93 protein-coding genes, 1 pseudogene and 1 riboswitch (2 of these 95 cut by a window edge) are annotated in these 115,343 nt (G+C 71.0%); of the genes and pseudogenes, 33 read left to right on the top strand and 61 right to left on the bottom strand.

Annotated features, from left to right (window positions below; all coding sequences use genetic code 11):
• Together ACZ4AA_RS15075 and ACZ4AA_RS15080 are read left to right on the top strand one after the other, a co-directional pair.
• Positions 1–356 carry the final stretch of an MFS transporter gene (locus ACZ4AA_RS15075; RefSeq protein WP_467601153.1) on the top strand. The gene continues 883 nt to the left of window position 1, outside the view, so the window shows 356 of its 1,239 coding nt (coding positions 884–1,239); its start codon lies beyond the left edge, outside the window; it ends in the stop codon at positions 354–356.
• Complete coding sequence (locus ACZ4AA_RS15080) at positions 316–1,635, top strand: D-arabinono-1,4-lactone oxidase (protein WP_467601155.1); 1,320 nt, start codon at positions 316–318, stop codon at positions 1,633–1,635. The genes ACZ4AA_RS15075 and ACZ4AA_RS15080 overlap by 41 nt, the downstream gene beginning before the upstream one ends.
• Here ACZ4AA_RS15080 and ACZ4AA_RS15085 read toward each other — a convergent pair.
• A complete protein-coding gene (locus ACZ4AA_RS15085) occupies positions 1,559–2,341 on the bottom strand; it encodes a hypothetical protein (RefSeq protein ID WP_467601157.1) in 783 nt (260 codons plus the stop codon). The two genes, ACZ4AA_RS15080 and ACZ4AA_RS15085, sit on opposite strands and share 77 nt — an antisense overlap.
• Before the next feature lie 439 nt (positions 2,342–2,780).
• Between ACZ4AA_RS15085 and sepH the strand changes: the two genes are divergently transcribed.
• Positions 2,781–3,866, top strand: a complete 1,086-nt coding sequence (sepH, locus tag ACZ4AA_RS15090) for a septation protein SepH (RefSeq protein ID WP_467601159.1) — start codon at positions 2,781–2,783, stop codon at positions 3,864–3,866.
• A 214-nt stretch (positions 3,867–4,080) separates the two neighbouring features.
• Here sepH and ACZ4AA_RS15095 read toward each other — a convergent pair whose 3' ends face one another.
• A complete protein-coding gene (locus tag ACZ4AA_RS15095) occupies positions 4,081–4,908 on the bottom strand; it encodes a sulfurtransferase (protein WP_467601161.1) in 828 nt (275 codons plus the stop codon).
• A gap of 324 nt (positions 4,909–5,232) precedes the next feature.
• Here ACZ4AA_RS15095 and ACZ4AA_RS15100 point away from each other — a divergent pair, with 324 nt between their 5' ends.
• Positions 5,233–6,036, top strand: a complete 804-nt coding sequence (locus ACZ4AA_RS15100; protein ID WP_467601163.1) for a VOC family protein — start codon at positions 5,233–5,235, stop codon at positions 6,034–6,036.
• A gap of 123 nt (positions 6,037–6,159) precedes the next feature.
• Here the strand turns inward: ACZ4AA_RS15100 and ACZ4AA_RS15105 are convergent, their stop codons facing one another.
• The 4 genes from ACZ4AA_RS15105 to ACZ4AA_RS15120 all read right to left on the bottom strand — a co-directional run bounded on the left by ACZ4AA_RS15105 (position 6,160) and on the right by ACZ4AA_RS15120 (position 11,755).
• Positions 6,160–6,807: a thymidine kinase gene (locus ACZ4AA_RS15105; protein WP_467601165.1), complete on the bottom strand. Its 648-nt coding sequence runs from the start codon at positions 6,805–6,807 to the stop codon at positions 6,160–6,162.
• A 41-nt stretch (positions 6,808–6,848) separates the two neighbouring features.
• Positions 6,849–8,036: an alkaline phosphatase family protein gene (locus tag ACZ4AA_RS15110; RefSeq protein ID WP_467601167.1), complete on the bottom strand. Its 1,188-nt coding sequence runs from the start codon at positions 8,034–8,036 to the stop codon at positions 6,849–6,851.
• Positions 8,036–8,623: a DUF5998 family protein gene (locus tag ACZ4AA_RS15115; protein WP_467601170.1), complete on the bottom strand. Its 588-nt coding sequence runs from the start codon at positions 8,621–8,623 to the stop codon at positions 8,036–8,038. The genes ACZ4AA_RS15110 and ACZ4AA_RS15115 overlap by 1 nt, the downstream gene beginning before the upstream one ends.
• Positions 8,624–8,926: 303 nt before the next feature.
• Positions 8,927–11,755, bottom strand: a complete 2,829-nt coding sequence (locus tag ACZ4AA_RS15120; RefSeq protein ID WP_467601172.1) for a bifunctional acetate--CoA ligase family protein/GNAT family N-acetyltransferase — start codon at positions 11,753–11,755, stop codon at positions 8,927–8,929.
• Between the two features lie 249 nt (positions 11,756–12,004).
• On the opposite strand from ACZ4AA_RS15120, the gene ACZ4AA_RS15125 reads away from it, so the two are divergent.
• On the top strand, positions 12,005–12,286 hold the full coding sequence (locus ACZ4AA_RS15125) for an HPr family phosphocarrier protein (protein ID WP_467601174.1): 282 nt from the start codon (positions 12,005–12,007) through the stop codon (positions 12,284–12,286).
• A 223-nt stretch (positions 12,287–12,509) separates the two neighbouring features.
• Here the strand turns inward: ACZ4AA_RS15125 and ACZ4AA_RS15130 are convergent, their stop codons facing one another.
• The 4 genes from ACZ4AA_RS15130 to ACZ4AA_RS15145 form a co-directional block, all read right to left on the bottom strand.
• Positions 12,510–13,202 carry a GntR family transcriptional regulator gene (locus ACZ4AA_RS15130; protein ID WP_467601176.1) on the bottom strand — a complete coding sequence of 231 codons (693 nt, stop codon included), beginning with the start codon at positions 13,200–13,202 and terminating at the stop codon, positions 12,510–12,512.
• Positions 13,203–13,398: 196 nt separating this feature from the next.
• Entirely contained in the window at positions 13,399–14,166 is a 768-nt protein-coding gene (locus ACZ4AA_RS15135) for a M23 family metallopeptidase (RefSeq protein ID WP_467601178.1), read from the bottom strand.
• Between the two features lie 12 nt (positions 14,167–14,178).
• Positions 14,179–14,338: riboswitch (cyclic di-AMP (ydaO/yuaA leader) on the bottom strand.
• A 216-nt stretch (positions 14,339–14,554) separates the two neighbouring features.
• Positions 14,555–15,943: a M16 family metallopeptidase gene (locus ACZ4AA_RS15140; protein WP_467601180.1), complete on the bottom strand. Its 1,389-nt coding sequence runs from the start codon at positions 15,941–15,943 to the stop codon at positions 14,555–14,557.
• Entirely contained in the window at positions 15,940–17,301 is a 1,362-nt protein-coding gene (locus tag ACZ4AA_RS15145; RefSeq protein ID WP_467601182.1) for a M16 family metallopeptidase, read from the bottom strand. Before ACZ4AA_RS15145 ends, ACZ4AA_RS15140 begins: the two co-directional genes overlap by 4 nt.
• A 348-nt stretch (positions 17,302–17,649) precedes the next feature.
• Here ACZ4AA_RS15145 and ACZ4AA_RS15150 point away from each other — a divergent pair, with 348 nt between their 5' ends.
• Positions 17,650–20,109, top strand: a complete 2,460-nt coding sequence (locus ACZ4AA_RS15150) for a DNA gyrase/topoisomerase IV subunit A (protein WP_467601184.1) — start codon at positions 17,650–17,652, stop codon at positions 20,107–20,109.
• A 6-nt stretch (positions 20,110–20,115) separates the two neighbouring features.
• On the opposite strand, the gene ACZ4AA_RS15155 is transcribed toward ACZ4AA_RS15150, so the two are convergent.
• Positions 20,116–21,273: a CobW family GTP-binding protein gene (locus ACZ4AA_RS15155; RefSeq protein ID WP_467601186.1), complete on the bottom strand. Its 1,158-nt coding sequence runs from the start codon at positions 21,271–21,273 to the stop codon at positions 20,116–20,118.
• A 320-nt stretch (positions 21,274–21,593) separates the two neighbouring features.
• On the opposite strand from ACZ4AA_RS15155, the gene ACZ4AA_RS15160 reads away from it, so the two are divergent.
• Positions 21,594–22,094, top strand: a complete 501-nt coding sequence (locus tag ACZ4AA_RS15160; protein ID WP_467601188.1) for a DUF6082 family protein — start codon at positions 21,594–21,596, stop codon at positions 22,092–22,094.
• A 366-nt stretch (positions 22,095–22,460) separates the two neighbouring features.
• On the top strand, positions 22,461–22,697 hold the full coding sequence (locus ACZ4AA_RS15165) for a hypothetical protein (RefSeq protein ID WP_386986648.1): 237 nt from the start codon (positions 22,461–22,463) through the stop codon (positions 22,695–22,697).
• A 240-nt stretch (positions 22,698–22,937) separates the two neighbouring features.
• Here ACZ4AA_RS15165 and ACZ4AA_RS15170 read toward each other — a convergent pair whose 3' ends face one another.
• Positions 22,938–24,116 (bottom strand): citrate synthase/methylcitrate synthase, encoded by a 1,179-nt coding sequence (locus ACZ4AA_RS15170; protein WP_467601190.1) that lies wholly within the window; start codon positions 24,114–24,116, stop codon positions 22,938–22,940.
• Positions 24,117–24,213: 97 nt separating this feature from the next.
• Here ACZ4AA_RS15170 and ACZ4AA_RS15175 point away from each other — a divergent pair, with 97 nt between their 5' ends.
• The 4 genes from ACZ4AA_RS15175 (at position 24,214) to ACZ4AA_RS15190 (ending at position 29,077) form a co-directional block, all read left to right on the top strand.
• Entirely contained in the window at positions 24,214–25,473 is a 1,260-nt protein-coding gene (locus tag ACZ4AA_RS15175; protein WP_467601192.1) for a citrate synthase, read from the top strand.
• Positions 25,474–25,638: 165 nt separating this feature from the next.
• Complete coding sequence (locus ACZ4AA_RS15180; protein WP_467601194.1) at positions 25,639–26,583, top strand: sucrase ferredoxin; 945 nt, start codon at positions 25,639–25,641, stop codon at positions 26,581–26,583.
• Between the two features lie 101 nt (positions 26,584–26,684).
• Positions 26,685–28,400 (top strand): sensor histidine kinase, encoded by a 1,716-nt coding sequence (locus tag ACZ4AA_RS15185; RefSeq protein WP_467601196.1) that lies wholly within the window; start codon positions 26,685–26,687, stop codon positions 28,398–28,400.
• Positions 28,397–29,077 carry a response regulator gene (locus ACZ4AA_RS15190; RefSeq protein ID WP_467601198.1) on the top strand — a complete coding sequence of 227 codons (681 nt, stop codon included), beginning with the start codon at positions 28,397–28,399 and terminating at the stop codon, positions 29,075–29,077. The genes ACZ4AA_RS15185 and ACZ4AA_RS15190 overlap by 4 nt, the downstream gene beginning before the upstream one ends.
• Before the next feature lie 55 nt (positions 29,078–29,132).
• On the opposite strand, the gene ACZ4AA_RS15195 is transcribed toward ACZ4AA_RS15190, so the two are convergent.
• The 3 genes from ACZ4AA_RS15195 to ACZ4AA_RS15205 form a co-directional block, all read right to left on the bottom strand.
• Complete coding sequence (locus tag ACZ4AA_RS15195; protein WP_467601200.1) at positions 29,133–30,194, bottom strand: ABC transporter substrate-binding protein; 1,062 nt, start codon at positions 30,192–30,194, stop codon at positions 29,133–29,135.
• Positions 30,195–30,341: 147 nt separating this feature from the next.
• Positions 30,342–31,205 carry an ABC transporter permease gene (locus tag ACZ4AA_RS15200; RefSeq protein WP_467601202.1) on the bottom strand — a complete coding sequence of 288 codons (864 nt, stop codon included), beginning with the start codon at positions 31,203–31,205 and terminating at the stop codon, positions 30,342–30,344.
• Positions 31,195–32,010 (bottom strand): ABC transporter ATP-binding protein, encoded by an 816-nt coding sequence (locus ACZ4AA_RS15205; RefSeq protein WP_467601204.1) that lies wholly within the window; start codon positions 32,008–32,010, stop codon positions 31,195–31,197. Before ACZ4AA_RS15205 ends, ACZ4AA_RS15200 begins: the two co-directional genes overlap by 11 nt.
• 162 nt (positions 32,011–32,172) lie before the next feature.
• Between ACZ4AA_RS15205 and ACZ4AA_RS15210 the strand changes: the two genes are divergently transcribed.
• Positions 32,173–32,865, top strand: coding sequence for a response regulator (locus ACZ4AA_RS15210; protein ID WP_467601206.1), 693 nt, complete (start codon positions 32,173–32,175; stop codon positions 32,863–32,865).
• A gap of 79 nt (positions 32,866–32,944) precedes the next feature.
• On the opposite strand, the gene ACZ4AA_RS15215 is transcribed toward ACZ4AA_RS15210, so the two are convergent.
• The 6 genes from ACZ4AA_RS15215 to ACZ4AA_RS15240 form a co-directional block, all read right to left on the bottom strand.
• The gene (locus ACZ4AA_RS15215; protein ID WP_467601208.1) at positions 32,945–34,537 is read right to left on the bottom strand and encodes a solute symporter family protein; all 1,593 of its coding nucleotides are present in this window, start codon (positions 34,535–34,537) and stop codon (positions 32,945–32,947) included.
• Positions 34,534–35,022 (bottom strand): DUF485 domain-containing protein, encoded by a 489-nt coding sequence (locus ACZ4AA_RS15220; RefSeq protein ID WP_467601210.1) that lies wholly within the window; start codon positions 35,020–35,022, stop codon positions 34,534–34,536. The genes ACZ4AA_RS15215 and ACZ4AA_RS15220 overlap by 4 nt, the downstream gene beginning before the upstream one ends.
• Before the next feature lie 105 nt (positions 35,023–35,127).
• Entirely contained in the window at positions 35,128–35,814 is a 687-nt protein-coding gene (locus ACZ4AA_RS15225; RefSeq protein WP_467601212.1) for a response regulator transcription factor, read from the bottom strand.
• Positions 35,811–36,962 (bottom strand): sensor histidine kinase, encoded by a 1,152-nt coding sequence (locus ACZ4AA_RS15230; RefSeq protein WP_467601214.1) that lies wholly within the window; start codon positions 36,960–36,962, stop codon positions 35,811–35,813. The genes ACZ4AA_RS15225 and ACZ4AA_RS15230 overlap by 4 nt, the downstream gene beginning before the upstream one ends.
• On the bottom strand, positions 36,959–37,486 hold the full coding sequence (locus ACZ4AA_RS15235; protein WP_467601216.1) for a DUF1453 domain-containing protein: 528 nt from the start codon (positions 37,484–37,486) through the stop codon (positions 36,959–36,961). Before ACZ4AA_RS15235 ends, ACZ4AA_RS15230 begins: the two co-directional genes overlap by 4 nt.
• A 403-nt stretch (positions 37,487–37,889) precedes the next feature.
• Complete coding sequence (locus ACZ4AA_RS15240) at positions 37,890–40,013, bottom strand: DNA gyrase/topoisomerase IV subunit B (protein ID WP_467601218.1); 2,124 nt, start codon at positions 40,011–40,013, stop codon at positions 37,890–37,892.
• Positions 40,014–40,454: 441 nt separating this feature from the next.
• Here ACZ4AA_RS15240 and ACZ4AA_RS15245 point away from each other — a divergent pair, with 441 nt between their 5' ends.
• Positions 40,455–40,685, top strand: coding sequence for a DUF7455 domain-containing protein (locus ACZ4AA_RS15245; RefSeq protein WP_467601220.1), 231 nt, complete (start codon positions 40,455–40,457; stop codon positions 40,683–40,685).
• Between the two features lie 115 nt (positions 40,686–40,800).
• On the opposite strand, the gene ACZ4AA_RS15250 is transcribed toward ACZ4AA_RS15245, so the two are convergent.
• The 7 genes from ACZ4AA_RS15250 to ACZ4AA_RS15280 all read right to left on the bottom strand — a co-directional run bounded on the left by ACZ4AA_RS15250 (position 40,801) and on the right by ACZ4AA_RS15280 (position 52,036).
• A complete protein-coding gene (locus ACZ4AA_RS15250) occupies positions 40,801–41,619 on the bottom strand; it encodes a S1 family peptidase (RefSeq protein WP_467601222.1) in 819 nt (272 codons plus the stop codon).
• A gap of 132 nt (positions 41,620–41,751) precedes the next feature.
• The gene (locus ACZ4AA_RS15255; RefSeq protein WP_467601224.1) at positions 41,752–43,287 is read right to left on the bottom strand and encodes an RNA polymerase sigma factor; all 1,536 of its coding nucleotides are present in this window, start codon (positions 43,285–43,287) and stop codon (positions 41,752–41,754) included.
• A gap of 408 nt (positions 43,288–43,695) precedes the next feature.
• The gene (locus tag ACZ4AA_RS15260; RefSeq protein WP_467601226.1) at positions 43,696–44,583 is read right to left on the bottom strand and encodes a FadR/GntR family transcriptional regulator; all 888 of its coding nucleotides are present in this window, start codon (positions 44,581–44,583) and stop codon (positions 43,696–43,698) included.
• A gap of 162 nt (positions 44,584–44,745) precedes the next feature.
• Positions 44,746–46,632 carry an ABC transporter ATP-binding protein gene (locus ACZ4AA_RS15265; RefSeq protein ID WP_467601228.1) on the bottom strand — a complete coding sequence of 629 codons (1,887 nt, stop codon included), beginning with the start codon at positions 46,630–46,632 and terminating at the stop codon, positions 44,746–44,748.
• Positions 46,633–46,754: 122 nt separating this feature from the next.
• Positions 46,755–47,513, bottom strand: coding sequence for an NUDIX hydrolase (locus tag ACZ4AA_RS15270; protein ID WP_467601230.1), 759 nt, complete (start codon positions 47,511–47,513; stop codon positions 46,755–46,757).
• A gap of 126 nt (positions 47,514–47,639) precedes the next feature.
• Positions 47,640–49,601, bottom strand: a complete 1,962-nt coding sequence (locus ACZ4AA_RS15275; protein WP_467601232.1) for a glycogen debranching N-terminal domain-containing protein — start codon at positions 49,599–49,601, stop codon at positions 47,640–47,642.
• 632 nt (positions 49,602–50,233) lie between these two features.
• Positions 50,234–52,036, bottom strand: a complete 1,803-nt coding sequence (locus ACZ4AA_RS15280; protein WP_467601234.1) for a DUF4192 domain-containing protein — start codon at positions 52,034–52,036, stop codon at positions 50,234–50,236.
• Positions 52,037–52,168: 132 nt separating this feature from the next.
• Here ACZ4AA_RS15280 and ACZ4AA_RS15285 point away from each other — a divergent pair, with 132 nt between their 5' ends.
• Positions 52,169–54,373 (top strand): RecQ family ATP-dependent DNA helicase, encoded by a 2,205-nt coding sequence (locus tag ACZ4AA_RS15285; protein ID WP_467601236.1) that lies wholly within the window; start codon positions 52,169–52,171, stop codon positions 54,371–54,373.
• A gap of 223 nt (positions 54,374–54,596) precedes the next feature.
• Positions 54,597–55,229, top strand: a complete 633-nt coding sequence (locus ACZ4AA_RS15290) for a hypothetical protein (RefSeq protein WP_467601238.1) — start codon at positions 54,597–54,599, stop codon at positions 55,227–55,229.
• 721 nt (positions 55,230–55,950) lie between these two features.
• Here ACZ4AA_RS15290 and ACZ4AA_RS15295 read toward each other — a convergent pair.
• The 3 genes from ACZ4AA_RS15295 to ACZ4AA_RS15305 form a co-directional block, all read right to left on the bottom strand.
• Positions 55,951–56,577, bottom strand: coding sequence for a hypothetical protein (locus ACZ4AA_RS15295; RefSeq protein ID WP_467601240.1), 627 nt, complete (start codon positions 56,575–56,577; stop codon positions 55,951–55,953).
• 68 nt (positions 56,578–56,645) lie between these two features.
• Positions 56,646–57,347, bottom strand: a complete 702-nt coding sequence (locus tag ACZ4AA_RS15300) for a ribonuclease HII (RefSeq protein WP_467601242.1) — start codon at positions 57,345–57,347, stop codon at positions 56,646–56,648.
• Between the two features lie 373 nt (positions 57,348–57,720).
• Positions 57,721–58,344: a TetR/AcrR family transcriptional regulator gene (locus tag ACZ4AA_RS15305; RefSeq protein ID WP_467601244.1), complete on the bottom strand. Its 624-nt coding sequence runs from the start codon at positions 58,342–58,344 to the stop codon at positions 57,721–57,723.
• A gap of 186 nt (positions 58,345–58,530) precedes the next feature.
• Between ACZ4AA_RS15305 and ACZ4AA_RS15310 the strand changes: the two genes are divergently transcribed.
• Entirely contained in the window at positions 58,531–60,078 is a 1,548-nt protein-coding gene (locus tag ACZ4AA_RS15310) for an MFS transporter (protein WP_467601247.1), read from the top strand.
• A gap of 134 nt (positions 60,079–60,212) precedes the next feature.
• Here the strand turns inward: ACZ4AA_RS15310 and ACZ4AA_RS15315 are convergent, their stop codons facing one another.
• The 4 genes and pseudogenes from ACZ4AA_RS15315 to ACZ4AA_RS15330 form a co-directional block, all read right to left on the bottom strand.
• Positions 60,213–61,802 carry a DUF4153 domain-containing protein gene (locus ACZ4AA_RS15315; protein ID WP_467601370.1) on the bottom strand — a complete coding sequence of 530 codons (1,590 nt, stop codon included), beginning with the start codon at positions 61,800–61,802 and terminating at the stop codon, positions 60,213–60,215.
• Between the two features lie 843 nt (positions 61,803–62,645).
• Entirely contained in the window at positions 62,646–63,575 is a 930-nt protein-coding gene (locus ACZ4AA_RS15320; protein WP_467601249.1) for an ADP-ribosylglycohydrolase family protein, read from the bottom strand.
• 12 nt (positions 63,576–63,587) lie between these two features.
• Positions 63,588–64,248: pseudogene (locus ACZ4AA_RS15325) on the bottom strand (histidine phosphatase family protein).
• A 184-nt stretch (positions 64,249–64,432) separates the two neighbouring features.
• On the bottom strand, positions 64,433–65,038 hold the full coding sequence (locus ACZ4AA_RS15330) for a YdbC family protein (RefSeq protein ID WP_467601251.1): 606 nt from the start codon (positions 65,036–65,038) through the stop codon (positions 64,433–64,435).
• 154 nt (positions 65,039–65,192) lie between these two features.
• Between ACZ4AA_RS15330 and ACZ4AA_RS15335 the strand changes: the two genes are divergently transcribed.
• Positions 65,193–65,726, top strand: a complete 534-nt coding sequence (locus ACZ4AA_RS15335; RefSeq protein ID WP_467601253.1) for a TerD family protein — start codon at positions 65,193–65,195, stop codon at positions 65,724–65,726.
• A gap of 157 nt (positions 65,727–65,883) precedes the next feature.
• On the opposite strand, the gene ACZ4AA_RS15340 is transcribed toward ACZ4AA_RS15335, so the two are convergent.
• The 3 genes from ACZ4AA_RS15340 to nrdR form a co-directional block, all read right to left on the bottom strand.
• Entirely contained in the window at positions 65,884–66,564 is a 681-nt protein-coding gene (locus ACZ4AA_RS15340; RefSeq protein WP_467601255.1) for a DUF6215 domain-containing protein, read from the bottom strand.
• A 249-nt stretch (positions 66,565–66,813) separates the two neighbouring features.
• Positions 66,814–69,711: a vitamin B12-dependent ribonucleotide reductase gene (locus tag ACZ4AA_RS15345; RefSeq protein ID WP_467601257.1), complete on the bottom strand. Its 2,898-nt coding sequence runs from the start codon at positions 69,709–69,711 to the stop codon at positions 66,814–66,816.
• Between the two features lie 162 nt (positions 69,712–69,873).
• Positions 69,874–70,425 (bottom strand): transcriptional regulator NrdR, encoded by a 552-nt coding sequence (nrdR, locus tag ACZ4AA_RS15350; protein WP_467601259.1) that lies wholly within the window; start codon positions 70,423–70,425, stop codon positions 69,874–69,876.
• Positions 70,426–70,956: 531 nt separating this feature from the next.
• Between nrdR and lexA the strand changes: the two genes are divergently transcribed.
• The gene (gene lexA / locus ACZ4AA_RS15355) at positions 70,957–71,733 is read left to right on the top strand and encodes a transcriptional repressor LexA (RefSeq protein WP_103549644.1); all 777 of its coding nucleotides are present in this window, start codon (positions 70,957–70,959) and stop codon (positions 71,731–71,733) included.
• Between the two features lie 265 nt (positions 71,734–71,998).
• Here lexA and ACZ4AA_RS15360 read toward each other — a convergent pair whose 3' ends face one another.
• The 4 genes from ACZ4AA_RS15360 to ACZ4AA_RS15375 all read right to left on the bottom strand — a co-directional run bounded on the left by ACZ4AA_RS15360 (position 71,999) and on the right by ACZ4AA_RS15375 (position 79,101).
• The gene (locus ACZ4AA_RS15360; RefSeq protein ID WP_467601261.1) at positions 71,999–74,068 is read right to left on the bottom strand and encodes an ATP-dependent DNA helicase; all 2,070 of its coding nucleotides are present in this window, start codon (positions 74,066–74,068) and stop codon (positions 71,999–72,001) included.
• Between the two features lie 299 nt (positions 74,069–74,367).
• Positions 74,368–75,135, bottom strand: a complete 768-nt coding sequence (locus ACZ4AA_RS15365) for a GNAT family N-acetyltransferase (RefSeq protein ID WP_467601263.1) — start codon at positions 75,133–75,135, stop codon at positions 74,368–74,370.
• Between the two features lie 86 nt (positions 75,136–75,221).
• Positions 75,222–77,255, bottom strand: a complete 2,034-nt coding sequence (locus tag ACZ4AA_RS15370; protein WP_467601372.1) for an IucA/IucC family protein — start codon at positions 77,253–77,255, stop codon at positions 75,222–75,224.
• Positions 77,256–77,634: 379 nt separating this feature from the next.
• A complete protein-coding gene (locus ACZ4AA_RS15375; RefSeq protein ID WP_467601265.1) occupies positions 77,635–79,101 on the bottom strand; it encodes a diaminobutyrate--2-oxoglutarate transaminase family protein in 1,467 nt (488 codons plus the stop codon).
• Positions 79,102–79,449: 348 nt separating this feature from the next.
• Here ACZ4AA_RS15375 and ACZ4AA_RS15380 point away from each other — a divergent pair, with 348 nt between their 5' ends.
• Positions 79,450–80,682, top strand: a complete 1,233-nt coding sequence (locus tag ACZ4AA_RS15380; RefSeq protein WP_467601267.1) for a trypsin-like serine peptidase — start codon at positions 79,450–79,452, stop codon at positions 80,680–80,682.
• A 159-nt stretch (positions 80,683–80,841) separates the two neighbouring features.
• On the opposite strand, the gene hflX is transcribed toward ACZ4AA_RS15380, so the two are convergent.
• From hflX to miaA, 6 genes are all read right to left on the bottom strand, one after another.
• A complete protein-coding gene (gene hflX, locus ACZ4AA_RS15385) occupies positions 80,842–82,338 on the bottom strand; it encodes a GTPase HflX (RefSeq protein ID WP_467601269.1) in 1,497 nt (498 codons plus the stop codon).
• 288 nt (positions 82,339–82,626) lie between these two features.
• Positions 82,627–84,123 (bottom strand): M1 family metallopeptidase, encoded by a 1,497-nt coding sequence (locus tag ACZ4AA_RS15390; RefSeq protein WP_467601271.1) that lies wholly within the window; start codon positions 84,121–84,123, stop codon positions 82,627–82,629.
• Positions 84,124–84,454: 331 nt separating this feature from the next.
• Positions 84,455–86,674: a RelA/SpoT family protein gene (locus ACZ4AA_RS15395; protein ID WP_467601273.1), complete on the bottom strand. Its 2,220-nt coding sequence runs from the start codon at positions 86,672–86,674 to the stop codon at positions 84,455–84,457.
• 279 nt (positions 86,675–86,953) lie between these two features.
• Positions 86,954–87,823 (bottom strand): diaminopimelate epimerase, encoded by an 870-nt coding sequence (gene dapF, locus ACZ4AA_RS15400; protein WP_467601275.1) that lies wholly within the window; start codon positions 87,821–87,823, stop codon positions 86,954–86,956.
• Positions 87,824–87,970: 147 nt separating this feature from the next.
• Positions 87,971–88,510, bottom strand: a complete 540-nt coding sequence (locus tag ACZ4AA_RS15405) for a hypothetical protein (protein WP_467601374.1) — start codon at positions 88,508–88,510, stop codon at positions 87,971–87,973.
• Positions 88,511–88,617: 107 nt separating this feature from the next.
• Complete coding sequence (gene miaA / locus ACZ4AA_RS15410; RefSeq protein WP_467601277.1) at positions 88,618–89,556, bottom strand: tRNA (adenosine(37)-N6)-dimethylallyltransferase MiaA; 939 nt, start codon at positions 89,554–89,556, stop codon at positions 88,618–88,620.
• Between the two features lie 221 nt (positions 89,557–89,777).
• Between miaA and ACZ4AA_RS15415 the strand changes: the two genes are divergently transcribed.
• Positions 89,778–90,032 carry an antitoxin gene (locus ACZ4AA_RS15415; protein ID WP_467601280.1) on the top strand — a complete coding sequence of 85 codons (255 nt, stop codon included), beginning with the start codon at positions 89,778–89,780 and terminating at the stop codon, positions 90,030–90,032.
• 57 nt (positions 90,033–90,089) lie between these two features.
• On the opposite strand, the gene ACZ4AA_RS15420 is transcribed toward ACZ4AA_RS15415, so the two are convergent.
• From ACZ4AA_RS15420 to ACZ4AA_RS15435, 4 genes are all read right to left on the bottom strand, one after another.
• Positions 90,090–90,890, bottom strand: a complete 801-nt coding sequence (locus tag ACZ4AA_RS15420; protein ID WP_467601282.1) for a class III extradiol dioxygenase subunit B-like domain-containing protein — start codon at positions 90,888–90,890, stop codon at positions 90,090–90,092.
• 176 nt (positions 90,891–91,066) lie between these two features.
• A complete protein-coding gene (gene miaB / locus ACZ4AA_RS15425) occupies positions 91,067–92,593 on the bottom strand; it encodes a tRNA (N6-isopentenyl adenosine(37)-C2)-methylthiotransferase MiaB (protein ID WP_467601284.1) in 1,527 nt (508 codons plus the stop codon).
• 111 nt (positions 92,594–92,704) lie between these two features.
• On the bottom strand, positions 92,705–93,583 hold the full coding sequence (locus ACZ4AA_RS15430) for an alpha/beta fold hydrolase (RefSeq protein ID WP_467601286.1): 879 nt from the start codon (positions 93,581–93,583) through the stop codon (positions 92,705–92,707).
• 110 nt (positions 93,584–93,693) lie between these two features.
• Entirely contained in the window at positions 93,694–94,152 is a 459-nt protein-coding gene (locus ACZ4AA_RS15435) for a pyrophosphohydrolase domain-containing protein (protein WP_467601288.1), read from the bottom strand.
• An 88-nt stretch (positions 94,153–94,240) separates the two neighbouring features.
• Here ACZ4AA_RS15435 and ACZ4AA_RS15440 point away from each other — a divergent pair, with 88 nt between their 5' ends.
• Complete coding sequence (locus ACZ4AA_RS15440) at positions 94,241–95,239, top strand: TAXI family TRAP transporter solute-binding subunit (RefSeq protein WP_467601290.1); 999 nt, start codon at positions 94,241–94,243, stop codon at positions 95,237–95,239.
• Positions 95,240–95,352: 113 nt separating this feature from the next.
• Here the strand turns inward: ACZ4AA_RS15440 and ACZ4AA_RS15445 are convergent, their stop codons facing one another.
• Together ACZ4AA_RS15445 and ACZ4AA_RS15450 are read right to left on the bottom strand one after the other, a co-directional pair.
• On the bottom strand, positions 95,353–96,759 hold the full coding sequence (locus tag ACZ4AA_RS15445) for a HAMP domain-containing sensor histidine kinase (protein WP_467601292.1): 1,407 nt from the start codon (positions 96,757–96,759) through the stop codon (positions 95,353–95,355).
• 9 nt (positions 96,760–96,768) lie between these two features.
• Positions 96,769–97,455, bottom strand: a complete 687-nt coding sequence (locus ACZ4AA_RS15450) for a response regulator transcription factor (protein ID WP_467601294.1) — start codon at positions 97,453–97,455, stop codon at positions 96,769–96,771.
• Between the two features lie 325 nt (positions 97,456–97,780).
• Between ACZ4AA_RS15450 and ACZ4AA_RS15455 the strand changes: the two genes are divergently transcribed.
• From ACZ4AA_RS15455 to ACZ4AA_RS15490, 8 genes are all read left to right on the top strand, one after another.
• Positions 97,781–98,557, top strand: coding sequence for an amino acid ABC transporter ATP-binding protein (locus ACZ4AA_RS15455; RefSeq protein ID WP_467601296.1), 777 nt, complete (start codon positions 97,781–97,783; stop codon positions 98,555–98,557).
• Between the two features lie 103 nt (positions 98,558–98,660).
• Positions 98,661–99,497 carry a glutamate ABC transporter substrate-binding protein gene (locus ACZ4AA_RS15460; RefSeq protein WP_467601298.1) on the top strand — a complete coding sequence of 279 codons (837 nt, stop codon included), beginning with the start codon at positions 98,661–98,663 and terminating at the stop codon, positions 99,495–99,497.
• 160 nt (positions 99,498–99,657) lie between these two features.
• Positions 99,658–100,323, top strand: coding sequence for an amino acid ABC transporter permease (locus tag ACZ4AA_RS15465; protein WP_467601300.1), 666 nt, complete (start codon positions 99,658–99,660; stop codon positions 100,321–100,323).
• Positions 100,320–101,216 carry an amino acid ABC transporter permease gene (locus ACZ4AA_RS15470; protein ID WP_467601302.1) on the top strand — a complete coding sequence of 299 codons (897 nt, stop codon included), beginning with the start codon at positions 100,320–100,322 and terminating at the stop codon, positions 101,214–101,216. Before ACZ4AA_RS15465 ends, ACZ4AA_RS15470 begins: the two co-directional genes overlap by 4 nt.
• A 185-nt stretch (positions 101,217–101,401) precedes the next feature.
• A complete protein-coding gene (locus tag ACZ4AA_RS15475; RefSeq protein WP_467601304.1) occupies positions 101,402–103,150 on the top strand; it encodes an FAD-dependent monooxygenase in 1,749 nt (582 codons plus the stop codon).
• Between the two features lie 122 nt (positions 103,151–103,272).
• Complete coding sequence (locus ACZ4AA_RS15480) at positions 103,273–103,344, top strand: putative leader peptide (protein WP_318658241.1); 72 nt, start codon at positions 103,273–103,275, stop codon at positions 103,342–103,344.
• Between the two features lie 73 nt (positions 103,345–103,417).
• Positions 103,418–103,987: a cupin domain-containing protein gene (locus ACZ4AA_RS15485; protein WP_467601306.1), complete on the top strand. Its 570-nt coding sequence runs from the start codon at positions 103,418–103,420 to the stop codon at positions 103,985–103,987.
• A complete protein-coding gene (locus tag ACZ4AA_RS15490) occupies positions 103,984–104,397 on the top strand; it encodes a rhodanese-like domain-containing protein (RefSeq protein ID WP_467601308.1) in 414 nt (137 codons plus the stop codon). The genes ACZ4AA_RS15485 and ACZ4AA_RS15490 overlap by 4 nt, the downstream gene beginning before the upstream one ends.
• Positions 104,398–104,589: 192 nt before the next feature.
• Here the strand turns inward: ACZ4AA_RS15490 and recX are convergent, their stop codons facing one another.
• Both recX and recA read right to left on the bottom strand, forming a co-directional pair.
• Complete coding sequence (gene recX, locus ACZ4AA_RS15495) at positions 104,590–105,537, bottom strand: recombination regulator RecX (protein ID WP_467601310.1); 948 nt, start codon at positions 105,535–105,537, stop codon at positions 104,590–104,592.
• A 3-nt stretch (positions 105,538–105,540) separates the two neighbouring features.
• Complete coding sequence (gene recA / locus ACZ4AA_RS15500) at positions 105,541–106,665, bottom strand: recombinase RecA (RefSeq protein WP_467601312.1); 1,125 nt, start codon at positions 106,663–106,665, stop codon at positions 105,541–105,543.
• Positions 106,666–107,090: 425 nt separating this feature from the next.
• On the opposite strand from recA, the gene ACZ4AA_RS15505 reads away from it, so the two are divergent.
• Entirely contained in the window at positions 107,091–107,873 is a 783-nt protein-coding gene (locus tag ACZ4AA_RS15505; protein ID WP_467601314.1) for a hypothetical protein, read from the top strand.
• 106 nt (positions 107,874–107,979) lie between these two features.
• Here ACZ4AA_RS15505 and ACZ4AA_RS15510 read toward each other — a convergent pair whose 3' ends face one another.
• Complete coding sequence (locus tag ACZ4AA_RS15510) at positions 107,980–109,191, bottom strand: AI-2E family transporter (RefSeq protein WP_467601316.1); 1,212 nt, start codon at positions 109,189–109,191, stop codon at positions 107,980–107,982.
• Between the two features lie 71 nt (positions 109,192–109,262).
• Entirely contained in the window at positions 109,263–109,457 is a 195-nt protein-coding gene (locus ACZ4AA_RS15515; protein ID WP_467601318.1) for a DUF3046 domain-containing protein, read from the bottom strand.
• Positions 109,458–109,537: 80 nt separating this feature from the next.
• On the opposite strand from ACZ4AA_RS15515, the gene ACZ4AA_RS15520 reads away from it, so the two are divergent.
• Positions 109,538–110,482 (top strand): hypothetical protein, encoded by a 945-nt coding sequence (locus ACZ4AA_RS15520; RefSeq protein WP_467601320.1) that lies wholly within the window; start codon positions 109,538–109,540, stop codon positions 110,480–110,482.
• 109 nt (positions 110,483–110,591) lie between these two features.
• On the opposite strand, the gene ACZ4AA_RS15525 is transcribed toward ACZ4AA_RS15520, so the two are convergent.
• From ACZ4AA_RS15525 to ACZ4AA_RS15535, 3 genes are read right to left on the bottom strand one after another with little or no spacing between them, the layout of a single operon-like run.
• A complete protein-coding gene (locus ACZ4AA_RS15525) occupies positions 110,592–110,900 on the bottom strand; it encodes an AzlD domain-containing protein (protein WP_467601322.1) in 309 nt (102 codons plus the stop codon).
• On the bottom strand, positions 110,897–111,706 hold the full coding sequence (locus ACZ4AA_RS15530) for an AzlC family ABC transporter permease (protein WP_467601376.1): 810 nt from the start codon (positions 111,704–111,706) through the stop codon (positions 110,897–110,899). The genes ACZ4AA_RS15525 and ACZ4AA_RS15530 overlap by 4 nt, the downstream gene beginning before the upstream one ends.
• Positions 111,607–112,599, bottom strand: a complete 993-nt coding sequence (locus tag ACZ4AA_RS15535) for an AraC family transcriptional regulator (RefSeq protein WP_467601324.1) — start codon at positions 112,597–112,599, stop codon at positions 111,607–111,609. Before ACZ4AA_RS15535 ends, ACZ4AA_RS15530 begins: the two co-directional genes overlap by 100 nt.
• 242 nt (positions 112,600–112,841) lie before the next feature.
• Between ACZ4AA_RS15535 and ACZ4AA_RS15540 the strand changes: the two genes are divergently transcribed.
• Positions 112,842–115,343, top strand: the 5' end (the start) of a protein-coding gene (locus tag ACZ4AA_RS15540; protein WP_467601326.1) for an ATP-dependent helicase. The gene runs 2,637 nt beyond the window's last position; the window shows 2,502 of its 5,139 coding nt (coding positions 1–2,502); the start codon lies at positions 112,842–112,844; the stop codon falls past the right edge of the window.

A 115,343-nucleotide genomic window follows, 5' to 3' on the forward strand; every position in this document is an offset into this window, starting at 1 on the left:
TGGTCGGAAACTTGCCGTTCCTGGCCGTGGCGCTGTTCCTTGCGGGCCTGTCCATCGCTCCCACGATGATCACGACGATGTCCCTCATCGAGCAGCACGTACCTCGCGCGAAACTGACCGAAGGCATGACCTGGGTGAGCACAGGACTCGCCGTCGGGGTCGCGCTCGGTTCCTCCGTGGCCGGCTGGGTGATCGACTCCGCCGGAGCGGAAGCCGGGTACGGGGTTCCGGCGGTGTCCGGGGCCGTCGCGGTCGCGGTCGGTTTCCTCGGGTACCGCCGGCTCAGCAGGCCGGTTCTTCAGCGGGGAGGGTCGCATGAGCACCACAGTGAGCGAGAAGAACGGCACGTGGCGTAACTGGGCGGGCAACGTCACCGCCCTTCCCGTACGGGAGGTCACCCCTGCCTCGGTGGACGAGCTGTCCGCCGCCGTACGCAAGGCCGCCGAGGACGGTCTGACGGTGAAGGCCGTCGGCACCGGGCACTCCTTCACGGCCGCCGCCGCCACCGACGGCGTATTGATCCGCCCTCAACTGTTGACCGGGATCCGCAAGATCGACCGGACGACCATGACGGTCACGGTCGAGGCGGGCACCCCGCTCAAGAGGCTCAACATGGCCCTCGCGCGCGAGGGTCTGTCGCTCACCAACATGGGCGACATCATGGAGCAGACGGTCTCGGGGGCGACCAGCACGGGGACGCACGGCACCGGCCGCGACTCCGCCTCGATCGCCGCCCAGATCACGGGCCTTGAACTGGTGACGGCGGACGGCTCGGTGCTGACCTGCTCCGCGACCGAGAACCCGGAGATCTTCGCGGCGGCCCGCATAGGCATCGGCGCCCTGGGGATCATCACCGCGATCACCTTCGCCGTGGAGCCCGTCTTCCTGCTCTCGGCCCGCGAGGAGCCGATGACCTTCGACAAGGTCACCGCCGACTTCGAGGAGCTCTTCACCGAGAACGAGCACTTCGAGTTCTACTGGTTCCCGCACACCGGCAACTGCAACACCAAGCGCAACAACCGCAGCGCGGGTCCCGAGAACCCGGTCGGTCCCGTCCGCGGCTGGATCGAGGACGAGTTCCTCTCCAACGGCGCCTTCCAGGTGGCCAACCTGATCGGCCGGGCCGTTCCCTCGGCGATCCCCTCGATCGCCGGATTCTCCAGCCGCGCGCTGTCCGCGCGGACCTACACCGACATCCCGTACAAGGTCTTCACCTCGCCGCGTCGCGTGCGGTTCGTGGAGATGGAGTACGCCGTGCCGCGCGAGGCCCTCGTCGAGACGCTGCGCGAACTGAAGGCGATGGTGGACGCCTCCTCCCTGCGGGTGAGTTTCCCCGTGGAGGTGCGGACCGCGCCCGCCGACGACATCACCCTCTCGACGGCGTCGGGCCGGGACAGCGCGTACATCGCGGTCCACATGTTCAGAGGCACCCCCTACCAGGCGTACTTCACCGCCGCCGAGCGGATCTTCACCGCGCACGAGGGGCGGCCGCACTGGGGCAAGGTGCACACGCGCGACGCGGAGTACTTCTCCAAGGCCTACCCGCGCTTCGGCGAGTTCACCGCGCTGCGGGACCGGCTCGATCCGGACCGGCGCTTTGGGAACGACTACTTGCGGAGGGTTCTGGGGTCGTAGCGGTCGCGCTCGGATCGGGAGCCGGGGTGCCGTCCCCGGCTCCGGAACCGGGCGACGCGCTGTCGCTCGGGGTCGGCGCGACGGTCGTACCACCGCCGGTGCCCGCGTCGCCCGAACCGGCACCGCCGGTGGACGGCGCCGGCCGCTCGGGAGAGGCCGGTGACGAGGACGGCGAGGAACCGGTCGACGGCGTCGTGGCGGGTTCACGCTTCGCCGAGCCGGACGTGTGGCCCTTGAAGGCGTCGCCGACCGTCGTGCTCGTGCCGCCGCCGCTGAAGCTCTGCCCCGAGACCGCTTCGTACGTGGTGATTCCGGCCATCGTGACGCCGAAGACCAGAGCGGTCGCGACCAACGGCCGCTTCCAGCTCCTGACCCGCGCGCGGTAGACGGTTCCCTCACCGAACTCGCCCGGGGGTCCGGGTGTCCGCAGGGGCTTCGGCCTCGCCGGAACCGCCGCGTCGCGGAACTGTTCGCCCGTACGGCGGAAGAAGTGCTGGAACAGCGTTCCCCCGCAGGTGGCGACGACACTGACCAGCCCGGCGCCCAGGATCGTCCCGTAGACACCGAAGTACGACGCCATCTTCGCCGCGACCACCGCGGCGACCGCGCTCCCCGCCACCTGGGGGACGCTCAGGTCCAGCCGCCTCTTCCTCGGTTCTCCGTCGGCCCCCGGCTGTTCGCCGCCGACATCCGGCTTCTCACGCATTCCCGGACCTTGCCTGCCTTTCCCGTACTTGATCGATCTACCGCACGAGAAAGGGACGTACAGGCGAAACGATAAGTTCCGTTTCTGCCGATTCCGTGAAGTGCGCCACGTCCGGCGGGCGGCGGAGAGGCGCCCGGATCGGCCAACTAGCACCCCCCGCTAGAAGTTGAGCGGCGTGCCGATCCACGCAAGTGGCCCGAATGGAGTACTGTTGCGAGCCCTGGGTCCGGACTCTCGCCAGGGTGTCCGGGGCCTTGCAGGACCGCCGGGAGGGGGCTCGTTGCACAGGGTGATGGAGTTCGTCACTTAGCGTTGCGAACAGGTAACCGTGCCATAACGGCGACCCCGGGCCCGCGCCCGACACGCCGGGCAACTCGGCAAGGTTGTGGCAGGCTGCACCCGGGCAGGCCACACTCGACTAGCGGAAGCAGCGACGCACGTGACGTCGGCAGGCACCACCCGGGAGGTCCCCATGCCCGAACTGCGTGTCGTGGCCGTCTCTAACGACGGCACACGGCTGGTGCTGAAGGCTGCGGACAGTACGGAATACACGCTTCCGATTGACGAGCGGCTCCGCGCCGCCGTACGCGGCGACCGTCCCCGCCTCGGCCAGATCGAGATCGAGGTGGAGAGCCATCTCCGCCCCCGTGACATCCAGGCGCGTATACGCGCCGGTGCCTCCGCGGAGGAAGTCGCCCAGCTCGCCGGCATTCCCGTCGATCGTGTACGCCGCTTCGAGGGACCCGTCCTGGCCGAGCGCGCGTTCATGGCCGAGCGCGCCAGGAAGACTCCCGTCCGCCGCCCCGGAGAGAACGCAGGCCCCCAGCTCGGTGAGGCCGTCCAGGAGCGGCTGCTGATCCGGGGTGCCGAGAAGGACACCGTCCAGTGGGACTCCTGGCGCCGCGACGACGGCACCTGGGAGGTTCTGCTGGTCTACCGCGTCGCGGGCGAACCGCACGCCGCGAGCTGGACCTACGACCCGCCCCGGCGGCTCGTCCAGGCCGTCGACGAAGAGGCGCGCTCGCTGATCGGCGAGTCCGACGACCTCGCGGCGCCCGAGCCGAGCTTCCCGTTCGTGCCGCGGATCGCCAGGCTGCCCCGCGACCGGCCGCTGGACCGCGCCCTGGACCGGCAGACGGAGCGGCCGAGCCTGCCCCCGGCCCCCTCGGAGACCGCCGAGGAGGCCGAGGACCGGGACTCGCTGACCAGTCTGCTGGAGGCGGTGCCCAGCTTCCGGGGCGACATGGTGGTGCCCGAGCGGCCCGTCCCCGCCGAACGGCCCGTCGCCGAGGAGCCCGACACCGAGTCCGAGGAGGAGGAGCCGCCGGCTCCCGCAGCCTCGGCGGGTGCCGGTTCCGCGTACGCCGACGTGCTCATGCCCCGCTCGGTGGGCAGCCATCGCGACCGCCTCGTCGGCGCGACCGACCGCCAGGCCGAGGCCGACGGCGTCCGTCCCGGCCGCAGGGCGGCGGTCCCGAGCTGGGACGAGATCGTCTTCGGCACGCGCCGCAAGAAGCAGGACTAGCAGAGGCAGCAGGAACGGCCGGAACAGCCGGATCCACGGCGGAGGGGCCCACACCGGATCGGTGCGGGCCCCTCCGCCGTGCACGGGGTCACCATGACCGGCCCCCTGATGTCACCACGGCCGCTGTCACCACGGCCGGTCCCCCGCCGTCACCACGGCCGGCTCGGCGAGTGTCATCCCCCGGTCGGCGTCACCACGGCCGACATCGCGGGCGTCACTGCGGGTCGGGGCCCACCGCGACGGGCCGGTCTCCGTCCTGGGACCACTCCGACCACGAACCCACGTACAGCGCGGCGGGAACGCCCGCCACGGCGAGGGCCAGTACCTCGTGCGCGCCCGAGACCCCGGAGCCGCAGTAGACGCCGACCTCGGACGCCGGTGTCACGCCGAAGGACTTGAAGCGGTCGGCGAGTTCGGCCGCCGGCAGGAACCGCCCGTCCTCCGCGACGTTCGCGGCGGTCGGCGCCGACACGGCACCCGGGATGTGACCGCCGACCGGATCGATGGGTTCCACCTCGCCCCGGTACCGCTCCCCCGCGCGGGCGTCCAGCAGCACCCCGGTGCGGGCGAGCGCGGCCGCGGCGTCCGCGTCCAGCAGCGGACGGGCGCCGGGCGCCGGTACGAACGTTCCGGGCTCCGGCGAGGGAAGGTCCGAGGACACCGGTCCGCTCCAGGCGGCGAACCCGCCGTCAAGCACGCGTACCGACGGATGACCCGAATAGCCCAGCAGCCACCAGGCGCGCGCGGCGGCCCAGCCCTGCCCGCCGTCGTAGACGACGACGTCGCGGTTCTCGGACACGCCCGCGGCCCGCATCGCCGCGCCGAAGACCTCGGGGTCGGGAAGCGGGTGCCGGCCCTCCGCACCGGCCGGACCAGCGAGTTCGGAATCCAGATCGACGAAGACGGCACCGGGGATGTGCGCCTTCTCGTACTCGGAGCGCAGGCGGGGACCGCCCAACTGCCAGCGGACGTCGAGGAGGACCGGCGGGTTCGGCCCGGCCAGGTCACTGGCGAGTTCGGGTGCCGTGATGGTGGCGTTCATGACCCCATCCTTGCGCACGGGGTGGCCGGTTCGTCCATGTCCGGCTACTCTGCTCCGCCGGGCAGGTCCGATCACCCGGCGTACGGGATCGGGCACATGCTGTACAACTGATGGCCACCACACGGCAGCCGTTCCACGACGGACGAGCGACGGCGGATCAGGCGTCCTCCGTCCGCGCGCCGCCCGACGGCGCCGACGGAGGGACACACGCATGACCGCCGGTGGTGCGGGCATCGGCACGGGGCGCGCACGCACGCGACCGACCACGCGTGTTCGCAGGCGGAAGGTGACCGGCCACCGCGAGGGGCCGAGAAGAGAGTGACGATGACCGAGGCACGGGGATCAGCCGGCCCGAACGGCACCACGCACGCTCGGCACACGCCCGGGACACCCTGCTGGGTGAGCCTGATGGCGCACGAGACGGCCGCGATCCAGGACTTCTACGGAGGGCTGTTCGGCTGGGAGTTCCAGCCCGGCCCTCCGCGGCTCGGCCCGTACGCGCGGGCGCTGCTGGACGGCCAGGAGGTGGCCGGGATCGGCCAGTTGCCGCCCGACCAGCACCTGCCGATCGCCTGGACGCCCTACTTCGCCTCGGCGGACGTGGACCAGAGCGCCGAGACGGTACGCCACAGCGGCGGAACCGTGGGCGTGGGCCCGCTGGACGCGGGCGAGGCCGGCCGGCTGGCGCTCGCCTCCGACCCGACGGGCGCCGTCTTCGGCATCTGGCAGGGGCTCGGGCATCTCGGCGCGGAGATCACCGGCGTGCCGGGCACCCCGGTGTGGAACGAGCTCGTGACACGGGACACCGAGAGCGTCGTCAAGTTCTACCAGGGGGTCTTCGGCTACGAACTGGAAGCCTCCGGCCCGGCCGACTTCGACTACGTGACCCTGCACATCGACGGCCGGCCGGTGGCAGGTGTCCACGGCGTCGGGAACGACCTGCCCCGCGACCGGGGCCCGCACTGGCTGACGTACTTCGAGGCCGCCGACCTGGACGACACCGTCCGTCTGGCCGGGGAACTCGGCGGGCACCTCCTGCGGGCGGCCCACGACTCCCCGCACGGCCGCGTGGCGACCGTCGCGGATCCGGAGGGCGCGGTCTTCTCGCTGATCCACGCCGTCACCTGACCCGGGGGCCTCCAGAGACGGCTGTCCTGAAGCTGCCCGGAAGGGGACCGTGCGCCGTGCTCCGTGAGGGCCGGCGCTCCAGCGAAGGGGTCGTGCCCCGGAATCAGGCCTCCGGGACGGGCCTCAGACCGGGGCGATCGGCAGGACGTCCGGGGACAGGGCGCTCGCGCGGGCCGTGGCGGCCGTCATACGGCGCCGGTGGTGCCGACGGCACAGGACCTCGTAGCCGATGGACTCGTGCTGGTCGACGTCGCCGACGACGACCTGGGCACCCTCGACGACCATCTCGCCGCCCACCGTACGGGCGTTGTGGGTGGCGCGGGCGCCGCACCAGCACAGCGCCTCGACCTGGAGGACCTCCACCCGGTCGGCCAGCTCGACGAGGCGCTGGGAGCCGGGGAACAGCTTGGACCGGAAGTCTGTGGTGATCCCGAAGGCGAAGACGTCGATGTCCAGGTCGTCCACCACGCGGGCCAGTTGGTCGATCTGGGGCGGGGCCAGGAACTGCGCCTCGTCCGCGATCACATAGTCCGCGCGGCCGCCCTTCGAGAGGTGGTCGACCAGATAGGCGTACAGGTCCTGGTCGTCCGCCACCTCGACCGCGTCGGTGACCAGGCCCAGGCGCGAGGAGAGCTTGCCCTCGCCGGCCCGGTCGTCCCGCGTGAAGATCATGCCCTGTAGACCCCGCGCCGAGCGGTTGTGCTCGATCTGGAGAGCCAGCGTGGACTTCCCGCAGTCCATCGTTCCGGAGAAGAACACCAGCTCGGGCATGGGGAGTTGAGCACCTTTCGGCAACGGGGAAGAAGGGAACGTCAGGAGCGTACTTGGAGGAGGGGCACCAGCTGCTCGGCCGGGGTCATCGAGCCGTGGTTGCCGACCATGAGCGACTCCTTCGGCTCCCGCTCGGACGCGGTGATCAGGACGTCGTCCCGGGCGGCGGCGATGACGTCACCCAGCCGGCCGTAGACCCGCTCGTCGACCCGCGGGCCGAACCAGCCCGCCGCGATCGCCTCGTCACGGGAGGCGACCCAGAACTGCTCGCCGAGGACCTCGCGCCAGCAGGTCAGCACGTCCGCCTCGGCGCCCGGGACCGCGTACACATGGCGGGCGCGGCCCTCGCCGCCCAGCAGGGCGACCCCGGCGCGCAGCTCCCAGTCCTCGTCGAAGTCGATGCGGTGCTGCTCGTCGAACGGGATGTCGATCATGCCGTGGTCGGCGGTGACGTACAGCGCCGTGCGCGGCGGCAGCTGCTCCGCGAGGCGCTGGACCAGCCGGTCGACGTACATGAGCTGACCGCGCCAGGGGTCGGAGTCGACACCGAAGCGGTGGCCCTTGCCGTCCACCTCCGCGTAGTACGTGTAGACCAGGGAGCGGTCGCCGGCGGCCAGTTGCTCGGCGGCGAAGTCCATGCGCTCCTCGCCGGACAGCCTGCCGTGGAAGGTCCCGCCGCTGAGCGCGATCTTCGTCAGCGGGGTGTTCTGGAAGGTCGGCGAGGAGACCTGCGCGGTGTGCACGCCGTCAGCGTCGGCCAGCTGGAAGATCGTGGGGTGGGGCTGCCAGGCGCGCGGCTCGGTCCACGGGTTCCAGCGGAGCTGGTTCATCAGCTCGCCGGTGGCGGGGTTGCGCACGGTGTAGCCGGGCAGGCCGTGGGCGCCCGGGGGCAGGCCGGTGCCCACGGAGGCGAGGGAGGTCGCGGTGGTGGCCGGGTATCCGGCGGTGATCGGTCGTCCGGTGCCGCCGCGCGAGGACGCCAGGAGCGAGGTCATGAAGGGGGCCTCGTCCGGGTGGGCCCGGAGCTGCTCCCAGCCGAGACCGTCGATCAGGAACACGCAGTTCCGGTCGGCCGCGGTCAGTTCGGGTATGACGGCGGTCGCGCCCGGCACGGACATGCCGGCGGCGAGGGTGGGCAGCAGGTCGGCCAGCGATCCGGCACCGTACTCGGGGACGGGCGCGGAGCCGATGGCGAGCGGTTCCGGGTGGTCCCAGGTGGACAGGGCCATCAGCGGGCGACGTCCGCGGTCGCTTCGGAGAGGGACTGCGCGAAGGCGAGGGCCTGGCGGACCGTCTCCGGGCCGTCCCCGGCCTCGCTGACCCGCAGGCTCAGGTCGTCGGCCGTCGAGTTGCCGGTGTAGCCGTGATCGGCGTCGCAGTTGGGGTCACCGCAGGCGGCGGGCTCCAGGTCGATGCGCGAGACGGCACCCCAGCCGATGGTCAGGACCACTTCGCGGGGCAGCGTGCCGGGCGTGTACGACTCGGGGTTCGCGACGACGCGGCTGACGACGACCGAGGAGATCCGGCCGAGCTTGACCGACTCCGTCGAGGTCGTGGCGTAGGGCGTCGGGGAGGTGGTGTCCGCGTTCTGCTCGTCGGTGTGGCTCACGATGAAACGGTTGCCGGTGAGGACCAGCACGGTGACGTGCCGCCTGACCTCGTTCGCGTCGAACGTCGTCTCCTGGTGGACCAGGTACGACCGGATGGTGTCGCCGCCGATCGCGGCCTCCACCGCCTCGGCCACGAGGGCCGGGTAGTAGCCGCTGCGCTCGATCGCCGCTCGCAGCCCCTGGGTCGTCGTACTGGTCTTGGCCATGCCGTCCATCCTACGGGGGCCCACTGACTGCGAGGCACCGCTCGCGTGGGTCTGTCGTGGACGGATCAGATCGAACCGCGCGGGGAGCCTGATGCGGTGCGGGCGCGGCAGAGGTCCGGGCGGGGTCCGCGGGCGGGACGCCTGGCGGTGAGCGGGCCGGTCCGCGGCGGGACGCCGGGCGACGAGCAGGCGGGGTGCGGCCGGTACGCCGGACGGGAGGAGCGAGCCGGCGGGCGGCCGGGACACAAGGGGGAGGAGCAGCCGGGCCGCGGCACCTCGGGGGGCCGTGACGCCCCGCCCGGCTCAGACGACGGGCAGCGTCCGGGGGCCGAGGTCGTCCCGGAGCGGCGCGTGGGCCAGCCGTACGGTGGCGCCGAGCACGCTCACGCCGGTCGAGGCGACCACGACCGGCTCCAGCGAGACCGCGACGACCTCGGGGTGGTCGTCGACCAGCCGGGAGACGCGCAGCATGAGCTCCTCCAGGGCCACCGTGTCGACCGGCGCGGAGCCCCGCCACCCGAACAGGAGCGGCGCCGTCCTGATCGACCGGACCAGGGAGGCCGCGTCCCGGTCGGTGACGGGGACCAGCCGGTGCGCGGTGTCCCCGAGCAGTTCGGAGGCGGCTCCGGCGAGTCCGAAGGAGAGCACCGCCCCGGCGGCCGGGTCGATCACCGCGCGGACGACCGTGTCGACACCGCGCGGCGCCATCGCCTGCACGACCGGGCGCAGCACCGTCGGCGGCCCGAACAGCTCGGTCAGCTCCGCGTACGCCCGGCGCAGCTGTTCCTCGTCCGTCACGTCCAGGCGTACGCCGCCGAGGTCGGCGCGGTGCCTCAGGTGCGGGGCGGTGGTCTTCAGGGCGACGGGGTATCCGATGGTCCGCGCGGCCTCCACGGCGTCGTCCGGCGTGGGGGCGGGCAGGGCCCGGTGCACGTCGATGCCGTAGCGCCCGAGCAGTTCCGCCGTACGGTCGCCGCTCAGGGTCAGGCCCTCCCCGCGCGCGAGGAGGTCGTCGATCAGCCGGGCCGCTCCCTTCTCGTCGATGTCCTCGTACTCGGGGACCTTGCCGGGCTCGCCGGCGTCCAGGCGCCACTGGGCGTATTTGACGGCTTCGGCGAGGGCGCGGACGGCGCGTTCGGCGGCGGGGTAGGCGGGGATGAGCCGGGTGTCGGGCGCGGGTTCGGGGCGCTCCGCCGCGGGCGAGCGGTCCGCGGGGTGGAACCGGGCGCCGGGCGCCGCCCCCGGTGACGTCGCGGGGGCCGGCGGGGCGGTGCTCACGGCGGCGGACAGGGCCTCGGCGAGTCCGCCCAGCTCGACGTGCACCACGAGGACGGGCTTGGCGGGAGCCGCCAGGGCGGAGGATCGGAGCGCCTCGGCGAGTGCCGCGTCGGCGGTCGAGGTCTCCCCCACCGCCGGGATGGCCGTCACGACGACGGCGTCGCAGCCGTCGTCGGCGAGTGCCGCCGACAGGGCCCGGTGGAAGTCCTCCGCGGAGGCGGCCGTGGTCAGGTCCCGCGGCGGCAGCGGCCTCAGTCCTTCGGCGAGACACGCGTCGTAGGTGAGCAGCCCCAGCGACTCGGAGTTCCCGAGGATCGCCACGCGCGGTCCCCGGGGAAGCGGCTGGCGGGCCAGCAGCAGGCCCGCGTCGACGAGTTCGGTGATCGTGTCCACGCGGATCACCCCGGCCTGGCGCAGCAGCGCGGAGACGGTGGCGTGCGGCAGCCGGGTGGCCCGTACGGCGTGTCCCTGGGGGGCCGCCCCGCCGTGCCGCGCTCCCTGGACGACGACCAGCGGCTTGGCCGCCGCCGTCCGGCGCGCGAGGCGGGTGAACTTGCGCGGGTTGCCGATGGATTCGAGGTACATCAGGGCGACGTCGGTGTCCGGGTCGTCGTACCAGTACTGGAGTACGTCGTTGCCGGAGACGTCCGCCCGGTTCCCGGAGGAGACGAAGGTCGACACGCCGGTGACGCCCGTGACGCCGCCGCCGCGCCGGTGCAGCCGGGAGAGCAGGGCGATGCCGATGGCACCGGACTGCGCGAACAGGCCTATGCGTCCGGGTCGGGGCATCTCGGGGGCGAGCGAGGCGTTCAGGCTGACGTCGGGCGCCGTGTTGATGACGCCGAAGGCGTTGGGTCCGATGATGCGCATGCCGTACGTGCGCGCGTGCCGGACGAGTTCACGCTGGCGCTCGCGTCCTTCGCGGCCGCTCTCCGCGTAGCCGGCGGAGACCACCACCAGTCCCTGCACGCCGTGTTCGCCGCATTCCGTCACGACCTCGGGGACGCGTTCGGCGGGCACGGCGACGACGGCGAGGTCCACGGGTTCGGCGATGTCCCTGATGGAGCGGTGGGCCGGGACGCCGTCGAGTTCCTTGTCCTGGAGTGCCGTGTTCACGGCGTACAGGCGCCCGGTGAAGCCCGCCGACCTGAGGTTGTCCAGGACGCTGCGGCCGACCCCGCCGGGGGTACGCCCGGCGCCGATGACGGCGACCGAGCCCGGGGCGAGCAGCCGCTGAACGGAGCGGGCCTCGGCGCGCTGTTCCCGTGCGCGCTGCACGGCGAGGGACCGGTCGGTGGGTTCGAGGTCGAACTCCAGGCGGACGACGCCGTCCTCGAAGCTGCGCTTCTGGGTGTATCCGGCGTCGGTGAACACCTTGATCATCTTGTTGTTGGCGGGCAGCACCTCGGCGGCGAAGCGGCGGATGTCACGCTCGCGCGCCACGGCCGCGATGTGTTCGAGCAGCGCGGAGGCGACGCCCCGGCCCTGGTGGGCGTCCTGGACGAGGAAGGCGACCTCGGCCTCGTCGGCGGGCGCCGAGGCGGGCATTCCGTCCGCGTTGATCCGGTCGTACCGCACGGTGGCGATGAACTCTCCGCCGACCGTGGCCGCGAGGCCCACCCGGTCCACGAAGTCGTGGTGGGTGAAGCGGCGGACGTCCTTGGCGGACAGCCGGGGATAGGGCGCGAAGAAGCGGTAGTACTTCGACTCCTCGGACACCCGCTCGTAGAAGCTGACCAGACGCTCGGCGTCGTCGACGGTGATGGGCCTGACGCGCGCGGTGCCGCCGTCGCGCAGCACCACGTCGGCCTCCCAGTGGGCTGGGTACTCGTGCCGGTCCGACGAGGTCTGCATGGGCCCCAGAGTACGGCTCGCGTACGACAACGGCGCGAGGCAGTCTGAGGGTGACGGGCGCCCGGGCGGGCCTGTGCGTGTCGGCGAGGTCCCGGCCTCCCGGCGGCGCCCGGCACGCTCCGGAACCGACCCGCCCGGCACGCCTCGGAACCGGCACCGCGGCGGGTTGGGACCCGGGACCGTCCGGGCATGCCTCACGATATGGAACACTGGTCTAGACAACCCTGAACCCCCGAAGGGCAGCATCACATGGCTGAGCGCCGCGTCAACGTCGGCTGGACGGAGGGCCTCCACGCCCGCCCCGCCTCCATCTTCGTCCGGGCCACCACGGCCTCCGGTATCCCCGTGACGATCGCCAAGGCCGACGGCGCCCCCGTCAACGCGGCCTCCATGCTCGCGGTCCTCGGGCTCGGCGCCCAGGGCGGCGAGGAGATCGTCCTCGCGTCGGACTCCGAGGGCGCGGACACCGCCCTCGACCGTCTGGCGAAGCTGGTCGCCGAGGGGCTCGACGAGCTCCCCGAGACCGTCTGAGCCGCCCGACGGGCAGCAGGACACACGGCTGGGCCGCGCTCCCTTCACCGGGTGGCGCGGCTCAGCCGTTTTCCGTACCCCGCGCGGAAATCATCCGGGAACCCCGCACGGCCCTCGCGCCGCTGCCGCCGTAATGGCGTGCACGATAATTCCGGACACATGAATAAAAGGGCATCAGAAATGAGCCCCCACGGAATATCCCTCTTTGTATACGGCGCCCGTGTTAATGACGCAGGCCCGTCACGTTTACGGGATGTTGCGAACTCCTCACACGGTCCGGCCGTTCGGCGCCGGGAAACCGGAGCCGGTGCGCGGCCGTGGCGCGCTCGGTGTGCAGGGCCGTGATCGCGCGGGCCCGCTCGCTGTCGCCGCGGGCCACCGCGTCCACGATGCCGCCGTGCTCCGCCCAGGACTCCGCGGGGTCGGCCGGCGCGTCCACCGAGTACATCCAGGCGATCTTGTGGCGCAGCTGGGCGAGCGTGGACGTCAGCGCGGAACTGCCGGAGGCCTGCGCGAGCGTCTCGTGGAACCAGCCGCCCAGTGAGCGCAGATCCTCGCTGTTGCCCCGCCTGGAACGCTCCTGCCCCAGCCTGACCAGGCCGCGCAGCACCTTGAGGTGGGCCTCCGTACGCCGCTGGGCCGCCCTCGCGGCACCCAGCGGCTCCAGCAGCATGCGCATCTCCAGGAGGTCCGCGGCCTCCAGCTCGGTGGGCTCCGCGACACAGGCCCCCGCGTGCCGGCGGGTGACCACGAAGCCCTCGGCCTCCAGGGTGCGCAGCGCCTCGCGCACGGGGACGCGCGAGACGCCGTAGCGCCGCGCCAGCAGTTCCTCGGTGAGGCGGCCGCCGCGCTCGTAGACACCCGCGACGATGTCGTCACGGATCGCCGTGCACACCGAGTGCGCCGGAATACGCATGACGGACCTCCGCTTTAATCCCCGTGAAACGCCGTCGATTGACGCTTCTTCAGTGACTCTATTGCAGGAGGCGTGAATTTCCGATGGCATGCCTGAACCCATGGATATTTTTTGGACAGACGGCATCCGGAAACGACGATGCCCCGGCTCGGTGAACCGGGGCATCGAAAGCGGTGAAGAAGCCGCGAAGCGGTCGTCAGACGTTGACGCCGTGCGAGCGCAGGTAGGCGACGGGGTCCATGTCCGAGCCGTACTCGGCGGTCGTACGGGCCTCGAAGTGGAGGTGCGGTCCCGTGGTGTTGCCGGTGTCCCCGGAGAGACCGATCTGCTGGCCCGGGGTGACCGCCTGCCCCACGGACACGCCGATGGACGACAGGTGGCCGTACATGGTGTACGTGCCGTCATGCATCTTGATCACGACTTGATTGCCGTAGGCGCCGCCCCAGCCGGCCGTGACGACCGTGCCGGAGCCGACGGCGTGGACCGAGGTGCCGGACGCGGCGTGGAAGTCGACCCCGGTGTGGCTGCCGGAGGACCAGAGGCTGCTGCTCGCCTTGTAGCCGGTGGAGACGTACGAACCGGTGATCGGCAGGACGAACGTGTTCAGGCGCTTGCGCTCGGCCTCGCGGGCGGCGCGCTCCTTCGCCTGGCGGAGCTGCGCGGCCTGGGCGGCGGCCTGCTTGCGTGCCGTCTGCTCGGCCTGCTTGCGCGCGGCGGCCTCGTCGGCGGCGCGCTGCTGTGCGAAGGCCTGGGCGTCGATCTGGTCGGCGACGGCGTCGTTCAGGGTGACGGTCTGGGTCAGCCCGGTCTGCTCGACGGAGGCCTCCGCGGCGAACGCGGGAGCGGCCAGGGTTCCGATCACACCGGTGGTGGTGAGCGCCGCGACCCCGACGGCGGTCGTGGTGGTGCTGTGCACCCGGCTGCTCGTACGACGATGCTTGCCGGTGCCACAGGTGAACGCCATGTAGGGGCTGATCCTTTCCTTCCCTCTCGCCTACCGGGTTAGCTGACGGGTTCGGAGCAGGAAGGTCTCCTACGGACCCCCTCAGGAGAGGGCGTCCGATTCACCCCAGGGACTGCGTATGGGTCCCCGGCTCCCCTGACTCGCGTCATGGAGGACTCGGCGATGACTGTCCGGTGCCGCGGGCGCGGCGCACTGCATGACGAACAGTCGCACCGACGCTAGACGGGGCCTCATTCGAACAACAAACGGATCACGATTTTTGTAACGCATGCCACAGGGCAGAAGGGGTAACCCCCGCACGAATACGGACATCTTGGGGGCTGCACCCGTAAACAGGAGGGCCCTGACGGCTCTTCAGCCGTCAGGGCCCTCCTGGGTCGCACGGGTTCTACTCGGCCGCCACCACGGTGACTTCACCGATCCCGAGGGCCCTGACCGGCTCCGCGATCTGCGCCGCGTCGCCCACCAGGACGGTCACCAGACGGTCCGTCGGGAAGGCGCTCACCGCCGCCGCGGTGGCCTCCACGGTGCCGGTGGCGGCCAGTTGACGGTAGAGCGTCGACTGGTAGTCGTCCGGCAGGTGCTGTTCGACCTGGTCCGCGAGCGTGCTCGCGACGGCCGCCGCCGTCTCGAACTTGAGGGGCGCGACGCCCACCAGGTTCTGCACGGCGACATCGCGCTCCGTGTCGGTCAGCCCCTCGGCCGCGAGCGTGCGCAGCACCTTCCACAGGTCGTCGAGCGCCGGACCGGTGTTGGGGGTGTCGACCGAGCCGCTGATGGCGAGCATCGCGGCGCCCGTGCCGTCCGGCGCGGAGCGCAGGACCTGCCCGAACGCCCGCACACCGTAGGTGTAGCCCTTCTCCTCGCGCAGGACGCGGTCCAGGCGCGAGGTGAGGGTGCCGCCGAGGCAGTAGGTGCCCAGGACCTGGGCGGGCCACACGCGGTCGTGCCGGTCGGAGCCGACCCGGCCGATGAGCAGCTGCGTCTGGACCGCGCCGGGGCGGTCGACGACGATCACGCGGCCGGTGTCGTCGGCGGTCACCGGCGGCACGGGAAGCGGCTCGGCGGACGAGCCGGTCCAGGAGCCGAGCGTGTCGGCGAGCAGCTCGTCGAGATCGATCCCGGTCAGGTCGCCCACGACGACGGCGGTGGCCGTCGCGGGGCGCACGTGCTTCTCGTAGAAGGCACGCACGGCCGACGAGTCGATGTTCCGGACGGTCTCCTCGCTGCCCTGGCGCGGGCGCGCCATGCGCGCGCTCGCCGGGAACAGCTCCTTGGAGAGCTCCTTGGCCGCACGACGGGCCGGATTCGCCGTTTCGTGCGGGATCTCGTCCAGGCGGTTGGTCACCAGTCGCTCGACCTCGCTGTCCGCGAACGCGGGGGCCCGCAGGGCGTCGGCGAGCAGGCCGAGGGCCTTGCCCAGGCGCGAGACGGGCACTTCGAGCGACAGGCGTACGCCGGGGTGGTCGGCGTGCGCGTCGAGTGTGGCGCCGCAGCGCTCCAGCTCGGCGGCGAAGTCCTCGGCCGAGTGCTTGTCGGTGCCCTCGGAGAAGGCGCGCGCCATGATCGTGGCGATGCCGTCCAGGCCAGCGGGCTCGGCGTCCAGCGGCGCGGCCAGGATCACCTCGACGGCGACGACCTGCTGTCCGGGGCGGTGGCAGCGCAGCACGGTCAGACCGTTGTCCAGGGTGCCACGCTCGGGAGCGGGGAACGCCCAGGGCTTGGGCTGTCCGGCCTGGGGGCGTGGGTGGAAGTCCATGGTGGCGAGCTGGGTCACTTCGCCGCCTCCTCGTCGGTCTCGTCGGCGGAGTCGGCCGCGTCGGCGGCCTCGGCGGTGGTCGGTTCGTAGACGAGCACCGCGCGGTTGTCGGGGCGCAGGCGGGCCTTGGCGGCCTCCCGGACCTCGTCCGCCGTGACGTCGAGGACGCGCTGTACGGCGGTCAGGGCGAGCTGCGGGTCACCGAACAGGACGGCGTAGCGGCACAGTTCGTCGGCGCGGCCCGCGACGGTGCCGAGTCGGTCGAGCCATTCGCGCTCCAACTGGGCCTGGGCGCGCTCCATCTCCCCGGCCGTGGGGCCCTCCTCGGCGAACCGGGCGAGCTCCTCGTCCACGGCGGCCTCGATGACCGGGACCTCGACGTCGCCGGACGTCTTCACGTCCAGCCAGCCCAGGGAGGGTGCTCCGGCGAGTCGCAGCAGGCCGAACCCGGCCGCGACGGCGGTGCGGTCACGGCGTACGAGCCGGTTGTAGAGCCGGGAGGACTCGCCGCCGCCGAGGACGGTGAGCGCCAGGTCGGCGGCGTCGCACGCGCGAGTGCCGTCCTCCGGGAGCCGGTAGGCGGCCATCAGCGCGCGGGCCGGGACGTCCTCCTCGACGACCTCGCGCAGCTGCTCGCCGACGATGTCGGGCAGCGAGCCGTCGCGCGGGGCGGGCTTGCCGTCGTGCCCGGGGATGGAGCCGAAGTACTTCTCGACCCAGACGAGCGTCTGCTCCGGGTCGATGTCACCGACGACCGACAGGACCGCGTTGTTGGGCGCGTAGTTGGTGCGGAAGAAGGCGCGGGCGTCCTCCAGGGTGGCCGCGTCCAGGTCCGCCATCGACCCGATCGGGGTGTGGTGGTACGGGTGGCCCTCGGGGTACGAGAGGGCGGTGAGCTTCTCGAAGGCGGTGCCGTACGGGACGTTGTCGTAACGCTGCCGGCGCTCGTTCTTCACGACGTCGCGCTGGTTCTCCATCGACTCGTCGTCCAGCGCCTCCAGCAGCGATCCCATGCGGTCGGCCTCCAGCCAGAGGGCGAGCTCCAGCTGGTGGGCGGGCATGGTCTCGAAGTAATTGGTGCGCTCGAAGCTCGTCGTGCCGTTGAGCGAGCCGCCGGCGCCCTGGACGAGTTCGAAGTGGCCGTTGCCGTGGACCTGCTTGGAGCCCTGGAACATCAGGTGCTCGAAAAGGTGGGCGAGACCGGTGCGGCCCTTGACCTCGTGGCGCGAGCCGACGTCGTACCAGAGGCACACCGCGGCGACCGGGGTCAGATGGTCCTCGGAGAGCACCACGCGCAGGCCGTTGGCCAGGCGGTGCTCGGTCGCTGTCAGGCCGCCGGAGCCTGCCTCAGCTGTGGCCGTGTGACCCATGGGCATGTACGTCCCTTCGATCGCGGAACTGCGTCAGTTCTGTCGGTCCTGCCACTGTATGCAAGCGCGCGGACGGGCGGCGCGGTTCCCGCACCTCGTACGCCGAGAGCGAGACTCACGCGTGTCCCCGGACCTCCCGGGGAAGCCTCCGGTGAAGCGGCCGCGACCGCGCTCGGGGCCGCCGGGCACCGGGCCCGGGAGCCACCCTGGAGCGGTCTCGGCGACGCCCGCGGAGCGTGCCGGCGGGGCGCTACGGACGGGTCGCGGTCGGCGTTGTCAGTGGGGCGGTCCACAATGGTGCGCGTCAGAACCCGTTCATGCCCCGGCAGAGACTGTGAAGGAGCCGCAGCAGCGATGGCCCGCCGCAGCACGAAGACCCCGCCGCCCGAAGACTCGTACGAGGAGAAGATCCTCGACATCGACGTCGTGGACGAGATGCAGGGCTCCTTCCTCGAATACGCGTACTCGGTCATCTACTCGCGAGCCCTGCCGGACGCCCGGGACGGCCTGAAGCCGGTCCACCGTCGCATCGTGTACCAGATGAACGAGATGGGCCTGCGTCCCGACCGCGGCTATGTGAAGTGTGCCCGTGTCGTCGGTGAGGTCATGGGCAAGCTGCACCCGCACGGCGACGCGTCGATCTACGACGCCCTGGTGCGTCTGGCGCAGCCCTTCTCCATGCGGCTGCCCCTGGTCGACGGCCACGGCAACTTCGGTTCGCTCGGCAACGACGACCCGCCGGCCGCGATGCGTTACACCGAGGCCCGGATGGCCGACGCGACGTCGCTGATGACCGAGTCGATCGACGAGGACACCGTCGACTTCACACCCAACTACGACGGCCAGGAGCGGGAGCCGGTGGCCCTCCCGGCCGCCTTCCCGAACCTGCTGGTCAACGGCTCGTCCGGGATCGCCGTCGGCATGGCCACGAACATGCCGCCGCACAACCTCAGTGAGGTCATCTCCGCCGCCCGGCACCTCATCCGCTACCCGGGCGCCGACCTCGAGACGCTGATGAAGCACGTCCCGGGCCCCGACCTGCCCACCGGCGGCCGGATCGTCGGCCTCTCCGGGATCAGGGACGCCTATGAGTCGGGCCGCGGCACCTTCAAGATCCGAGCAACGGTGTCGGTGGAGGACGTCACCGCGCGCCGCAAGGGCCTCGTCGTCACCGAGCTGCCCTTCACGGTGGGTCCGGAGAAGGTGATCGCCAAGATCAAGGACCTGGTGGGCTCGAAGAAGCTCCAGGGCATCGCCGACGTCAAGGACCTCACGGACCGCGCGCACGGTCTGCGTCTGGTCATCGAGGTCAAGAACGGCTTCGTGCCGGAGGCGGTCCTCGAACAGCTCTACAAACTGACGCCGATGGAGGAGTCCTTCGGCATCAACAACGTGGCGCTGGTGGACGGTCAGCCGCTCACCCTGGGCCTCAAGGAGCTGCTGGAGGTCTATCTCGACCACCGCTTCGACGTCGTGCGCCGCCGCAGCGAGTTCCGCCGCAGCAAGAAGCGCGACCGGCTGCACCTGGTCGAGGGTCTCCTCGTCGCCCTCCTGGACATCGACGAGGTCATCCGCCTCATCCGCTCCAGCGACAACTCGGCGCAGGCCAAGGAGCGGCTGATCGAGCACTTCTCGCTCTCCGAGATCCAGACCCAGTACATCCTGGACACACCGCTGCGCCGCCTCACCCGGTTCGACCGCATCGAGCTGGAGTCGGAGCGCGACCGTCTCAACGGCGAGATCGACGAGCTGACCGGCATCCTGGATTCGGACTCGGAGCTGCGCAAGCTGGTCTCCGGAGAACTGGCCGCGGTGGCCAAGAAGTTCGGCACCGAACGGCGCACGGTGCTCCTGGAGTCCGCGGGCACCCCCGCCGCGACCGTCTCGCTCCAGGTCGCCGACGCCCCGTGCCGCGTCCTGCTGTCCTCCACGGGCCTGCTGGCGCGTACGGCGACCGGTGAGCCCGTCGGACAGGACCCGGACGCCGGCCGCACCAAGCACGACGTGATCATCTCCGCGGTGTCCTCGACGGCACGCGGTGAGATCGGCGCGGTCACGTCCCTGGGCCGCCTCCTGCGCCTGAACGTGATCGACCTCCCGCAGCTGCCCGAGACGGCGTCGGCGCCCAACCTCTCCGGCGGCGCTCCGATCACGGAGTTCCTGTCCTCTCTGGAACCGAACGAGACGGTGGTCTGTCTGACGACGCTCGACGAGGCGTCGCCCGGTCTCGCGATCGGCACGGAGCAGGGTGTCGTGAAGCGTGTCGTGCCCGACTACCCCTCGAACAAAGAGGAGTTGGAGGTCATCACGCTCAAGGACGGCGACCGGATCGTCGGCGCCGTCGAGCTGGCCACCGGCGAGGAGGACCTGGTCTTCATCACGGACGACGCCCAGCTGCTGCGCTACCAAGCCGCTCAGGTACGCCCGCAGGGCCGTGCCGCGGGCGGCATGGCGGGCATCAAGTTGACGGACGGCGCGAAGGTGATCTCGTTCACCGCGGTCGACCCGGCGGTCGAGGCGGTGGTGTTCACGGTGGCGGGTTCGCGCGGGACTTTGGACGACTCCGTCCAGACCACGGCCAAGCTGACTCCCTTCGACCAGTATCCGCGCAAGGGCCGTGCCACGGGCGGTGTGCGCTGCCAGCGGTTCCTGAAGGGCGAGGACTGCCTGTCGCTGGCCTGGGCCGGTCCGACGCCGGGGCGCGCCGCGCAGAAGACCGGGATGCCCGTCGACCTGCCGGAGATCGACCCGCGCCGTGACGGCTCGGGCGTGTCGCTGGGCAAGCCGGTGTCGGTGGTGGCCGGCCCGGTGTAGCCCTCGTCAGGCCTCCGGGCCGGGCTCCTGTACGAAGCGGAGGACGCCCCACATGCTGTGTTCGTCGGCATGCGGGGCGTCCTCTCTGCATGCCTCCAGCGTCTTGGCCAGCGCCGTCGTGTCGATCCCGGAGCCGATGAGGACGAGCTGGGTGAGCCGCTCGTCGGTGTCCGCCCAGGGCTCCGGGTAGAAGCGCAGGAACCGCCCGACGGCGTGCACGGCGTACCGGTTACGGATGTCCTGGACGCCGAAGTCGACGTAGCCCTTGATCCGGTAGAGCCCTTCGGGCCGGCTGTCGAGGAAGGCCAGCAACTGCCGTGGCCCAAGCGGCACTTCAGAGCTGAAGGAGAGGGAATCGTAGGCGGAGTGCAGATGGCCGGGGTGGCCGTCTCGCTCACGGCTCCCGTCCGTACGGCCGCCGTCCGTACGACCGGCCTCCACCGGATCGCCAGCCCCGTTGCTGGCCCCTCCGTCGGCCTCGTGGTCCCCCTCGCCGTCGGGCTCGTCCTCGTGCCGGTGGAGATCGTCGAAGGACAGCTGCCCGATACGTTCCTCACTGGGCCGGCAGTCGAAGAGGAGCTCCGGATCGATCCGGCCGTAGGTGGCGGGGACGACCGCGGCCCGGTCGGCGAGCTCCCGCACGACATGGAGCACCCGGCCCTGGTCGTCGGCCCGGTCGACCTTGTTGACGACGACGAGATCGGCGAGGGCGAGGTGCCGGTCGATCTCGGGATGCTTCTCACGTGTGCCGGCGAACTCGGCGGCGTCGACGACCTCGACGAGCCCTCCGTACACGATCCCCGGATGCTCACTGGCGAGCACCATGCGCACGAGTTCCTGGGGCTCCGCGAGCCCGCTCGCCTCGATGACGATGACGTCGATCCGGGCGGAGGGTTGAGCGAGCCGATCAAGGTATTGATCAAGTTCGGTGACATCGACCGCACAGCACAGACACCCGTTGCCGAGCGAGACGGTGGAGTCGCCGAGCGCTCCGGCCACCGCCATCGCGTCGATCTCGATCGCCCCGAAGTCGTTCACGACGGCTCCGATGCGGCTGCCTCCGCTGCGGTGCAGGAGATGGTTGAGCAGTGTGGTCTTGCCGGAGCCGAGAAAGCCGGCGAGAACGATGACCGGGATCTGCCGGGTACTCGACCGACTCACCATGCGCCCTCTCTGAACCTGTGCGCGCACCGGCTCACGGGACCGGCGCTCACGCGGGGAATGAATGCCGACCCAGCATACGAGTGGGGGGAATCGCCCCGAAGTGAACGATTGTTAGCGGCGCTCGCGGGGCACACGTTGGACATGGCGCCGGTGGATGCGACCCGCACATCCCTCCGTGCGCCTCCTCTCCGCCTCCCTGCCGATCAGAGCCGCTCGGCAACACTGGGAGACGGCAAGCGCGCCGCCCACCGCTCGCCGGTCCGCTCCCTGTCGCCCCACAACCGACGACCGGCGGACGGTCGCCTGATTCGGGGGTTGACATGGCCACACAGATTTCCGCGATACGGAGGCTCGGCTCGGCCGCGTGGTCGAGCCTCGGTTCCGCGGCGAACGCCGTGACGGAGCGAAGCACACGGCAGCGCCGACGTGCCGTGCTCACCGAGCAGCACCGACTCCATTTCGACCTCATGTGCAAAGCCATGGACGATCCCGCCCTCGCGGCGGTCCTGAACACCTACGAAACCGAGATCGGACCCGAGAAGCAGCGCCAGTACCTCTTCGCGAACGCCCTCTACATCAACGCGCTGTACTTCCACCGGATCGGGGCGCTCACGCGCGCGGAGCTCCACGGCCACTTCCGCATCATCTGCCAGAACCCGATCTTCAGGGAGTACTGGGCGGCGACCGAGCATCACCGCAAGAGCCTGCCCGACTCCTCCGACGAGGCTCAACTGGGCCGGATGATGGACACACTGATCCAGGATCAGGCGGATGCGGACGCCGACGAATGGTGGGTCGTCGGGGAGCCGGATGAGGGATAGTCCTGACGCTCCTGGACATCGACCGGTAGCGTGGAACACGGGAGCCGAGCCTGACGATACGCGGGGGTCGCGCCTCGCACGCCCCTCCCGAACCTTGATGCGCCTCCGCCACCTAGCACCCACATAGCACCCCTGGTCAAGCAAAGCTCTCCAGATTCACTCGGCTGCTTGTTGCGCTTTGCGTACCAGAGGCAACGCGAAAAGGTTTAATGGGCGCGTGCTCCTGCGAGCGCCTCCGGCCCAACACCCCTGCGCTCGGAGATCTTCTTACTCCGAGGGCAATCTCCCTTGGATGCCGTCACTCCAAGGGACCGCTCGGAGTGACGGCTTTCCCTGTTATCCGAGCCATGAGATTGGTACAACTTCGTGAAGATCGTGCGACGTGTCGGGGCTACTCCACGCGAGCGCGGCAGCGCTTCTGGCCAGTCATGCCCTGACATCTTCGAGCTCAGCGACGGCAACTTCGCCGTCATTGGGCGCGAGGCCACCCTGGAACTCGACCCCGAGCTCCCGCCCGACGCTTCACGGGCCGACTACGAACGGATCGTCGTGATCACGCGCGACACCCTGCTGCGTGCCAAGAAGGACATCCCGGACCTCTGACCCCCGGGAACATGGTCATCGATAGACCGACGAGAGCCTGGCGGCACGACAGCGAACGCACGACTTCCCCTCCATAGCCCCTTTACTTTCCGCCTCTTCGACTCGCCTGGGCGGAATCCTGTCGGCCAGAACCCGGAGCCCGGCATCACCACGGTGCCGGGCACCTCGCATGTGGTCCGCAAGCCCGATCGCCCGTACGACGGCAGCCAGGTCCCGGATTCCGCCGACCGCTCGCCGACATCAGGCGACCGACGGCACCGCCACCGGGGGAACCGGACCCACATAGCGGGCCGCCGGGCGGATTATCTTCGAGTCCTCCGCCTGTTCCATGATGTTCGCGCTCCAGCCCACGACGCGGGCGGCGGCGAAGGTGGGCGTGAACATCTCGCGGGGCAGTCCGCAGAGTTCCATGACCACACCGGCGTAGAACTCCACGTTGGTGTGCAGCTCACGGCCCGGTTTGAGTTCGGCCAGGATCGCCTCCACCTGCCGTTCCACTTCGACCGCGAACTCGACGAGCGGGCCGCCGAACCCCTGAGCCATCCCGCGGAGCATCCGCGAGCGCGGGTCCTCCGTGCGGTAGACGGGGTGCCCGAACCCCATGATGCGCTCGCCGGCGAGCACGCGTTCGCGGATCCAGCCGTCGATACGGTCAGGGGTCCCGATCGCGTCGAGGGTGTCCAGGGCGCGACTGGGCGCACCGCCGTGGAGCGGACCGGAGAGAGCCCCGACCGCGCCCACGAGGCACGCCGCCACATCCGCACCGGTGGAAGCGATCACCCGCGCCGTGAACGTTGACGCATTGAATCCGTGGTCAATGGTTGAGATGAGGTACTGCTCGACTGCACGCGCGCGGGCGGCGTCCGGCTCCGAACCCGTCAACATGTACAGGTAGTTGGCGGCGTACCCCAGGTCGTCGCGCGGCTCCACCGGGTCCAGCCCCTGCCCGATCCGGTACAGCGCGGTGAGGAGGGTCGGCACGGCCGCCGTCGCCGCGAGACCGTCGTCGCGGCGACGGCCGGCGTCGATGTCGTACACCGGACGGAACCCCAGCGACGCTCCGAGCAGCGACAACCCGGTGCGCAGCCCGGCGAGGGGTCCCGAGGGCCCGGTCGCCGTCGCGATCGCGGGCAGCGCCGCACGCACGTCGTCCGGCAGCCGGCGCAGCCGCGCGGTGTGCGCGGTGAAGGCGGCGCGGCGTTCCGCGTCGGGCAGCTCGCCGTGCGCCAGCAGATGCCAGACGTCCTCGAAACCGCAGGTCAGCGCAAGGTCGACGGCCGAGTACTGGCGGTAGTGGTAGAAGCCCTCCAGTCCCCTGACGTCACCCAGTTCGGTGTCGGTGACGACGACGCCGGCGAGACCTCGCGGTACCTCGGCCCGCGCGTCGACGGAGGTGGACGCGGCTTGGTTGATCGGCATGTTTCCTCCCTGGAATTGATTCGACTGTCCATGATTGACTTCGCGACTGTCAACATTGATCCAATCAATATGCCGATCCACAGATACGGTGGCGTTCATGAGGGATCGAGAAGCGGCCACGCCGGCACACGAGGGTCGACGGCTCAGCACCAAGGAGACCGCCGAACTGCTGGGTGTGAAGCCGGAGACCGTGTACGCGTATGTGAGCCGAGGTCAGCTGAGCAGCCGACGCGAGCCGGGAGGACGCGGGAGCACGTTCGACACCAAGGAGGTCGAGGCTCTCGCGCGACGCAACAGACGTGAAGGCGGCGGCAGTTCGGGGGGCAGCGGTGAACTCTCCGTCCGCACCCGCATCACCTTGATCGACAAGGACCGGTACTACTTCCGGGGTGTCGACGCGACGGAACTGGCCTCCCGGTACTCCTACGAGGAGATCACCGAATGGCTGTGGACCGGCGAACTTCGCCCCGGCATCACCTTCACGGCCCCGGAGGCGTCCGTGGCCGCCGCCCGGCGCAGCGTCGACGCACTGCCCGAGCACAGCGGCCCGACCGACCGGCTGCGCGTGGCGACGATCGCCGCGGCGGCTGCCGACCCGCTGCGCTTCGACCTCTCCGAGGACGCCGTGCTGGGCACCGGACGCACCCTCATTCCCACCCTCGTCGCCGCACTGCCGGCCCTGCGACACGATCACCGCGACGAAGGCCCGCTGGCCCACCGGCTGTGGGCGCGCCTGAGCGGACGCGCACCTGACGAGGCGTCACTGCGCGTGCTGGACACAGCGCTTGGTCTGCTCGTCGACCACGACCTGGCCGCCTCGACGCTGGCGGTCCGGGTCGCGGCGTCGGCCCGCGCCCACGCGTACGCGGCCGTGTCCGCGGGCCTCGGCGTCCTCGAAGGACCCCTGCACGGGGCCGCCAGCGGACTCGCGCACCGACTGCTGCTGGACGTGCTCGACCAGGGCACGGCCGCTCCCGTCGTCGCCGACGAACTGCGCGCAGGGCGCCGCGTCCCCGGACTCGGACATCGGCTCTACCCGGGCGAGGATCCCCGCGCGCGTGCCCTCTTCGCCCTCCTGGAGGAGGTGCCCGGCGCGGCACCCGCGCTGGCGGCGGCCCGAGACGTGGTGACCACCACGGCCCGGCACACCCCGCTGCACGCCAACGTCGATCTCGCGCTGGCCGTCCTCACGGTCTCGTCCGGCATGCCGGCCTCCGCAGGAGAGACGGTCTTCGCCGTCGCCCGGACGGCGGGCTGGATCGCCCACACCCTGGAGGAGTACGCGGAACGCCCGTTGCGCATGCGGCCGAGCGGGCACTACGTGGGCGAACGGCCCCCGCAGCCGCTCCCCCGTTAGCCGGTGCACGCCGGGCGCGAGGGAAAGGATCTGCGCGCCCCATCCGGGCACTGCCGCTCCACCTGCGCTTCCGCACACCCCGCCAAGCGCCGGGACCACCCCTGGCGCGCCCCCGTGACGACGGCGGGAAGTCGCCCCGGGTGAAGTCAGGTTAGGCTCACCTCTGTGACTACGTGCACAACCGCGTCGCGGCAGCTCGACGAGCCCATCTCGGGAACCGCGGCCACCGCGAGGACATGGCTGCTCATCGAGCAGCCCGGACCCTGGGGTGCCAAGGCGCTCACTTCGAGCCACCTGGACCCCGCGCTCGGCCGTGCCCTCGAGGCGGCCGCCCAGGGCACGGGAGTGCGGATCGCCCTCATCCGGCGTCCTGGACGGCACGCCGACTGTGGTGCGCTCGCCGAGCGGCATGTGTACGCGGCCCACACCACCCCGGGAAACGTATGGCTACGCAGCGCCATGACCCGGGATCCCGGGCAACTGCTCGGCCTCGAACTCGCCGCGCTCGGCGCGGGTGATCCTCGCTCCTTCGACGAGGTTCTCCGGGGACAGCCCCATGCCGGCGATCCGCTGGCCCTCGTCTGCACCAACGGCAAGCGTGACCGCTGCTGCGCCCTGCTCGGACGCCCCCTGGCCGCGGAACTGGCCGCCTCCGGCGTCGACGGCACCTGGGAGGTCACTCATCTGGGCGGTCATCGCTTCTCACCCACCGTGCTGGTCCTTCCGTACGGGTACGCGTACGGAAGGACCGAGGCCCATGCCGTCAAGGAGGTCCTCCAGGGGGTACGGGAGGGCCGGGTCGTCACCGAGGGATGCCGTGGGAACTCCGCCTGGGAACGACCGGGCCAGGCGGCGGAACTGGCTGTACGGACGGCTTCGGGCGAGCACGCCGCCGGTGTCCTGACAGTGATCCGAACGGACGGCGCCGCACCGCGCTGGGAGGTGACCGTCGCCCACACCGACGGCCGCCTGTGGCGGGTCGTGGTCGCCCAGGGCGCCTCGCTGCCGCCGCGCCCGGAGAGCTGCGGTTCGGCACTCGGTTCACCCGCGCGGATGGACGTGGTGGCCGTGAGGCAGCTTGAGGAGACGGCCGTCGCCGTCGCCTGCTGAGGGCCCGGATCCCGAGTCCGGCGCGGGAACGCGTCCCGTGATCAAGAGATCCATGCCACACCGCCTTCGGAGGCCCGCACACGCCCCCGTACCGTCGGGGCATGAGCCCTACTCCCCCCGCTCGACGCCTGCGCCTCGGTCTGCCGCGGCAGGTGTTCGGCCAGGTGCTGCTGATGCAGATCGCCGTCGCGGCGGGAGTCGCCGTGCTCGCCACCGGCCTGTTCCTGGCACCGCTCAGCGCGCAGCTGGACGACCAGGCCATGCGGCGTGCCCTGGCGATCGCGCAGACCACGGCCGCCCAGCCGCAGATCGCCCTGGACCTCCAGAGGACGGCCCCTTCCAGGACCGGCCCCGTGCAGGTCGAGGCCGAGCGGATACGGAAGGCGAGCGGCGCCGACTACGTCGTCGTGATGAACCTGCGGGGCATTCGTTGGTCGCACAGAGTCCCCGCCGAGATCGGCAGACCTGTCTCCACGAGCGCGAAGCGGGCTCTGTCCGGCCAGGACGTCATGGAGATCGACACCGGCACCCTGGGGCGCTCGGCACGGGGCAAGGTGCCGCTGCGTGACGCCGGCGGCAGGATCGTCGGCGCGGTGTCGGTCGGCATCAAGTACGGCAACGTGCGGGCCCGTCTGATCGGCGCGATCCCTGGACTGTTCGCGTACGCGGGCGGGGCCATGGCCGTCGGTGCCCTGGCCGCGTATGTGATCTCGCGCAGGGTCCAGCGGCAGACCCGTGACCTGGCCTTCTCCGACATCTCGGCGCTGCTGGAGGAACGGGAGGCGATGCTGCACGGTATCCGGGAGGGCGTGGTCGCCCTGGATCGCGGCGGTCGCGTACGGCTTCTGAACGACGAGGCGCAGCGGCTGCTCGGGGTCGGTGCCGAGGCCGTCGGGCAGCCGCTCGACACGGCGCTTGGTCCGGGCCGTACGACGGATGTGCTCGCGGGGAGAGTCACCGGCACGGACCTGCTGACCGTCCGGGGGCAGCGTGTGCTGGTCGCCAACCGGAGGCCCACCGAGGACGGCGGCGCCGTCGCCACCTTGCGCGACCGGACCGAGCTGGAGCAGCTGGGCCGCGAACTCGACTCCACGCACGGGCTGATCGACGCCCTGCGAGCGCAGGACCACGAGCACGCCAACCGGATGCACACGCTCCTGGGGCTGCTCGAACTGGAGATGTACGACGACGCCGTGGAGTTCGTCGGAGAGGTGGTCGGAGACCACAGGGTCACCGCGGAACAGGTCACCGAGAAGATCCACGATCCGCTGCTCGCCGCGCTCCTGGTCGGCAAGGCGACCGTGGCGACCGAGCGTGGCGTGGCGTTGTGGGTCGCGGACCGGACACTGCTGCCGGACCGGCTGGTCGACCCGCGCGGGCTGGTCACCGTCGTCGGCAACCTCGTCGACAACGCGCTCGACGCCGTGGCCGGAACACCGCACGCGCGCGTGGAGGTCGAGCTGCGGACCGAGGGGCGAACCGTCGTGCTGCGGGTACGGGACACCGGGCCCGGAATCCCGGAGGAGCGACGGGAGTTGATCTTCACGGACGGCTGGAGCACCAAGCAGCCGCCGGCACACGGCAAGCGCGGCATCGGCCTCTCCCTGGTGCGGCGCCTCGCCGAACGGCAGGGCGGCAGCGCGGAGGTGTGCGACGCGGACGGCGGCGGCGCGCAGTTCACGGTCGTGCTGCCGGAGGCGCTGACGGACCCGTCACTCGCACCGCAGGAGGCTGCCGGGGACACCGGGAACCTCTGGAACAACGAGAACGTCAGGAACATCGGAAACACCGGAAGTGTCTTCGGGGAGTCGTCGTGATCGACGTCCTGGTCGTGGACGACGACACGCGGGTCGCCCGCGTCAACGCCGCCTACGTGGAGAGGGTTCCGGGCTTCCGTGTCACGGGCCAGGCTCACAGCGCGGCCGAGGCACTGCGCCGGATGGAGACGGTGCCGCCGCCGGACCTGGTCCTCCTCGACCACCACCTGCCGGACGAGACGGGTCTCGCGGTCGTCCAGGAGATGCGCAGGCGGGGCCTTCAGATCGATGTGATCATGGTGACCGCGGCCCGTGACCTGACGACCGTCCGGACGGCGCTGCGCCAGGGCGTACTCCAGTACCTGGTCAAGCCGTTCTCGTTCGCCGGGCTGCGGGCCAAACTGGAGTCGTACGCGGACCTGCGGCGCACCCTCGACCGCGGCGGTACGGCCGAGCAGGCCGATGTCGACCTGATCTTCGGGACGCTCGCATCGGGCGCGGTGCCCGACCTGCCGACGGGACACTCCCCTGCGACCGCCGCGCTCGTACGGCGGGCCCTGCTGAACGCGGAGAGCTCGCTGTCGGCCCAGGAGGTCGCGGAGGAGACCGGACTGAGCCGGCAGACCGCACAGCGCTATCTGAAGCTCCTGGAGCGTACGGGGAAGGCCCGTCTGACCCTGCGCTACGGCGACGCGGGCCGCCCGGAGCATCGCTATGCCTGGGCGACCCGCGACTGAGACACGTCCGGCGCGGAGGAGACGGCGGGCTGGGCGTGTTCTCAGCCCCGTCCGGTCAGCCGGTGGCCTTCTTCACGAACTCCGTGGTGTACGTCTTGCTCAGGTCCACATGGGCGTTCTTGATGTTCGGGTTGAACGCCTTGAGGACCTTCTCGACGGTCTCGGGCCCGTTCTCGGGCATCACCCCGTCGTCGGTGAACATCGGCAGCGTGCTCTTGATCGCCGCGGCGTAGAGCGTCTGGTTGCCCTGGGAGTAGTCGGCGGGCATCTTGGCGGCGATCTCTGAGGCGCTGTGCTCGGACATCCACCGCAGGGTCTTCACGAAGGCGTCGGCCAGCTTCTGGACCGTCTCCTTGTGACTGTTGACCCAGTCCGTCTGCATGTACAGGCTTGACGAGGGGTACGGACCGCCGAGCGCCTTCTGCGAACCCTCGGGCGTGCGCATGTCGATGAGTACCTTGCCGAGGTTCTTCTCCATGACCGTGGCGACGGTCGGGTCCGTCGTCATGCCGCCGTCGATGGCGCCCTGCTGGAGGGCGGAGACGAACGTCGGTCCGGCGCCGACGGCGACCGGCGTGAACTCGCTGACCTGCACGCCGTTCTTGACGGCGAGGTACTTCGTGAGGAAGTCGGTCGAGGAGCCCAGTCCGGTGATGCCGAGCTTCTTGCCCTTGAAGTCCTTGGGTGACGTGATGTCGCCCGAACGCTTGGCGGAGACGATCTCGACCTCGCCGGGTGCGTGGGAGAACTGCACGACCGATTCGACGGACTTGCCCTTGGTCTGAAGGTCGAGCGTGTGGTCGTAGAAGCCGACGGCTCCCTGCACCTGTCCCGAGACGAGGGCGGTCTCGGCCTGGACACCGGCCGGCTCGCTGAGGAGCTCGACGTTCAGGCCCGCGTCCGCGAAGTAGCCGAGCCGCTGGGTGAGCATCGCCGGCATGTAGATGACCTTGTCCAGTCCCCCGACCATGATCTTGACGTGCTCCCCCTTGCCGCCACCCCCACCGCTGCCGGAGCCGGCCGACGTGCTCGCCGCGTCGTTGGCGCAGGCGGTGAGCGAGGTGAGAGCGAGCAGACCGGCGGCTGCCAGCGCGGTGTATCTGGCGGTCTTGCGCATGATGGTTCACGTCCTTGTGAGTGGTGGGGAAACTGTGCGTGCGTACGGCGGGATCGCGCGTGCAGAGGGGATCGCCCGTACCGGCGGGTTCGTGCGTACGGGTGGGCTCGTGCGTGCGTGAGGCGGAGAGCGAGCGGAGTGGCCGGGTCAGCGGTCGGATTCCGACGGCTTCCAGCGGAAGATGCGGCGTTCGCCGAAGGTCAGCAGCCCCTCGGCGAGCAGTGCGACGACGGCGAGGATAACCATCGCCGCGTACACCCCGGCCGCGTTGAAGGTGCCCTGGGACTGAGCGACGAGCAGGCCGATGCCTTTGGTCGCGCCGATGTACTCACCGACGATCGCGCCGATGAGCGCGAAGCCGAAGCTGACATGGAGGCTGGTGAAGATCCACGAGGTGGCGGAGGGGATGACGACCTGGAGCGTCACCCTGCGGTCGCTCGCGCCGAGGATCCGGGCGTTGGCCACCAGGTTCCGGTCGACCTCCCGGGCACCTTGAAAGGCGTTGAAGAACACCGGGAAGAACACGAGCACCACGGCCGAGGCGACCTTGGAGGCGGGTCCGAGCCCGAACCAGATCACGAAGATGGGCGCGAGAACGATCCTCGGTATGGAGTTGAGCACCTTGATGTAGGGACCAAGAATGTCCGCGAGCAAGGTGATCCGCCCCAGGGCGATGCCGAAGAGCACACCGCTGACCACACCGATGCCCCAGCCGAGCAGGGCCTCGTGCAGCGTGTACCAGATCTGCTCGCCGAGGGGACCGAGCGCGGTCCCGTGCATCACCCAGGTCTGGATCTGTTCCCAGATCTTCGAGGGCATCGAGAAGTTGAACGGGTCGATGATCTCGGCCCGCGAGAGCACCTCCCACAGGCCGAGCACGACGACCAGGAGCAGCACCCGGGCGGCGCCGACCACGATCTTGCGCTTGCGGGCGGCACGGGCGCGGGAGTGTTCGCGGCCCGGGGTCTTGGCCGTGTCGACGACCGGAGCGCTGAGAACCTCAGGCGACATGAGCGGCACCCCTTTCGCGGGTGATGCGGACCTCTTCGCCGAGCGACTCCCAGATCTCGCGGTAGATCTCGATGAACCGCGGCTCCAGGCGCACCGATTCGACCTTGCGCGGCCGGGGCAGATCGATGTCGAAGATCTCCTTCACGGTGGCGGGGCCCGCGGTCATCACGACGACCCTGTCGGCGAGCGCGATGGACTCCTCCAGGTCGTGGGTGACGAAGACGACCGAGGCGCCCGTGCCTTCCCACAGTTCGAGCAGTTCGTCGGACATGAGCGCCCTCGTCTGGACGTCGAGCGCAGAGAAGGGCTCGTCCATCAGCAGGATCTCGGGGTCGTTGACGAAGGTGGCCGCGAGGGCGACGCGCTTGCGCTGACCACCGGAGAGCTGGTGCGGATAGCGGTCCTCGAAGGCCGCGAGCCCGACCCGGGCGAGCCATTCCCTGGCCTGTTCCTTGGCCTCCGCCTTGGGCACTCCACGGAACCGGGGTCCGGCCATCACGTTGGAGAGAACCGTGCGCCACGGGAAGGTGGCGTCCTGCTGGAAGACGAAGCCGACCTTGCCCCCGACGCCGGCGACCGGCTCCCCGGCGACCAGGACCTCGCCCTCGGTGGGCTCCTCAAGACCGCTGACCAGGGTCAGCGTGGTGGACTTCCCGCAGCCGGTCGGTCCGACGACGGCTACGAACTCGCCCCGGCCGACCGTCAGGTCGAGGTCCCTGACGGCCGTGTGCAAACCCCCTGACGGGGTCTTGAAGATCTTGCTCGCGCCGCGCAGCTCGATGGCGGGACTGGTGTCTGTGCTCATGGCCCGGGACCGTAGATGTGGTGCGGGCCACAGCATCAGTCTTCTCGGCGCAACGCGTTCTTCTGCTCGCAAGGGTCTGTTGTGCTCATTTTGCTCGCGCTACAACAGCGGAGCCGAAACACGGGCGCAACAAACGCCCAGGCCTTGAGAGAAAGAGGCCCGATGATTGACGTCCTGGTCGTGGACGACGACTTCCGCGTCGCCGAGATCAACGCGAGGTACGTGAGCAAGGTTCCCGGATTCCAGGTGACCGCTCGCGCGCACAGCGCCGCCCAGGCTCTGGCCGCGATCGAGCGTGCTCCCGTCGACCTGGTGCTGCTCGACCACTATCTGCCGGACCGCACGGGCCTCGAACTCGTCCACCGGATGCGGGAGAACGGTCACGGCACCGACGTCATCATGATCACGGCGGCCGGCGATGTGGCCACCGTTCGGGCGGCGATGCGCCTGGGCGCCCTGCACTACCTGATCAAACCGTTCACCTTCACCGCCCTGCGCACACGCCTCGATTCGTACGCCGCCCTGCGCCGCACCGTCGACCGCGTGGGCGGACACGGGGTGACGGGCCAGGAGCAGGTGGACCGGATCTTCGGGGCTCTGCGCACCGCGCCCGCGCCGTCCTCCCTCGGGCTGCCCAGTGGCCATTCGGAGCCGACCACGGACCTGATCTGCGATGTGCTGCACCAGGCGGGCCGGCCGTTGTCCGCCCACGAGGTGGCATCCGAGACCGGCCTGAGCCGGTCCACCGCCCAGCGCTACCTACGGCACCTGGAACAAGCGGGGCGCCTGCGCCTCTCTCTCAAATACGGCGACACGGGGCGCCCGGAACACCGCTACGCGTGGGTGGCACCCTGAGCCGGCGTTCCCCGGCCGCAGCAGGCTGCCGTCCGGGTCATGCCGTCTCAGGGCGGTCGTGTACGAGGCCTCGTGCCCCTCAGACAGCCCCGGCACCGGTGAGCGCGCGGACCTCGAGCTCTGCGTGCTTGGCCTCGTCGGGCGGCTCCGTCGAGGTGACGGTCCCGAGCCAGCCGGCGACGAAGCCCAGGGGGATCGACACCAAGCCGGGGTTCTGAAGCGGGAAGTACTGGAAGTCCACGCCCGGGAAGAGCGATTCGGGACTGCCCGACACCACCGGCGAGAGCAGCACGAGCAGCAGCGCGGGCACCAGGCCGCCGTACACGGCCCACACCGCGCCGCGCGTCGTGAAGGACCGCCAGAACAAGGAGAACAGCAGCACCGGCAGATTCGCGGACGCGGCCACGGCGAAGGCGAGCCCGACCAGGAAGGCCACGTTGAGGTCCCGGGCGAGAAGGCTCAGGGCGATGGCGATCACCCCGATACCGACCGACGCGCCACGCGCCACCGTGACCTCACCTCGTTGCTTGGCCCGGCGGCGACGCAAGGAGGCGTACAGGTCGTGGGCCACGGCCGCCGAGGACGCGAGGGTCACACCGGCGACGACCGCGAGAATGGTGGCGAAGGCGATGGCGGCAACGATGGCGAACAGGACCGTTCCGCCGGTGGAATCAGCCCCGCCGCCCAGGTCCAGGGCCAGCAGCGGAACTGCGGTGTTGCCCGCGGCGTTCGATCCCCGCACCGCCTCGGGACCGACGACGGCGGCCGCGCCGAAGCCCAGCACGATCGTCATCAGATAGAAGCCGCCGATGAGCCCGATCGACCACAGGACCGAGCGCCGGGCGGCTCGCGCGGTCGGCACGGTGTAGAAGCGCGACAGAATGTGCGGCAACCCGGCGGTACCGAGGACGAGCGCGAGCCCGAGGCTCATGAAGTCGAAGCGTGCCGTCCAGTCGCCGCCGTACTTCAGTCCGGGTGCGAGGAAGGCCATGCCGTGCCCGCTGCGCCGCGCGGCCGTACGCAACAGCTCGTCGATGTTCCCGTGGAACCGCAGCAGGACGAGCACGGTGAGAGCGATGGCCCCGCCGATCAGTAGAACGGCCTTGACGATCTGGATCCAGGTGGTCGCCCTCATCCCTCCCATCGACACATAGATCACCATGAGCGCGCCGACACCGATCACGGTCCAGTTGCGCGCCGCGCCGCTCGTGCCTCCGAGCAGCAGGGAGACCAGGCTGCCCGCACCCACCATCTGCGCCACGAGATACAGGACGGACACCACCACCGATGAGGTGCCGGCCGCGATCCGCACCGGCCTTTCCACCATCCGGGCCGCGACGACGTCGGCGAGCGTGAACCGGCCGCAGTTGCGCACCAGCTCGGCGACGAGGAAGAGAACGACCAGCCAGGCCACCAGGAATCCCACGGCGTACAGCAGACCGTCGTAGCCGTACAGGGCGATGAGTCCCGTGACTCCGAGGAAGGAGGCGGCCGACATGTAGTCCCCGGAGAGCGCGAAACCATTCTCCATCGGCGAGAACAGCCTCCCGCCCGCGTAGAACTCCTCGGCCGAGCCATGCCGGTTGCGACTCACCCACGTCGTGATCGCCAGCGTCACCGCGACGAACGCGCTGAACAGCAGTAGGGCCAGGGTCTGATGGTGACCGCTCACCGCGCACCACCCCGGGCGTTTCGCGTCATCTCCTGGGTGTCCCAGCGCAGTTCGAGCGCCGCCCGGTCCCGGCGCAGCCGCGCGTGCCGTGCGTAGGCCCACGCGAGCAGGAATGTCGTGAGGAACTGTCCGAGTCCCGCGAGCAGGGCCACGTTCACCGCACCGACGACGGGTCGCGCCATGAACCCCGGCGCGGTGGTCGCTGTCACCACATAGCCCACGTACCAGGGGAAGAAGACGGCGACGGCCGGAATCACGAACCTGCGGTACCGGCCGCGCACTTCCTGGAAGGCGGCGCTGCGCTGCACCTCCAGATAGACGTGGGCGGCTCCGCCGGGTCGTTCCTCGTGCTCCGAGCGGGCGGCCGGCACGGCGGGAGCGAACGCGCCCGTGCCGTCCAACTCGCCCCAGCCGGAAGCGAGTGCGTCGTACCAGGGGTCGTCGAACCGGACCTCCCCCGTGTCGCCGCCGTCGTGCTTCTCCACCGAACTCTCCTTGTCCGCGACCCGTTTCCGCCGCGTACCCAAGGATGTGCAGATCGGAGGGCTTCCTGACTCCTCTCTCCGTACCCTTCACCCCATTAGGTGACCTCATCTCACGGGCGGCCGCACGAGACCTTTCCCATAGGCATAACGGACCGCTTGTGCGCGGTCCTTGAGACCCGCCTTGGCGAAGAGATTGTTGATGTGGGTCTTCACCGTGGCCGTGGACACATGCAGCTTGCGGGCGATCTCGTGGTTGCTGAGTCCCTCGGCGATCAGCAGGAGCACCTCCGTCTCGCGCGAGGTGAGTCCGTCCGGGGCCTCCGGGGGTGGGGCCGGCTCCGGTTCCGGGTACGACAGCCGCTCCAGCAGCCGCCGCTGGATGCTCGGCGAGAGCCCGGCGTCCCCGGAGAGCACGCTCTCCACGGCCCGCACGATCTCCTCACCCCCCGCGTCCTTGGTCAGATAGCCCCGGGCCCCGGCACGAAGTGCCGGGAACAGCGACTCGTCGTCCACGAACGTCGTGAGCACGACGACCTGGGTCCCGGGATGTTCGGTACGGATGCGCCGGGTCGCCTCGACCCCGTCGCAGCGGGGCATGCGCAGATCCATCAGCACGACGTCCGGGGCGAGTTCGGCCACGAGTTCCACGGCTTCGGCGCCGTCACCGGCCGCTCCGACGACCTCGATCCCCGGGAGCAGTCCCAGCAGCATCACGATGCCTTCGCGCACGACCGTCTGATCGTCCGCGACCACGACCCGCGCCGGTCTCCTGCCTTCCACCCGCTCGGTCATACCGGCACCTTCAGCGTCACCACGAACCCCTCCTCGCCCGGTCCGGCATTCAGCGAGCCGCCCAGCAGTTCGGCGCGCTCCCGCATGCCCAGCAGACCGTAACCGGCACCCGAACCGCTGAGTTCGCCCGGTTTTCCACCCGAATCCCGTACGTCCAGGGTCACTTCGTGCTCGCCGTAGTCCAGTCTTATGTCGATCTTGGCGCCCGGAGCATGCTTGCGTACGTTCGTGAGCGCCTCCTGCGCGACTCGGCGTACCGCCTGGGAGGCCTCCGCCGGCAGTGGCTGGCGCTCACCGGTCACGTTGACACCGGCGCACCCTGCGGTGGCGACGAGTTCGCCGAGGAAGTCCTCCAGCGGAGACATCTCGCCCCGGAGCGCGGAGAGTGCCTGCCGGGTCTCGGAGAGCCCCTCGCGGGCCATTCCTCTTGCCGCCACGACCCGTTCGAGGATGGTCTCCCGGTCCGCTCCTCTTTCGATCATCAATCGTGCCGCTTCCAGATGCACGAGCTGCGCCGAGAGACTGTGGGCCAGGACGTCGTGGATCTCCCGGGCTATGCGCGCCCGCTCCGCGAGGGCCGCCGACTGCGCCTCGGCGGCGCGGGCCGCGCGTTCCTGGGCCAGCAGCCGCTGCGCACTCGCCCGCGCTTCCGCGTCGAGACGGAGCACGTAACCCGCGAGCGCCAGCCCCGCGGTGGTGGCCGCGGAGGTCAGCCAGACGTCGTTGTCGAGTGCCGCGTACGCGGTCAACGCCACCGCCGTGGCCGGGAGGGCGGCCGCGAGAGGCAGCCGTTCGATGGCGGCGACTCCACAGCCGCACAGCAGGACGAGTGCCGGGATCCGGAAACCCGCGCCGTACCCGGCGGATGCGACCGCCAGCAGCAGAGCGAGCAGCGCCAGGGACGGCAGCAGACGATGCTCCAGCGTGGTCCGCCAGAACCCCCAGGCGAGGAAACCGCACACCGCGATTCCCATGACGCCGCCGGCGAGTGCCCAGCCACCGAGCTCGGAGTTCGTGAGTGTCGTGGCCACGAGCATGACGAGGACGATGGTGCGCGTGACCTGAGCGAGCACCCGGCGGGCCTTGTGCACGCCCACTCGGGAGAGTGCCTCACGAGAAGGCCAGCGCGTCCAGACGTTGTCCGTCACAGGCGCTCCTTCCGCAGGACCTGGCGCACACCGTCACCGTACGCCGGGGCCTGTCCGGTCGGCCTCGGCTCCAGGGACTGAGCCCGCCAGGTCAGCAGCCCGGAACGGACCAGCAGGGTGGCCGCCAGGCCGAGCATCAGGGCAGAGGAGTTCTGGTGCACCCCGAGCTGGGCGCCGATGCCGAACAGACCCAGGCGCAGACAGATGCCGACGGCCCATACGGCCCCGCTGGCCTTGGTGCTCCTGCTCCACACGGAGCCGTCCGGCTCCGTCCATATCCGCGTCGTCCAGGCCCACCCGGCTCCGATGGCCAGAGCCGTCACCAGTTCCGTGCCCAGCAGGAAGGACGACTCGACCTGGTGGTGCGGGTCGATCACGCCGGGCTCACGCAGCGCGACGACGGCGAGAACGGCGGGCACGATCCACCAGCGACGGTCCGAGCCGATTCGGCGCGCGCCGAACTGGCGTGCGATGACCACAGCGGCGACGGCGAAGATCACCACGGCATTCATGAGCCCGGACATGGACGGCCTCCGTGAGCGAGAAGGGGATGTCCGCAGCGAGCGCTGCCGACCTCTTCGACGCTACGGAAATCGCGCGCTCGGCAGATCGGAGCCCGGGTGGATCGTGGGTGGATCCCGCACACGCTCGTCCCTCCACCCACGGGTGGACCCGCCGCCCCCGCACCGAGCCTGCATCACACGGCCCGCGCCTCGATGGGGCAGGCCACAGGCTTGTTTCGCCCCCTCCGCCCCTACCCGTCCCGTGCCTGGGGCTCCGCCCCAGACCCCGCTCCTCAAGCGCTGGAGGGGCTGGATTCTCCCCACGCTCGAAAGACGGACGGAGGCCCCCAGTCAGGTGCGCGCGGGGGGGGGCGTCTCGGTACACGCCCCCGGCACGGTCCCGAACCGGTGGCCTCCGGCAGGGCTACGCGTCGATCCGCGACCGGTCCAGCGTCGCGGCCGAGCTCGAGATGAACTCCTTGCGCGGCGCCACGTCGTTCCCCATCAGCAGGTCGAACACCTGCTCGGACGCCTCCAGGTCGGAGATGTTGATCCGACGCAGGGTGCGGAACCGCGGATCCATCGTCGTCTCGGCCAGCTGATCGGCGTCCATCTCGCCGAGACCCTTGTAGCGCTGGATCGAGTCCTTGTAACGCACACCCTTGCGCTGGAGCTCCAGCACCGTCTCCCGCAGCTCACGGTCCGAGTACGTGTAGACGTACTTGTCCTGGCCCTTCTTGGGCTGACTGAGCTCGATCCGGTGCAGCGGCGGAACCGCGGCGAACACGCGCCCCGCCTCGACCATGGGCCGCATGTACCGCTGGAACAGCGTCAGCAGCAGAATCCGGATGTGCGCGCCGTCGACGTCGGCGTCGACGAGGAGAATGATCTTCCCGTAGCGCGCCGCGTCGATGTCGAAGGTCCGCCCGGAGCCCGCCCCTATGACCTGGATGATCGCGCCGCACTCGGCGTTCTTCAGCATGTCCGTCACGGACGCCTTCTGAACGTTGAGGATCTTGCCCCGGATCGGCAGCAGCGCCTGGAACTCGGAGTTGCGGGCCAGCTTCGCCGTACCCAGCGCGGAATCGCCCTCGACGATGAACAGCTCGCTGCGCTCGACGTCGTCACTGCGGCAGTCGGCGAGCTTGGCGGGCAGCGAGGAGGACTCCAGCGCGGTCTTCCGGCGCTGCGCGTCCTTGTGCTGACGGGCGGCGATCCGCGTGCGCGCGGCGGCGACGGCCTTCTCCATGACGACACGCGCCTGCGCGGCCTCGTCCCGCTTGGTGGAGGTCAGGAACGCCTTGAGCTCCTTGGTCACCACGTTCGTCACGATCCGGCGGGCGGCCGAGGTCCCGAGGACCTCCTTCGTCTGCCCCTCGAACTGCGGCTCGGCGAGACGCACGGTGACGACGACCGTGAGTCCTTCCAGGGCGTCGTCCTTGACGATGTCGTCCTCGGCGACACGCAGCAGCTTCTTGGTCCGCAGGACCTCGTTCATCGTCCTGGCGACTGCCTGCTCGAAGCCGGCGACATGGGTGCCGCCCTTGGGAGTGGCGATGATGTTCACGAACGACTTCAGGGTCGTGTCGTAGCCGGTGCCCCAGCGCATCGCGACATCGACGCCCAGCTCACGGGTGACCTCGGTCGGAGTCATCTGACCGTGCTCGTCGAGCACCGGGACGGTCTCCTTGAAGGTGCCCTGCCCGGAGAAGCGGAGGACATCGCAGACCGGCTTGTCGGTCGCCAGGAACTCGCAGAACTCGCTGATGCCGCCGTCGAAGCGGAACGACTCCTCGCCCTTGCTGCCGCCCTCGCCGAGCCCGAATTCGTCGCGGACGACGATGGTCAGGCCGGGGACCAGGAAGGCGGTCTGGCGGGCGCGCTGATGGAGGTGCTCCAGCGAGAGCTTGGCGTCCTTGAGGAAGATCTGGCGGTCGGCCCAGTAGCGCACGCGCGTACCGGTGCGGGTCTTCGGGATCCGCTTGAGCTTGCGCAGCCCGCTCGTCGCGTCGAAGGCCCCGTCGGGCCCGTCGGCCTTGAAGACTCCCGGGGTGCCGCGGCGGAAGCTCACCGCGTGGGTCTGGCCGTTGCGGTCCACCTCGACGTCCAGCCGTGCGGAGAGCGCGTTCACCACGGAGGCGCCCACGCCGTGCAGACCGCCGGAGGCCGCGTACGAGCCGCCGCCGAACTTGCCACCCGCGTGCAGCTTGGTCATGACGACCTCGACGCCGGAGAGGCCCGTCTTGGGCTCCACGTCGACGGGAATGCCACGACCGTTGTCCCGCACCTCGACGGAGGCGTCGTCGTGCAGGATGACCTCGATGTGGTCGCAGTAGCCCCCGAGCGCCTCGTCGACGGAGTTGTCGATGATCTCCCAGAGGCAGTGCATCAGGCCACGACTGTCGGTCGACCCGATATACATGCCCGGGCGCTTCCGCACCGCCTCGAGCCCCTCAAGGACGAGCAGATGCCGCGCGGTGTAGTTGGAACCGTCACGGTCTGCTCCGGTCAGCAGCGCTGTGGACGGCACGGACGTATCGGCGGTCACGCGGTTCGCTCCTCGCTGAATTTCATGGGAGACCCTTTTGGGTAAGGGCCCGGCTTCGGTTGCCGCTCAGAGGGTACCGAGGCCTGGTAGAGCCGTTGTAGCACCACCCTCGCATGAACTCACCCTAGTCCAGGATCGCATGAGTGTTCGATCCCTCGATGGAGTGAAGTACATATCACGTTCCCTTCGAGGCATGAACCATTTAGGCTCCGGGCACGTCCTCATGAACAACCGGCAATCCAGCCGGGAGGACCGACCCCCGACAGACAGCGCGAACCCGTACAGACACAAAGACACGCAATACGGCTCATTCGCCGCCAACCGGCAGCAGACAGCCGTCTCGAAAGAAAATTTCGAGGAAAAGCCGCGAGCGGGAACGTTTTCGGCCTGGTTGGATGTTGACCCTGGTACGACAGCTCGTCGAGCTAGAGAAGAGGCGACGTGACTACTGTTCTGACCCCCGCGAGCCCGCTGACGGCCGCTGACCGCTGCGACCGTTGCGGCGCCCAGGCATATCTGCGCGTCGTCCTCCTGAGCGGCGGAGAACTGCTCTTCTGCGCCCACCACGGTCGCAAGTTCGAGCCGGAACTCAAGAAGATCGCCGCTGAGATACAGGACGAGACGGAGCGGCTCACGACCGTTCCCGAGAGCGTCAACGACGAAGATCGCTGAGCCTTCGCATCAACGACGAGCGGGTGCCGGCGAGAGGCCGGTGAGTGGGCGGTCACACCCTGGACACAGGGAGTGGCCGCCCGCACTCGTATCGCAACGCCATTACCGAGAGCTCTCAGCGCCTCGCGTTCAGCGCTTGGACGGCCTCGGAGACCCGCGTGTAGACACCCGGGCTCCCCGCGCGCCCACAGCCGCTCCCCCAGGACACCAGGCCGATGAGACGACCCTGGGCGACCAGCGGCCCGCCACTGTCCCCCTGACAGGCGTCACGGCCGCCCGCCGCCTCTCCGGCGCAGACCATGGACGCCGCGTCATAGGCCCCGGACTCGTTTCCGGGATAGGCCCGCTCGCACGAGGAGTCGGGAAGGACGTGGACATCCGCGGCTCGCAGGCCGCTCGCATAGTCGCCGCCGCCCGTCAGATCGCCCCAGCCGTAGACCACGGCGGCGGTCCCCGGCGCGTACGCGGGATCCTCGGAGGGGGCCATGCGGATCACGGAGGCGGCCGGCAGCGGCTCGGCCAGCGTCAGCACACCGAAGTCACCGGCGTTCGTCTCACTGTCGTAGTGCGGGTTGACCCAGATGTCGCTGACCGGGATCTCCTTGCCCTCGTCGGACATGAGATCCCCGCGCCCCGCGATGACCTTCAGATCGCCTGTCCGGCGCGGCGGCGCCCCCAGCACGTCGTCGCCGAGGCAGTGGGCCGCGGTCAGGACCGTGGTCCGGCCGACGACCACTCCCCCGCAGAACTGTCCCGCGCGCGTACCTCCGAACCGGTCACGACTGGACAGCGCGACCGTCCACGGACTGTCGGAGATCCGGACCGGGCGGCTTCCGATGACAACGCTGTCAGAAGACGCCAGAGCGGGGGTCGTCAGCGATATCACCGCTGTGGCGGCCGCAAGGGCCAGGGTCGGGACGTAGGGACGGCGCATGCGCGCTCCTCACACTGGGAGGGTCGTGGAACACCCAGAGTCATCCAGGGAGCGGCTGCACGCACTCCGCGCACACGACGAGGGCCCGATCCCCCAGAGGAGGTCGGGCCCTCGTCGACGTGCGGCCGAGGCCTAGTCGAGGTAGTCGCGCAGCACCTGGGAACGCGACGGGTGACGCAGCTTCGACATGGTCTTGGACTCGATCTGGCGGATCCGCTCACGGGTCACGCCATACACCTTGCCGATCTCGTCGAGGGTCTTCGGCTGACCGTCGGTGAGACCGAAGCGCATCGAGACGACGCCCGCCTCGCGCTCGGACAGGGTGTCGAGGACCGAGTGCAGCTGCTCCTGGAGGAGCGTGAAACTGACCGCGTCGGCCGGGACAACGGCCTCGGAGTCCTCGATGAGGTCACCGAACTCGCTGTCACCGTCCTCGCCCAGCGGGGTGTGCAGGGAGATGGGCTCACGCCCGTACTTCTGGACCTCGATGACCTTTTCGGGGGTCATGTCGAGCTCCTTGGCCAGCTCCTCCGGAGTGGGCTCACGGCCCAGGTCCTGGAGCATCTGGCGCTGGACGCGCGCGAGCTTGTTGATGACCTCGACCATGTGCACCGGGATACGGATGGTGCGGGCCTGGTCGGCCATGGCGCGGGTGATCGCCTGTCGGATCCACCAGGTGGCGTACGTGGAGAACTTGTAGCCCTTGGTGTAGTCGAACTTCTCGACCGCGCGGATCAGACCGAGGTTGCCCTCCTGGATGAGGTCCAGGAAGAGCATGCCGCGACCGGTGTAGCGCTTGGCCAGGGAGACCACCAGACGGAGGTTGGCCTCCAGGAGGTGGTTCTTGGCGCGGCGGCCGTCCTCGGCGATGATCTCGAGCTCGCGCTTGAGCTTGGGGGCGAGCTTGTCGGCGTTGGCCAGCTTGTCCTCGGCGAACAGTCCGGCCTCGATGCGCTTGGCGAGCTCGACCTCCTGCTCGGCGTTGAGCAGCGGGACCTTGCCGATCTGCTTGAGGTAGTCCTTGACCGGGTCTGCGGTGGCACCGGCGGCGGCGACCTGCTGCGCGGGCGCGTCGTCCTCGTCCTCGTCGGACAGGACGAAGCCCTGGGCGCCGTCCTCGGCGGGCTCCTCCGCACCGGGCTTGCCGGGGGTCTCCTCGGTCGCCTCGTCGTCGACGAGCTCGGCGTCGTCCTTCTTGGCGCTCGTCTTCTTGGCCGCCGTCTTCTTGGCGACCGTCTTCTTGGCGACGGTCTTCTTAGCCGTCGTCTTCTTGGCTGCGGCGGGCTTGCCTGCGGAGGCGTCCTCGGACGGATCGTCGGCGAGGGCGGCCGGAGCCGCGGTGGCGGTGGCCTTCTTGGCGGTCACCGTCTTGGCCGCCACCGTCTTGGTGGCGGTGCGCTTGGCCGGACTCTTCGCTGCGACGCTCTTTCGGGTGCGCTTGGGCTCCGCGGCACTGACCATCAGCGTCACACCCTCTTCCTCGAGGATCTGGTTGAGGCTGCGCAGTACGTTCTTCCACTGAGTGGCCGGAATCTGGTCAGCTTCGAAGGCCCGACGCACGTCATCGCCGGCGATCTGCCCCTCAGCCTTTCCCCGCTCGATGAGCGCCATGACAGAGACGGACTCGGCGATCTCCGGCGGGAGCGTACGGGATGTGCTGGCCGACACGAACAACCTCTCGGAACGTTGAAAAACGGCTTCCGGCCCCGTCCACTGCGGACAGGAACCGACGACCGCCGACTGGGGATGGGCCGACGGCGCGGGCGGGGACCGGGAAGATGCACAGCGCCACACACGGCGTCTGTATTCCTTCCTCGGGTATCACCTCTTAGGTCATCGCGCTGCCCCGAAGAGCGTTACGCCCAATCTGCGTGGCCCGAGTCACACCGCGTAAGCGCTCAAAAGATGGCAGACCCTATCAAGCCAGGTTAGTTCATGATCAGCCACCCGGTCGCACCGTCGGGACCTCGCCGAATCCGCGAAGGATCCGGCGAGGTCCCGACGGGTGACGGTTCGCAGGTGCGACGCCGCCGCGGACGCCCAAGCGGTCCGGACAGCGTCACCCTCGGCGCGCGATCAGTGCTCGCGCGGCGCGGGCACGACACGCTCCACCTCGGGGTGGACGATGAGGAGCTGCCGCATGGCCGACTCGGCCGCCGCGCCGTCGGCCGCCGCGAGGGCCTCGACGATGCGGGCGTGGTGACCCAGCGAGGCCTCGTTCGGCCGGTCGCAGCCGGTGACCGGGTTGCCTGAGACCTGGAGAGCCGCGGACACGATCCCCGAGAGGTGCTCCAGCATCCGGTTGCCCGCGAGCTGGATGAGCAGCGAGTGGAACTCCGTGTCGGCCCGCGAGAAGGTGAGGGCGTCACCCTGCGACATGGCGTGGCCCATGATCTCGACCATGTCGCCGAGTCGCTGCTGGATCTCCTCGCGCCCGTGCCCCGCCGCGAGGCGCGCGGCGAGCGGCTCGATCGTCCAGCGGAGCTCGCTCAGCTCGCGTCGCTGATCGTCCCGCTGCGGCCCGAAGGCCCGCCATTCGATGATGTCCGGGTCGAGAAGGTTCCAGTCACTGACGGGACGCACGCGCGTGCCGACGTTCGGGCGGGCACTCACCAGCCCCTTCGCCTCCAGAACGCGGAGCGACTCGCGGACGACGGTCCGGGAGACCTCGAACCGCTGGCCGATCTCCTCGGGCACGAGCGGACGATCCGCGCCGAGGTCTCCGGAGACGATCATCTGTCCGAGCTGCTGAACGAGCTGGCCGTGCAGCCCGCGCCCGCGGCTGCCGGCGGCACGACGGCCGACGCGGCCCAGTTCGGGCTCGGGGCTCTCCCAGACAGGGGGGCTCACCCGGTCGGTGCCGGGCGCGTCGGCATAGGGGTAACGGTCGAGTTCGCCCGGTCCGGCCAGGCCGGAATCTGAGGAGCGGGCGGCGGTCATCATGGTCTGCGCAAGGGTACTCACGGGTCTTTTGTCGGCGTCGACTCCAACTGCCTTGAGGTCTTTGGTGAAAAGCACACGAAAGGGTGATCGCTCACACCGTCGCAATTGACGCCTTATCGGAAAGAAATGGGCGTTCTTCGGGGAGTTGTGCGCACAGGGGGAACGGAAGGGTACGGACGGTCGTCATCGGAGCCGGCTCCGCAGAGTCGTGAGCAGATATGCGCAGAGCAGCGCGCTGAGCGACAACAGCATTGCCCCGCCCACGGGTTGGGCGAGCACGCGCACAGTGGCCGCCAGGTAGCGCTCCCCACCGAAGGGCCACTGCACGAGGACCAGCTCCCGGATCCGCTCGGGGAATCCGGCCGCCGACCGCACAGACGGCCCCTGCAAGACCTTTTGTACGAGCGGTACGACGACGACCGGTACGGCGAGCACGGCCGCGAGCCCCGCGGCGGTGGACCGGAAGATGCCGGCCGCCAGCACGCCCGCCCACGCACAGCCCACGACAAGGCCGAACCAACTCGCGCTCAGCGAGAGCCAGTCCGAGGGAACTTCGGTGAGCTCCCGTCCGTAGACGAGGTAGAGCATCTCGAGGTCGCATCCCACGGTGAGGAACGCCAGCGTCAGCGCGGTCGCCGAGGCGAGGAGCAGCTTGGCGGTCAGCAGTCCCAGCCGGCGCGGGACGGTGCCACGGTCGGCGGCCAGGGCGGGGTGACGGAACTCCTGGCCGAAGGAGACGGCGCCCAGCAGACCCGCACCGAGCGCGGCGGGCGGCAGCGGGATTTCACGCGGCCACGCCGCCAGCAGGCGCGGCTGAGGAGTGTGACCGATTCTGGCCAGGAGGACGGACATGAGAACCGAGGAGACAAGAACGGCGGCGGCGGTGAAGTAGCCGGTTCCGACGCCGGCGGCCCTGCGCAGTTCGTAGCGCAGGGGGCGCAGCGGGCTCCTGGCCTGCCGTACGGCGATGGGCGGCGGGAGGACGGACAGGCCGTCCGCGGCCGGCGTCTCGACGCGGCTGGGCTCCTTGACGCGGCTCGGCTCGGTGACGGGGCTGGGCTCGGTGACGGGGCTTGGTTCAGTGACGCGGCTCGGCTCAGTGACGGGGCTTGTTTCAGTGACGGCGTGCGCCTCGCCGGGGGGCAGCTCGTCGGCGGGCCGCTCACGATCCTCCGGTGACACCTTGGCCGGCTTCGGACCCATGTCCCCCGTCTCGTCGGCGAGTTGGTGTACGAGGATGCCGTGCCGGAAGGCCGCCTCGCCGATCTCGGCGCAGGTACTGCCGTACACGGAGAGCCGGTTGCCCTCCTCGCGCACCACTTCGACGGAGCGTCGCGCGGTACGGGCTTCCTTGGCCAGGAGGGAACCGAGACGGGCGGCATGCGGACTGCGGACGGCCACCCGCGGCCGGAGCCGGGTCCGGGCGAACTCGGCGGCCTCCTGGTCTCCGACGAGGCGACCCTGCTCCAGAGTGACGACCCGGTCGGCTGTTCGCGCGGCCTCCTTGGGGTCGCTCGTGGTGAACAGCACCGTGCCGCCGTGTGTCGCGTGTGCGCGCAGGATCCCGTGCAGCCATCGGCCCTCCCTGACGGACAGGCCGTCCGCGGGGCCGTCGAGCACGAGGGTGTGGGGGTCGGGCAGGAGTGCGCAGGCCAGTCCGAGCCGGCGGTCCATGCCTCGGGACAGCGTGCCCAGGCTCTCGTCCCGGAGGCTGACGAGCCCGACCACTTCGAGGACTTCGTCCGCGCGGCGCACCGGAACGCCGACGGCGGCGCACAGCATGCGCAGCTGCCCGCGGACCGTGCGTGCCGGATGGCCCGGCACCTCGCCCATGAGGACGCCGACCTCGCGTGAGGGATGGGCGATCCGATGCAGTGGCCTGCCTCGGAAGTAGGTGATTCCGCGGCCCTGTTGGAGTTCGAGCATGAGCCTCAGCGCTGTCGTCTTGCCCGCGCCCTGGGCTCCGACGAGCGCCGTGACATGGCCCGCGTGTGCCTCGAAGGACACGTCGTCCACGGCGGGCGGACGCGCCTTGCGGGTGTTGCTGGTCAATCCGATGGCCTGGATCACCCACAGCAAGATAGCGCGACATTTCAGATTTTCCGGGCGCCATGCGGCTCGCCTCCGCCAGGCCTCGCAGGTCCGGCGGCGCGCCAAGGCCCCGGGGGCCGAAACCGTGTTCGCCGCTTCCGTCAGACCTCGGGGCGCAGCATCGGCGGGTTCAGCAGGGTGGCGCCACCTGCCCTGAACAACTGGGCGGGGCGGCCGCCCTGGCGTGTGGTCGTACCCCCGGTGGGCACGAGGAAGCCCGGCGTTCCGGTCACCTTGCGGTGGAAGTTGCGCGGGTCGAGCGCCACACCCCACACGGCCTCGTAGACGCGGCGCAGCTCGCCGACGGTGAACTCGGTCGGGCAGAAGGCGGTCGCCAGCGACGAGTACTCGATCTTGGACCGGGCACGCTCCACGCCGTCCGAGAGGATCTGCGCGTGATCGAAGGCCAGAGGTGCCGCCTGTTCCCCGTCCCGCCCGTACCCGCCCTGTTGCAGGAGCTCCTCGACGGGTGCCCAGCGCGCGCTGTTCGCGTCCCCGCCCGCGCGGGGAGCCGGCAGGTCGGGGGCAAGGGCGAGATGCGCGACGCTCACCACGCGCATCCGGGGGTCACGCTTGGGGTCGCCGTAGGTCGCGAGCTGCTCGAGGTGCGCCCCGTTGTCCTGCGCGGGGACCGAGGGGTCGTGGGTGCACAGGCCCGTCTCCTCGGCCAGCTCGCGCGCCGCCGCCTGGGCCAGGTCCTCGTCGGTCCGTACGAAACCGCCGGGCAGCGCCCAGCGCCCCTGGAACGGCTGCTCACCCCGCCGTACCGCCAACGCGCACAGGGCATGGCGGCGCACGGTCAGCACGACCAGGTCCACGGTCACGGCGAAGGGCGGAAAGGCTGACGGGTCGTAGGGCATGCCGCGATCATAGTCGTCTGCCTGACGATAAACACCTCCTTCATCAGCCCGGCCCTTTGTTGATCGACTTCCGTTCTCCGGCACTCCGCCGCCGACGCCCTTCGGTCGGGAACGCCTCCCCGGACGTCACACTCCCAACTGCAATCCGTCACCAGCTTCCTCGACCATGGCGAGCCCCAGTCTGCTGACGCGCATGGAGAAGGGAGCGCCCGAGATCCGCAGGCCTGTCAGCACGACCTCGCCCAGGGGCGCGGCCCGGAACGGGCGCAGAGTCACGGTTCCCGCGGGCGCATCGGGACGGATCCCGGCCAGGGAGCACAGCAGCAGCACCCCGGCTGCGGCCGAGGTGGCCGCGGGACGGGAGGCGGCCGGATGGGGCAGCGGGGCGCTCCCCGGCGTGCGCTGTTCCCCCGCGTACATCTCGGGCAGTCGGCCGCCGAAGGACTCGGCCGCCGCCAGTACGCCGCGCAGCAGGGAGCCCGCCTCGTTCTCGTGGCCCGCGGCGGCGAGCCCCGTCACGGCGACAGCCGTCTCATGGACGCGCACGGCCCCGCTGCGATGACCGAACGGGTTGTACGCCGTCTCCTTCGCCCCGAGGCTCCGCAGTCCCCAGCCCGAGTCCATGGCCGGGCCGCCGAGCAGCCTCGCGAGCTGTTCGGTCCGCGCCTTGTCGAGCAGCCCGGGGGCCATCTCTCCGGAGCCCGCCAGACCGGTGTCGAGGAGATGGGCGGCGCCGGAACCGAGCTGGGACAGGGAGCGGCCGTCCTGAGTGCGGGCGGCGGCCGGTCGGCCGCCGGCCCCGTCCTCGGCCCAGAAGTCGTCGCGGAATGCCGCCCGCATCGCCTGGGCCCACTGCCGCAGCCCCGTGCCGCCCGTCCGACCGTGCGCGTCGAGCAGGTCTGCGCCGAGCAGCGCCGCTCGATGGGCGTGCGCCTGTGTCTCGCAGCGGAACGGTCCGCCGGGCTGCCCGTCGGACAGGTACGTGCCGTCCCCGACCATGGCCCGCAACCATCCCAGGCATCGCTCGGCCGCGGGCAGTAGTTCCTCCACCTCCCGTTCGGCCAGCCCCCAACGCCATGCTTCCGCGAGAAGCACAGGGAAGAGCAGGGTCGCCTCGGTCCCTGTGCAGCCCGGAGGCAGGTGCGGCCCGCTGTCCCGGAGCGGTCCCGGGATCAGCCCGGAGCGCGTTCCCGGACCGGCGAGTTGGGTGCGGGCGAGGGTCCGCAGCGTGCCCGCGGCTAGACGCGTGCCGAGCGGCAGGGTCATCCGGGCCGCGGCGAGCGCCTCGGCCGGTGCCAACCCGCAGCGCCACGGGGCGCCCGCCGCGAGGTGTGTGTCGACCGGGTGTCTGGGGTCGCGCAGCAGCAGGGCCCGGAGATCGTCGACGCAGGTCCTCAGGAGTCTCTCGGCTCCGGGTTCGTCGCTGACCACACTGGCCTCGGCGAACGGGCTCGCCGCCCCGCGGCCCACCGGTCTGACCGGCCCTTGACCGTCGGGTCTGATGCGCAGTTCCACCGTGAGGGTGCCGCCCGGCGGCAGCTCGACCTCCCAGCGCAGCAGTCCGGCCGAGGCCAGAGCGTCGGTCGGCGGCGGGTCGGCGGCGACGATCACATGGCTCGTCGGGCCGGACCAGCGCAGCCCGGCGGAGTGGACGCTGGCGGGCAGCTCGGGTCCGGCCCGGCCCGAGGCGACGTCGCCCAGTTCCGCGAGGTCCGTCCCGAGGGCGACCTCGACAGGCAGGCGCAGGGCCCGGAGGGCCGAGCTGCGCAGGGTGATCCGTTCGATGCCCTCCGCATGGCGGGTTCTTTCGACGACCACGTCCGGGTCAGGGCCCGCGTCGGGAGCCGCGCGCAGCGTGCCCACGAAGCGGGCCCGGTCGGCCGTGAGCATCCGGGCCTGCATCGCGAGCGGTTCCCGGCCCGCTACCCGGACCAGGCAGCGGGACAGGATCCGGCGGCCCGCCATGTAGAAGCCCTCGAGACCGCGGCCGGTCAGCTGCCCTTCTTCCGTCGAGATCACCAGGCCGGGCAGAGCGGCGCAGATCAGGGTGGTGTGGGCCGGAGGCAGGTCCGCCGGCCGACCCGGCACGGGAAGGGGTGTCCTGGGAACTCCGGGACCGCGCCCGGTCGGCGGGAGGGGCGCACCGGCTTCGCGGGCCGGTCGCGGGACCGCCGGAGCACCCCCACGTCCGGCGGACTGTGCGGACTCGTGCCGGGACGGAGGCGTGTCGTCGGATGCCGAGGACGGATGGGGCATGGACATGGGGTGGCTTCCTCCGCGCTCGGTGCGCCGGGAACGCGCTGAGCTCCTGGTGGGGGCTCCGCAGGGTCGCGGGCGTTGCGGCGGCGCAATCCGGCCACGGATTCCGCCACTCAGGTGAACGGGGCAGCCCTGTCCCGGGTCACGCGTTTTCGGTGGAAAGCCGACCGAATGGCGGCGGCACGATCCGCCGGTCTCCCGGCATCGGTGGAAGAGGAGCGCAGCAGTTCCAGCGCCGGGCGCACCGGTCGGCAGAGGGCAACCCGGGACGCGGCCCGCGTCCGAGCCGGCGCGTTTTCGTCCCGGTCCCGGCCGAGCTGTCCGACCGGTCCCCGTCCCCGACCGGTCCGACCCCGGCCAAGCAGCGCGACCCGTCCCAGGCCGAGGGCTGTCCCACCCCTGTCGAACAACCCGGCCCGTGTTCACCGTGAGCCTGACTCGGCACGATGTGTCCCGGACGCTCACCCGTCCTCCCCGGAACCGTGCCGCTCGTTGTCGCTCCGCCCGTGCATCCGGCCGTCCGCGCCATCCGCCGAGCGGCGCGACCGGTCGCCGGCCGGTGGGGTCGCACCCGCGGGACGGGACCCCCGCGCGGTCCGGGTCCCGGGGCCGCGTCGGCCCGCTCGGCTCCCGCCGTTCACGGTGGGCCGGGACCTGCGGCGGCGAGATGCGGACGCCGACGGCGAGGCTTCGGGCGCGGAGGATGCGGGCGCGGAGGATGCGGGCGCGGCCACCCCGGCCGCAGGGAGGGACGTGTCGGGGTCGCTCGGCCGGCCCGCGTCGGAGGGGTCCTGGTCCGTGCGCTGTGCGCGCAGACAACGCCGGACGGATTCCGGATCGAGGCCCTCATTGCACGCCTGGTGGAGCAGACGGGCGAACAGATAGTCGGGATCGGCACCGAGTGCCATGGCCAGCGCTTCTCGTGCCTCCAGTTCGTCGCCCATGGACCAGGCGACCCACCCCGCGAGGGTCAGAGGTGCCGCGGCGTGCTCGCGGTAGGGGCCGACGCAGCGTCGGGACAGTGCCCGCCACAGGCGCAGCGCAGGGGCGGCCTCGTCGCCCTCCATCCACTGCGCGGCACGGTCACGGGTCGTGCGGTCCTGCAAGCCGAGGATCAGCGTGGCGGCCTCGTCGTCCTCCAGGAGTCCGTCGTCTCGCAGGTCCGACGGACGTGTGCCCGACACGGGAAAGGCCACGGCGAACCGGTCCCTGATCCGCCGGGCCAGCGCGAGGGTCTCCTCGGCCACCGCGGCTCGGCTGTCGTCGCCGAGGATCCGCGGAACCAGAGCCATGCTGGCGGTGTCGAGTGCCACCTCCTGTCCCAGCGCGGCCGTGGACTCCCAGGGGAGGAACCTGGCGGTGAGGTCCTTGAGGGATCCGCGCACCTGAAGCCCCGCGTAGGTCGCGGCGGCGGCGAGGACCGAGGTGCCCGGCAGCCCCATCGGCATGCCTTCCGCCGGGCAGCATCCCTGTCCTGGGCAGGTGTAGGTCCAGAAGCGACCGTCGGAGATGCAGAGGGCCTCGATCACCGGAACGTCGAGGCGACCGCAGGCCGTCCGCAGCAGCTGTGCGAGCGGCCTGAGGCGTTCCATCACGTCCCGCCCCGATTCACCGCTCCGGGGTTCCTGGCACAGATAGGCCACCATGCTCCCGGGGCGGGCTCCCCGGCGCTCGCTCCCCTTCACCAGACCCTGGGCGAGCTGGTCCGAGGCGGCCGGCCAGTCCTCCGCCTGGGCCGGGATGCCGAGGCGGGCCCGACCACCGAACCGGCCCCGCTTCTCCTGGTCGTGCAGGGCGACCAGCACGATGCTGTCGTCGGGGCGGTAACCAAGGAGATAGGGCAGCGCGTCGGCCAGCTCCGCCGGGGTGCGGAGGGTCACCTGATGCTCGCCGCCCGGGAGTCCCAGGCTGCCCGTCTCGCAGTCCTCGCGGGCTCGACCTGGAAGGCCCCCGTGGCACAGCCCGCCGAAGATCGCCGCATCGCCGGGAATCCCGGGGTCGGCCTGCCGGACGATGCGACCCCGACCGTCGCGTCCGGCCCCTCCGTCCGGGCCGTCCTTCCCGTCGCCGACGTGGCCGTGTGTCCCGCTCCGGCCGGTTCGTCCGTCGTGGTCGCGTTCACCGCCTTCTCCGCCGATCCCTCCATCGCCGCCAGCACCGCCAGCACCGCCAGATCGGTCGAACCCTGGGTTCCGGTCGCATCGACCGAACGAGCTGACGTTCTTGTCGCCGGACATGCCGGTCGCTTCGTCGTGATTCGTCATGCGGTGACCATCTCTCGGAATGCAAGATTCCGGTTGAGCCTGTGGATAACCGTCACCATGACCACGACAGAACTTGTCCACAGCTCGACGTCTCGTTCGCGCAATGTCGGACCCATCCGGTTGCATGGAGCCATGACGACCGAAGACCCGCGACCCGCAGCCCCCGACAACGCACCCGACATCTCCCGCGATGAGCTCCGGGCCACCGCCGACGCCGTCCTGGCCCGCCTGGTCGGCGCGCCGGCGGGCGAGGCGCGGCTGCGCGAGGACCAGTGGCGCGCCATCGAGGCACTGGTGGCCGACAAGCGCAGAGCGCTCGTCGTGCAGCGCACCGGCTGGGGCAAGTCCGCGGTGTACTTCGTCGCGACGGCACTGCTGCGCGAACTGGGTGCCGGGCCCACCGTCATCGTCTCGCCGCTTCTCGCGCTGATGCGCAACCAGGTGGAAGCGGCGGCCCGCGCCGGAATCCGCGCACGGACGATCAACTCGTCCAACACGGAGGAGTGGGAGACCATCCAGGCCGAAGTCGCGGCCGGCGAGGTCGATGTCCTCCTCGTGAGTCCGGAGCGGCTGAACAATCCCGACTTCCGCGACCAGGTGCTGCCCAAGCTGGCCGCGGCCACCGGTCTGCTGGTGGTCGACGAGGCGCACTGCATCTCCGACTGGGGCCACGACTTCCGGCCGGACTACCGCCGCCTGCGCACCATGCTGGCCGACCTCCCGCCCGACACCCCGGTGCTGGCCACTACCGCGACGGCCAACGCGCGCGTGACGGCCGATGTCGCCGAGCAGCTGGGAACCGGCGTGAGCACCGACGCGCTCGTTCTGCGCGGCCCTCTGGACCGGGAGAGCCTGAGCCTCGGCGTGCTGCGCCTGCCGGACGCCGCCCACCGGATGGCCTGGCTCGCCGAGCATCTGAACGAGCTGCCGGGTTCCGGGATCATCTACACGCTGACCGTGGCCGCGGCCGAGGAGGTAGCCGCGTTCCTTCGCCAGAGCGGGTACACCGTGGCGTCGTACACCGGGAAGACCGAGAACGCGGACCGCCAGCAGGCCGAGGAGGACCTGCTCGCCAACCGCGTCAAGGCCCTGGTCGCCACGTCGGCACTGGGCATGGGCTTCGACAAGCCCGACCTGGGCTTTGTCGTGCACATGGGCTCGCCTTCCTCCCCGATCGCCTACTACCAGCAGGTGGGACGCGCGGGACGCGGTGTGAAGCACGCTGAGGTGCTGCTCCTGCCGGGCAAGGAGGACCAGGCGATCTGGGAGTACTTCGCCTCGATCGCCTTCCCCCCGGAGGAACAGGTGCGGCGCACCCTGGACGTGCTGGCGCGGGCCGAACGTCCACTCTCCCTGCCCGCGCTGGAGCCGCTGGTGGAACTGCGCAGGTCCCGTCTGGAGACCATGCTCAAGGTGCTCGACGTGGACGGAGCCGTGCACCGGGTCAAGGGCGGCTGGATCTCCACGGGCATGCCCTGGACGTACGACACCGAGCGCTATGCCTGGGTCGCCAAACAGCGGGCGACGGAGCAGCAGGCCATGCGGGACTACGTGTCGACGACCGGTTGCCGCATGGAGTTCCTGCGACGGCAGCTGGACGACGAGGGCGCCGCGCCGTGCGGACGCTGCGACAACTGCTCCGGCGGACGATTCCAGACATCCGTCTCGGCCACGGCCCTGGACGCGGCGAACGGTGAGCTGGACCGCGCGGGTGTCGAGGTCGAGCCCCGGAAGATGTGGCCGACCGGGCTGGCCGCGATCGGCGTCGAGCTGAAGGGCCGCATCCCGGCCGGCGAGCAGGCCGCTCCAGGTCGTGCCCTGGGACGACTTTCGGACATCGGCTGGGGCAACCGGCTGCGGCCGATACTCGCCCCTCACGCCCCGGACGGCCCAGTTCCGGACGATGTCGCCAAGGCCGTGGTCGGCGTCCTGGCCGACTGGGCGAAGGGACCGGGGGGCTGGGCCTCGGGGCAGCCCGACGCGCAGCCCCGCCCGGTAGGGGTGGTGACCATCGCCTCGCGCTCGCGGCCGCAGCTGATCGGCTCGCTCGGCGCGCGGATCGCCGAGATCGGCCGGATGCCGCTGCTGGGATCCGTGGAGTACGTCGGCGAGGGGGCCCAGGTGTCCCGGAGCAACAGCGCGCAACGACTGAAAGCGCTGGACGGATCCCTGACCGTACCGCCGCGGCTGGCCGACGCCCTGAGAGAAACGGAGGGTCCGGTCTTGCTGGTGGACGATGCCACGGACACGGGCTGGACGCTGGCGGTGGCATCACGGATGCTGCGCAGAGCGGGTGCTCAGGCGGTGTTGCCGCTGGTCCTCGCCGTTCAAGCGTGACTCGTGTGTCGCGATTCGAAACACCGGGCAGGTATATAGGACGCTAATCGCCTGAAAACGGTCTGTGGCCCCAATTGCTCGTTGCCGCAACCCAGTTCGACAGGAAGAATTGAGGTCCGCTCCCCGCACGGTTTGCCCGTGGTCCGGTAGGGCTCTGCTGCGGCGTGCCATTCCCCCAGTCCGACCCCGCCCACTGTCTGGGCACGTAGCCGAAGGGAGGACCGTGACCTTCGGATTCGCTCCGTCCTCGGCGGCAACCTTGTCGACGTCTCCCGACCTGTCCGCCGCTTCCACCAACCCACTCACCCGCATGCTGGAACCCGCCGAATGGGCCTCGGCCGGAATTCCGCTTCTGCGCGATCCCCGTGAGGTCGTGAGCGGCCTTCACGCCCGGCACCGGCCCAGACCTTCGACCGCGGTCGTCGCGGTGCTCGACCAGGACGAGCGGCTGATGGCGAGCGCCTCCTTCACCCGGCGTTCGGCACCCGCCGACGGCTGGATGTTCCGCAACGCCCTGCTCGCGCAGCTGCGCCGGGTCATCCCGCACGACCTGCGGCGCCGTACTCCCGCGCGCACGGCCGTGCTGCTGTACTGCCGGGACGGCGACGCGCGCTGGACGGAGGAGGACGGGGCCTGGATGTGGGGGCTGCGGGACGCCTGCACGCTCCACGGGCTTCGGTGCGGCGCGTACATCACGCTGACACGTGACGGCTGGCAGGTTCTCGGCGAGGGCCGCGGCGGACGCCGGCCCAATTCCGAGTCGGCGCCGGAGTTCTACGTGGGGGAGGTGATGCCGCCGCTGCCCCGCACCGGTGGTGTCGCGTCCGAGGTCATGCGCCGGGCGGCCGCCCGCTGAGAGGCGCCGCGTCGTGAGCGACGGCCCGCCCCGGGGGAAGGCGAGCCGCACTTGCTCGGCGGCGGGCACCGAGGTCGTACCGCTCGCGCGGGGTGCGCCGTGAACGCTCGGCTCGGATCCGAGCTGCGCCTCAGAGCCGCGTGGAGCGCCGGGGCGTACCTGCGCGAAAGGGCCAGGCCCGGCCGCGCCCCGGGACGGGATGCGGGGCACGCCCAGGCTCCGCGGCGAAGTTCAGGGCACGTCCAGGCTGCGTGGCGTGGTCCGAGGCGTTCTGGTGTCCCGGAGTTCGGGGACGCTCACGCCGCAGCGCCGAAGTCCGGCGTGTGCCCGCCGTCCAGGGTCCGGGATCGCTCGCGCTCCGGACCGAAGCCCGAGGCGCGCCTCCGTTGCGCGGTGAAGGCCGCACGCACCGAGTGGCCTGGGGCGCTACGGGGACGACGCGCAGGACTGGCTGCGGCGAAGTCCCTGTGCCCGTACGGACGCTGAACCGGGAAAGCGCACCGAGGGCGGCCGGCCGCCGTCCTGTGACGCCCGCCGGGGACCCGGAGGGTCCGCGAGTGAGGGACGAGGTGCGCCGAGGCGCCTCACTCCGCACGAGCCCGTGACAGGCCGAGCGCCTGCGGGCGTGGGCGGGTACGCCGAAGTGACCGCCGTACAGGTGCCGCCGTGGCGGCACCCTCAGCGTCCCGCCGGGCGCGTTCCGGACAGGTCCGGAACGCGCTCAGACGCCCGCGGCCAGAACCGAGTTGATCTGCTGCGGGTCGCCGCAGACGATCAGCAGGGCACCGGCCCGGCCGAGGGCCAGGGGCAGGGCGGTCGCGGCGGCCTCGCCGGAACCACCGTTGACCGCGACCACGACCACGGGACGGTCAGCGGCCCGGGGCGCGGCAGTGGCGTCGGCGTAGAAGACGTCGTCGCCGGCGTCGTGCTGCGCCCAGTAGGCGGCCTCGCCGAAGGAGAGTTCGTGCGTGGCCCACGGGTGCGGATCGCCGGTGGTGATCACCAGCACCTCACCCGGGGCGCGGCCCGACTCCAACAGCAGGTCGACGGCTTCTTCCGCGGCGTCCAGCGCACCGTCGGCCGAGGCCGGGACGAGCTGGATCTGCGGGGTGACGGCCGCGGGTGCGACCGGCTTGGCGGACGGTCCGGCAGCGGCCACGGCCGGCTCGCGCGGGGTGCGTTGGGCCGGCATCGGCCGGACAGGACCCGGACGGCCGGGACGCGGCGGGGCCGCGGGACGGGGACCGGGTACGGGGCGGGGGGTCTGCGCGGTGCGGCCACTGGCCGGAGTGACGCGGGGACCCTGGGCACTCTCGTGAATCTGAGGCTCCTCGGGAAGGAGAGGCATGAGCTGATGTCTATCAAACGCCGGTACGACTTACCCCGGCGGGTGGCACATGAGTGCGAACGGAATCGTCAGAAATCGAAGCCGAGCTGGCCTTCGATCTCCGGAACGTTTCCGTCCGCCGAGCTGCGGACCTTCTTGAGGTGCCGCCACTGGGGCAGCGCATCAAGATACGCCCACGACAACCGGTGGTACGGGGTGGGACCCCGCTCCTCCAGCGCGGCTTTGTGGACCGGCGACGGATACCCGGCGTTGGCCGCAAAGCCGAAGTCTGCATGTTCGATGCCCAGTTCGGCCATCATTTTGTCGCGCCGCACCTTGGCGATCACCGAGGCCGCCGCGACGGCGATGCAGGACTGGTCGCCCTTGATCACCGTACGGACCTTCCAGGGAGCGCCGAGGTAGTCGTGCTTCCCGTCGAGGATGACCGCGTCGGGGCGGACCGGCAAGGTTTCCAGCGCGCGTACCGCCGCGAGGCGCAGCGCGGCGGTCATTCCCAGCCGGTCGATCTCTTCCGGGGAGGCGTGCCCGAGGGCGTACGCCGTCACCCACTTCTCCAACTCCACGGCGAGCGCGGTGCGGCGCTTGACGGTCAGGAGTTTGGAGTCGGTGAGCCCTTCGGGCGCGCGGCGCAGTCCGGTGATGGCGGCGCAGACGGTGACGGGGCCGGCCCAGGCACCGCGACCCACCTCGTCGACACCGGCTATGACCTTCGCTCCGGTCGTGGCGCGGAGGGAGCGCTCGACGGTATGAGTGGGGGGTTCGTACGGCATGGCGCCCTCAGACTACGCCGCTCCGAGGTCCTTGCGACACCCAGGTCCCCCGCCCGCGGGAAAGCCCACACTCACGCCGCCGGACCCTGACCGCACACGATGGCCGCGACATACGCGAACCGCCCGACCGAGGCCCAGGGAGCCCCGCCGGTCGAGGCGAGCGGACCATCCGACCGACGCACACGGACGGGCCGACCGAGCGTCGCGCACAGCCCCTTCGCCGCCCCAGGCGTACGACCACGCATCCGACGCGCGTGAACGAGCCGCTCGACGCAGGCGCTCCGACCGCCCACCGCCCTCACACCATCCGCGCACCGCACACGGACTCGCCAGCCAGCGCGCGACGACCCCGCGCCCGGTCCGCTCGGAACCGTCAGCCGGTGCGTACGCGCAGCAGCGGGACCATCATCTGGTCGATCATCTCCTGGAGATCCAGGTCGCTCCATTCGCTCGCGCACACCTTGGCGCGGTACATCATCATCGCCGGGACGGCGTCGAAGACGTACGAGTTCGCTGCGTCGGGACGCACCTCACCCCGTTCGATACCACGCTGGACGACCTCGCGGAGCAGTCGCAGGGTGGGTTCGACGACCCCGCCGAGGATGACCTGGTTGAAGCGTTCGGCCTGCCTCGCATCGCATTCGTGAAGCACTGAGCGAAGCGCGATCCCGGGCGGCGAGAACATCGCCTCGCGCACCCGCCGGCACACCTCCAGCAGGTCCTCCCGGACACTTCCGAGGTCGGGAGACCGGGTCAGATCCGGCAGTCCGGCCTGGAGCGCGTCCGCGACCAGGTCCGCCTTCGAGGGCCAGCGGCGGTAGACGGCGGCCTTGCCCGTCTGGGCGCCGGCGGCCACCCCTTCCATGGTGAGGCCGTTCCAGCCGACCGAGCCGAGCTGCTCCAGCGCGGCTTGAAGGATCGCGCGCTCGAGCACGGCACCGCGCCGGCGCGAGGGGGGCGCCTGAGCGGGGGCGGCCGTCCAACGCGAGGTAACCATCAGAGTGTCTCCGTCGTACAGGGAACGAAATGCGGGGAGTTGGGACTTTCGTGCGGGGTCGGGCGATCCGACCGCCGTCTCCGGAGAGCGACTTCAGTGAACGCTTGCGTTCACTGACGGGGACTCACTACCGTTGACATGAAAGTGAACGCGAGCGTTCACTAACGCACTTGTGGGGGAATCATAGTGACAACCACTCCATTGATTCAGGACAGCAAGCCAGGTGCGGCCCGCCGGGAGGGACATCCCGGCATCGCGCTCACCGTCATCGCGGCCTGCCAACTCATGGTCGTACTCGACGCGACGATTGTGAACATCGCCCTCCCGCACATTCAAGACGCACTCGACTTCAGTACGACCGACCTGACATGGGTGGTCAGTTCGTACACCCTCACCTTCGGTGGCCTGCTGCTTCTCGGCGCGCGGGCCGGTGACATCCTCGGCCGGCGCCGGGTCTTCATGACCGGCATCCTGCTGTTCACCTTCGCCTCGCTGCTCGGCGGACTCGCCCAGGAACCCTGGCAGTTGCTCGCCGCACGGGCCTTGCAGGGCATGGGTGGCGCGATCGCCTCGCCGACGTCGCTGGCCCTGATCACGACGACTTTCCCCGAGGGGCCGGAGCGGAACCGGGCGTTCGCCGTCTTCGCGACGGTCTCGGCCGGCGGCGGCGCCATCGGGTTGCTCGCCGGAGGCATGCTCACGGAGTGGCTCGACTGGCGGTGGGTCCTCTTCGTCAACGTGCCCATCGGCATCCTGATCGCCGTTCTGGCGCCGATGTACATCAACGAGTCCCCACGTCACCCGGGGCGCTTCGACATCGCGGGTGCGCTCACCTCGACGGCCGGCATGGCGTCCCTGGTGTACGGCTTCATCCGCGCGGCGGAGAACGGCTGGCGGGACGGCCTCACGATCGGGTCGTTCGGCGCGGCCGCGGCCCTGCTGCTGGCCTTCGGTATCATCGAGACGCGGGCGCGGGAACCGATCACCCCGCTGCGGATGTTCGCCGACCGCAACCGTTCGGGCACGTATCTGATCATGCTGAGTCTCGCTGCCGCGATGTTCGGCATGTTCTTCTACATCGTATTGTTCGTGCAGAACGTCCTGGGATACACCCCGATCTCGGCAGGTGTGGCCTTCCTCCCGGTGACGGTCGCGATCGCGGTCGGCGCGGGTCTCTCGCAGCGCTTCCTGCCGGTGCTCGGGCCCAAGCCCTTCATGGTCACCGGCTCGTCGCTCGTCGCCCTCGGGCTCGGCTGGCTGACCTTCATCAGCCCCGACGACTCGTACGCGGGCGGAGTCCTCGGCCCCATGCTGCTGTTCGGCTTCGGCATGGGCCTGAACTTCGTGACGCTGACGGTGACCGCCGTATCCGGTGTCGCCCAGCACGAGGCGGGCGCGGCCTCCGGGCTGCTCAACGTGACGCAGCAGGTGGGCGGTTCACTCGGTCTCTCCATCCTCACCACCGTCTTCGGAACGGCCAGCCGTGACGAGGCGCGGAAGCAGCTGCCGAAGTTCCTGGCGGACGGCTCGGCCGAGCAGAAGGCGACGTTCGCCAAGTCCCACCAGTTGCCCGCTCCTTGGGGTCATGACGTGCTCGCCCAGGGCATCTCGACCGCCTTCGTACCCGCGGTGGGCATGGCTCTGCTCGCTCTGATCACAGCAACACTGGTGATCAAGGTCCGCAAGAGCGACCTGGAGGCTCTCGCCGGCACGGCGGGACCGGCCACGGGCTGAGGACGAACCCGCGCGAGGCGGAATCCGCAGGGGCCGGGTCGTGGTCAGGGTCGGGGCGACCCATGGCAACCGTGACCCGGCCGCCGCGCCACGGAGTGGGAGACCCGAGCCCCGTCACCCATCCGCGAAGGCGCTCAGCGGTACTCAGGGACCTCCGTCAACGAGTTGCACACGGTCTCGTTCACGGACGCGGCCGGAGGGTTGTCCCGCAGGATGTCGCGGGCCCTGGCCTCGCCCCAACTGGTCGCGTACCAGGGTGCGTCGTCCTGGTCCAGCTCGGAGGCCAGCGATCGCAGCACACAGGAACGCATCGGCTCCTTCATCTTGTCGAGGGCGGGTACGGCGTCGGCCGACAGATCGCGGGCGTACCGGATGTCGAACTTGCCCGTGTCCTCGTACCGCTGGACGTTCCGCTCGGCGATCAGACCGTCCGGCGACATCAGCCCGAACGCGAGGACACCGGCCGCCGCGCTGGCCGCCACGACGCGGGGCAGCCACCGCGCGCCCCACACTCCGGCCGCCATGATGAGCACGATGACCAGGCCCAGCCACAACTCCCCCGCCAGCACCGAGATCCTCAGTCTCGTCAGCCCATAAGCCTCCACATACATGTCCATACGTCGCACAGCGGATGCCACGACAACGAGCGCCAGCGCGCAGAGAGTTCCCAGCACACCTCGCACAAGTTTCCGGTCGCCGGCGCCGTCCCTCGGTGCCCAGCGCAGCGCGAACACCACGACGAGCAGGGTCAGCAGCGTGACGAACAGCAGCTGCCAGAAGCCCTGGCGCGCGTACTCGGCGTACGTCTGGTGGGTGTGCTTGAGGACCGCGTCGTATCCGCCGAACAGGACCACGAGCTGGACCGCGTTGAAGGCCGCGAAGAGCACGGTGAGCACGATCAGAGGGAGCGCCCACTCGACGCGGTTGCGCGGGCGCCCGGGGCGCACCACGACCCGGTCCAGGCGTACGGGCGCGGCCGCCGTGTGGGCCACGGCCAGCGCCGCGACGATGCCCGCCACCAGAAGCACCACCCGCCAGGGCCCGCCGGCCACGGAGGTGTCCGGGACCAGCTCACCGAGCAGATCGGCGAAGGCCGCGTCCGCTCCGGCGAACAGCGCCCCGAAGACCAGCAGCAGAAGGGCGCTCACCACGAACGCGCGCAGCCCGACGTCCACGCTCCGACGGGCACCGCCGAATCGTTCCCGCAGCCCGCGCCAGCCCCAGGCGACGCCGGTGATCACGGAGTTGACCACGGCGATCGGGCCGAGCAGAACCGCGGGCCAGGTGCGGCCGCCGTTCAGCGCGAGCGAGCCGAGCCCGATCGCCGCCACGACGGCGAGGAACGACGGCCAGTCGGCGTCACGCAGAGCGGGCACGGCCAGCAGACCGAGCCCTCCGATGCCCCAGACCAGGCTCCACGCGCGCGTGCGGCGTCCCGCGTCCCGGCCCGAGAAGTACGCGGCCAGCGCCGCGGGGATGGCGACCAGGAGGAGGTTGACGGCCAGACCGCCGTCGAGGAGCAGCATGCTCAGCACCCCGGTCGCGAGCACGGCCCACAGGGTGGGTGTGCGCACCGGGGCGGGCCACGTGGCCCACAGCTCCGCCGACCACAGGCCGGGAGTGGAAGGCGAGGACGCCTTGCCTGTCGCGGCGTGCGGCGATCGTGCGACCCGGGACGACGTTCCGGTCCCGGCGTGCTGCGATCGGGCGACCCGGGACGGCATCCCGGTTCCGGCCCTGACCGCCGCGGACCCCGTCGACGGCTTCGCAACGGGCCCCCGCGCGAAGCCCGTTGCATCGCTGGCCCCGGCCCCGTCGCCTCCGGCCGCGTCGCCGTCCCCCGCCCGGTTCGCGTCCACGGGCCCCTTCACATCTACGGACCCGTCCGCGCCTTCGGACTCCACCACACCTCCGGACCCGTCCGCGCCCTCGGATCCGTCCGTGTCCTCGGACACGCCCCCATCCCCGGACGCGACCGCATCTTCGGCGCCGCCCGCACCCTGGGACGCGTCCGCATCCCCATCGTCGCCCTCCCCCTCAGGCCGACCCGCATCCCCCGATCGCGTGGCTTGCCCCGTGGCGGCGGGACCGGATGCGTCCGGCCGCTTCCCCTTGGATGCTGATACCGCCGGCTCCGTGGCACCCTCCGGCTCCAGAGCGCTCGGTGTCTGCGGAGCGCTGCCCGGAGTCCCCGGCGCTTGTGTGGTCTCCGGAGGCAGGGCCCCGCCCGCCGGACCCCCCTCACTCGCCTCCGGGCCCTTCCGTCGCGTCGATGGCGCGTCCTGGGGCTCTGGCGTGGACGGTATGTCGGACAAGGGATCCCCTCCCAGCCGGTCACCGGGCAGCCCGGATAGCGCCACGGGGGCGGAGGGCTGTCGTCCGGTGTTTCGTCGGCACACGCCCGTCATGATCAACGGACGGCGTGGCGCACAGGGTATCCACGGGCCATCCGCCGGACGAGGGTGCTGCGGGGCTGTAGCAAGCCTGTGACACGTCCCGGGCAGGGTTGGCCGACCGCGCCCCCCGGACGACGGCTCAGCGCCCCTGGGACCCCTCTGCCGTGCGCTCTACGCGCCGTCCGCCACACGCCCGGACGTGACCCCCGGCAGCCACTCCGGCAGCGTCTCCGTGGCGTCCAGCCATGCCGCGGGGGGCGCTCCCGCCTTCCCGGAGGCGACCACGCCGCCGACGATCGAGCAGGTCGTGTCGACGTCGCCGCCGACCTGGGCGGTGACCCAGAAGCCCTCTTCGTAGTCACTCAGCGCGCGGGCGGCGGACCAGAGGGCGAAGGGCACGGTGTCGTGGGCCGACGTACGCCGTCCGCAGCCGAGCACGGCGGCCACGGTCGCGGCGTCCCCGTAGTCGAGCATGTCCCGGGCGCGCCTGAGCCCGGCCCCCACTGCGCTGCGCGGTACGAGTGCGATGACGCCGTCGAGCAGGGCCTCGGCGGTCGGCGGGCCCGCCGGGTCGGCCGCCAGGGCTGCGGCCGCGGCGACGGCCATGGCGCCGACCACGGCCTCGCGGTGCTGGTGCGTCGGATAGGCGGAGATCTCCGCCTGGTGCGTCGCCTGCTCCGGGTCGTCCGCGTACCAGGCACCCAGGGGGGCGATACGCATCGCGGCGCCGTTGCCCCAGGAGCCCTGTCCCTTGAAGAGGGCCGACGCGAGCTCGCGCCAGTCGCCGCCCTCCCGGATCAGCCGGAGCAGCCGGTTGACCGCGGGGCCGTAGCCGCGGTCGAAGTCGTGGTGGTCGGCGAAGGAGTGGGCCAGCGCGTCCTGGTCGATGCGGTCGTGCGTGGCCAGGATCGCGACCACGGAGCAGGTCATCTCGGTGTCGTCGGTCCACTGCCAGGGCCGGGGCGGCAGCTCGCGGCGCTTGAGCAGCGGGTAGTTCGCGGGCACGAAGAACTGCGAGCCCAGCGCGTCTCCCACCGCGAGTCCGCGCAGGCTGGCGAGGGCGCGCTCGAAGCGCCCGTCGGGGGAGGAGTCAGCGATCATCGCCCTGCCACTCTATCCGGTGGCTCCGTAGGACTTCCGGATCGCGCCACTGCTCGAAGGGACGGTCGAGGGTGTACCGGCCGTCCTCCCCCAGAACGAGCATCCTCACCTCCGCGTTCCCCGGGTTGGAGAGAGACTCGAACTCGGCGACCGTCCAGTGGAACCAGCGCATGCAGAACAGCCGCATGGCCAGGCCGTGGGTCACCAGGAGCACGTTCGGCGGGTGGTCGGGGGCCTCGAAGCTCCGGTACAGGCTCTCCAGGAAGTTGCCGACCCGGTCGTACACGTCGGCGCCGGACTCACCCTGCGCGAACCGGTAGAAGAAGTGCCCGTACGCGTCGCGATAGGCCTTCTGGAGACGTACGTCGTCACGGTCCTGCCAGTTGCCCCAGTCCTGCTCACGCAGTCGCGGCTCCTCGCGCACCCGGACGAGACCGGGGTCGAGGTGGAAGGCGCGGAAGGTCTCGTGGGTACGGCGGTAGGGGGAGACGTAAACGCTTACGCGCTCGCCGCCGAAGAGCTCGCGCAGCCGTTTGCCGGTGTCCTCCGCCTGCTGCCACCCGGTCTCGGTGAGCGCCAGAGCGTGGTCGGGCTCGCGTTCGTAGACGGTGTCATCGGCATTGCCCACCGACTCGCCGTGGCGGACAAGGACGATGCGCCGTGGTCGTGCCATGCCAAAACCCTAGATCGTGCCGACGCTGTTCGAGCAGTCGTACGGGTCTCATAAGGCGCAGGTCACATCACTGCCCGCACATCAGTTCGGGTACGGGGCAGACAGTCGCCAGCGCATTTGGGCACCCGAAGCCCTCCGATCACCGGAAGGGGGCCGCCCGAAAGGGGCCGCCCGGAAGATGCCCTCAGACGATCCAGCCGGGTTCCAGCTGTACGACGTCCCCCGCGAGGGCGGCTATGTCGGCCTCGAGCTGGGCGCGCAGAGCCAGTCGCTCCACCCGTTCGGCACGGTACTTGCCGTGCTCCGCGGCCGACTGCCACATGGACAGGACCAGGAACTCGTTGCCGGGCGCCTCGCCGAACATGCCCCGGATCATGCCGGGCGATCCGGCCATCGCGGGGTTCCAGACCTTCTCCTGCATGAGCGCGAAGTGCTCCGCGCGCTCCTCGCGGACACGGCAGTGCGCGACCCGGACACGGTCGGAGTCCGTGAAGCGCGGTTCGAAGCCCGTCTTCACGTCGAAGCGGTAGTCGAACAGCTTGACCTGGGAATCCTTGAACGTGCCCGACTGCGAGGCGGCGAGCCGGTCATGGGACCGGGCCATGAAGGAGTCGTAGAAGGCACGGCTCTCCCAGAACGAGAAGATGTGCGCGACGCCGGACCGCCCCACACTCCATCCGCCCCCCTGTCCCCGGAATCCCGGCTCCCCCAGAAGCCCCGCCCACTTTCGCTGCCCCCGTTCGAAACCGCGGCGGTCGACCACGGTGCAGCGAATCCACTTGACCAGCACCGCGCCATCGTACGGCCCCGGAACGTGGCGTCGGTCACGCTCTGACGGAGAGGATCGGGGCGCATGCACCGGCGCGCGTGGCACGATGGACAACCGGGCCTGCTCTCAGGGGAGTTGACCCGGTGACTGATGAACAACGGGGAGGGGACATCCGGTGAACGGTCTCAACAAGGGCATCCGCAAGGCCGAGTTGGCGATCAAGTGGGATCCCAGTCCCGTGGGTGAGCCCGCGACCGACCTCGACATCGTCGCGGCGACCTATCTGGCGTCCGCCCCGCACGGAAACCCGGACTACGTGGTGTATTTCGGGAGCCGTTCGCCGGACGGCACCATCTATCTGAACCGCGACAGCAAGGACGGCAAGGGCTTCGGATGGGACGAGGTCATGACCCTGGAGCTCGACCGCCTGGACAGCCGCTACGCGCGCGTGGTCGTCGGGATCCTCATCCAGCAGCGCACCGAGGCGCGGACCTTCGCCGGCGTCCTCAACCCCGGCTTCCGGCTGCGCGAGGGCTACACCGTCCTGACCCAGGGCGACTTCGGCGACGTGCCGGGCTCGACGGCCGCGACCATCGGGGAGTTCGTGCGTGACCACTCCGGGGAGTGGACGTTCCACGCGGCCGTCCACGGCTTCGACACCGACCCGGCGACCTTCGCCAGTGTCATGGGCAGCCCTCAGGAGGCATGAGGCACCGCCCGGCGTCGCGGGGCGTGTCCGACACCCACCGCCCGGCGTCGCGGGGCGGGCGTGTCCCACACCCCGTCTGACACCTCCCGCACATCCGCGCTGCGCCGGCCCCGGCCCCGGTCCCGGTCCCGGTCCCGGAGTCTCCCCCGGCGGGTGGTCAGCCGCTCTTCCAGCCCGGGACCGTCGGCAGCACCAGCTCGGCGACGCGGAACAGCGCCGCGTCGTCGGGCGCCACACCGTCCTGACGCCAGAGGGAGATCTCGAACGAACCGCCTCCACCCTTCGCGTCCTTGGCCACCAGCAGGCTGCGGGCGACGCCGCCGGGGCCGCTCTCGGCCTTGCCCGAGCCGAAGGTGAGGGCGATCGTCCGGTCCGAGTAGAGGACCGCCGGGTGGCCCAGGATCTGCCGCGGCTCCGCCTTCGGCAGCAGATCGAGGCCCTGGGTGACGGAGAGCCGGTCCTCCGAGGCCGTCAGCTTCACGGAGTAGGTCGTCAGCGTCACGTTCGCCTCAGGGCTGGCGATCTTGGTGCCGCCGTCGAGGGTGATCACGCTGTCGTCGCCGTCGGCCGTCCGCGCGTGCTCGTCGGGCGTCCCGAGGAGGGCCGGCAGGTCCGAGCGGTTGAGCGCCTGGCACAGCTGGTCACCGGAGACGCGCTTCGACGGCGGGGTGCTGGGCCGGTCGGAACACCTGGCCGGTTCGTCGGTGCCGTTGTTGTTCGGAAGGACCCGCGAAAGCCCCCATATGCCCCCCGTGACGCCCGCGACGAGCACCACCGCCGCGACGGCCTGAACCCCCACGTTCAGGCCTCTCCTCGATCCGGCCACCTTGTCGGCCATGTCCCCCGCCCTCCCCCGCACGCTCCGTGCGCGCGGAGGGAGACTAGCCGTTGATCGTTTCGCGCGAAAGGTGAATTCCGCCGCGGTGCGGGGCCTTGGCGCCGCGGCGGGCGGCACCGCCGGAGCCGCGCTCGCGAGGGGCCTGTCTCCGTACACCCCACCGCCACCCCGAAAACGCCGAGGGCGGTGGAGCCGACTGCTCGCTCCACCGCCCTGACCAGCTACGTCACGCCCTCAAGGCGCTCGGTGTCAGCTGCAACCGCTCGTCGAACCGCAGCCCTCGCAGATGTAGCAGGACCCGGCCCGCTGCATCTTCGTGCCGCAGGAGAAGCAGAGCGGGGCGTCGGCCTGGATGCCCAGCTGCATCTCCACCAGCTCGGCGCTGGTGCGGATCTGCTTCGGGGCGGGCTCGGCCACGACGGCCTCCACCTTGGGGGCGGCGACGGCCTTCAGCTCCTGCGCCAGGGGCGCGGACTGGGCCAGGCCCTCGACGTCGACCTCGTCCTCGGTGGGCTCGTACGAGCCCGTCTCCAGATGACGCTGACGCTCCTCGGCGGAGTGGATGCCGAGCGCGGAGCGCGTCTCGAAGGGCAGGAAGTCCAGCGCCAGGCGGCGGAAGATGTAGTCGACGATCGACTGCGCCATCCGCACGTCCGGGTCGTCCGTCATGCCGGCCGGCTCGAAGCGCATGTTGGTGAACTTCGAGACGTACGTCTCCAGCGGCACGCCGTACTGGAGGCCGACCGAGACGGCGATCGAGAAGGCGTCCATCATGCCCGCGAGGGTGGAGCCCTGCTTCGACATCTTCAGGAAGACCTCGCCGAGACCGTCGTCCGGGTACGAGTTGGCGGTCATGTAGCCCTCGGCGCCGCCGACCGTGAAGGAGGTGGTGATGCCGGGACGGCCCTTGGGCAGACGCTTGCGGACCGGGCGGTACTCGACGACCTTCTCGACCGCGGTACGGATGGTGTCCTCGGCCTTCGCCGTGACCTCGGCCTTCTCCTTCTCCTTGGTCTTGGCGGAGAGGGGCTGGCCGACCTTGCAGTTGTCGCGGTAGATCGCGAGCGCCTTGACGCCCATCTTCCACGCCTCGAAGTAGACCTCTTCGACGTCCTCGACGGTCGCCGTCTCCGGCAGGTTGACCGTCTTGGAGAGCGCGCCGGAGATCCACGGCTGGATCGCGGCCATCATGCGGACGTGGCCCATCGCGGAGATGGAGCGCTCGCCCATGGCGCAGTCGAAGACCTCGTAGTGCTCGTGCTTGAGGCCCGGGGCGTCGATCACGTTGCCGTTCTCGGCGATGTGGGCGACGACCGCCTCGATCTGCTCCTCCTGGTAACCCAGGCGGCGCAGGGCCTGCGGGACGGTGCCGTTGACGATCTGCATCGAGCCGCCGCCGACCAGCTTCTTGAACTTGACCAGGGCGAGGTCGGGTTCGAGGCCGGTGGTGTCGCAGGACATCGCGAGACCGATGGTGCCGGTCGGGGCGATGACGGAGGCCTGCGCGTTGCGGAAGCCGTTCTTCTCGCCGAGGCGGATCACGTCCTGCCAGGCCTCCGTGGCGGCGGCCCAGATCGGGGTGTCCAGGTCGTCCACGCGGACGGCCGAGGTGTTGGCGTCGGCGTGCTGCTTCATGACGCGCTGGTGGGGCTGCGCGTTGCGGGCGTAGCCGTCGTACGGGCCGACGACCGCGGCCAGCTCGGCGGAGCGCCGGTACGAGGTGCCGGTCATCAGCGAGCTGATGGCGCCGGCGAGCGCGCGGCCGCCGTCGGAGTCGTACGCGTGGCCGGTCGCCATCAGGAGGGCGCCGAGGTTGGCGTAGCCGATGCCCAGCTGACGGAAGGCGCGGGTGTTCTCGCCGATCTTCTCGGTCGGGAAGTCGGCGAAGCAGATGGAGATGTCCATCGCGGTGATGACCAGCTCGACGACCTGGGCGAAGCGCTCGACCTCGAAGGACTGGTGGCCCTTGCCGTCGTCCTTCAGGAACTTCATCAGGTTCAGCGAGGCGAGGTTGCAGGACGTGTTGTCCAGGTGCATGTACTCGCTGCACGGGTTCGAGCCGTTGATACGACCGGACTCCGGGCACGTGTGCCAGCGGTTGATCGTGTCGTCGTACTGGATGCCCGGGTCGGCACAGGCCCAGGCCGCCTCGGCCATCTTGCGGAAGAGCGACTTGGCGTCGACCTTCTCGATGACCTCGCCGGTCATGCGCGAGGTGAGGCCGAACGTTCCGCCCTGCTCGACCGCCTTCATGAACGTGTCGTTCACGCGGACCGAGTTGTTGGCGTTCTGGTACTGGACGGACGTGATGTCGTCGCCGCCCAGGTCCATGTCGAAGCCCGCGTCCCGCAGGGCGCGGATCTTCTCCTCCTCCTTGACCTTGGTCTCGATGAAGTCCTCGATGTCGGGGTGGTCGACGTCCAGGATGACCATCTTGGCCGCGCGGCGGGTGGCGCCGCCCGACTTGATCGTTCCTGCGGAGGCGTCGGCACCGCGCATGAAGGAGACGGGACCAGAGGCGTTGCCGCCCGAGGAGAGCAGCTCCTTGGAGGAACGGATACGGGAGAGGTTCAGGCCGGCGCCGGAGCCGCCCTTGAAGATCATGCCCTCTTCCTTGTACCAGTCGAGGATGGACTCCATGGAGTCGTCGACGGCCAGGATGAAGCAGGCGGAGACCTGCTGGGGCTGGGGGGTCCCGACGTTGAACCAGACAGGGCTGTTGAAGCTGAAGATCTGGTGCAGGAGGGCGTACGCCAGCTCGTGCTCGAAGATCTCGGCGTCGGCGGGCGAGGCGAAGTACTTGAAGTCCTCGCCGGCCTTCCGGTACGTCTTCACGATGCGGTCGATGAGCTGCTTGAGGCTCACCTCGCGCTGCGGGGTGCCGACGGCACCGCGGAAGTACTTGCTGGTGACGATGTTGACCGCGTTCACCGACCAGAAGCCGGGGAACTCGACGCCACGCTGCTCGAAGTTGACCGAGCCGTCGCGCCAGTTGGTCATGACGACGTCACGACGCTCCCACTCCACCTCGTCGTACGGATGCACGCCGGGGGTGGAGTGAATGCGCTCGATGCGCAGTCCCTTGCTGGCCTTGGCTCCGCTCTTCGCGCGGGAACCTCGTGCCGGACCGCTCGCCGTCTCTGTCATGCCGCCTCCCAGTTACAGGCTAAAACGCGCTCAAGTGCCGCGAACTTCCCGTGGCACGGTGTGTGTCTGATGCAGCGCGCGCCGTTGGTACGGCCTTGCGCTGCAAGTCTGTGGTCGCCGCCCGCGGGCGGGCCCGGACACCCTGAGGGGTCCGGTCCGCGGTCAGTCGGCGGCGGTGGCGGGCACGGGAACCTCCACGGTTCCGTCGCACCCGTCCTCGGTCTTCTGGCGCACCGCGTCCGGGACGTCGTCGTCCGCGGCGGGGCGCTGATTCACCTGCCTGAGTTCCGCGATGGCGGCTTCGAAGTCGTCGAGCGAGTCGAAGGCCCGGTACACGGACGCGAACCTCATGTACGCCACGAGGTCGAGTTCCTGCAAGGGTCCGAGTATGGCCAGCCCTACGTCGTGGGTGGTCAGCTCGGCGCTTCCGGTGGCTCGCACGGCCTCTTCGACCCGCTGCCCGAGCTGGGCGAGCGCGTCCTCGGTGACAGGCCGTCCCTGGCACGCCTTGCGCACACCGTTGATGACCTTGATGCGGCTGAAGGGCTCGGTCACACCGGAGCGCTTCACCACCATCAGGGAGCACGTCTCCACGGTCGTGAAACGACGGGAGCAGTCGGGGCACTGGCGGCGCCTGCGGATCGACGTGCCGTCGTCGGTCGTACGACTGTCGACGACGCGGCTGTCCGGGTGCCTGCAGAAGGGGCAGTGCATGGCTCCGACCCTCCTTCACAAGCACGACTCAGGAACCTCGCGAGGCCTCACGGGCCCCTCGAAGCAGCCTCAAGCATAGGCGATGCCCGACGGTCCGGAGACCCGGGGGACCACAACTTCTGGGATGCCTCCGCAATCCAACCACTAGATGTGGGGATCGACTCATGAATTCGCCCACGCCGCGCGTGTCGTACACGTAAGGGAACGTGCCGCACAGGCATACCCATCCCGGACACCCGGGGATAGCGTGGTCGACGCACGGATGGAAGCCGCTTCCCGGCCGTCCGGCCATCGGATGGCAGACTGGGCGACGCCCGGACGACACCCCAGGTCAGCCGGTACGCCCACCGCCTCCGGCGGTGAAGGGTACAGCAATGGCGCCTTTTGTCCGCGAGATGCATCGCTAGGCCATACACCCAGACTCATGCCCACGTCAGGCAATTCGCGGTTTTTCACTCGAACGTGTGTTTGGCGCAACCTTTCGAAAGCTACTACCGTTGTCCAGCAGGGAGACCATCGAGAGGGGCCGACGTGACCACGACCGCAGACAGCGCCACCATCACCGCCCAGGACCGCTCCCAGGGCCGACTCGAGCCGGTGCATGTGATGAACGAAGCCGCGAATCATGAGGGGCCAAAGCGCTCCCTGCCTGGCCGACCTCCAGGCATCCGGGCCGACAGCTCGGGACTCACGGACCGACAGCGCCGGGTGATCGAGGTGATCCGGGACTCCGTGCAGCGGCGCGGCTATCCGCCGTCGATGCGCGAGATCGGACAGGCCGTCGGCCTTTCCAGCACCTCCTCCGTCGCCCATCAGCTGATGGCGCTGGAACGCAAGGGCTTCCTGCGGCGGGACCCGCACCGCCCGCGCGCGTACGAGGTACGGGGGTCCGACCAGTCCTCCGTGCAGCCCACCGACACCGCGGGCAAGCCGGCCGCGTCGTACGTGCCGCTCGTCGGCCGGATCGCCGCCGGTGGCCCGATCCTCGCCGAGGAGTCGGTCGAGGACGTGTTCCCGCTCCCCCGCCAACTGGTCGGCGACGGCGAGCTGTTCGTCCTGAAGGTCGTCGGTGACTCGATGATCGAGGCCGCCATCTGCGACGGGGACTGGGTGACGGTCCGCCGCCAGCCGGTCGCGGAGAACGGTGACATCGTCGCCGCGATGCTGGACGGCGAGGCCACGGTCAAGCGCTTCAAGCGCGAGGACGGCCATGTGTGGCTGCTGCCGCACAACTCGGCGTACCAGCCGATCCCCGGTGACGAGGCGACCATCCTCGGAAAGGTCGTCGCCGTACTGCGCCGGGTGTGACACCGCGACGGGCGGTCCGCCGCCTCCGCCCCTGACCGGGCCCCGGAACCACTGCGCCGGTTCCGGGGTCCTGTTCGTTCACCCATCGGTCCGGCCGTCGCCCATCGGTCCAGCCGTCACACGACGGTCCGACCGTGAGGCGACGGCCGTACGGGCTTCCGCAGGTGTCACCCGGCGGCCGTACTGGCCTCCGGAGGCGTCACCCGGTGGCCGTACGGGCTTCCAGAGGCGTCACCGGGCAGCCGTACGGGCCTCCGAAGGTGCGCTACGCGCCCTCGCCCTCGTCCACATCGGTCTCGGGCTCGGGCTCGGGCTCAGCGGCCTCGATCGCAGGGCCCGCCGCTTCCTCGGACCTCGCCGCGGACTCCTCGGCCTTCCGGGCCTTCTCGTCGATCGCCGCGAGGGATCTGCGGACCTGGCCCGGGTCCGTGGTGTACCAGAAGTCGGGGAGCGACGCCTTCAGATAGCTGCCGTACCGGGCCGTGGCCAGACGCTGGTCGAGGACGGCGACCACACCCCGGTCCCCCGAGGCCCGCACGAGACGGCCGGCGCCCTGGGCCATCAGGAGCGCGGCGTGCGTGGCGGCCACGGCCATGAAGCCGTTCCCGCCGTTCTCCTCGACCGCTTTCTGGCGCGCGCTCATCAGCGGGTCGTCGGGGCGCGGGAAGGGGATCTTGTCCATGACGACCAGCTGACAGCTGGAGCCCGGCACGTCCACGCCCTGCCAGAGCGAGAGGGTGCCGAACAGACACGTTCTCGGGTCGGCGGCGAAGTTCTTGATCAGCTCGCCGAGCGTCTCCTCGCCCTGGAGCAGGATCGGGTACTCGGGGATCCGGGTGCGCAGTTCCTCCGCCGCGAGCTGGGCCGCGCGCATCGAGGAGAACAGACCGAGCGTCCGGCCGCCGGCGGCCTGGATCAGCTCGGTCAGCTCATCGAGCATGTCTCCGCGGTCGGCGTCCCGGGCCGGGCGGGACAGGTGCTTGGCCACATAGAGAATGCCCTGCCGGGGGTAGTCGAAGGGCGACCCGACGTCCACACCCTTCCACTGGGGGACGTCCTCGCCCTCCGCACCCTCCGGGGCGAGTCCCATCGACGCTCCCACGCCGTTGAAGTCGCCGCCGAGCTTGAGGGTCGCGGACGTCAGGACGACGGACCGGTCGGAGAAGAGCTTCTCCCGCAGGAGCCCCGACACGTTCATCGGGGCGACCCTGAGCGAGGCGCCGAAACGGTCATGGCGTTCGTACCAGACGACGTCCCACTCGGAGCCGTTCGCGATGCGCTCCGCCACGGCGTGCACGGACTCGACGGACGCCAGCGCCTGTTTGCGCACGGCGTCCTCGTCCTGGACGGACTTGTCCCGGGTCGAACCGAGGGCGGTGATCACCGTGCGGGCGGCGTCACGCAGTGCCATCAGCGCGTATCCGAGGTCCTCCGGGATCTCCTCCAAGCGGCCAGGCAGCGCCAGCTCCATCAGACGCTCGAAGCCCTCGGCGGCGGTCTGGAGCTGATCGGCGGCCTTCTCGTTGACCAGCTTCGCGGCACGGCGGACGGCACGGTTGACCTGGCCCGGCGTGAGTTCGCCGGTGGCGACTCCGGTGACCCGGGAGACCAGTTCATGGGCCTCGTCGACGATCAGGACCTCGTGCTGGGGCAGGACCGGCGCGCCCTCGATGGCGTCGATCGCGAGCAGCGCGTGATTCGTGACGACGACCTCGGCGAGCTTGGCCCGCTCCCGGGCCATCTCGGCGAAGCACTCCGCTCCGTAGGCGCATTTGGTGGCGCCGAGGCACTCCCTGGACGACACGGACACCTGGCCCCAGGCCCGGTCGGAGACGCCCGGGGTGAGGTCGTCGCGGTCTCCGGTCTCGGTCTCGTCCGACCAGTCACGCAGCCGCAGCAGGTCCTGTCCCAGCTTGCTGGTGGGCGCGGCCGCCTCGAACGGATCGAAGAGGCCCTCCTCCTCGTCCTGCGGCACGCCCTCGTGCAGACGGTGCAGGCACAGATAGTTCGACCGGCCCTTCAGCATCGCGAACTCGGGGCGGCGGCGCAGCAGCGGGTGCAGCGCGTCCACGGTGCGCGGCAGGTCCCGCTCCACGAGCTGGCGCTGGAGCGCCAGGGTGGCGGTCGCCACGACCACCCGCTCGCCGTGCGCGAGCGCGGGCACCAGATAGCCGAGCGACTTTCCGGTGCCGGTGCCCGCCTGGATCAGCAGGTGGGAGCTGTCGTCGATGGCGGCGGCGACGGATTCGGCCATCGTCACCTGGCCGGGGCGCTCCGTGCCGCCGACAGCGGTGACGGCAGCATGCAGGAGTTCGGGGAGTGAGGGCTTTGTCATAGCGCTGCCAGCCTACGGGGCGCCACTGACAACCGAGTGATCACGCCCGGAACCGACGGCGTGATCAAGCCGGGAGGAGACAGAGCAGTCAGGCCAGGAGGCGGCGCCATCAGGCCCGGAGGAGAGCCCGGGAGCGGCGACATGCTCACGCCCGGCCGGGGCCGGGGGATCACGGCCGGCGAAGGGCCGTGCGCGGCGGATGTCTCCCGGACGGCCGGGGCGGTGGAGGAAGGGGACACGGGGACTCCTCGGCGGGGAACCGGGTCGGGGCGATCGGCCTGCGGACCGGGGCGGCGGCTCTACAACAGCTCGCGCAGGGACCGGTCCCGGATCATGAGCGCCGCTCGCTTGCCGGGCAGCTCGACCTCGGCGGAGTAGCGGAAGCCCCCGCTCAGGAACGCGGAGACGGAGGGGGTGTTGCGCAGGTCGGGTTCGGCGACGACACGGGCGCACGCGGGACGCCTGTCCAGTACGTGATCGGCGACGGCTCTGAGCAAGGTGGAGCCGAGACCGCGCCCGCGGTCGGCGACCCCGCCGATGAGGAGGTGGATCCCGGTGTCGTGGGGCCGGGCGGGGTAGTGGCGCGCCAGGGGGTCGAGATCCGCGCGGTAGATCTCCCAGTAGCTCATCGGGACGCCGTCCAGCACTCCGAGGCACGGGACGCTTCGTCCGTCGCCGTCGAGCTGCCGGAGCAGATGTTCCTCGACCACGGCCTCGGGTCCCGCCAGCTCCCAGAACTCCGCGACGGCGGGATCGTTCATCCACCGGTGCACGAGCGCCAGGTCGCGGCCGGCACGCACCGGGACGAGCTGGAGGACGCCCGCGGGTGTCTTGGCCGGCCCCCAGCCGCCGACGCGGTCGAGCAGATCGCCCCCGTCGGACGCCCTGTCCGCGGCGCCCTCCGCGGATCTGCCCGGGACTCCCCCCGAAGCCCCTTCCCCGGTCTCGTCCCCCGATCCGGAGCCCGCCGCGAACAGGGCGATCAGTTCTTCGGAAAGGCGCAGGTCGAGCGTGTCCTCGCAGTCCGTGCCGGTGCCGGGGTCGGTGCTCTCATCGGTGGGAGGCACGACGACGCTCCTCTCGGGAGACGGGGTGGGTCACGTTCCCCGGGGATGGGGGGGAGCCGGACCTCAGGGGTGAACGGGATGGGACATCAGGAATGAAGGGGGTTGGAGATGGTGACGTAGACGGACTGGGTGTCGACGGGACCGACGAGCTCGTCGAGTCCGTGCAGCCGGGTCAGCAGGTTGGCCTTGCAGCGCAGGACGGGCGAGTCGAGCAGCAGGGCGGGCAGTAGTGTGCGCAGCCGGGCCGGGCCGGTGGCCACGCCGACGAGGAATCGCCGGAAGGCGGCGAGCAACAGCCGTTCGTCGGCAAGCCGTTGGGAGCCGAAGGCCCCGATGAGGCCGAACACGTTGTTGATGCCGAGGTAGTAGGCGAAGCGTTCGTCGGTGACCGCGTCGGGGACGAACGTGTCGCTCCGCGCCCCGATGCCGGGCAGCCGGCGGTCGAGTTCCGCGCGCCGGGACGCGCGGAAGTAGTAGCCCTGGTTGTCGCGGTAGCGGCCGCCCGCGGGCCAGCCGTCGGCGTCCAGCCGGAGCAGGGTGTTCTGCTGGTGCGCCTCCAGGGCGATGCCCGCCTCGCTGTCCAGCCAGAGCACGGGGCGTACGACCTGTTCGAGATAGCGCAGGAACCACTCGGTGGCGACGGCGCCGCGCGGTCGGCCGGTGCGGGCCGCGAGCCCGGTGACGATCTCGGTGAGCCGGGAGCGCGTCACGGGGTGGCGATCGGCCGGGTCGCCCGTCTCCGGGCGGGCGTACGGCCGGGGGGAGACGAGCCCCGCGACGCAGCCGACGTCGTCCGCCGGCCCGAACGGGTTGTGCCGGATCATCACGTCGAGCCCGGGGATCGGGTGGCCGTCCCGGTCGTCGACGGCGAGCCAGGCCGGGTCGCGGACGATGTCGAAGCCGGGGTGGACGGCCTGCCACTGCGCGAACAGGCCACCGCGCAACAGGCGGTGGACCTCCGCACCGCGGTGGAGTTCCTTGCGGAGGTTCTCACGCCGGGAGTTGGTGATGCGCAGGCCCAGCGACAGTTTGAGCATCGCGGGGGCGCCGGAGCGGTAGACGGTCCGGACGGAGGAGGTGGGATGCCACGGGGTGCCGTGCGGACCGAGGTCGCGGAGCAGTCCCGCGTCCATGAGGGCCACGGTCCGCGGGCGGTGCCGGATCTCGCGCATCTGCCAGGGGTGCAGGGGCAGTGCGGCGGTGAAGCCGTCCGGGAGGCGGAGGCCGGACCCCGCCAGCCGCTGGGTCAGCTGCTCGGCCGGCACGGGGCGGCCGCGCTCGGTCCAGGCCGAGTCGGAGGCCAGGACCGAGGGGGCGACCGCCATCCAGTGCAGGGGGAAGGAGCCGCGCGACTCGGGTGAGTAGAGCCTGCTTTCCGCGTCGGAGAGGCCGTCGCGTCCCTTCGGGGTCGGGTGCAGGGGGTGGCCGAGGAGGAGTGCCTGTTCCGCGGCGAGGAAATGGTCGGCCGGGTCGGCGGGACTCTCTCGGCGTTCCCTGATGAAGACCGCGGTGCGCCGGACCGAGTCGGCGACGCGGCCGACGAGATCGGTGCCTTCGCCGGCCGGGCTGTCCTGGTGACTCGGTTCCGCGTCCGGGTCCCTGTCCTGGGCGCGGGGGCCCGTCTGCCGTGCGAGGAGGGCCGCGACCGTCACCGCGTCGACGGCGGGCGCCTGTTCGGGAGCACCCGCGAGGAGGGGGCGCCCGAAGCGGTGCCATCCGGCCGGGGACCAGTGGTGGACGGGCACGAGCAGGGTCGCACCGCTGGCAGGCAGCGCGATGCGCAGGGTGCCGTCATGGGGAGCGGGCAGGTTGTTCTCCCGTACCCAGCAGCGCAGCAGATTCTCGACCGCCGCCGCCTGCGCAGCCCTGCGGATGTCGGGATGATCCAGCAGCTCCGCCGCCTCCGTCCGGCCGGCGTCGGCCTCGCCGGGGTCGGGCAGCTCGGTGACGGCTTCGCCCGGCTCCGGCAGTTCGGTGACACCGTCGCCCACCACCGGCAGCTCGGTGACCCCCTCGACCGGGACCGGGAGCTCAGTGGCAGCTTCACCCGGGTCCGGAGGCTCGGCCGCACTCTCGCTCGGCTCCGGCAGCTCGGTGACGCCCTCGCCCTGGACCGGCAACTCACCGGCGGTCTCGCCCACCACCGGCAGCTCGATGGCGCCCTCACCCGGCTCCGGCAGCTCGGTCGCGCCCTCGCCCAGGTCCGGCAGCCAGGCGACAGCCCCGGCCCCACCCGGCCGGTCGGCGGTGGGCCCTCCCTGTCCCTCGGGTGCCCGCTCCGCCTCCTTCTGCCGGGGAAGGGACTCCGGTCCGGACAGGTGCGGGAGCGGTGTGTCGAGGGCCGCTCGCTCGTACGGGAAGGGAGGGCTGTCCGGGGCGGGGGTGGCGTTCACGAGAGGTTCCTTGCGGGTCGTTCGGGCTCGTACGGTGACGAGACCGGGGTGGAGCCGGGGTGCGCCGGGCTCTGCTGCGTTCCTGGTCGGTGGCGGGGCCGGGCGGTCACAGAGGACTCTCGGCACCCCGTGCCGCGTCTCTCCCGGCTCTCCGGTCCACGGGCCCCGCCGAGCTCACCGCTCTCACGGCGTCCGCGAGCCGGTCCAGTACGGCGGACGCCTGCTCGTCGCTGATGGTCAGGGGCGGCAGCAGCCGTACGACGCTCGACCCGCGGCCGCCGAGTTCCACGATCAGCCCCCGGCGCAGGCACTCCCGCTGGACGGCGGCGGCGCGTTCGGGGGCGGCGGGGAGGGGGCCGTCGGGTCCGGGATGCGGCGCCCCTTCGGGGTCCACGAGTTCGAGGCCGATCATCAGCCCGCGTCCGCGTACGTCGCCGACGCAGGGGAACTCTCGGGCCAGTGCGCGCAGTTGCTCCTGCATGCGGGCCCCGACGGTCGCCGCACGCTCGGCGAGGCCGTGCTCGCGGACGTACGCCAGGGTGGCCGTGCCCGCGGCCATGGCCAGTTGGTTGCCGCGGAACGTGCCGGCGTGCGCGCCTGGCTGCCAGACGTCGAGGTCGTCGCGGTAGACGACGACGGCCAGCGGCAGGCTGCCGCCGATGGCCTTGGACATCACCATCACGTCCGGGGTGATCCCGCTGTGCTCCACGGCCCAGAAGGCGCCGGTGCGGCCCACGCCCGTCTGGACCTCGTCCACGATCAGCGGGATGGACCGGTCCCGGGTGATCTCGCGCATCCGCCGCGTCCAGGCGTCCGGCGCCGGAATGACCCCACCCTCGCCCTGGACGAGTTCGAGGATCATCCCGGCGGGGAGCGGGACACCCGATTTGGTGTCGTCGAGGAGGGACTCCGTCCAGCGCGCGCCGAGTTCCGCGCCGCGGTCGCCGCCGATGCCGAACGGGCAGCGGTAGTCCTGCGGATAGGGCAGACGCGCCACCCGTACGTCGGTCGCGCCGCCGGACGCGTCGAGCGCCCCCGCGGTCATCCCGTGATAGGCGCCGGTGAACGCGAGCATGCTGGTGCGGCCGGTGGCCGTGCGCACCAGTTTGAACGCGGCCTCCACGGCGTCCGTCCCGGCCGGTCCGCAGAACTGGACCCGCGCGCGCTCGGCGAACCGCGGGGGAAGCGTACTGAACAACTCGGTGGTGAAGGCGTCCTTGACCGGTGTCGCGAGGTCCAGGACGTGCAGGGGCGCCCCCGAGTCGAGGACCTTTCTGATGGCTTCGAGGACGACGGGGTGGTTGTGTCCGAGGGCCAGGGTCCCGGCTCCGGAGAGGCAGTCGAGATAGCGGCGCCCGTCGGCACCCTCGATCGTCAGACCGCGGGCCCTTACGGGAACGATCGGCAGGGCGCGCGCGTACGTACGGGCCGCCGATTCGCGCGCCGACTGGCGCCGCAGGATGCCCTCGTGCGCGGCGCGCGCCCGAGCGGCCGCTCCGGCGCCGGTGTCCCGCGCCTCCTCGGACTCCCCTGGCGCCCCCACCGGCACCACCGCTGACTCGGTCACGGCCACGACTTCAGGTCCTCCCGCTGTTCAGAGGCGAGTTGGCAGGAGGGTCCGGACGCAGACGGCAGGCCCCCCGTACGTACCAACGACGCCGGTCGCGTTGAGAAGCGGGTGAATTCCGGGTTCCTTACCGGTTCTTTGCCGGGGCCGACCGGGGCCCCTCCTTCGTGACCGTCCGTCAGAACGCGGTGGGCCACCGCGGACACTCCCCCGTAGCGGAACCGTTGCCGTTCCGTCGGGCACCCCGGATGACGACCGCATAGTCTGTGATGCCGTTCGGCCCTGCCGGACGCACCGCTTCAGATGCCCGCAGACGCACCGCACAGTTCCCATACGTGCAGGGGGAGTTACACCATGCGATCCATACGCCCGCCCTTCGCCGCCCGTCGAGGCAGGAGCGCGCGCCGCAGAACGTCCCCCGCCCTGGCCGCCGTCGGCCTCGTCGCGGCCCTGACACTGACGGCGACCGCCTGCGACTCGGGCGGCACCGACACCGCGAGCGGTGAGCCGACCGCGACCGCCTCCCAGGGCGGCGACGGCAAGATCCAGATCCCCGACGACATCAAGAACAAGCTCAAAGAGCACGGCATCGACATCGACAAGTGGAAGGGCGGCGCCTGGAAGAACTGGGACAAGGACGAATGGCTGCGCCAGGCCGACGACTTCGTCAACCCGATCATCAAGGGTCTCTGGGACCCGGCCCGTATGCGCCGTGCCGACGACCCGGACAAGAACAAGGGCGTCGACGACAACGACCTCAGCGGTGACCAGGGCGTCACCGACCCGGAACCGGCCCCGGTGACGGCGCAGGCCGTCAAGACGTCGTACCACGCGAACGTGCCCGAGTCCGGCAAGGTGTTCTTCGACTCCCCCGAGGGCACGATGGTCTGCTCGGCGACGGTGGTCGAGGACCCGGCGCACCCGGGCAAGTCCAACCTCGTGTGGACCGCGGGCCACTGTGTGCACGCGGGCAAGAAGGGCGGCTGGTACCGCAACATCGCCTTCGTCCCGTCCTACAACGACCAGGGCCGCACCGAGGCGCAGCTGGAGAACGCCCCGCGCCAGGAGGTGGCTCCGTACGGCGTGTGGTGGAGCGACTGGGCGCAGACCTCGGACCAGTGGATCGAGCGGGGCGGGTCGACGGGCGGCCAGGGAGCCTCGTACGACTACGCGGTGCTGCATGTGACGCCGGAGAAGGGCAGTGGCGGCAAGTCTCTTGAGGAGACGGTCGGTTCGGCGCTGCCGGTGAACTTCAACGCTCCGGCCGTGCCCAAGGTGTCGAGCATCACGGCGACCGGATACCCGGCGGCGGCGCCGTTCGACGGCCAGAAGATGTACCAGTGCACGGACAAGCCTGGCCGGCTGTCGGTCGCGCAGGCCGACCCGACGATGTACCGCATCGGCTGCACGATGACCGGCGGCTCCTCCGGCGGCGGCTGGGTGGCCACGGGTTCGGACGGCAAGCGGGCCCTGGTGTCCAACACCTCGATCGGCCCGGTCAAGTTCGGCTGGCTGGCGGGTCCGCGGCTGGGCGCCGTGGCCAAGGGTGTCTACGACTCGGTGAGCGCGAAGTTCGCGGGACGGTGACGCGCCCGGCGTGAGCCGGACCGGCGGGCGACTCTCCCTGCCGGTCCCTCCAGTCTCCTCGCACCGACGGCATGACGAAGGCCCGCCCCCTCGAAAGGGGGCGGGCCTTCACGTGCCGTGTCCGGAGCGATCGCCTGCCGGCGGACCGGTCCGGCTGCGTCAGCGGAGCGCCGGTGACGCGACGTACGGAGCGAGGTCCGCCGCGAGCTCCTCGTGAACCCGCGCCTTGAGCAGGGTGCCCTCCTCGGTGTGCTCCTCGGAGATCACCTCGCCCTCGGTGTGGGCACGGGCGACCAGCTTGCCGTGCGTGTACGGGACGAGCGCCTCGACCTCGACCGAGGGGCGCGGCAGCTCGTTGTCGATCAGGGCGAGGAGTTCGTCCATGCCCTGGCCCGTACGCGCGGAGACCGCGATGGAGCGCTTCTCGATCCGCAGCAGGCGCTGGAGCACCAGCGGGTCCGCCGCGTCCGCCTTGTTGATCACCACGATCTCGGGGACCTTGGTCGCGCCGACCTCGGTGATGACCTCGCGCACGGCCGCCAGCTGCTCCTCCGGTGCCGGGTGCGAACCGTCCACGACGTGCAGGATCAGGTCGGAGTTGCCGACCTCCTCCATGGTGGAGCGGAACGCCTCGACCAGGTGGTGCGGCAGATGCCGGACGAAACCGACGGTGTCGACCAGGGTGTACAGCCGCCCGCTCGGGGTCTCGGCCCGGCGCACGGTCGGGTCGAGGGTCGCGAACAGCGCGTTCTCGACGAGGACGCCCGCGCCCGTGAGGCGGTTGAGCAGGGACGACTTGCCGGCGTTGGTGTAACCGGCGATGGCGACCGAGGGCACCTTGTTCCGGCGGCGCTCCTGGCGCTTGATCTCGCGGCCGGTCTTCATCTCCGCGATCTCCCGGCGCATCTTCGCCATCTTCTCGCGGATACGGCGCCGGTCCGTCTCGATCTTGGTCTCACCGGGACCACGGGTGGCGAGGCCGCCGCCCTTGCCGCCGCCCATCTGACGGGACAGCGACTGACCCCAGCCTCGCAGCCTCGGCAGCATGTACTGCATCTGCGCGAGCGCCACCTGCGCCTTGCCCTCACGGGACTTGGCGTGCTGGGCGAAGATGTCGAGGATCAGGGCGGTGCGGTCGATGACCTTGACCTTGACGACGTCCTCGAGGTGGATCAGCTGGCCGGGGCTCAGCTCACCGTCGCAGATCACGGTGTCCGCGCCCGTCTCGATGACGATGTCCCGGAGTTCGTTGGCCTTGCCGGAACCGATGTACGTGGCCGCGTCGGGCTTGTCGCGGCGCTGGACGACGCCGTCGAGCACGAGCGCTCCCGCGGTCTCCGCGAGGGCGGCCAGCTCGGCCAGCGAGTTGTCGGCGTCCTTGATGGTTCCCGAGGTCCAGACACCGACGAGGACGACGCGCTCCAGGCGGAGCTGTCGGTACTCGACCTCGGTGACGTCCTCGAGCTCGGTGGAGAGGCCCGCCACGCGGCGCAGGGCCGCGCGCTCGGAGCGTTCGAACTGCTCGCCGTCCCGGTCTCCGTCGATCTCGTGGCTCCAGGCGACGTCCTCTTCCATCAGGGCATCGGCCCGAAGACCTTCGGGGTGGTTCTGCGCGGAGGTCTGCGCGTCCTGGGAAGGGGAAGAAGAGGAGGTCATTGGATCCTTACGTAGAGGGGATGAGCTGCGGGCCGACGGATGCCGCCCCACGAAGGGAACAACGTCCACGACCTCCGGGAGATTCCCGGTTCCGGTCCGGCCAACCCTCCGAAGGGGGCGGTGCCACCGGCTCGAAGATGGTCCCACGGTGTGGTGGGGCACGTCACGCGACTTATCGTGACCCGCCGGACACGCGGATCAGGCGACGTGACGTTCCCACCGGACACGCGGATGAGGTGACGCACGGTGACCCGTCGGCCACTCCGGGCGTCCTCCCGTACCGCGTCCTCACCTGCTCTTGAGTGCCTTCGGGGCGTCGCTCCTCCAGGCCGGGTGTCCCGGCATCGGCGGGGTCTTCGCGCCGTACAGCCACGCCTTGAAGAACCCGCGCAGATCGCGGGCGGCGACGGCGGAGGCGAGGTCCACGAAGTCGGCCGTCGAGGCCACACCGTCGCGGTTGACGCTCACCCACGTGCGCTCCAGGCGCTCGAAGGCCCGATGCCCGATCTCCTGGCGCAGCGCGTACAGGGCCAGGGCCGCTCCGTCGTAGACGTTCGGACGGAAGATGCTGATCTTCTGGCCGGGCTTGGGTCCCTTGGGCCTGGCGGGCGGCCCGCCCGCGGCACGCCAGGAGTCGGACAGCCGGTAGGCGGCCTTCATCCGCTTCTCCATGGGCTTGTGCGCCTTCTCCTCGGCGTACAGGGCTTCGTACCAGGTGGCGTGCCCTTCGTTGAGCCACACGTCCGACCAGGTGCGCGGGGTGACGCTGTCGCCGAACCACTGGTGGGACAGCTCGTGCACCATGATCGAGTCGACGTACCACTTCGGGTAGGCGGGCTGGGTGAACAGCTCCTTCTCGAAGAGCGACAGCGTCTGCGTCTCCAGCTCGAAGCCGGTCTGCGCCTGGGCCATCAGCAGCCCGTAGGTCTCGAAGGGGTACGGCCCGACCTTGCTCTCCATCCAGGCGATCTGGCCGGGGGTCTTGCGCAGCCACGGTTCGAGCGCCGCCTTGTCGGCGCTGGGGATCACGTCCCGTACGGGCAGTCCGTGCGGCCCCCGCCGGTGCAGCACGGCGGAGCGGCCGATGGACACCTGGGTCAGTTCGGTGGCCATGGGGTGCTCGGTCCGGTACGTCCAGGTCGTGGCCCCGCGCGCGCGGCGGGTGCCCTCGGGCAGTCCGTTGGCGACGACCGTGTACCGGTCGGGGGCCGTGACGTGGATCGTGAACAGGGCCTTGTCGGAGGGGTGGTCGTTGCACGGGTAGACGAGGTGCGCGGCGTCGGCCTGACCGGCCATCGCGAGTCCGTCCTTGGTCCGTACCCAGCCGCCGTCCTGGCCCTTCGCGCTCACCGGGTCGCTGGTGTGCCGCACGGTGATGCGCAGCGGGAACCCGGCGGGCAGCCGTTCGGCCGGGGTCACCACCAGGTCCTCGCCGGCCTTCGTGAAGCGGGCGGGGCTTCCGTTGACATCGACGGACCGGACGGTTCCGTGCGCGAAGTCGAGGTTGACGCGGTCGAGCGGCTCGGTGGTCAGCGCGTCGATCGTGGTGACGGCCGTCAGCGGCTTGTCGTTGCTGCCCGGGTAGGTGAAGTCGAGGTCGTACGACTCGACGTCGTACCCGGGGTTGCCGAGGGTGGGGAAGAGGCGATCGCCGACTCCCAGGGGCACGGCCGGGTCCGGGGCGCTCGCGGCGATCAGACAGACGGAGACGGCCGAGGCGAGCAGGGCCGCCGCGACGCGGCGGCTCCTCGGGCGTGCGGGCGTGGGGGTGGCGTTGAGCGGCATGGACCACGGCTACCAGCGCACACCGGTCCCGCGCGGGCGACTCGCACCCGGCCCACCCGAACGGGTAGGCGCCGGGGCTCATTGGGGGCAGCGCGCGGGTGGCCTGATCCGGACACTTCCCTGCCGGTCGGCTGCCGTCTCCTGAGTGGTCGTCACACGATCTGGCGTGCTCCGGCGGACCCCTGAGTCACCATCATGTGATCCGTCGGGCGGGGGCCGGCTTTCCCTGAGCGACCGTCACACGCCACAGTCGGCGGCTGTCGGTCCACGCCCTGGCTCACAGTCACCCGGCCTGCCCGTACCGGTCGCGGCCCCGCGGGTCGTCGCCCGGCTACTGGGCCGCGGTCGCCGGATGCTGGGGGCGGCTCACGTCGTACACGCCGGGCACGTTGCGCATCGCGCGCATCAGGCCCGGGAGGTGGGCCGCGTCCGGGAGTTGGAGGGTGTACGTGTGGCGCACCCGCTGCTGGCTCGGGGGTTCGACGGTCGCGGAGACGATGGCGACCCCCTCCGCCGCGATGGCCTCGGTGAGGTCGGCGAGCAGGTGCGGGCGTCCGAACGACTCGGCGACCAGGGTGACGCGGCACTCGGTGGTGTCCCCCCAGCTGACGCCCACCTCCGGGCGTCCCGCGCTCTTCATGCGGTCCGCTCCGGCGCACTCGACGCGGTGCACGGTGACCACTCCCCCGCGGACGGCGAAGCCGGTGACCTCGTCGGGCGGCACGGGCGTGCAGCAGCCGGCCATGCGGACGGACGCGCCGGGCAGGTCGGCGACGGCGCTGGCCGGACGGGCGGTCTGCGCCCCGGCGGCGCGGGCGGCCTGCGTGTCGGCGGGGCGGGGCGGGACCGCGGGGGACGGGCGGGGGCCGGTGGCGGAGGCCTTGGCGGCCTCCTCGTCGCCGGGTGCGGGGTGGGTGGCCATCCAGCGCTGGATCGCGATCCGCGCGGCGGGGGTGTGCGCGTGCTCCAGCCACTCCCTGGACGGCTCGGAGGCGGGGTCCTGGCCCATGAGCAGCTGCACGGTGTCGCCGTCTCTCAGGACCGTACTCAGCGTCGCCAGGCGGCCGTTGACGCGGGCACCGATACAGGCGTGGGCGTCCTCGCCGTACTGCTCGTAGGCCGCGTCGACGCAACTGGCGCCCTCCGGAAGGCCGAGCGAGCCTCCGTCGGCGCGGAAGACGGTGATCTCCCGGTCCTGGGCGAGGTCTTCGCGCAGGGTCGACCAGAAGGTGTCCGGGTCCGGGGCGCCCTGCTGCCAGTCGAGCAGCCGGGAGAGCCAGCCGGGCCGGGTGGGGTCGGCGCGCTCGCCGTCGAAGGAGCGCTCGCCGCCGCCGTCCGGCTGCTCCTCCGACGGCGGAGCGTAGGGATTGCCGAGCGCGATCACTCCGGCCTCGGCGACCTTGTGCATCTGGTGGGTGCGGATGAGGACTTCGGCGACCTGGCCGTCGCCGCGGGTGACCGCCGTGTGCAGCGACTGGTACAGGTTGAACTTGGGGACGGCGATGAAGTCCTTGAACTCCGAGACCACCGGGGTGAGACAGGTGTGCAGTTCACCGAGGACGCCGTAACAGTCGGCGTCCTCGTTCACGAGCACCAGAAGGCGTCCGAAGTCGGCGCCGCGCATCGGGCCGCGCTTGCGCGACACCCGGTGCACGGAGACGAAGTGCCGCGGCCTTATGAGGACTTCGGCCTGGATCCCGGCGTCGCGCAGGACCGTGCGCACCTCCTCGGCGATCTCCGCGAGGGGGTCGCCCGCGCGGCCCGCGTTCTCGGAGATGAGCTCCCGGGTGTGCTCGTACTCCTCGGGATGCAGGATCGCGAAGACGAGGTCTTCCAGTTCGGTCTTGAGTGCCTGCACGCCGAGGCGCTCGGCCAGCGGGATGAGCACGTCCCGGGTCACCTTGGCGATACGCGCCTGTTTCTCGGGGCGCATGACGCCGAGGGTCCGCATGTTGTGCAGCCGGTCCGCGAGTTTGATCGACATGACCCGGACGTCGTTGCCCGTCGCGACCAGCATCTTGCGGAAGGTCTCGGGTTCGGCCGCGGCGCCGTAGTCGACCTTCTCCAGCTTGGTGACGCCGTCTACCAGATAGCAGACCTCGTCGCCGAACTCCTCGCGGACCTGATCGAGCGTCACTTCCGTGTCCTCGACGGTGTCGTGCAGCAGGGAGGCGGTCAACGTCGTGGTCTCGGCGCCCAGTTCGGCGAGGATCAGGGTCACGGCGAGCGGGTGGGTGATGTACGGCTCGCCGCTCTTGCGCATCTGGCCGCGGTGCGAGGACTCCGCGAGGACCCACGCCCTGCGCAGGGGCTCCAGTTTGGCGTCGGGGTGGTGGGCGCGGTGGGCCTCGGCCACATGCCCGATCGCGTCCGGCAGCCGGTCGCGGGCCGCGGGCCCGAGCAGTGCGGCCCGCCCGAGCCGGCGCAGATCGATCCGGGGCCGCGCCTTCTTGCGGTGCGCCGGGGGCACTCCGGGCTCCAGGTCCGCCGTGTGCTGGACGGCGGGCGTTACGGGGCCTGGCGTGGCGGGATTCGTCGCCTCCGCACTCATGGGCACCTCCGGCTGCGTCAGACCGGCGGACGGGTGCCCCATGGCGAACTCGGCTCAGGAGATGGTGTCGATCCCCCGTCCGGGCCGGTGCTTGATGCTACCGACCCCACCACGCCCGGCAGACCGTCTCTCGGCGAGCGTGAAACGGATCACCCATTCGAGCGAAGGTTTTGGGGTTTACGGTTTCGATTTCCTGGAAGGTACGGCAAGGACGTACGACGTCGGTCCCGCGGCCGGAGCGGCGTCGGACCGCTGGGAGGCCCGGTGCCGCCGCGCGGCTCAGCGCGGTGCGGCGGCCAGCCACTCCGCGTCGATCTCGCCCTCGGCGACGATCACCGCCGGGCCCGTCATCTCGATCTCGCCGTCCGGGCGTTCGGTGATGACGAGGCGTCCGCCGGGCACGTCCACGGTGTACGTCACCGGGGTGCCGGTCACGGCGGGGTCGGCGTCGTCGCGGCGGGCGGTGGCGACGGCCACGGCGCACGCCCCCGTGCCGCAGGAGCGGGTCTCGCCGGAGCCGCGTTCATGGACCCGCAGGGCGACATGGCCCGGTCCCCGGTCGACGACGAACTCGACGTTGACCCCGTCCGGATAGGCCGCCGCCGGGGCGAACGGCGGCGGTGCGAACAGATCACCGGCGTGCGCGAGGTCCTCCACGAAGGCGACCGCGTGCGGGTTGCCCATGTTCACATTGCGCGCGGGCCAGCTGCGCCCGCCGACGCTGACGGTGACCTCTCCCTCGGGGAGGAGCGCCTTGCCCATGCCCACGGTGATGTCGCCGTCCTTGGCGATGTGCACGGGCTTCACGCCACCGCGTGTGGCGACCGCGATGTCTCCTTCGGACACATGCCCGGCGCGGTGGAGGTAGTGCGCGAACACCCGCACTCCGTTGCCGCACATCTCGGCGATCGAACCGTCGCCGTTGCGGTAGTCCATGAACCACTCCGCCTCGGCCGCCATCCCCTTGGCGTCGGGGTGCTCGGCGGACCGCACGACGTGCAGCAGACCGTCGCCGCCGATGCCCGCGCGGCGGTCGCACAGGGCGGCGACGGCGGCGGGAGGGAGGTCGACGACGTTCTCCGGGTCCGGGATGATCACGAAGTCGTTCTCGGTCCCGTGGCCCTTGAGGAAGGCGATCCGCGTGCTCATTCCTCGATCGTACGGGGTCGCCGCGGCCGTCCGAGCGGCACGGGGGCGCGAGCCGGCGAAGGAGCGAGTCGACGGGACGTGCGGGCCCGGGGGCGAGCTGACCCCGGGGGGGCGAGCTGACCCGGGGGGGGCGAACTGACCCGGGGGTCAGCGCAGCCGGGCCACGCGTCCGACGGCGAGCACGGCCACGGCGGCGACGATCACGACGTACGCGAGCACCACCCGCCAGTCGGCACGTCGGCCGGAGCCGCGCGGCGGGAGGCCGGGGAGCGCGTAGCCGACGCGGCGGGCGGCCATCATGCCCCAGCCGGCGGCGCACAGGCAGATCAGCAGTCCGAGCATGGCGACCACGGCACCGCCGTCACCGAACTCGAAGGCGAGCGGGAAGGCGAACATCAGGGAACCCGTCGCGGCCAGCGCCACGATCGGCGCGAGCTGCCAGATGCGCAGCAGACGCTGCGGGCGCAGCTCGACCTCGACCTCCGGCTCGGGGGACATCTCGCCGGGGCCCGGGCCGTCGGCGATCACCCCGCCGGGGGTGTCCTCGGGGCCGTCGGAGCTCAGGCGATCTCCGCCCAGCTCCGGCTCGACGCCGGGGTCGGCGTCCGGATCGATGCTCAGACGAACTCCGTCCCGATCAGCGCCGTATTCAGCGCCTCGTGCGGTGTCGCGAGGGCCGGCCTCCATCGCCACGCGCCCTCCCAACTCGGACTTCACTGGTCGATCGAAGCTTGATGATGGCACGGCGCCGGAGGCCCGGATGACGGCCGGAGCGTCCCGATGCCATGACGTGATCAGGCTGTGACCGGTCGTTCGACCAACGCCAGTGCGAGTTCCGGAAGTTCCGTGAGATCGGTCGCAGCCCCACTGAGCCAATGCACCCTGGGGTCGCGCCGGAACCATGAATCCTGACGGCGCGCGAAGCGCTTGGTGGCGCGAACGGTCTCGGCTCGGGCGTCGTCCTCGGTGCACTCCCCGGCGAGCGCCGCGAGCACCTGCTGGTATCCGAGCGCCCGGGACGCCGTGCGCCCGGCGCGCAGTCCTTGCGCCTCCAGCGCGCGGACCTCGTCCACGAGTCCGGCGTCCCACATCCGGTCCACCCGGCGCGCGATGCGCTCGTCCAGCTCGGGGCGCGCCACGTCGACTCCGATCTGGAGGGTGTCGTACACGGAGTCGTGGCCCGGCAGGTTGGCGGTGAAGGGCTTGCCGGTGATCTCGATGACCTCGAGGGCACGGACGATGCGACGGCCGTTGCTGGGCAGGATCGCCCGGGCGGCGCCGGGGTCGGACATGGCGAGCCGCGCGTGCAGGGCGCCCGGGCCGCGCAGGGCGAGCTCCTCCTCCAGACGGGCGCGCACGGCCGGGTCGGTGCCGGGGAACTCCATCTTGTCGACGGCTCCGCGGACGTACAGTCCGGAGCCGCCCACCAGGACGGGCCAGCGGCCCTCGGCGAGCAGCGCGTCGATCCGGGCGCGGGCCAGCCGCTGGTACTCGGCGACGCTGGCGGTGACCGTCACGTCCCAGATGTCCAGCAGGTGGTGCGGGACGCCGCCGCGCTCGGCGGGCGTCAGCTTGGCGGTGCCGATGTCCATCCCGCGGTACAGCTGCATCGAGTCGGCGTTGACGACTTCGCCGCCGAGGCGTCTGGCGAGGAAGACGCCCAGATCGGACTTTCCTGCCGCGGTCGGTCCGACGACGGCGATGACCCGGGGTGCGGGGGGTGTGCTGCTCACTGCCCCAGTCTCGCAAATCCGCGGGCCTCTCCTCCAACGAGCCGCGTGATGCCGCGGTTCACGCGGCGGCCCGCGACGGGCAACGCGGACTTTCGCCCCCACGAGTAACGTATGGAGCTGATATGGGCGTTTTTGAGCGGCTTCTCCGGAGGCCGGAGGCGGCCGACACCGAGGCCGGCAAGGGCTCCCCCACGTAACTGCCGCGCGAGGGAAGGCGGACCATGGGTCTGATGGACAATCTGAGAGCCAGGCTGGAGCCCGCGAAGGACAAGGTCTCCGGGCTCGCGCAGCAGCACGGGGACAAGGTCGCCGACGGGCTCGACAAGGCCGCGAAGATGGTCGACGAGAAGACCAAGCACAAGTACAGCGACAAGATCCACACGGGTACGGGCAAGGCGAAGGACGCCGTGGACCGCCTCGCCCACAAGGACGACGGCACGGACACGCCCCCGCCGGACACGCCCCGCGCGTCCTGAACGACCCGCGCGCCGGCCCCGCCGAGCCCTCCTCGTCGGGGCCGCCGCCCGTCGCGGCTACGACCAGGCCGCCACGAGGTAGCCCACCCCGTAGGGGGCGTCGTCGTAGAGCAGGGCGCCGCCGAGTCCCGCGCCCTCGGCCGCGCCCGCGAGGACCTGCCAGGGGGCACGCCCGGCGGCCTTCAGCTCGTACGCGAGAGAGGCGTCCAGCGCTTTCAGGGCGCCGACGTCGGCCGCCGCGAGCGCCCGCGCGACCTGAGCGTCGAAGGCCTCGGCGCGCTCGTCGAGATAGCCCGGGGCCTTGAGGGTCCTGCACGCGCCGGCGTCCCCCATCACCAGCAGGGCCACGCGGCCGGCCCGTTCGCCGATCCGCTCCCCGGCCCGGACGCACCGCTCGGTGTCCAGGGACTCCCCGACCCCCAGACCCTCCACCGGGGCGTCGGACCAGCCGGTGCGCTCCAGCAGCCAGGCGGCGACGGCGAGGGAGGACGGCAGTTCACGCTCGGAGGACGCGAGGCTCTCGCCGTCCACGTCGGAGTGCGCGCCGTCCACGTCGGGGTTCACGCCGCTCACACCGTCCGCGGCGGTCGCGGTGCCGCCCGCTTCCGGAAGGCCGAGGCGCACGGCGAGGTCGACCCCGAAGCCGCCGAAGGAGCCGCGCGCGCCCTGCGGATGGCGTCCGCGCCCGCTCTCCTCCGCGGGGCCGACGACCACCAGCAGGTCGGGACGGGACGCGGCGAGGACACCGAGCGCGTCGGTGCAGGCGGCACGGGCGGCGTCCAGCTCGGGTGCCGCACCGGCGGCGACCTCGGGGACGAGCAGCGGAGGACAGGGGCAGACTGCGGCGGCTACAAGCATGATCCGCAGCGTAACGCCGTACCCCGCCGGTCCGCCCGGGCCCCGCCCCGGTCCCGTACGCCGTCCCGGCCGCGGCCACCCGCAGCCCCAGCCCCAGCCCCAGCCCCAGCCCCAGCCCCAGCCAGGATCGGCCGCCGTTGTCGACGGTCGCAACCCGCGGGCGACCGGGGTTGTCGTCAGTCGCAGCCGCAGCCGCTGCCCGCGGCGACCGGAAGGGGCTCCGGGGCGCCGATCCTCGGCAGGCCCAGCATGACGCCGGCGGGCTTGGCGGCCTCGGCGGCGTTGCGCTTCTCCCAGGCGTCCCCGGCGCGCGTGCGGCGCACGTCCAGGACGGCGCCCTCGGCGAGCAGGTGGTGCGGGGCGGCGTAGGTGATCTCGACGGTGACCACGTCACCGGGGCGGACCGCTTCGTCGGGCTTGGTGAAGTGGACCAGCCGGTTGTCGGGGGCGCGGCCCGACAGACGGTGGGTGGCGCCGTCCTTGCGGCCCTCGCCCTCGGCGACCATCAGCTCCAGGACGCGGCCGACCTGCTTCTTGTTCTCGTCCCAGGAGATCTCCTCCTGGAGGGCGACGAGACGCTCGTACCGCGCCTGGACGACCTCCTTGGGGATCTGCCCCTCCATGGTGGCCGCCGGGGTGCCGGGGCGCTTGGAGTACTGGAAGGTGAAGGCGGCCGAGAAGCGCGCCTCGCGGACCGCGTGGAGGGTCTGCTCGAAGTCCTCCTCGGTCTCGCCGGGGAAGCCCACGATGATGTCCGTGGTGATCGCCGCGTGCGGGATGTCCTCCCGGACCTTCTCGATGATCCCGAGGAAGCGCTCCTGGCGGTACGAGCGGCGCATGGCCTTCAGGACGGTGTCCGAGCCGGACTGCATCGGCATGTGCAGCTGCGGCATGACGTTCGGCGTCTCGGCCATGGCGGCGATCACGTCGTCGGTGAAGTCGCGCGGGTGCGGCGAGGTGAAGCGCACGCGCTCCAGGCCCTCGATCTTCCCGCAGGCGCGCAGGAGCTTGCTGAAGGCCTCGCGGTCGCCGATGTCGCTGCCGTACGCGTTGACGTTCTGGCCGAGGAGGGTGATCTCGGAGACGCCCTCGCCGACCAGGGCCTCGATCTCGGCCAGGATGTCGCCGGTCCTGCGGTCCTTCTCCTTGCCGCGCAGCGCGGGGACGATGCAGAAGGTGCAGGTGTTGTTGCAGCCGACGGAGATCGACACCCAGGCCGCGTACGCGCTCTCGCGGCGGGTCGGCAGCGTGGAGGGGAAGGCCTCCAGGGACTCGGCGATCTCGATCTGCGCCTCTTCCTGGACGCGGGCGCGCTCCAGGAGGACCGGCAGCTTGCCGATGTTGTGCGTGCCGAAGACGACGTCCACCCAGGGGGCCCGCTTCACGATGGTGTCGCGGTCCTTCTGGGCGAGGCAGCCGCCGACGGCGATCTGCATGCCGGGGCGCTTCGTCTTCATCGGGGCGAGGCGGCCGAGGTTGCCGTAGAGCTTGTTGTCGGCGTTCTCGCGCACGGCGCAGGTGTTGAAGACGACGACGTCCGCGTCCCCGTCCGCGCCCTCGGGCGCCCGCACGTAACCGGCGTCCTCCAGGAGCCCGGAGAGCCGTTCGGAGTCGTGGACGTTCATCTGGCACCCGTAGGTGCGCACTTCGTACGTCTTGGATTCCTGAACGTCCACTGCCTGACTCCGGTCGCCGCTGCTCATGTGACAAGGGTAGGCGGTGCCGGGAGTACGTCCGGACGCCGGAGTCCGTGCACCGGGCCGCCCGTCACAGGACGTGCGGATCCCGGCACCCGGCGTGCGGTCGGCGCGGGGTCATCCGCCCAGCGTGACGAACCGCTCCGCGACGGTCCCAGCGGGGCTCCCGAGCAGGATCGTGTAGTGGTTGGAGCCCTCGACCAGCTCGGCGGGAAGGCCCCCGGGGCCGCCGGTCCAGCGTTCGACGGCGGGCTCGGGCAGCATCGGCGGCTCCTGGCCGAGCAGTCCGAGCGGCGCGCGCAGCAGCAGGGCCGGAACGCGCAGTTCCGTGAGGCGGGCGGCGAACAGGCCGTCGGACGTCAGCAGATCACGTCCGTCGTGGCGCACGGCCTCCTCGCGCACCTTCGAACGTCTGGCGCCCCGGGGCCCCGTGACGTCGTAGCGCACGTAGGCCTCGATGTCGGCGTTCCAGTGCCGTCCGAGTGCCGGATGCGCGCGGAAGAAGTCGACGTAGGCCGCGTCGGTCGCGTACGTCCTGCCGAGGCGGGCCAGCGCCGGTCCGAGCGTGGCGTCCAGGACGGCGTCGGGGTCCGCGCCGGGCGCGAGGGGCAGCGGCAGTCCGCCGTCGACGAGCAGCAGCCGGTCGAACAGCGCGGGCCGGCGCACGGCCGCGAGCAGCGCGACGTAGGCGCCCAGGGAGTGGCCGGTCAGGGCGACCGGCAGGCCGCCGCCCAGGTCCCGGGCCAGGCGGCACAGGTCCAGGGCGTGCCGGTTCAGGCCGTACGGTCCCGGGGTGGCCGCGCTTCCGCCGCGGCCGCGCAGGTCGGGCGCGAACAGGGTCCACTCGTCGGGGAGCCGGCGGGCCACGGCGCGGAAGGACATCCCGGATCCGGTGATGCCGTGGGCCGCGAGAGCGATGCGCGGTCCGCGGCCGAACCTCAGGACACGCAGGACTCCGCCCTCGACGGGGAGATCGAGTTCGGCCGGCTCGTTCATGCGCTCTCCTGGTCGTCGTCGGTGCCCCTGGGACGGCGGCGGGCGTTCGGCCTCCCCACGGGGGCACGGAGCGGCGGGTGCGGCCTCCGCCGCGCGGGCAAGCCCGGGTGCTACGCGTCCGGCACGTTCCACCCCTGCCGTCGCAGCACCTCGGACACGTCCGGTGCCCGGTAGTGCTCTCCCTTGAGGACCTTGCCGTCGGCCCTGCGGGCGACGTGCCCGTCGGGGCCGAGCTTCGTCATGTTGGCCCGGTGGATCTCCGCGATCACCGCGTCGAGGTCGATCCCGTGGACGAGGGCCGTGCCGTACGCCACGTACACGACGTCGGCGAGTTCGTGCGCGAGCCGGTCGAGCGGGCCGTCGACCGCGACCTCGGCGACCTCGGCCGCCTCCTCCGCCAGCAGCTCGCCGCGATGTGCGGCGAGCCGCACGCCGACCTCGGTCGGGGTGCCGCGCACGTCGAGGCCGAAGGAGAGATGGAACTGCCGGACCAGGGAGGCCGGAGAGGACACCGGAGCGGGCGCCGGGGAGGGGGACGGCGGGACCGGGGACGGCGGGGACGACTGCATTCGGCGAGCCTACCCATCCACCGGAACCGCAGCCCCGGTCCGGCGCCGCCCTGGCCAGGACCGGGCCCGGGCTGGCAGGATCGCGCGCATGTTCCAGGCACTCCCCCGCATCGGCCGGCGACCCGCGCTGTTCGGCTCCGCGGCCGTCCTCGCGGTCGTCGGGCTGCTGCTGTGGTGGCTGCTGCCCCTGGGCGAGGAGTCCCCCAGCGGGACGATCACCTTCAGCACGGGCACCCCGACCGGGGTCTACCAGATGTACGGCAAGCTCCTTCAGGGCGCCATCGCCAAGGACATGCCCCATCTGAACGTGCAGCTGCTGAACAGCGACGGATCGCAGGAGAACGTCAGCCGGGTGGCCACCGGCAAGGCCGACTTCACCATCGCCGCGGCCGACGCCGTGGAGACGTACGTCCTCCAGGGCAAGCCGGGGGCGAAGCGGCTGCGCGGCTGCTCACGGCTCTACGACGACTATGTGCACCTGGTGGTCGCGCGCTCCTCGCCCATCCAGTCCGTGGAGGACCTGAAGGGCAGGAAGGTCGCCGTCGGGCCGAGCGGTTCCGGGGTGCGGCTGATCGCCAACCATGTGCTGCAAGCGGCCGGGCTGAATCCCGACAAGGACATCAAGTCCTCCGACGACGGCATCGCGACCATGCCCCGCCTGCTCGAACAGCACAAGATCGACGCGTTCTTCTGGTCGGGCGGTCTGCCGACGAACGCCGTCCAGAAGCTCTCCAAGGCCTACGACATCCGGCTGGTGCCCATCGGCAGCGACCTCGTCGAGAAGCTGCACGAGCAGGGCGGCGCCTCCCGGTACTACCGGTCCGCCGTGATGCCGGCCGACGCCTATCCCGAGGCGCAGCGCGGCTCCGCCGTACCGACGCTGGCCGTGGCCAACTTCCTGATCACCCGGGAGGACGCCGACGCGAACCTCACCGAGGAGCTCACCCGCACGGTGATCGCGAGCCGCGACCGCATCGGCGCCGTGGTGCACGCGGCCCAGCTGGTGGACCTGCGCACGGCGATCTACACGGACCCGCTGCCGCTGCACGAGGGCGCGCGCCGCTACTACCGGTCGATCAAGCCGTAGCACCGACCCGGTACCGGTCGTTCGAGCCGTGGCCGCCGCCCCGTCAACGGTCGGTCGAGTCGTAGCGGCTGCCCTTGTGCAGGTCGCGGAGGTGCCGGAACCCCCGGGTTCGCTCAGGTCGCCTGTTCCGACCTGGGCACTGTCACCGTCACCCGCAGCCCGTGCGGTTCGTGGTGGTCGTACGCGATCGAGCCGCCGCCCGCGGCGAGCAGGGCCCGGGAGATGGAGAGGCCGAGGCCCGAGCCCTTGACGTTCTGGTGCGCGGTGCTGCGCCAGAAGCGGTCGCCGATGCGGGCCAGGTCCTCGTCGCCCAGACCGGGGCCTCCGTCGGTGACCACGACGGTCGAGGACGCGCCGTTCGCGGCGACCGTCACCTCGACGCTCTCCCCCTCGGGTGTGAACTTGACCGCGTTGTCGATCACCGCGTCCAGGGCGCTGGACAGAGTGATGGGGTCGGCCCACGCGGTCGTGGGAGGGCAGTCGCCCGTCAGGCGTACGCCCCTGCTGTCGGCGACCGGCTGCCAGGACGCCACGCGTTCGGCGGTCAGCGCGCCGATGTCGGTCAGCCGTACATCGGCCTCGGCGTGCTCGGCGAGAGCCAGGTCGAGCAGGTCGTCGAGCACCTGGGTGAGGCGCTTCCCCTCGGTGCGGACCGAGGCGATCTCCTCGTTGCCCTCCGGGAGTTCCAGGGCGAGCAGCTCGATGCGCAGCAGCAACGCCGAGAGCGGGTTGCGCAGTTGGTGCGAGGCGTCGGCGACGAAGGCCCGCTGCTGTTCCAGCACGCTCTCGACGTTGTCCGCCATCTCGTTGAACGACCGCGCCAGACGCTGGAGTTCGGGCGGTCCGCCGGCCGGCGCGACCCGGGACTTGAGGCGGCCCGTCGCGATGTCGTGGGTGGTGGCGTCGAGCACGCGTACGGGCCTGAGCACCCAGCCGGTGAGGCGCAGCGCGGCGCCGAGCGCGAGCAGCATCGCGGCGATCTCGCCCGCGCCGATGACCAGCCAGCCGTGCAGGATCTTGGAACGCATCTGCCCGGTGGGCGAGTCGGTGACGATGACGCCGATGACGTCACCGTCCCTGATGACCGGGGAGGCGACGACGAGCCGGCGCTTCTGCCAGGGCCAGACCTGTTCGGGGTCGTGGCTGCGGCGGCTGACGAGGGCCTCGTTGAAGGCGTCGCGGGCCGCGCCGGCCTTGGGCAGGAACCAGCTCTCCGGGGCGTTGGCCATCGGCTCGTCGTCGCGGTAGAAGACGCCGGCCCGGATGCCGTACACCTCGTAGTAGCGGCCGAGTTCGGTGCGCAGGGTCTCGCCGCGCTCGTCCGGGAAGCCCGCCCGGGAGCGGCTCGGGGAGTCGGTGACGTACTGGGCGAGGGCCGCGAAGCGCGCGGTGTCGTCGATGCGGTCGACGACCACGCGCTGCTGTTCCGCCGCCGCGAAGCTCACCGCGAGCGGGATGCCGAGCGCGAGCAGCACGGCCGCCATCAGGACGATGAGCAGCGGGAGAAGGCGGGTACGCACCCGGGCCCGCTACGAAGCCGGGGCGACGAGCCGGTACCCGACGCCGCGGATGGTCTCGATCAGCGCCGGCATGCGCAGTTTGGAGCGCAGCGACGCCACGTGCACCTCCAGCGTCCGGCCGGTTCCCTCCCAGCTGGTGCGCCACACCTCGCTGATGATCTGCTCGCGACGGAAGACCACCCCGGGGCGCTGGGCCAGCAGCGCGAGCAGGTCGAACTCCTTGCGGGTCAGCTGGACCGCCGAACCGTCCACGGTGACCTGGCGGTTGGGGAGTTCGATGCGGACGGACCCCAGGAGCACCAGGTCCTCACCGGGCGCCGAGGCGTCGTCGTGGGCGCTGCGCCTGCTGACGGCGTGGATCCGGGCGAGCAGTTCCCCGGTGTCGTACGGCTTCACCACGTAGTCGTCGGCGCCGAGGTTGAGGCCGTGGATGCGGGAGCGGACGTCCGCGCGCGCGGTGACCATGATCACCGGCGTGGCGGTGCGCTTGCGGATCTTGCCGCAGACCTCGTAGCCGTCCTGGTCGGGCAGCCCGAGGTCGAGCAGGACGACGCCGAAGCCGTCACTCTCCGGGACCAGGGCCTGAAGGGCCTCCTCTCCGCTGCGGGCGTGGGTGACCTCGAAGCCGTGCCGCGCCAGCACCGCGGACAGGGCGGCGGCGACATGGTTGTCGTCCTCGACGAGGAGCAGTCTCATTCCGGCCCCCTCCGGTTCATCGGGCGCGCCGATTCTTGGGTCGTACGGTCTCGGGTCTCATCGGTCGAACGGTCCCCGTTTCAACAAAGTGGTGCACGCGCGCGTGCACCAAGGGAAGTCACGCCGATGGACGGGACGACGTCAAGGGGCTTCGGGTTGCCCGGGGCTTCCGTTACCCAGCCGGTACGCGCTTCCGTGCGGTCACTACGACACGTGTCCGATTGCTATCGGATCGTGATGCTCAGATTCCCCTCAGATGTAATGACGCTGGTCGTAAGGGGTCACTACTGTCCACCGAAACCGAGGAGGACGGAGCCCCCACGCGATGACCGCAGCATCGGTGGCCAAGGACGCCATGGCCGGGACCGACGAACTGGTCGTCCTGAAGAGCGTCGACAAACACTTCGGAGCCCTGCACGTGCTCCAGGACATCGACCTGACGATCACCCGTGGCGAGGTCGTCGTGGTCATCGGGCCCTCCGGGTCCGGGAAGTCCACCCTGTGCCGCACCATCAACCGCCTGGAAACGATCGATTCGGGTGACATCTCGATCGACGGCAAGCCGCTGCCCCAGGAGGGCAAGGCACTCGCCCGGCTCCGGGCCGATGTGGGCATGGTCTTCCAGTCCTTCAACCTCTTCGCGCACAAGACCGTGCTCGAGAACGTGATGCTCGGGCAGATCAAGGTCCGCAGGACCGGCAAGCAGGCGGCGGAGGAGAAGGCCCGCGCCCTGCTCGACCGCGTCGGCGTGGGCAGCCAGGCCGACAAGTACCCGGCGCAGTTGTCGGGCGGCCAGCAGCAACGCGTCGCCATCGCACGAGCGTTGGCGATGGACCCCAAGGTCATGCTCTTCGACGAGCCGACCTCGGCGCTGGACCCCGAGATGATCAACGAGGTCCTCGAGGTCATGCAGCAGCTCGCCCGGGACGGCATGACCATGATCGTCGTCACCCATGAGATGGGCTTCGCCCGTTCGGCCGCCAACCGGGTCGTCTTCATGGCCGACGGCCGCATCGTCGAAGAGGCTTCCCCGGACCAGTTCTTCAGCAATCCGCGCAGCGACCGTGCCAAGGACTTCCTCTCGAAGATCCTGCACCACTGATGACTCCGCGCGCGGGGATCACTGACGTCCCCACACGCGGAGCCGCTCTCGTGAACCGCGCGTCGACGGACCGCACTTCGCTCTGACTCAAAGGATGTTCACCATGAAGTTCCGCAAGGCAGCCGCGGCCTCGGCCGCCGTACTCGCGCTCGCCGCGACCGCCACCGCGTGTGGTTCGAGCGACAAGAACGACAGCGGGTCCTCGGGCGGCGGCAAGATCAAGATCGGCATCAAGTACGACCAGCCCGGTCTCGGCCTCCAGCAGCCGGACGGTTCCTTCGCCGGTTTCGACGTCGACGTCGCGACCTATGTGGCGGGACAGCTCGGATACAAGCCCAGCCAGATCCAGTTCATCCAGACCAAGAGCGCGGACCGCGAGAACGCGCTCGCCCGTGGTGACGTGAAGTTCATCGCGGCCACCTACTCGATCACCGACGAGCGCAAGCAGAAGGTCGACTTCGCCGGCCCGTACCTGCTGGCCCACCAGGACCTGCTGGTGAAGAGCGACTCGAAGATCGCCAAGGGCACGGACCTCAACGGCAAGAAGCTGTGCTCCGTGACCGGCTCGACCTCGGCGCAGAACGTCCACGACACCATCGCCCCGAAGGCCAACCTGAAGGAGTACAGCGGCTATTCGGAGTGCATCGCCGCCCTTCAGAGCGGCGCCGTCGACGCGGTGACCACCGACGACTCGATCCTCGCGGGCTTCGCCTCGCAGGACAAGTACAAGGGCCAGTTCAAGCTCGCCGGCCTCAAGCTGAGCAACGAGAACTACGGCATCGGCGTCAAGAAGGGCGACGCCGCGCTGGAGAAGCAGATCAACACCGCGCTGAAGAAGATGGTCAGCGACGGCTCCTGGCAGAAGGCGGTCACGAAGAACTTCGGCCCCGCGAACTACAAGTACGAGCAGGCCCCGAAGATCGGCGTGATCGTCAAGTAACCGCGGATCACCAGGTAATGCAGGGACCCTAGGGCAACGCGGGAATCCGGGGTTCACGCGGGGTCGCGCGCGCCTGCCGCCGCCTGCCGGGATCACGGCGGCGGCATGCCGCGCCCACCCCCTCCGCCACGTACGCCACCACCCGGAAGCGCGGGAGATCGTGTTCGACTTTCTTCATGGTTACGACGTCCTAGGGGCGTTCTGGATGACGGTGAAACTCACCGTCATCTCCGCCCTCGGCTCCCTGGTCCTGGGCACCCTGCTGGCCGCGATGCGGGTCAGTCCGGTTCCGCTCATGCGCGGATTCGGCACCGCCTACGTGAACATCGTCCGGAACATCCCCCTGACGGTCATCATCCTGTTCAGTTCGCTCGGCCTCGCGGACATCTTCGGCGTCACGATGGGCACCGACGACTTCAAGGTGCAGGGCTTCCGGCTCGCGGTGCTCAGTCTCGTCGGCTATCACGCGGCCTTCGTCTGTGAGGCGCTGCGCTCCGGCATCAACACCGTGCCGGTCGGGCAGGCCGAGGCGGCCCGCGCGATCGGGCTCGGCTTCGGCCAGACCCTGCGGCTGATCGTGCTGCCGCAGGCGTTCCGGGCCGTCGTCGTCCCCCTGGCGAACGTGCTGATCGCGCTGACCAAGAACACGACCGTGGCCGCCGCCATCGGCGTGGCCGAGGCCGCCAGCCTGATGAAGACGATGATCGAGAACGAGGCCCAGACGGTCCTCATCGCCGCCGTCTTCGCCTTCGGGTTCGTGGTCCTGACCCTCCCCACCGGCCTCATCCTCGGCTGGCTGGGCAAGCGACTGGCGGTGAAGCGGTGACCTCCGTCCTCTACGACGCTCCGGGCCCCCGGGCCAGGCGCCGCAACGTGGTGCTCTCGGTGCTCTTCGTCGCCCTGCTCGCTCTGCTGCTGTGGTGGGCATGGCAGGTCATGGACGACAAGGGCCAGTTGAAATGGGACCTCTGGGAGCCCTTCACCACGGCCGACGCCTGGAACACCTATCTGCTGCCGGGCCTGTGGGGCACCCTGAAGGCCGCCGCCCTCAGCATGGTGATCGCCCTCCCCCTGGGCGCCGCCCTCGGGATAGCGCGCCTGTCCGACCACCGCTGGCTGAGCGTCCCGACGGGCGCCGTGGTCGAGTTCTTCCGGTCCATCCCGGTCCTGCTGCTCATGCTGTTCGCGAACGAGCTGTACGCCCAGTCCGCGAACATCGCCAGCGAGGACCGTCCATTCTACGCGGTCGTCACCGGTCTGGTGCTCTACAACTCCTCGGTCCTCGCCGAGGTCGTCCGGGCGGGCATCCTCGCGCTGCCCAGGGGACAGACGGAGGCCGCGTACGCGATCGGGCTGCGCAAGGGCCAGACGATGACCAGCATCCTGCTGCCGCAGTCGGTCACCGTGATGCTCCCGGCGATCGTCAGCCAACTCGTCGTCATCGTGAAGGACACCGCGCTCGGCGGTGCGATGATCACCTACGGGGAACTCCTCACCGCGCGCAGCACCCTCGCGGCCAACTACGCCAACGTCATCCCGAGCTTCATCGTGGTCGCCGCCATCTTCATCGTCGTGAACTTCACGATCACCAGCTTCGCCTCCTGGCTGGAGGGCCGGCTGCGCCGCGGCAAGAAGACGACCGGCAAGATCCTCTCGCCGAACGACGCGACCATCGCCGGCACCGCGGGAACAGGCGCGGGTGGAGGCGCCGCCTTCTGACGAATCGTCCGAACATCGGTCGATCAGTGTGACCGAAGGGGTCGGTGACATGACCGCCACTGACCCCGTCACTTGACGCAAGCAGCGGCAATGGGTTGCATACGTTCTGTGATCGTGCACCCTGCTCCACCTGCCTGTTCCCGTACGTCCCTCAGGACACAGCTCCGTGCAGGGGGCACCGCGCCGTGGACCCGGTGATCATCGTCGGTGCGGGGCCCGTGGGGCTCACGCTGGCCCTTGCGCTGGCACGCCAGGACGTCCCTTCCGTGGTTCTCGACGAGGGACCGGGCAAGGACGAGGTGCGGCTGGCGCGGACCGTGGTGCTGCGCGAGGACACGGCCGCGCTGATCGAGCGGCTGACGGGTCTGCCGCTCGACGACGCGGGATTCCGTTGGGCCGGATGGCGGTCGATACGGCGCAAGCAGGTGATGCGCGCGATCACGTTCGGCGAGGAGGTCCCAGGGGACCCGAAGGGCGCCTTCGATCCCGCGGGCGCCGAGAGCGGACGGGGCGACGGCCCTCGGGGGGTCGTCGCCCCACGCGGCGCCGGCTCCTCCCGCGACACGGAACGCCCGGCGGACGGAGAGGCGTTCAACGCCCCGCTGCACATCGCGCAGCACGCCCTGACCGGCGCCCTGCGCGAGGCCGTGATCCACGAGCGGCTGATCAAGGTCGCCGCGCTCAGCCGTCTCGACTCCGTCGAACAGGACGGCTCCGGCGTCACGGCACACACCCGTGGCCCCGACGGCACCTGGTGGCGCGGCAGTTACCTGGTCGGCTGCGACGGGCCCCGCTCGACGGTGCGCAAGCTCCAGGACATCCGCTTCCCCGGACGCACCGCCGTCGAACGCCACGCCGTGGCGGCCCTGCGCACGGAACTCCCCTGGCCCGGAGAAGCGTTGCTGCACCGGATGACGCCCTGGCGCGCCTCCGGCCCCTCCGCGGGCGAGGTGAGCGCCCGCCCTCTCGCCGAGGACGTCTGGCGGCTGGACTGGCTGCTGCCCCCGGGCAAGGACCTCGTCACGCCCGATCTGCTGGTGGCGCGTGTCCGGGAGACCCTCGGGGGCTGGAGCGGAGGCGCCACACCCGCGTACGAACTGCTCGACACCGGAGTTCACACCGTCCACCACCGGCTGGCCCGCCGCTGGCGCGTCGGCCGGGTCTTCCTCGCCGGGGACGCGGCCCATCTGCTCGGCGCCCTCGGCACCCAGGGCCTGGACGAGGGCCTGCGGGACGCGGACAACCTCGCCTGGAAGCTGGCACTCGGCTGGCACCACGGCCCGCACACCGCACTCCTCGACAGCTACCAGACGGAGCGGCGCGCGGTGGTCGCCGCCCGGCTGCGCGCCGCCGACCAGGCGCTGCCCCTGCTGCGGAGCGGCGGCGGTCTGCGCGCCTACGTCCCCGGGTCCGCGCGCGGCCACGACGCGCTGCTCACGGACGGTCACCTGGGCCGCGGCCCGCTGGGCGCGCCGGGGGCGTACACCGGCTCTCCGCTCATGCCCCCGCCCGCCGAGTCGCACGCCCCCGTCGACACCGAGCCCGGCGCGCCGGTCGCCGATGTCCGCGTGACCGCGGAGGACGGCTCGTTCGTACCCCTGCGGGAACGCCTCGGCCGCGGGGTCCTCCTCGTCGTGCTGATCGCCCCGGGGACGGGGGTGTGGGCGCGCAAGCACTGGGTGACGGCCGGCATCATGCCCCGGCTCGCCGCCGCCGTGACCGCCCTGCCGCATCCCGCCGAACTCCTCGTCGCGGAGAGCTACCCGGGCGCGGCGGCGCACACCGTGCTGCTGATCCGCCCCGACGGGCACCTGGTCACCGCGCTCGGCGGAGTCCGGCCGGCCGATCTGTACGAGGCCGCCGAGGCCGCCCTCGGCGGACCGGCGAGGGCGGCCTCGGAGAGCGCCGCGGAGGCGGCCGCAGGCAGGAGCTGAACGCTCGGTGACCGTCCGGCCCGGGGTTTCCCGTCCCCTTGGGCCTTCATGGTCCACATAGTGACGGTGAGTTGACCGGTCTGCGCCACCATGGTCTACTCCGGATCGTGACCGACACCTGTGTGCGCCTGTGGCGGAGGGTCCATATGGACCTCGTCCGCTATGCGGGCTGCGTGTGTCGCCCGTCCTTCTGATTTCGCATCCTTCCCTCTCGCGCGCCGCCCCGTGCCTGTGCGCGCACCCCCGCGAACTCCCAGGACGGTCCGAGTGTCTGTGCCACCCTCTGTCTCCACGCATGCCCCCGCCGCCGCCCCGCTGCCTTCGGCGATCACCGGCGCACCCCGCACCCCCACCCAGGCCGATCTGCTGGCCTTCGTCCGCCGCACCGCAGCCGACGCCGAGCTGATCGCCTCGCTTCCCCTCGACCCCGAAGGCCGCACCTGGGTGCGGCTCGAAGGTCCCGGCGGCAGCGAGGCCTGGCTGATCGGCTGGCCGCCCGGCACCGGAACCGGCTGGCACGACCATGCCGAATCGGTGGGCGCCTTCCTGACCGCGTCGGGCGAGCTCAAGGAGAACTCCCTCGCCGCCCGGCTGCCCGCCGACGGCTGGAAGACCCTGGAACTCACCGAGGAGATCGACCGGCAGCGGACGCTGTCCGCGGGCACCGGCCGCGGCTTCGGCCGCCATCACGTGCACGAGGTACTCAACGAGTCCACCGAGGAGCACGCGATCTCGGTCCACGCCTACTACCCGCCGCTCCCGCAGATCCGCCGCTACAGCCGCACGGGCCAGATCCTGCGCCTGGAGCACGTCGAGCGTCCGGAGGACTGGCAGTGAGCGATCCCCGGCAGCCCATCAACATCGACAGCCTGCTGGAAGAGGTCCGCGCGGGTTTGGACCGCTTGGAGGCGGAGACCGCCTTCGAGGCCGTGGAGCGTGGCGAAGCGCTTCTCGTCGACACCCGTTACGCCGCCCTGCGGGAACGGGACGGCCTGATCCCCGGCGCTCTCGTCATCGAGCGCAACGAACTGGAGTGGCGGCTCGACCCCTCGGGCAGTCATCGCGTCCCGGAGGCCACGAGCCACGACCTGCGGATCGTGCTGTTCTGCAACGAGGGCTACGCCTCCAGCCTCGCCGCCGAGTCCCTGCGCCGGCTGGGACTGCACAGGGCCACCGATCTGATCGGCGGCTTCCAGGCGTGGAAGAGCGCGGGCCTTCCGGTCACGACCGCCGACCCGGAGAGCTGACCACCCGCCTCGCGCGAGGGCCGGCCGTCAGCGCACGTCCGAACGACGGTCGGGGCAGCGGCGGTCAGGCAGCGACGACCCTGCTCGGCGAACAGTCGGGCTGCCGCCCGCCGTCATACGGACATCGGTGGGGAGCCCGCGACGGCACCCCCGCGTCGCCGTCCCTGTCCATGTCGCCGGCACCCTGAGGAATCAGAACCCCTCGTCCCCGAGCCCTTCCGTGTCCTCGCCCTCCTCCTCCAGCGCCTGGCGGACCACGCGCAGGGCCATGCCCTGGGAGTAGCCCTTGCGGGCGAGCATGCCGGCGAGGCGTCTCAGTCGTTTGTCGCGGTCGAGCCCGCGGGTGGAACGCAGCTTGCGCGCGACCAGCTCACGCGCGGTCGCCTCCTCCTGCTCGGAGTCGAGCTGTCCGACGGCCTCGTCGATCAGCGTCGATTCCACGCCTTTGGTCCGCAGTTCCTGGACGAGCGCCCGCCGGGCCAGTCCCCGGCCGTGGTGCCGTGACTCGACCCAGGCGTCCGCGAAGGCAGTGTCGTTGATCAGCCCGACCTCCTCGAACCGTGACAGCACCTCGTCGGCCACGTCGTCCGGGATCTCGCGCTTGCGCAACGCGTCCGCCAGTTGCTTCCGCGTGCGCGGGGTCCCGGTGAGCAGGCGCAGGCAGATCGCTCGCGCCCGCTCAGCCGGGTCCCCGGGGGACTCCCTCTTCTCGGCCCTCGACGAGGAGGGGGAGTCTCCGTCTCGCGGGTCGCCGGACGGCTCACCGAAACCGCCGCGCCGTCGACCCCTTCCACCACGCGGTCCGCCCTCGGCACGTCCACCGCGCCGGGAGCCCGCGTCCGGCGAACCGTGACCGCGCGGCGGGCCGTCACCGCGCCGTGCGTCACCGCCGCCCGTCGAACCGCCGCCGTCCGGATCACCGTGATCCGGACCGGCGTCGTGGAAACCGTCGGATCCATGGAACCCGTCACCGGATCCGTGGAACCCGCCGTCGGTGCCGTACGGCTGTCCGCCGTACCCCCCGGCACCGTCGTACGGCCTGTCACCGTCTCCGGCCGGGCCGCCGTCTCTCCCGCCGTACCCCTGCCCCTCGGGGGTGAGGGGATGGGTGTACTCGGCCCAGTCGGTTCGTCGTGTCATGGACTAGCTCTTGGCTGCCGCGGCCCGTGACTTGGTGGTCTTGGCGGCCGGAGCGGGCACCGTCTTCGCGGCGTCGTCCGGGCCGGCCGAGACCGCGGCGTCCGCGCCCGGCTCCGCCGCGGGCTGCTCGGGCTTCACACCGACGCCCAGCTTCTCCTTGATCTTCTTCTCGATCTCGTTGGCGAGGTCGGGGTTGTCCTTCAGGAAGTTGCGGGCGTTCTCCTTGCCCTGGCCGAGCTGGTCGCCCTCGTACGTGTACCAGGCGCCGGCCTTGCGGACGAAGCCGTTCTCGACGCCCATGTCGATCAGGCCGCCCTCACGGCTGATGCCCTGGCCGTAGAGGATGTCGAACTCGGCCTGCTTGAAGGGCGGCGCGACCTTGTTCTTGACGACCTTGACGCGCGTGCGGTTGCCGACCGCGTCGGTGCCGTCCTTCAGCGTCTCGATGCGGCGGATGTCGAGGCGCACCGAGGCGTAGAACTTCAGCGCGCGGCCACCGGTCGTGGTCTCCGGCGAGCCGAACATCACGCCGATCTTCTCGCGGAGCTGGTTGATGAAGATCGCCGTCGTCTTCGACTGGTTGAGGGCGCTGGTGATCTTCCGCAGGGCCTGGCTCATCAGACGGGCCTGGAGACCCACGTGCGAGTCACCCATCTCGCCCTCGATCTCGGCCCGCGGCACCAGGGCGGCGACGGAGTCGATGACGATGAGGTCGAGGGCACCGGAGCGGACCAGCATGTCCACGATCTCCAGGGCCTGCTCACCGTTGTCCGGCTGCGACAGGATCAGGTTGTCGATGTCGACGCCGAGCTTCTTCGCGTACTCGGGGTCGAGGGCGTGCTCGGCGTCGATGAACGCCACCTGGCCGCCGGCCTTCTGCGCGTTCGCCACCGCGTGCAGGGTGAGGGTCGTCTTTCCGGAGGACTCCGGTCCGTACACCTCCACCACACGGCCGCGCGGCAGGCCGCCGACGCCGAGGGCGACATCGAGCGCGGTCGACCCGGTGGGGATGACCTCGATGGGCTCATTCGGCCGCTCGCCCAGGCGCATCACGGCGCCCTTGCCGAACTGCCGTTCAATCTGCGCGAGCGCGGCGTCGAGCGCCTTCTCGCGGTCGGTTCCTGCCATGGGTTCCACCCGGTTTGCTTGAGTCGATCGCTTCACGTCAAAGACGCTAACGCCTGCCACTGACAATGCGCCCCGACGCCCGTCCGGCCTGTGGATAACTTGGGCACATCTCCGTCGAAAATGTGCCGAATCACCCGTCGAAGGCTTCGCCGGAACTTCCATGAGAATGGATGTTCGATTTTCGTGTCAAGCGCACCACGCGGCACTTCCGAGACTACGTTCGCGCTCCGACAACGCCCGAGGCTCCCACCGGCCAGGCCCCGATTCCGGCCGCGGTCCCCGCCCCGGTCCGCACCCGGGCACCCGCTCAGGCCGTCTCGCGGGACCCGGTACCCGCCCCGGACCGGGCCTACTCCCCGTGGCGTACGGCCGGTGCCTCCGGCCGTACGACGACGCCGCCGGCCCCCACCCGTCAGGCTGTGGCCATGCCCACGACGACGAGGACCCGCCCCCCGACGACGCCGAAGCCCTCGCTCCGGCCCGCCGAGCGGCTCTGCCACACGACGGGCGCCGTGCTCGTCCTCTCCGGACTCCTGCACCTCCTGGTCTTCGCCGTCGACGGCGGCCCGTGGGACGGTCCCGTCTCCTGGCGCAAGCCCGTCACCTTCGGGCTCTCCTTCGGACTGACCCTGATCGCGATCACCTGGGTCACGTCGTACGTGCGGATGGAGGCGCGACCGCGCACCGCGCTGCTCCTGGTGTTCGCCGCGGACTGCGTGGTGGAGGTCGGCGGGATCACCCTTCAGGCGTGGCGCCGGGTTCCGTCGCATCTCAACATGGAGACCGGCTTCGACACGGCAGTGTCCATGACACTCGCGGTGGGCGGCGGCGTCCTGGTCGTGGTGCTGACCGCCTTCGCGATCGCCTCGTTCCGCCACCGGCCCTCGGGGCCCGTCGGCATGCCCCTGGCCGTGCGTTCCGGGTTCGCGGTCCTGCTCGTCGCGCTGGCCTCCGGCGCCGTGATGATCGCTCGTGGGGTCGTCCTCACCAGGACAGGCCATCAGGAGGCCGCGTACCACTCGACGGCTCCGCTCAAGCCGCTGCACGGGGTGAGTCTGCACGCCGTGCTGGTGCTGCCCGCGCTGGCCTGGCTGCTCTCCCGAACCGACTGGAGCGACGGGACCAGGGAGCGGATCGTGCGGGCGGCCGTCTGGTGTTACGCGACCGCCGTCGTCGTGACCGGCGTCCAGGCGGCCCTCACCTGGTGATCGTCACCGACCGAGCACCGGGTGCACGTCACCGGCCGGGCACCTGGCGGACGGGTGTGTAGCGGACGTTCGCGTGGCGGACGTGCCCGCGGAGCGGCCGGTTACCTCACCGGCCGAGCTGCCGCCGCAGGCGTGCGACGAGGCCTTCCGAGCTGCGGGTGCGGTGCCCGTGCACGCGCGGGTCGTCCGTGACGTCGTAGCGCTTCACATAGGCCCCGAGGAACGCCTGGAGGGTGGCGACGGCGGGGATCGCGATCAGCGCGCCGACGGCCCCGAGGAGGGCGGTGCCGGCGATCACGGACCCGAAGGCGACGGCCGGGTGGATGTCCACCGTCCTGGAGGTCAGCTTGGGCTGGAGCACATAGTTCTCGAACTGCTGGTACACCACGACGAAGACGAGCACCCAGAGCGCGTACCAGGGATCGATCGTGAACGCGATCAGCATGGGCAGGGCGCCCGCGAGATAGGTGCCGATGGTCGGGATGAACTGCGAGACCAGACCGACCCACACGCCGAGCACGGGCGCGTACGGCACGCCCAGGGCCTCCAGCAGGATGTAGTGGGCCACACCCGAGATCAGGGCCATAAGTCCGCGTGAGTACAGATAGCCGCCGGTCTTGTCGACGGCTATCTCCCAGGCGCGCAGCACCTCCGCCTGGCGGGCCGGCGGCAGCACCGAGCACAGCGCGCGCCGCAGCCGGGGGCCGTCGGCGGCGAAGTAGAACGAGAACAGCGCGACCGTCAGCAGCTGGAAGAGGCCGCCGAGCACCTGCCCGGACACGTCCAGGACGCCGGTGGCGCTGTTCTGCACGTACTTCCGCAGCCAGTCGGAGTGGAGCAGGCCCTCCTGGATGTCGACCCGTCTGAGGTCGGTGTGGAAGTGCGTGTTGGTCCAGTTGATGAGCGAGTCGAGGTAGTCGGGGAACCCCTCGATCATCTTGATGATCTGGCCCGCGAGCATCGAGCCGAGCAGCGTGACGAACCCGGCGATCATGATGAGCGATCCCAGGAAGACGAGGAAGGCGGCCAGCCCCCTGCGCATACCGCGCGAGGCCATCCAGCTGACCGCGGGTTCTATCGCGAGCGCGAGGAAGAACGAGATCAGGATGTTGATGAGCAGACCGGTGAGCTGGTGGAACGCCCAACTGCCCAGCTGGAACACGGCGACGAGCGTGAGGGCGAGCACCATGGCGCGCGGCAGCCAGCGCGGCATGCGCGCGCCGGGAACGGCCGCGCCGGCGCCGAGCGGACCGGGCGGCGTCGTGCCGAACGGTGATGACTGCTGATCGACCTGCGTGTTCTCGTCTGTCGGGGCCACCCGCCAAGTCTGGCCCACGCCACCGACACCGGACCCAGGTGCCCCTGGTCTTTCCCGGTTCTCGGTCCCGTTCAGTGGTTTTCGTACGGAACGTTCATGGTCACGCACACCACGCGCCACACGTCCTTGGCCTCCCAGCCCGCGTCCAGCGCCTCATGGACGGTGCGCCCGCCCAGTTCCGTCATCACGTGATCGCGCGCGAACGTCTCGGCGGACCCCGCGCCGAAGTGATCAGCCATTCGCTGCCAGAAGACCGTCAACCGCATGACTCCAGTATCCCGCCCCTGAGAGTGGGCCCGAGCCGGGACCGCGTGCCGAGACCGCTTTCCGCCCTACGGTCTGACCCATGGCCGAAACCGGAGCATCTCCACTCCCCCAGACGCCCCCCACGCGCTCCCCCCTCGCACGTGCCGAGCACTTCGTCTGGCTCACCGCGCGCGTGCTGGAACAGCGCCGCTTCGCCCACGAATTCCTCGACGGCGCCGCCGACGCGGTCGAGACGGCGCTGGCCGCCTACCGCAACGACGACGAAGGGTACGGTCACGCGCTGGAACCCGATCTGCGCGGCCCGGTCAGCCAGCCGCTGCACACGGGACACGCCCTGCGCGTCCTCGACTCGATCGGGCGCTGCGGCGGACAGCGCGTGGAGCGGGTGTGCCGCTATCTGACCTCCGTGTCGACCGCGGACGGCGCGCTGCCCGCCGTCACCCCCAGTCAGCGCGGCTATCCGGTGGCCCCTTTCGTACCGGTCGTCGACGATCCCCCGAGCGAACTCCTCGCCACCGGCCCGGTCGTGGGTCTTCTGCACCGCAACGAGGTGTGGAACGCCTGGCTGTTCCGGGCCACCGACTTCTGCTGGCAGGCGGTGGAGTCCCTGGAGAAGTCCCATCCCTACGAGGTCGAGGCGGCCGTCGCCTTCCTGGACTCGGCGGCCGACCGCCCGCGCGCGGAGGCCTGCGCCGACCGGCTGGGCCGGCTCGTCCGTGAGCAGCGGCTCGCCGCGCTGGATCCCGGCCGTCCGGAGGCCTACCCCGTCTCCCCCGGTTACGCGCCCGGTGAGCACCACTTCCCGCACGACTTCGCGCGGACGCCGGACTCGCTCGCGCGCGCGTGGTTCACCGACGAGGAGATGACCCGTTCGCTCGACCACCTCGCGCGGGAGCAGCAGGAGGACGGCGGGTGGCCGGTCCGCTGGCGTCAGTGGGCCCCGGGCACCGCTCTGGAGAGCCGTCCCATCGTGACCATCGAGGCACTGCGCACCCTGCGGGCGTACCGGCGGGCGATCGGCTGAGACCGACGGCGCCCCGGGTGTCCGGGGTGCCCTGCGGGTCCGGATGCTGGGCGTGTCCGGGGTGCTCGGCGGGTCCGGGTGCCCCGGGTACGGCTTCGCGCGGCCCGTGTCAGCCTGTCAACGCGCGGACCCCGGCCGTCACCACCACCGCCGCGGCGACCACCACGAGGAACGGTGCGCGCAGGATCAGTGCCACGGCCGCCGCGGCGAGTCCTGCGGCCTTCGCGTCGAGGACGAGGACCCGCCCGTCGGCGAAGGTCTGCTGGGCCGTGAGAGCGGCCAGGAGCGCGACCGGCAGCAGCGCGGCGAGGCGCTGCACGAGCGGCCGCTCCAGCACGCCCGCGGGGATCAGCAGCCCGATGAGCTTGACGGCGTAGCAGCCGACGGCGGTGGCGCCGATGGCGATCCAGATGTTCAACGCTCTTCTCCTGACACGTCCGGACCGTCGTTCCGCGCGGCGGACGGTGAACCGTCCACGCCTGACGGTGAATCGGCCGATGTCCCGTCCCGCGGTCCGGCGGAGGTGCCGGGAGCGGCGTCCGCGCGGCGGCGCCCCGTCACATAGAGCACGGCGGGGGCGGCCAGGGCGGCGGCCAGCACCGGGACACCGGCGGGCAGCACGGGCAGCAGACCGAGCCCCAGAAGGGCGGCCAGTCCCGCGACGGCACGTTCCGTGGTGGTCTTCAGCATCGGCGCGAGCAACGCCAGGAACACCGCGGGCCCCGCCGCGTCCAGGCCCCACGCGTCGGTGTCACCGATGGCCTGGGCCCCGGCCGCGCCGAGCAGCGTGGTGAGGTTCCACAGCACGTAGAGGGACAGCCCGGTGACCGTGAAGCCGATCCGGACGCTGCGCCGGGTGGGCTGGGCGAGCGCCACGGCCGTGGTCTCGTCGATCACCCACTGCGCGGCGAACGGACGCACCGCGCGCGGGAGGGCCAGGAGCTGGGACAGACGCAGCCCGTAGAAGGCGTTGCGAACGCCGAGGAAGAACGCTCCGGCGGCCGCCGTGAGCGGGTTGCCCCCGGCCGCGAGCGCGCCCACGAGCGCGAACTGCGACGCCCCGGTGAACACCAGGAGGCTGAGGGCGCAGGTCTGGAGGAGGCTGAGCCCGCTGCCGGCCGAGGTCACCCCGAAGGCGAAACCGGACAGTCCGACGGCGACCCCGACTCCGAGGGCGTCGCGGACGACGGCCCCGTCGGGCTTTCCGCCTTCTTCACTGCGTATGTCTGGGAGAGCTGTCTGTTGTGCCACGTCCCGGACGGTACGAGAAGTCGGCCCCCGGCGTCTTGTACGTTCTTGCGCTCCCGCTGGTAGGCGCCCGGGGGGACGCCCACGATCCGGCTGAAGTGACGGTTGAGGTGCGGCTGGTCGGTGAAGCCGACGGCGACGGCCGCCTCGGCGGGGGTGGACCCGGCGTCCAGGAGCCGGCGGGCCCGGCGTACCCGCGCGTCGGTCAGCCAGGTGTGGGGCGGCATGCCGTAGGCGTCCCGGAACGCGCGCAGCAGCGCGAACGAGCTGGTGCCGAGGTCGGCCGCGAGCCGCTCCAGGGTCGGCGGTTCGGCCATCCGCTCGTCCAGCACGCCACGCGCGCGTGCCGCGAGCAGGCCGCCTGCGGTGCGCACGGCCCGCTGCGGCAGCCGGCCTCCGTTCAGGCGCAACAGCCGGGTCACGGCGACCCTCAGCAGGGTGTCGGCCGCCAGCGCGTTGCCCTCCTCGGCGGCTCTGAGCACCTGGTGGACCAGACTCGCCGCATAGGGGTCTTCGAGCACCGGGCGGCTGAATCCGGGGGTGCCGCGCAGCGTGGTGGTCTCGGCGGCGATCTCGGCCACCATGTCGGGCGAGGGGTAGACGGCGCCGTACTTCCAGCCCTCGGGGACGCCCGCGCGCCCGGTGTGCGGGGTGTCGGGGTTGACCAGCGCCAGCGAACCCGGGCCCGCGTACTGGTCGGCGCCGCCGTGGTGGAAGACCTCGACGCCCTCGGTGACGGCGGCGATGACGAAGTTCTCGTGGGTGTGCCGCACGAAGATCTTCTCGACGTAGCGGGCGCGCAGCAGATCGACACCGGGCAGCTCCGGATACTGCCAGTGCCGCGCCCGCTCCTGCCCCGAACCTGCCACGTCCTCATTGTCCGCCACCGCGCCGGAAGAGGCCGCCGCCCGCCTCCGCGACGCCCCTCCCCGCCCCCATCTCCGCCCCGCCCTCGGCCTCCGCTTCCGCCCCGCCCGGGCCTCGCCGCCGTCCCCACCTCGCCACGCCCGTCCCGATCCGCACCCCCGCACCGCAGCCCCCAACGCCCGGCCCCGCCGTGTCCTTCCCGCAGGTCAGGGCGGTTGTCAGTGGGCGGGTGCAGGATGGACGCATGGTCAGCTCCGCACACCGAGCCCTCGACGGCTTCTCCCCCGCGACCCGCGGCTGGTTCACGGGGGCCTTCTCCGCGCCCACCGAGGCCCAGGCCGGGGCCTGGGCGGCCATCGGCGCGGGCTCGGACGTGCTGGTCGTGGCCCCCACCGGTTCCGGCAAGACGCTGGCCGCGTTCCTCGCCGCGCTCGACCAGCTGGCCTCGACACCGCCGCCGGCGGACCCGCGGAAGCGCTGCCGGGTGCTGTACGTGTCTCCGCTCAAGGCGCTCGCCGTCGACGTCGAGCGCAATCTGCGCAGTCCGCTGACCGGCATCCGGCAGGAGTCCGTGCGGCTCGGACTGCCGGAGCCGGAGGTGAAGGTGGGCATCCGCTCAGGCGACACCCCGCCCGCCGAGCGCCGGGCGCTGGCCACCCGTCCGCCGGACATCCTGATCACGACCCCCGAGTCGCTGTTCCTGATGCTGACCTCGGCCACCCGCGACGCGCTGACCGGCATCGAGACGGTCATCCTGGACGAGGTGCACGCGGTCGCGGGCACCAAGCGCGGCGCCCATCTCGCGCTCACCCTGGAGCGTCTCGACGAACTGCTGCCGAAGCCCGCCCGGCGTATCGGTCTCTCCGCGACGGTGCGTCCCGTGGACGAGGTGGCATGCTATCTGTCCCCGCAGCGCAAGGTGGAGATCGTCCAGCCGCCGTCCGGCAAGGAGTTCGACCTCTCCGTGGTCGTCCCGGTGGAGGACCTGGGCGAGCTGGGCGGATCGCCGGCCGCCGACGGCAAGGAGGGCGCGGAGAAGCCCTCCATCTGGCCGCACGTGGAGGAGCGGATCGCCGATCTCGTCCAGTCCCACCGCTCCACGATCGTGTTCGCCAACTCGCGCCGCCTGGCCGAGCGGCTGTGCAACCGGCTCAACGAGATCGCGTACGAGAGGGCGACCGGCGAGCCCCTTGAGGAGGCGCACGCGCCGGCCGAGCTGATGGGCGGTTCGGGCGCCGCCCAAGGGGCGCCGCCGGTCATCGCCCGCGCCCACCACGGTTCGGTCTCCAAGGAGCAGCGGGCGCAGGTCGAGGAGGATTTGAAGGCCGGCCGTCTGCCGGCCGTGGTCGCCACCTCCAGCCTCGAACTGGGCATCGACATGGGGGCGGTCGACCTCGTCGTCCAGGTCGAGTCGCCGCCGTCCGTGGCCTCGGGGCTCCAGCGCGTGGGCCGCGCGGGCCACCAGGTGGGCGCGATCTCCACGGGTGTCGTCTTCCCGAAGTACCGGGGTGACCTGGTGCAGGCGGCCGTGGTCACCGAACGGATGCGCACCGGCTCCATCGAGTCCCTGCGCGTCCCCGCCAATCCGCTGGACGTACTGGCGCAGCAGCTCGTCGCCATGACGGCCCTCGACACCTGGCAGGTCGACGATCTGCTCACGACGGTCCGGCGGGCGGCCCCCTTCGCCTCGCTGCCCGAGTCGGCGTTCACCGCCGTGCTCGACATGCTCGCGGGCCGCTATCCGTCCGACGCGTTCGCCGAGCTGCGGCCCCGCGTGGTGTGGGACCGCGTGGCGGGCACGGTGACCGGCCGCCCCGGCGCCCAGCGTCTCGCCGTCACCTCCGGGGGCACCATCCCCGACCGCGGACTCTTCGGGGTGTTCCTCGCGGGGGCCGACCCCAAGAAGGGCGGCGGCCGGGTCGGCGAGCTCGACGAGGAGATGGTGTACGAGTCGCGGGTGGGCGATGTCTTCACGCTCGGCACCAGTTCCTGGCGCATCGAGGACATCACCAGGGACCGGGTCCTGGTCTCCCCCGCGCCCGGTGTCCCCGGCCGGCTGCCCTTCTGGAAGGGCGACCAGCTCGGACGGCCGCTCGAACTGGGGCGCGCGGTGGGCGCGTTCCTCCGCGAGGTCGGATCGCTCCCCGAGGGCGACGCCCGGCTGCGCCTGCTCGCCGCGGGCCTGGACACCTGGGCCGCGGACAACGTCATCGCCTACCTCACCGAACAGCGCGAGGCGTGCGGTCACATCCCGGACGACCGCACGATCGTCGTCGAACGCTTCCGGGACGAGCTCGGCGACTGGCGTGTGGTCGTGCACTCCCCCTTCGGCGCCCAGGTCCACGCCCCCTGGGCCCTCGCGCTGGGCGCCAAGCTCTCCGAGCGGTACGGCATGGACGCCCAGGTCATGCACGCGGACGACGGCATCGTGCTGCGGCTGCCCGACGCCGATCTGATGGGCCTGGACCTGCTCGACCAGGCGCCCTCGAAGTCCGGCGCGGAGTGGGACACGGAGCAGGCCCCGGTCGGCGCGGCGGACGTCGCCTTCGACAAGGGCGAGGTCAACCAGATCGTCACGGACCAGGTCGGCGGTTCGGCGCTCTTCGCCGCCCGCTTCCGCGAATGCGCCGCCCGGGCCCTGCTGCTGCCGCGCCGCAACCCCGGCAAGCGCACCCCTCTGTGGCAGCAGCGGCAGCGCGCCGCCCAACTGCTCCAGGTGGCAAGCGAGTTCGGTTCGTTCCCGATC

This window comes from Streptomyces sp. NPDC024698, from assembly GCF_055559015.1.

Coding starts and splice junctions, on each gene's coding strand:
- ACZ4AA_RS15390 (WP_467601271.1), bottom strand. CDS start 84,123: ATGCCGCTCAACGCCACCCCCACGCCCGCACGCCCGAGGAGCCGCCGC.
- ACZ4AA_RS15300 (WP_467601242.1), bottom strand. CDS start 57,347: ATGCCGTACGAACCCCCCACTCATACCGTCGAGCGCTCCCTCCGCGCC.
- ACZ4AA_RS15420 (WP_467601282.1), bottom strand. CDS start 90,890: ATGCTTGTAGCCGCCGCAGTCTGCCCCTGTCCTCCGCTGCTCGTCCCC.
- ACZ4AA_RS15110 (WP_467601167.1), bottom strand. CDS start 8,036: ATGGCCCTGTCCACCTGGGACCACCCGGAACCGCTCGCCATCGGCTCC.
- ACZ4AA_RS15520 (WP_467601320.1), top strand. CDS start 109,538: ATGGCCGAAACCGGAGCATCTCCACTCCCCCAGACGCCCCCCACGCGC.
- ACZ4AA_RS15085 (WP_467601157.1), bottom strand. CDS start 2,341: ATGCGTGAGAAGCCGGATGTCGGCGGCGAACAGCCGGGGGCCGACGGA.
- ACZ4AA_RS15160 (WP_467601188.1), top strand. CDS start 21,594: ATGGCCACACAGATTTCCGCGATACGGAGGCTCGGCTCGGCCGCGTGG.
- ACZ4AA_RS15150 (WP_467601184.1), top strand. CDS start 17,650: ATGGCCCGCCGCAGCACGAAGACCCCGCCGCCCGAAGACTCGTACGAG.
- ACZ4AA_RS15170 (WP_467601190.1), bottom strand. CDS start 24,116: ATGCCGATCAACCAAGCCGCGTCCACCTCCGTCGACGCGCGGGCCGAG.
- ACZ4AA_RS15460 (WP_467601298.1), top strand. CDS start 98,661: ATGAAGTTCCGCAAGGCAGCCGCGGCCTCGGCCGCCGTACTCGCGCTC.
- ACZ4AA_RS15125 (WP_467601174.1), top strand. CDS start 12,005: ATGGCTGAGCGCCGCGTCAACGTCGGCTGGACGGAGGGCCTCCACGCC.
- ACZ4AA_RS15145 (WP_467601182.1), bottom strand. CDS start 17,301: ATGCCCATGGGTCACACGGCCACAGCTGAGGCAGGCTCCGGCGGCCTG.
- ACZ4AA_RS15105 (WP_467601165.1), bottom strand. CDS start 6,807: ATGCCCGAGCTGGTGTTCTTCTCCGGAACGATGGACTGCGGGAAGTCC.
- ACZ4AA_RS15195 (WP_467601200.1), bottom strand. CDS start 30,194: ATGCGCAAGACCGCCAGATACACCGCGCTGGCAGCCGCCGGTCTGCTC.
- ACZ4AA_RS15395 (WP_467601273.1), bottom strand. CDS start 86,674: ATGAGTGCGGAGGCGACGAATCCCGCCACGCCAGGCCCCGTAACGCCC.
- ACZ4AA_RS15295 (WP_467601240.1), bottom strand. CDS start 56,577: ATGCCTCTCCTTCCCGAGGAGCCTCAGATTCACGAGAGTGCCCAGGGT.
- ACZ4AA_RS15235 (WP_467601216.1), bottom strand. CDS start 37,486: ATGTCCGGGCTCATGAATGCCGTGGTGATCTTCGCCGTCGCCGCTGTG.
- ACZ4AA_RS15130 (WP_467601176.1), bottom strand. CDS start 13,202: ATGCGTATTCCGGCGCACTCGGTGTGCACGGCGATCCGTGACGACATC.
- ACZ4AA_RS15455 (WP_467601296.1), top strand. CDS start 97,781: ATGACCGCAGCATCGGTGGCCAAGGACGCCATGGCCGGGACCGACGAA.
- ACZ4AA_RS15250 (WP_467601222.1), bottom strand. CDS start 41,619: ATGCGCCGTCCCTACGTCCCGACCCTGGCCCTTGCGGCCGCCACAGCG.
- ACZ4AA_RS15225 (WP_467601212.1), bottom strand. CDS start 35,814: ATGACCGAGCGGGTGGAAGGCAGGAGACCGGCGCGGGTCGTGGTCGCG.
- ACZ4AA_RS15200 (WP_467601202.1), bottom strand. CDS start 31,205: ATGTCGCCTGAGGTTCTCAGCGCTCCGGTCGTCGACACGGCCAAGACC.
- ACZ4AA_RS15270 (WP_467601230.1), bottom strand. CDS start 47,513: ATGCCCTACGACCCGTCAGCCTTTCCGCCCTTCGCCGTGACCGTGGAC.
- ACZ4AA_RS15435 (WP_467601288.1), bottom strand. CDS start 94,152: ATGCAGTCGTCCCCGCCGTCCCCGGTCCCGCCGTCCCCCTCCCCGGCG.
- miaB (WP_467601284.1), bottom strand. CDS start 92,593: ATGAGCAGCGGCGACCGGAGTCAGGCAGTGGACGTTCAGGAATCCAAG.
- ACZ4AA_RS15280 (WP_467601234.1), bottom strand. CDS start 52,036: ATGACGAATCACGACGAAGCGACCGGCATGTCCGGCGACAAGAACGTC.
- hflX (WP_467601269.1), bottom strand. CDS start 82,338: ATGACCTCCTCTTCTTCCCCTTCCCAGGACGCGCAGACCTCCGCGCAG.
- ACZ4AA_RS15095 (WP_467601161.1), bottom strand. CDS start 4,908: ATGAACGCCACCATCACGGCACCCGAACTCGCCAGTGACCTGGCCGGG.
- ACZ4AA_RS15505 (WP_467601314.1), top strand. CDS start 107,091: ATGCCCACGACGACGAGGACCCGCCCCCCGACGACGCCGAAGCCCTCG.
- ACZ4AA_RS15340 (WP_467601255.1), bottom strand. CDS start 66,564: ATGGCCGACAAGGTGGCCGGATCGAGGAGAGGCCTGAACGTGGGGGTT.
- recX (WP_467601310.1), bottom strand. CDS start 105,537: ATGACACGACGAACCGACTGGGCCGAGTACACCCATCCCCTCACCCCC.
- ACZ4AA_RS15100 (WP_467601163.1), top strand. CDS start 5,233: ATGACCGAGGCACGGGGATCAGCCGGCCCGAACGGCACCACGCACGCT.
- ACZ4AA_RS15185 (WP_467601196.1), top strand. CDS start 26,685: ATGAGCCCTACTCCCCCCGCTCGACGCCTGCGCCTCGGTCTGCCGCGG.
- ACZ4AA_RS15210 (WP_467601206.1), top strand. CDS start 32,173: ATGATTGACGTCCTGGTCGTGGACGACGACTTCCGCGTCGCCGAGATC.
- ACZ4AA_RS15415 (WP_467601280.1), top strand. CDS start 89,778: ATGGGTCTGATGGACAATCTGAGAGCCAGGCTGGAGCCCGCGAAGGAC.
- ACZ4AA_RS15450 (WP_467601294.1), bottom strand. CDS start 97,455: ATGAGACTGCTCCTCGTCGAGGACGACAACCATGTCGCCGCCGCCCTG.
- ACZ4AA_RS15345 (WP_467601257.1), bottom strand. CDS start 69,711: ATGACAGAGACGGCGAGCGGTCCGGCACGAGGTTCCCGCGCGAAGAGC.
- ACZ4AA_RS15135 (WP_467601178.1), bottom strand. CDS start 14,166: ATGGCGTTCACCTGTGGCACCGGCAAGCATCGTCGTACGAGCAGCCGG.
- ACZ4AA_RS15515 (WP_467601318.1), bottom strand. CDS start 109,457: ATGCGGTTGACGGTCTTCTGGCAGCGAATGGCTGATCACTTCGGCGCG.
- ACZ4AA_RS15115 (WP_467601170.1), bottom strand. CDS start 8,623: ATGGCCAAGACCAGTACGACGACCCAGGGGCTGCGAGCGGCGATCGAG.
- ACZ4AA_RS15405 (WP_467601374.1), bottom strand. CDS start 88,510: ATGGAGGCCGGCCCTCGCGACACCGCACGAGGCGCTGAATACGGCGCT.
- dapF (WP_467601275.1), bottom strand. CDS start 87,823: ATGAGCACGCGGATCGCCTTCCTCAAGGGCCACGGGACCGAGAACGAC.
- ACZ4AA_RS15120 (WP_467601172.1), bottom strand. CDS start 11,755: ATGCAGACCTCGTCGGACCGGCACGAGTACCCAGCCCACTGGGAGGCC.
- ACZ4AA_RS15430 (WP_467601286.1), bottom strand. CDS start 93,583: ATGAACGAGCCGGCCGAACTCGATCTCCCCGTCGAGGGCGGAGTCCTG.
- ACZ4AA_RS15380 (WP_467601267.1), top strand. CDS start 79,450: ATGCGATCCATACGCCCGCCCTTCGCCGCCCGTCGAGGCAGGAGCGCG.
- ACZ4AA_RS15285 (WP_467601236.1), top strand. CDS start 52,169: ATGACGACCGAAGACCCGCGACCCGCAGCCCCCGACAACGCACCCGAC.
- ACZ4AA_RS15205 (WP_467601204.1), bottom strand. CDS start 32,010: ATGAGCACAGACACCAGTCCCGCCATCGAGCTGCGCGGCGCGAGCAAG.
- ACZ4AA_RS15080 (WP_467601155.1), top strand. CDS start 316: ATGAGCACCACAGTGAGCGAGAAGAACGGCACGTGGCGTAACTGGGCG.
- ACZ4AA_RS15305 (WP_467601244.1), bottom strand. CDS start 58,344: ATGGTTACCTCGCGTTGGACGGCCGCCCCCGCTCAGGCGCCCCCCTCG.
- ACZ4AA_RS15155 (WP_467601186.1), bottom strand. CDS start 21,273: ATGGTGAGTCGGTCGAGTACCCGGCAGATCCCGGTCATCGTTCTCGCC.
- nrdR (WP_467601259.1), bottom strand. CDS start 70,425: ATGCACTGCCCCTTCTGCAGGCACCCGGACAGCCGCGTCGTCGACAGT.
- ACZ4AA_RS15315 (WP_467601370.1), bottom strand. CDS start 61,802: ATGCCGTCCCGGGTCGCCCGATCGCAGCACGCCGGGACCGGAACGTCG.
- ACZ4AA_RS15175 (WP_467601192.1), top strand. CDS start 24,214: ATGAGGGATCGAGAAGCGGCCACGCCGGCACACGAGGGTCGACGGCTC.
- ACZ4AA_RS15440 (WP_467601290.1), top strand. CDS start 94,241: ATGTTCCAGGCACTCCCCCGCATCGGCCGGCGACCCGCGCTGTTCGGC.
- ACZ4AA_RS15320 (WP_467601249.1), bottom strand. CDS start 63,575: ATGATCGCTGACTCCTCCCCCGACGGGCGCTTCGAGCGCGCCCTCGCC.
- ACZ4AA_RS15360 (WP_467601261.1), bottom strand. CDS start 74,068: ATGACAAAGCCCTCACTCCCCGAACTCCTGCATGCTGCCGTCACCGCT.
- recA (WP_467601312.1), bottom strand. CDS start 106,665: ATGGCAGGAACCGACCGCGAGAAGGCGCTCGACGCCGCGCTCGCGCAG.